This window comes from Hydrogenophaga sp. Root209 (genome assembly GCF_001428625.1).
Taxonomy (GTDB): Bacteria; Pseudomonadota; Gammaproteobacteria; order Burkholderiales; family Burkholderiaceae_C; genus Hydrogenophaga.
Genome location: NZ_LMIE01000029.1, coordinates 1 through 102124, shown reverse-complemented (window position 1 = coordinate 102124; position 102124 = coordinate 1). Strand labels below are relative to the sequence as shown.

At 62.1% G+C, this 102124-nt stretch carries 104 protein-coding genes, 4 tRNA genes and 1 riboswitch; of the genes, 68 read left to right on the top strand and 40 right to left on the bottom strand.

The genetic code is table 11. The features are described from left to right. The coding region (locus ASE11_RS14015) for a Crp/Fnr family transcriptional regulator (protein WP_235501299.1) at window positions 1-514 on the top strand (514 nt) is incomplete at its 5' end. A 209-nt stretch (window positions 515-723) separates the two neighbouring features. Here ASE11_RS14015 and ASE11_RS14010 read toward each other — a convergent pair. Further along, window positions 724-978: a CsbD family protein gene (locus tag ASE11_RS14010; protein ID WP_056272548.1), complete on the bottom strand. Its 255-nt coding sequence runs from the start codon at window positions 976-978 to the stop codon at window positions 724-726. Window positions 979-1153: 175 nt separating this feature from the next. Here ASE11_RS14010 and ASE11_RS14005 point away from each other — a divergent pair, with 175 nt between their 5' ends. The 5 genes from ASE11_RS14005 (at window position 1154) to ASE11_RS13985 (ending at window position 5063) form a co-directional block, all read left to right on the top strand. Continuing rightward, on the top strand, window positions 1154-1582 hold the full coding sequence (locus ASE11_RS14005) for a DUF4398 domain-containing protein (protein WP_162258050.1): 429 nt from the start codon (window positions 1154-1156) through the stop codon (window positions 1580-1582). A gap of 26 nt (window positions 1583-1608) precedes the next feature. Continuing rightward, window positions 1609-2499, top strand: coding sequence for an OmpA family protein (locus ASE11_RS14000; protein ID WP_056274142.1), 891 nt, complete (start codon window positions 1609-1611; stop codon window positions 2497-2499). Window positions 2500-2524: 25 nt separating this feature from the next. Continuing rightward, entirely contained in the window at window positions 2525-3079 is a 555-nt protein-coding gene (locus ASE11_RS13995; RefSeq protein WP_056272541.1) for a ferritin-like domain-containing protein, read from the top strand. 112 nt (window positions 3080-3191) lie between these two features. Next, window positions 3192-4493, top strand: a complete 1302-nt coding sequence (locus ASE11_RS13990) for a cation:proton antiporter (protein ID WP_056272538.1) — start codon at window positions 3192-3194, stop codon at window positions 4491-4493. A gap of 27 nt (window positions 4494-4520) precedes the next feature. After that, window positions 4521-5063 (top strand): MOSC domain-containing protein, encoded by a 543-nt coding sequence (locus ASE11_RS13985; protein WP_056272535.1) that lies wholly within the window; start codon window positions 4521-4523, stop codon window positions 5061-5063. Here ASE11_RS13985 and ASE11_RS13980 read toward each other — a convergent pair. From ASE11_RS13980 to ASE11_RS13965, 4 genes are read right to left on the bottom strand one after another with little or no spacing between them, the layout of a single operon-like run. Beyond that, entirely contained in the window at window positions 5050-5991 is a 942-nt protein-coding gene (locus ASE11_RS13980) for a thiamine phosphate synthase (RefSeq protein ID WP_235501298.1), read from the bottom strand. The genes ASE11_RS13985 and ASE11_RS13980 overlap by 14 nt on opposite strands. Beyond that, window positions 5988-6794 (bottom strand): thiazole synthase, encoded by an 807-nt coding sequence (locus ASE11_RS13975; protein ID WP_056274135.1) that lies wholly within the window; start codon window positions 6792-6794, stop codon window positions 5988-5990. Before ASE11_RS13975 ends, ASE11_RS13980 begins: the two co-directional genes overlap by 4 nt. A gap of 17 nt (window positions 6795-6811) precedes the next feature. Then, entirely contained in the window at window positions 6812-7009 is a 198-nt protein-coding gene (gene thiS / locus ASE11_RS13970; RefSeq protein ID WP_056272532.1) for a sulfur carrier protein ThiS, read from the bottom strand. A 10-nt stretch (window positions 7010-7019) separates the two neighbouring features. Beyond that, entirely contained in the window at window positions 7020-8108 is a 1089-nt protein-coding gene (locus tag ASE11_RS13965; protein ID WP_056272527.1) for an FAD-dependent oxidoreductase, read from the bottom strand. 209 nt (window positions 8109-8317) lie between these two features. Here ASE11_RS13965 and thiD point away from each other — a divergent pair, with 209 nt between their 5' ends. Then, window positions 8318-9157, top strand: coding sequence for a bifunctional hydroxymethylpyrimidine kinase/phosphomethylpyrimidine kinase (gene thiD / locus ASE11_RS13960; RefSeq protein WP_056274133.1), 840 nt, complete (start codon window positions 8318-8320; stop codon window positions 9155-9157). Window positions 9158-9177: 20 nt separating this feature from the next. Here the strand turns inward: thiD and ASE11_RS13955 are convergent, their stop codons facing one another. Together ASE11_RS13955 and ASE11_RS13950 are read right to left on the bottom strand one after the other, a co-directional pair. Next, a complete protein-coding gene (locus ASE11_RS13955; RefSeq protein WP_056272523.1) occupies window positions 9178-10491 on the bottom strand; it encodes a purine-cytosine permease family protein in 1314 nt (437 codons plus the stop codon). Window positions 10492-10565: 74 nt separating this feature from the next. Beyond that, window positions 10566-10675: riboswitch (TPP riboswitch) on the bottom strand. A gap of 38 nt (window positions 10676-10713) precedes the next feature. Next, complete coding sequence (locus ASE11_RS13950; RefSeq protein ID WP_056272520.1) at window positions 10714-11655, bottom strand: LysR family transcriptional regulator; 942 nt, start codon at window positions 11653-11655, stop codon at window positions 10714-10716. A gap of 73 nt (window positions 11656-11728) precedes the next feature. On the opposite strand from ASE11_RS13950, the gene ASE11_RS13945 reads away from it, so the two are divergent. From ASE11_RS13945 to fba, 6 genes are all read left to right on the top strand, one after another. Beyond that, window positions 11729-12454: an HAD-IA family hydrolase gene (locus ASE11_RS13945; RefSeq protein WP_056272516.1), complete on the top strand. Its 726-nt coding sequence runs from the start codon at window positions 11729-11731 to the stop codon at window positions 12452-12454. A gap of 29 nt (window positions 12455-12483) precedes the next feature. Further along, window positions 12484-13575 carry a class 1 fructose-bisphosphatase gene (locus tag ASE11_RS13940; protein WP_056274130.1) on the top strand — a complete coding sequence of 364 codons (1092 nt, stop codon included), beginning with the start codon at window positions 12484-12486 and terminating at the stop codon, window positions 13573-13575. A 31-nt stretch (window positions 13576-13606) separates the two neighbouring features. Further along, the gene (locus ASE11_RS13935; protein WP_056272512.1) at window positions 13607-14485 is read left to right on the top strand and encodes a phosphoribulokinase; all 879 of its coding nucleotides are present in this window, start codon (window positions 13607-13609) and stop codon (window positions 14483-14485) included. A gap of 105 nt (window positions 14486-14590) precedes the next feature. Further along, window positions 14591-16603 (top strand): transketolase, encoded by a 2013-nt coding sequence (gene tkt / locus ASE11_RS13930; protein ID WP_056272509.1) that lies wholly within the window; start codon window positions 14591-14593, stop codon window positions 16601-16603. Window positions 16604-16714: 111 nt separating this feature from the next. Next, window positions 16715-17386 carry a phosphoglycolate phosphatase gene (locus ASE11_RS13925; protein ID WP_056272506.1) on the top strand — a complete coding sequence of 224 codons (672 nt, stop codon included), beginning with the start codon at window positions 16715-16717 and terminating at the stop codon, window positions 17384-17386. A gap of 26 nt (window positions 17387-17412) precedes the next feature. Further along, window positions 17413-18450 (top strand): class II fructose-bisphosphate aldolase, encoded by a 1038-nt coding sequence (gene fba / locus ASE11_RS13920; RefSeq protein ID WP_056272502.1) that lies wholly within the window; start codon window positions 17413-17415, stop codon window positions 18448-18450. A gap of 31 nt (window positions 18451-18481) precedes the next feature. Here the strand turns inward: fba and ASE11_RS13915 are convergent, their stop codons facing one another. The 3 genes from ASE11_RS13915 to ASE11_RS13905 are packed head-to-tail and all read right to left on the bottom strand — an operon-like array spanning window position 18482 to window position 21274. Continuing rightward, window positions 18482-19477, bottom strand: coding sequence for a Bug family tripartite tricarboxylate transporter substrate binding protein (locus tag ASE11_RS13915; RefSeq protein ID WP_056272499.1), 996 nt, complete (start codon window positions 19475-19477; stop codon window positions 18482-18484). 55 nt (window positions 19478-19532) lie between these two features. Next, window positions 19533-19898 carry a hypothetical protein gene (locus tag ASE11_RS13910; protein ID WP_056272495.1) on the bottom strand — a complete coding sequence of 122 codons (366 nt, stop codon included), beginning with the start codon at window positions 19896-19898 and terminating at the stop codon, window positions 19533-19535. Then, window positions 19895-21274: an acyclic terpene utilization AtuA family protein gene (locus ASE11_RS13905; protein WP_056272492.1), complete on the bottom strand. Its 1380-nt coding sequence runs from the start codon at window positions 21272-21274 to the stop codon at window positions 19895-19897. The genes ASE11_RS13910 and ASE11_RS13905 overlap by 4 nt, the downstream gene beginning before the upstream one ends. Before the next feature lie 79 nt (window positions 21275-21353). Between ASE11_RS13905 and ASE11_RS13900 the strand changes: the two genes are divergently transcribed. Continuing rightward, window positions 21354-22238 carry a LysR family transcriptional regulator gene (locus ASE11_RS13900; RefSeq protein ID WP_056272490.1) on the top strand — a complete coding sequence of 295 codons (885 nt, stop codon included), beginning with the start codon at window positions 21354-21356 and terminating at the stop codon, window positions 22236-22238. Window positions 22239-22304: 66 nt separating this feature from the next. On the opposite strand, the gene ASE11_RS13895 is transcribed toward ASE11_RS13900, so the two are convergent. Together ASE11_RS13895 and ASE11_RS13890 are read right to left on the bottom strand one after the other, a co-directional pair. Then, complete coding sequence (locus ASE11_RS13895) at window positions 22305-23582, bottom strand: NAD(P)/FAD-dependent oxidoreductase (RefSeq protein WP_056272486.1); 1278 nt, start codon at window positions 23580-23582, stop codon at window positions 22305-22307. Window positions 23583-23592: 10 nt separating this feature from the next. Next, entirely contained in the window at window positions 23593-23883 is a 291-nt protein-coding gene (locus ASE11_RS13890; RefSeq protein WP_056272483.1) for a c-type cytochrome, read from the bottom strand. Between the two features lie 245 nt (window positions 23884-24128). Here ASE11_RS13890 and soxC point away from each other — a divergent pair, with 245 nt between their 5' ends. From soxC to soxB, 8 genes are all read left to right on the top strand, one after another. Then, on the top strand, window positions 24129-25472 hold the full coding sequence (gene soxC / locus ASE11_RS13885) for a sulfite dehydrogenase (RefSeq protein ID WP_156406361.1): 1344 nt from the start codon (window positions 24129-24131) through the stop codon (window positions 25470-25472). An 11-nt stretch (window positions 25473-25483) separates the two neighbouring features. Then, window positions 25484-26542 (top strand): c-type cytochrome, encoded by a 1059-nt coding sequence (locus ASE11_RS13880; protein WP_056272479.1) that lies wholly within the window; start codon window positions 25484-25486, stop codon window positions 26540-26542. Window positions 26543-26653: 111 nt separating this feature from the next. Then, a complete protein-coding gene (locus ASE11_RS13875; RefSeq protein ID WP_321166264.1) occupies window positions 26654-26983 on the top strand; it encodes a c-type cytochrome in 330 nt (109 codons plus the stop codon). Between the two features lie 47 nt (window positions 26984-27030). Then, window positions 27031-27486 carry a thiosulfate oxidation carrier protein SoxY gene (gene soxY, locus ASE11_RS13870; RefSeq protein WP_056272476.1) on the top strand — a complete coding sequence of 152 codons (456 nt, stop codon included), beginning with the start codon at window positions 27031-27033 and terminating at the stop codon, window positions 27484-27486. A gap of 51 nt (window positions 27487-27537) precedes the next feature. Continuing rightward, complete coding sequence (soxZ, locus tag ASE11_RS13865) at window positions 27538-27849, top strand: thiosulfate oxidation carrier complex protein SoxZ (RefSeq protein ID WP_056272473.1); 312 nt, start codon at window positions 27538-27540, stop codon at window positions 27847-27849. A gap of 76 nt (window positions 27850-27925) precedes the next feature. Further along, window positions 27926-28735: a sulfur oxidation c-type cytochrome SoxA gene (soxA, locus tag ASE11_RS13860; protein WP_056272470.1), complete on the top strand. Its 810-nt coding sequence runs from the start codon at window positions 27926-27928 to the stop codon at window positions 28733-28735. A gap of 15 nt (window positions 28736-28750) precedes the next feature. Beyond that, window positions 28751-29401 (top strand): sulfur oxidation c-type cytochrome SoxX, encoded by a 651-nt coding sequence (gene soxX / locus ASE11_RS13855; protein WP_056272467.1) that lies wholly within the window; start codon window positions 28751-28753, stop codon window positions 29399-29401. Between the two features lie 94 nt (window positions 29402-29495). Then, entirely contained in the window at window positions 29496-31220 is a 1725-nt protein-coding gene (gene soxB / locus ASE11_RS13850) for a thiosulfohydrolase SoxB (protein WP_056272462.1), read from the top strand. Between the two features lie 85 nt (window positions 31221-31305). On the opposite strand, the gene ASE11_RS13845 is transcribed toward soxB, so the two are convergent. Then, window positions 31306-32289, bottom strand: coding sequence for a porin (locus tag ASE11_RS13845; protein ID WP_056272459.1), 984 nt, complete (start codon window positions 32287-32289; stop codon window positions 31306-31308). Window positions 32290-32502: 213 nt separating this feature from the next. On the opposite strand from ASE11_RS13845, the gene ASE11_RS13840 reads away from it, so the two are divergent. Together ASE11_RS13840 and ASE11_RS13835 are read left to right on the top strand one after the other, a co-directional pair. After that, complete coding sequence (locus ASE11_RS13840; protein ID WP_056272454.1) at window positions 32503-33750, top strand: NAD(P)/FAD-dependent oxidoreductase; 1248 nt, start codon at window positions 32503-32505, stop codon at window positions 33748-33750. Window positions 33751-33967: 217 nt separating this feature from the next. Beyond that, on the top strand, window positions 33968-35011 hold the full coding sequence (locus ASE11_RS13835) for a hypothetical protein (RefSeq protein ID WP_156406360.1): 1044 nt from the start codon (window positions 33968-33970) through the stop codon (window positions 35009-35011). Between the two features lie 119 nt (window positions 35012-35130). On the opposite strand, the gene ASE11_RS13830 is transcribed toward ASE11_RS13835, so the two are convergent. The 6 genes from ASE11_RS13830 to ASE11_RS13805 form a co-directional block, all read right to left on the bottom strand. Then, window positions 35131-35206: transfer RNA gene (locus ASE11_RS13830), tRNA-Thr, on the bottom strand. An 11-nt stretch (window positions 35207-35217) separates the two neighbouring features. Beyond that, the gene (locus ASE11_RS13825) at window positions 35218-36228 is read right to left on the bottom strand and encodes a class 1 fructose-bisphosphatase (protein ID WP_056272447.1); all 1011 of its coding nucleotides are present in this window, start codon (window positions 36226-36228) and stop codon (window positions 35218-35220) included. A 68-nt stretch (window positions 36229-36296) separates the two neighbouring features. After that, the gene (pepN, locus tag ASE11_RS13820) at window positions 36297-39005 is read right to left on the bottom strand and encodes an aminopeptidase N (RefSeq protein WP_200959359.1); all 2709 of its coding nucleotides are present in this window, start codon (window positions 39003-39005) and stop codon (window positions 36297-36299) included. A gap of 2 nt (window positions 39006-39007) precedes the next feature. Further along, a protein-coding gene (gene prfB / locus ASE11_RS13815) for a peptide chain release factor 2 (RefSeq protein ID WP_156406359.1) occupies window positions 39008-40112 on the bottom strand; the annotation gives its coding sequence in 2 pieces (ribosomal slippage) (window positions 39008-40030 and window positions 40032-40112; 1104 coding nt in all). A gap of 70 nt (window positions 40113-40182) precedes the next feature. Further along, the gene (locus ASE11_RS13810; protein WP_235501297.1) at window positions 40183-40722 is read right to left on the bottom strand and encodes a hypothetical protein; all 540 of its coding nucleotides are present in this window, start codon (window positions 40720-40722) and stop codon (window positions 40183-40185) included. Window positions 40723-40796: 74 nt separating this feature from the next. Further along, window positions 40797-41714 carry an alpha/beta fold hydrolase gene (locus ASE11_RS13805; protein ID WP_056272438.1) on the bottom strand — a complete coding sequence of 306 codons (918 nt, stop codon included), beginning with the start codon at window positions 41712-41714 and terminating at the stop codon, window positions 40797-40799. 35 nt (window positions 41715-41749) lie between these two features. Here ASE11_RS13805 and ASE11_RS13800 point away from each other — a divergent pair, with 35 nt between their 5' ends. Continuing rightward, complete coding sequence (locus ASE11_RS13800) at window positions 41750-43492, top strand: acyl-CoA synthetase (RefSeq protein ID WP_056272436.1); 1743 nt, start codon at window positions 41750-41752, stop codon at window positions 43490-43492. A 57-nt stretch (window positions 43493-43549) separates the two neighbouring features. Here ASE11_RS13800 and ASE11_RS13795 read toward each other — a convergent pair whose 3' ends face one another. Next, window positions 43550-44221 carry an OmpA family protein gene (locus tag ASE11_RS13795; RefSeq protein WP_056272432.1) on the bottom strand — a complete coding sequence of 224 codons (672 nt, stop codon included), beginning with the start codon at window positions 44219-44221 and terminating at the stop codon, window positions 43550-43552. Window positions 44222-44405: 184 nt separating this feature from the next. On the opposite strand from ASE11_RS13795, the gene ASE11_RS13790 reads away from it, so the two are divergent. The 4 genes from ASE11_RS13790 (at window position 44406) to ASE11_RS13775 (ending at window position 47022) form a co-directional block, all read left to right on the top strand. Continuing rightward, a complete protein-coding gene (locus ASE11_RS13790) occupies window positions 44406-45458 on the top strand; it encodes an aldo/keto reductase (RefSeq protein ID WP_056272428.1) in 1053 nt (350 codons plus the stop codon). Window positions 45459-45466: 8 nt separating this feature from the next. Continuing rightward, window positions 45467-45958 carry an aminoacyl-tRNA deacylase gene (locus tag ASE11_RS13785; protein ID WP_056272424.1) on the top strand — a complete coding sequence of 164 codons (492 nt, stop codon included), beginning with the start codon at window positions 45467-45469 and terminating at the stop codon, window positions 45956-45958. 78 nt (window positions 45959-46036) lie between these two features. Next, the gene (gene plsY, locus ASE11_RS13780) at window positions 46037-46666 is read left to right on the top strand and encodes a glycerol-3-phosphate 1-O-acyltransferase PlsY (RefSeq protein WP_056272420.1); all 630 of its coding nucleotides are present in this window, start codon (window positions 46037-46039) and stop codon (window positions 46664-46666) included. After that, window positions 46663-47022 (top strand): RidA family protein, encoded by a 360-nt coding sequence (locus ASE11_RS13775; RefSeq protein WP_056272416.1) that lies wholly within the window; start codon window positions 46663-46665, stop codon window positions 47020-47022. The genes plsY and ASE11_RS13775 overlap by 4 nt, the downstream gene beginning before the upstream one ends. A 90-nt stretch (window positions 47023-47112) precedes the next feature. On the opposite strand, the gene ASE11_RS13770 is transcribed toward ASE11_RS13775, so the two are convergent. Beyond that, window positions 47113-47721 carry a TIGR02281 family clan AA aspartic protease gene (locus ASE11_RS13770; RefSeq protein WP_056274120.1) on the bottom strand — a complete coding sequence of 203 codons (609 nt, stop codon included), beginning with the start codon at window positions 47719-47721 and terminating at the stop codon, window positions 47113-47115. A gap of 42 nt (window positions 47722-47763) precedes the next feature. Further along, window positions 47764-48249 carry a YajQ family cyclic di-GMP-binding protein gene (locus tag ASE11_RS13765; RefSeq protein ID WP_056272411.1) on the bottom strand — a complete coding sequence of 162 codons (486 nt, stop codon included), beginning with the start codon at window positions 48247-48249 and terminating at the stop codon, window positions 47764-47766. A gap of 40 nt (window positions 48250-48289) precedes the next feature. Between ASE11_RS13765 and murB the strand changes: the two genes are divergently transcribed. After that, window positions 48290-49339: a UDP-N-acetylmuramate dehydrogenase gene (murB, locus tag ASE11_RS13760; protein ID WP_056272410.1), complete on the top strand. Its 1050-nt coding sequence runs from the start codon at window positions 48290-48292 to the stop codon at window positions 49337-49339. Window positions 49340-49516: 177 nt separating this feature from the next. Here murB and argG read toward each other — a convergent pair whose 3' ends face one another. The 3 genes from argG to ASE11_RS13745 form a co-directional block, all read right to left on the bottom strand. Further along, window positions 49517-50848 carry an argininosuccinate synthase gene (gene argG, locus ASE11_RS13755; RefSeq protein WP_056272407.1) on the bottom strand — a complete coding sequence of 444 codons (1332 nt, stop codon included), beginning with the start codon at window positions 50846-50848 and terminating at the stop codon, window positions 49517-49519. 6 nt (window positions 50849-50854) lie between these two features. Then, complete coding sequence (locus ASE11_RS13750; RefSeq protein WP_056272403.1) at window positions 50855-51172, bottom strand: pyrimidine/purine nucleoside phosphorylase; 318 nt, start codon at window positions 51170-51172, stop codon at window positions 50855-50857. 70 nt (window positions 51173-51242) lie between these two features. Continuing rightward, entirely contained in the window at window positions 51243-51587 is a 345-nt protein-coding gene (locus ASE11_RS13745) for an ArsC family reductase (RefSeq protein WP_056272399.1), read from the bottom strand. A 58-nt stretch (window positions 51588-51645) separates the two neighbouring features. On the opposite strand from ASE11_RS13745, the gene folC reads away from it, so the two are divergent. From folC to ASE11_RS13700, 9 genes are all read left to right on the top strand, one after another. Next, window positions 51646-52995, top strand: coding sequence for a bifunctional tetrahydrofolate synthase/dihydrofolate synthase (gene folC, locus ASE11_RS13740; RefSeq protein WP_200959358.1), 1350 nt, complete (start codon window positions 51646-51648; stop codon window positions 52993-52995). Between the two features lie 81 nt (window positions 52996-53076). Next, the gene (locus ASE11_RS13735; RefSeq protein ID WP_056272394.1) at window positions 53077-53781 is read left to right on the top strand and encodes an SPOR domain-containing protein; all 705 of its coding nucleotides are present in this window, start codon (window positions 53077-53079) and stop codon (window positions 53779-53781) included. 22 nt (window positions 53782-53803) lie between these two features. Beyond that, the gene (locus ASE11_RS13730; protein ID WP_056272391.1) at window positions 53804-54289 is read left to right on the top strand and encodes a CvpA family protein; all 486 of its coding nucleotides are present in this window, start codon (window positions 53804-53806) and stop codon (window positions 54287-54289) included. Window positions 54290-54321: 32 nt separating this feature from the next. Next, the gene (gene purF / locus ASE11_RS13725; protein ID WP_056272386.1) at window positions 54322-55827 is read left to right on the top strand and encodes an amidophosphoribosyltransferase; all 1506 of its coding nucleotides are present in this window, start codon (window positions 54322-54324) and stop codon (window positions 55825-55827) included. Window positions 55828-55839: 12 nt separating this feature from the next. Beyond that, the gene (locus tag ASE11_RS13720; protein WP_056272382.1) at window positions 55840-57045 is read left to right on the top strand and encodes an O-succinylhomoserine sulfhydrylase; all 1206 of its coding nucleotides are present in this window, start codon (window positions 55840-55842) and stop codon (window positions 57043-57045) included. A gap of 1 nt (window position 57046) precedes the next feature. Further along, window positions 57047-58435, top strand: a complete 1389-nt coding sequence (gene gltX, locus ASE11_RS13715; protein ID WP_056272378.1) for a glutamate--tRNA ligase — start codon at window positions 57047-57049, stop codon at window positions 58433-58435. A gap of 76 nt (window positions 58436-58511) precedes the next feature. Then, window positions 58512-58587, top strand: a tRNA-Ala gene (locus tag ASE11_RS13710). 115 nt (window positions 58588-58702) lie between these two features. Further along, a tRNA-Glu gene (locus ASE11_RS13705) sits at window positions 58703-58778 on the top strand. 70 nt (window positions 58779-58848) lie between these two features. Continuing rightward, window positions 58849-58925 (top strand) — tRNA-Asp (locus ASE11_RS13700). 15 nt (window positions 58926-58940) lie between these two features. Here the strand turns inward: ASE11_RS13700 and ASE11_RS25910 are convergent. After that, window positions 58941-59216: a hypothetical protein gene (locus ASE11_RS25910; protein ID WP_156406358.1), complete on the bottom strand. Its 276-nt coding sequence runs from the start codon at window positions 59214-59216 to the stop codon at window positions 58941-58943. A gap of 109 nt (window positions 59217-59325) precedes the next feature. On the opposite strand from ASE11_RS25910, the gene ASE11_RS27125 reads away from it, so the two are divergent. After that, a complete protein-coding gene (locus tag ASE11_RS27125) occupies window positions 59326-59769 on the top strand; it encodes a helix-turn-helix domain-containing protein (protein WP_082585741.1) in 444 nt (147 codons plus the stop codon). A 198-nt stretch (window positions 59770-59967) separates the two neighbouring features. On the opposite strand, the gene ASE11_RS26150 is transcribed toward ASE11_RS27125, so the two are convergent. From ASE11_RS26150 to ASE11_RS13665, 8 genes are all read right to left on the bottom strand, one after another. Beyond that, window positions 59968-60195 carry a hypothetical protein gene (locus tag ASE11_RS26150; protein ID WP_162258048.1) on the bottom strand — a complete coding sequence of 76 codons (228 nt, stop codon included), beginning with the start codon at window positions 60193-60195 and terminating at the stop codon, window positions 59968-59970. A gap of 9 nt (window positions 60196-60204) precedes the next feature. After that, window positions 60205-61200, bottom strand: coding sequence for a Bug family tripartite tricarboxylate transporter substrate binding protein (locus tag ASE11_RS13695; RefSeq protein ID WP_056272374.1), 996 nt, complete (start codon window positions 61198-61200; stop codon window positions 60205-60207). A gap of 14 nt (window positions 61201-61214) precedes the next feature. Then, window positions 61215-62867 carry a CocE/NonD family hydrolase gene (locus tag ASE11_RS13690; protein WP_162258047.1) on the bottom strand — a complete coding sequence of 551 codons (1653 nt, stop codon included), beginning with the start codon at window positions 62865-62867 and terminating at the stop codon, window positions 61215-61217. 257 nt (window positions 62868-63124) lie between these two features. After that, window positions 63125-64105 (bottom strand): hypothetical protein, encoded by a 981-nt coding sequence (locus ASE11_RS13685; RefSeq protein WP_156406357.1) that lies wholly within the window; start codon window positions 64103-64105, stop codon window positions 63125-63127. Between the two features lie 21 nt (window positions 64106-64126). Continuing rightward, window positions 64127-65305, bottom strand: coding sequence for a CaiB/BaiF CoA transferase family protein (locus ASE11_RS13680; RefSeq protein ID WP_056272362.1), 1179 nt, complete (start codon window positions 65303-65305; stop codon window positions 64127-64129). Window positions 65306-65311: 6 nt separating this feature from the next. Then, window positions 65312-66328: a tripartite tricarboxylate transporter substrate binding protein gene (locus ASE11_RS13675; protein WP_082585740.1), complete on the bottom strand. Its 1017-nt coding sequence runs from the start codon at window positions 66326-66328 to the stop codon at window positions 65312-65314. A 32-nt stretch (window positions 66329-66360) separates the two neighbouring features. Next, window positions 66361-67155 carry a citryl-CoA lyase gene (locus ASE11_RS13670; RefSeq protein ID WP_056272354.1) on the bottom strand — a complete coding sequence of 265 codons (795 nt, stop codon included), beginning with the start codon at window positions 67153-67155 and terminating at the stop codon, window positions 66361-66363. 167 nt (window positions 67156-67322) lie between these two features. After that, window positions 67323-68231: a LysR family transcriptional regulator gene (locus ASE11_RS13665; RefSeq protein WP_056274114.1), complete on the bottom strand. Its 909-nt coding sequence runs from the start codon at window positions 68229-68231 to the stop codon at window positions 67323-67325. Window positions 68232-68335: 104 nt separating this feature from the next. Here ASE11_RS13665 and ASE11_RS13660 point away from each other — a divergent pair, with 104 nt between their 5' ends. From ASE11_RS13660 to ASE11_RS13615, 10 genes are read left to right on the top strand one after another with little or no spacing between them, the layout of a single operon-like run. Beyond that, window positions 68336-69316, top strand: coding sequence for a 2Fe-2S iron-sulfur cluster-binding protein (locus ASE11_RS13660; protein WP_056272351.1), 981 nt, complete (start codon window positions 68336-68338; stop codon window positions 69314-69316). Between the two features lie 14 nt (window positions 69317-69330). Then, the gene (gene gtdA, locus ASE11_RS13655) at window positions 69331-70383 is read left to right on the top strand and encodes a gentisate 1,2-dioxygenase (protein ID WP_056272348.1); all 1053 of its coding nucleotides are present in this window, start codon (window positions 69331-69333) and stop codon (window positions 70381-70383) included. A 30-nt stretch (window positions 70384-70413) separates the two neighbouring features. After that, a complete protein-coding gene (locus tag ASE11_RS13650; protein ID WP_056272346.1) occupies window positions 70414-71109 on the top strand; it encodes a fumarylacetoacetate hydrolase family protein in 696 nt (231 codons plus the stop codon). A gap of 32 nt (window positions 71110-71141) precedes the next feature. Beyond that, complete coding sequence (locus tag ASE11_RS13645; protein WP_056272342.1) at window positions 71142-72464, top strand: aromatic ring-hydroxylating dioxygenase subunit alpha; 1323 nt, start codon at window positions 71142-71144, stop codon at window positions 72462-72464. A 13-nt stretch (window positions 72465-72477) separates the two neighbouring features. Then, entirely contained in the window at window positions 72478-72948 is a 471-nt protein-coding gene (locus ASE11_RS13640; RefSeq protein ID WP_056274110.1) for an aromatic-ring-hydroxylating dioxygenase subunit beta, read from the top strand. A gap of 8 nt (window positions 72949-72956) precedes the next feature. Beyond that, the gene (locus tag ASE11_RS13635) at window positions 72957-73277 is read left to right on the top strand and encodes a non-heme iron oxygenase ferredoxin subunit (RefSeq protein ID WP_056272339.1); all 321 of its coding nucleotides are present in this window, start codon (window positions 72957-72959) and stop codon (window positions 73275-73277) included. Further along, window positions 73274-74194 carry a branched-chain amino acid ABC transporter permease gene (locus ASE11_RS13630; protein ID WP_056272336.1) on the top strand — a complete coding sequence of 307 codons (921 nt, stop codon included), beginning with the start codon at window positions 73274-73276 and terminating at the stop codon, window positions 74192-74194. Before ASE11_RS13635 ends, ASE11_RS13630 begins: the two co-directional genes overlap by 4 nt. Window positions 74195-74198: 4 nt before the next feature. Further along, window positions 74199-75224: a branched-chain amino acid ABC transporter permease gene (locus ASE11_RS13625; protein WP_056274107.1), complete on the top strand. Its 1026-nt coding sequence runs from the start codon at window positions 74199-74201 to the stop codon at window positions 75222-75224. Beyond that, the gene (locus tag ASE11_RS13620; RefSeq protein WP_056272331.1) at window positions 75224-75973 is read left to right on the top strand and encodes an ABC transporter ATP-binding protein; all 750 of its coding nucleotides are present in this window, start codon (window positions 75224-75226) and stop codon (window positions 75971-75973) included. Before ASE11_RS13625 ends, ASE11_RS13620 begins: the two co-directional genes overlap by 1 nt. Then, entirely contained in the window at window positions 75970-76683 is a 714-nt protein-coding gene (locus ASE11_RS13615) for an ABC transporter ATP-binding protein (RefSeq protein WP_056272329.1), read from the top strand. Before ASE11_RS13620 ends, ASE11_RS13615 begins: the two co-directional genes overlap by 4 nt. 32 nt (window positions 76684-76715) lie before the next feature. On the opposite strand, the gene ASE11_RS13610 is transcribed toward ASE11_RS13615, so the two are convergent. Next, complete coding sequence (locus ASE11_RS13610) at window positions 76716-77606, bottom strand: LysR family transcriptional regulator (RefSeq protein WP_056272325.1); 891 nt, start codon at window positions 77604-77606, stop codon at window positions 76716-76718. A gap of 65 nt (window positions 77607-77671) precedes the next feature. Here ASE11_RS13610 and ASE11_RS13605 point away from each other — a divergent pair, with 65 nt between their 5' ends. The 7 genes from ASE11_RS13605 to ASE11_RS13575 all read left to right on the top strand — a co-directional run bounded on the left by ASE11_RS13605 (window position 77672) and on the right by ASE11_RS13575 (window position 83718). Then, window positions 77672-78631 (top strand): NAD(P)-dependent oxidoreductase, encoded by a 960-nt coding sequence (locus tag ASE11_RS13605; RefSeq protein WP_082585739.1) that lies wholly within the window; start codon window positions 77672-77674, stop codon window positions 78629-78631. Next, a complete protein-coding gene (locus ASE11_RS13600) occupies window positions 78628-78942 on the top strand; it encodes an NIPSNAP family protein (RefSeq protein ID WP_056272322.1) in 315 nt (104 codons plus the stop codon). Before ASE11_RS13605 ends, ASE11_RS13600 begins: the two co-directional genes overlap by 4 nt. 13 nt (window positions 78943-78955) lie before the next feature. Beyond that, window positions 78956-79876: a VOC family protein gene (locus ASE11_RS13595; protein ID WP_056272318.1), complete on the top strand. Its 921-nt coding sequence runs from the start codon at window positions 78956-78958 to the stop codon at window positions 79874-79876. Beyond that, window positions 79876-80253, top strand: coding sequence for a YciI family protein (locus ASE11_RS13590; RefSeq protein ID WP_056272314.1), 378 nt, complete (start codon window positions 79876-79878; stop codon window positions 80251-80253). The genes ASE11_RS13595 and ASE11_RS13590 overlap by 1 nt, the downstream gene beginning before the upstream one ends. Before the next feature lie 111 nt (window positions 80254-80364). Next, the gene (locus ASE11_RS13585; protein ID WP_056272309.1) at window positions 80365-81318 is read left to right on the top strand and encodes a fumarylacetoacetate hydrolase family protein; all 954 of its coding nucleotides are present in this window, start codon (window positions 80365-80367) and stop codon (window positions 81316-81318) included. A gap of 31 nt (window positions 81319-81349) precedes the next feature. Then, a complete protein-coding gene (locus ASE11_RS13580) occupies window positions 81350-82519 on the top strand; it encodes an ABC transporter substrate-binding protein (RefSeq protein ID WP_056272305.1) in 1170 nt (389 codons plus the stop codon). A 185-nt stretch (window positions 82520-82704) separates the two neighbouring features. Then, window positions 82705-83718, top strand: coding sequence for an ABC transporter substrate-binding protein (locus ASE11_RS13575; RefSeq protein ID WP_082585738.1), 1014 nt, complete (start codon window positions 82705-82707; stop codon window positions 83716-83718). Between the two features lie 190 nt (window positions 83719-83908). On the opposite strand, the gene ASE11_RS13570 is transcribed toward ASE11_RS13575, so the two are convergent. Then, the gene (locus tag ASE11_RS13570) at window positions 83909-85183 is read right to left on the bottom strand and encodes a citrate/2-methylcitrate synthase (RefSeq protein WP_156406356.1); all 1275 of its coding nucleotides are present in this window, start codon (window positions 85181-85183) and stop codon (window positions 83909-83911) included. A gap of 64 nt (window positions 85184-85247) precedes the next feature. Here ASE11_RS13570 and ASE11_RS13565 point away from each other — a divergent pair, with 64 nt between their 5' ends. From ASE11_RS13565 to ASE11_RS13545, 5 genes are all read left to right on the top strand, one after another. After that, complete coding sequence (locus tag ASE11_RS13565; protein ID WP_082585737.1) at window positions 85248-86249, top strand: Bug family tripartite tricarboxylate transporter substrate binding protein; 1002 nt, start codon at window positions 85248-85250, stop codon at window positions 86247-86249. Further along, window positions 86249-88078 (top strand): thiamine pyrophosphate-binding protein, encoded by a 1830-nt coding sequence (locus ASE11_RS13560; RefSeq protein ID WP_056272295.1) that lies wholly within the window; start codon window positions 86249-86251, stop codon window positions 88076-88078. Before ASE11_RS13565 ends, ASE11_RS13560 begins: the two co-directional genes overlap by 1 nt. After that, on the top strand, window positions 88079-89614 hold the full coding sequence (locus ASE11_RS13555; RefSeq protein ID WP_082585736.1) for an aldehyde dehydrogenase family protein: 1536 nt from the start codon (window positions 88079-88081) through the stop codon (window positions 89612-89614). It begins immediately after the preceding gene. A 131-nt stretch (window positions 89615-89745) separates the two neighbouring features. After that, window positions 89746-91065, top strand: coding sequence for a Rieske 2Fe-2S domain-containing protein (locus tag ASE11_RS13550; protein ID WP_056274095.1), 1320 nt, complete (start codon window positions 89746-89748; stop codon window positions 91063-91065). A gap of 7 nt (window positions 91066-91072) precedes the next feature. Further along, window positions 91073-92062: an ABC transporter substrate-binding protein gene (locus tag ASE11_RS13545; RefSeq protein WP_056272292.1), complete on the top strand. Its 990-nt coding sequence runs from the start codon at window positions 91073-91075 to the stop codon at window positions 92060-92062. On the opposite strand, the gene ASE11_RS13540 is transcribed toward ASE11_RS13545, so the two are convergent. The 3 genes from ASE11_RS13540 to ASE11_RS13530 are packed head-to-tail and all read right to left on the bottom strand — an operon-like array spanning window position 92055 to window position 94751. Continuing rightward, window positions 92055-92567 carry a MarR family winged helix-turn-helix transcriptional regulator gene (locus ASE11_RS13540; RefSeq protein WP_056272290.1) on the bottom strand — a complete coding sequence of 171 codons (513 nt, stop codon included), beginning with the start codon at window positions 92565-92567 and terminating at the stop codon, window positions 92055-92057. The two genes, ASE11_RS13545 and ASE11_RS13540, sit on opposite strands and share 8 nt — an antisense overlap. Further along, window positions 92560-93786, bottom strand: a complete 1227-nt coding sequence (locus tag ASE11_RS13535; RefSeq protein WP_056272287.1) for a Gfo/Idh/MocA family protein — start codon at window positions 93784-93786, stop codon at window positions 92560-92562. The genes ASE11_RS13540 and ASE11_RS13535 overlap by 8 nt, the downstream gene beginning before the upstream one ends. Beyond that, window positions 93783-94751: a PDR/VanB family oxidoreductase gene (locus ASE11_RS13530; RefSeq protein WP_056272285.1), complete on the bottom strand. Its 969-nt coding sequence runs from the start codon at window positions 94749-94751 to the stop codon at window positions 93783-93785. Before ASE11_RS13530 ends, ASE11_RS13535 begins: the two co-directional genes overlap by 4 nt. 725 nt (window positions 94752-95476) lie before the next feature. On the opposite strand from ASE11_RS13530, the gene ASE11_RS13525 reads away from it, so the two are divergent. From ASE11_RS13525 to ASE11_RS13500, 6 genes are all read left to right on the top strand, one after another. After that, window positions 95477-96451: a Bug family tripartite tricarboxylate transporter substrate binding protein gene (locus tag ASE11_RS13525; protein WP_056272282.1), complete on the top strand. Its 975-nt coding sequence runs from the start codon at window positions 95477-95479 to the stop codon at window positions 96449-96451. Window positions 96452-96487: 36 nt separating this feature from the next. Next, on the top strand, window positions 96488-97219 hold the full coding sequence (locus ASE11_RS13520; protein ID WP_056272279.1) for a sulfite exporter TauE/SafE family protein: 732 nt from the start codon (window positions 96488-96490) through the stop codon (window positions 97217-97219). A gap of 5 nt (window positions 97220-97224) precedes the next feature. Beyond that, window positions 97225-97704 carry a bacteriohemerythrin gene (locus ASE11_RS13515; protein ID WP_056272275.1) on the top strand — a complete coding sequence of 160 codons (480 nt, stop codon included), beginning with the start codon at window positions 97225-97227 and terminating at the stop codon, window positions 97702-97704. After that, window positions 97682-98587 carry a carboxylating nicotinate-nucleotide diphosphorylase gene (nadC, locus tag ASE11_RS13510; protein ID WP_235501328.1) on the top strand — a complete coding sequence of 302 codons (906 nt, stop codon included), beginning with the start codon at window positions 97682-97684 and terminating at the stop codon, window positions 98585-98587. The genes ASE11_RS13515 and nadC overlap by 23 nt, the downstream gene beginning before the upstream one ends. Window position 98588: 1 nt before the next feature. Then, window positions 98589-99521 (top strand): LysR family transcriptional regulator, encoded by a 933-nt coding sequence (locus ASE11_RS13505; protein WP_056272272.1) that lies wholly within the window; start codon window positions 98589-98591, stop codon window positions 99519-99521. Window positions 99522-99847: 326 nt separating this feature from the next. Then, window positions 99848-100186, top strand: a complete 339-nt coding sequence (locus ASE11_RS13500) for a hypothetical protein (RefSeq protein WP_056272269.1) — start codon at window positions 99848-99850, stop codon at window positions 100184-100186. A 903-nt stretch (window positions 100187-101089) separates the two neighbouring features. Here the strand turns inward: ASE11_RS13500 and ASE11_RS25905 are convergent. Then, on the bottom strand, window positions 101090-101902 hold the full coding sequence (locus ASE11_RS25905) for a hypothetical protein (RefSeq protein ID WP_156406354.1): 813 nt from the start codon (window positions 101900-101902) through the stop codon (window positions 101090-101092). Between the last annotated feature and the right edge of the window lie 222 nt (window positions 101903-102124).

Genomic DNA, 102124 nt, shown 5'->3' with positions numbered 1-102124 from the left:
CCCGCCACTGGAGGTGGGCATGGTCGGGCGCGAGGCCATGCTCGGATCGGAACTGGTGCTGGGCGAGGCCAAGACGCCATGGCGTGCGTTGGTGCAGGGTGCGGGCAGTTGCTGGCGCATCGACGCGCAGGTTTTTCGCAAGGTCATGGAAGAGATGCCCGCTTTGAAGGACCTGTTGCAGCGCACCTTGATGGTCCGCCTGCACCAACAATCGCTCGCTTCGGCCTGCGAGCGTTTTCACCCCATCGGCCAGCGGCTGGCACGCTGGCTGCTCATGAGCCAGGACCGCGCTCAGGCAGACCACTTTCACGTCACGCAGGAGTTCATCTCGCTGATGCTGGGCGTGCGCCGTGTGGGTGTGACCAAAGCCGCGAGCGACTTCCAGAAGGACGGCCTCATCGAGTACCACCGCGGCGAGCTCAAGGTGCTCGACCGGGCGGGGCTGGAAGCCGAATCATGCAGTTGCTACGAGGCCGACAAGTTGCTGCACAGCGAACTCATGGCGATGAAATGAGGGCCCCCACGCTCCGCCGCTGCGCGAGGTCCGCTGCCCCCCGAGGGGGCTGATCCGGCTTGGGGCGGCCCTGCGCCGGATCTTCGTGCCCCCACGCTCCGCCGCTGCACGGGTCGCTACCCCCCCGAGGGGGCTGAGCCTGCCTTGGGGCGGCCCGGCGGCAGTCTCGTTTGCCCCCACGCTCCCCCGCTGCGCGAGGTCCATTCACGTCAGCGCCGGGGCTTCTGCGCGTGCTCGGCGTCGGTCGTGATGTTCAGCCACGAATCGTCGGAGCTCTTCTCCCAGGCTTTCAGTTGTTCTTCGGCTTCGTCCTTGGCAATGCCGTAGCGTTCCTGGATCTTGCCGGCGAGCTGGTCGCGGTGGCCTGCCACCTGCGTCAGGTCGTCGTCGGTCAGCTTGCCCCACTGCTGCTTGGCGCGGCCGGTGAGTTGTTTCCAGTTGCCTTGAATGGTGTCCCAGTTCATGTGATGTCCTTTGGTTGGAGCGGTCTCGACAAGCACGGCCGTGCAGGTCGCCACAGTTGCTTTTATTCGGTGGCGTGCCGTGGGTCTGTGCGCCAAAGCACCGACGCGAAGAAGCTGCGCGCCCATGCTGGCAGAGTCGGCCTCCGTGGCCCATGCTGACCTGAAGGAACCCTCGATGAACAACGCATTCGCGCCTCGCGCAAAGCCCCTTCCTGCACCGTCCCGCCACCAGATCGCGCGTCTGCTTGCCCTCACCGCACTCACCGCTCTCACGCTCGTGTTGATGGCGTGCGCCACCAAAACGCCCGCACCCACGCAGGAGCTGGCGCTGTCTCGCGTCGCGGTTGAAACGGCAGCCCGCGCGGGTGCGGCCGAGCTCGCGCCCACCGAGCTCAACATCGCCCGGCAGAAGCAGGCCCTGGCTGAAGCCGCCATGAGCCAGCAGCAGTACGACCGCGCGCTGTTGCTGTCAGACGAAGTGCAGGTGGATGCCCGGCTGGCCGAAGTGAAGGCCCGCAGCAACCGCGCCGACAAGGCTGCCACCGAACTGCGCGAAGACGGCCGCGCCCTGCGCCAGGAAATCGAGCGCACGGCTCCCCGATGACCAACACCGACACCCCAGGACATGCCATGAAAACCGCACACCGCTTCGCGCTTTCCCTCACCGCTCTGGCCGTCGCGGCTGGCTGCAGCACCACGCCGTTGTCCAACGTCCGGCTCGACCAGGCGCGCGAGGACTACCGCACCGTGCAAGCCGACCCACGTTCGCAGAACCAGGCCCCCACCGAGTTGCGCCAGGCCGCCGATGCATTGAACGCGGCCAACGTGGCGTTGGCCAATCGAGAAGATGAGGCGCGGGTGAATCACCTGGCCTACGTGGCCTCGCAGCGCGCGTTCATCGTGCGCGAGACGGTGAACTTCAAGACCGCCGAGCTCAGCGTGGCCAACGCCGGTGCCGCGCGCACCGCCGCCCAACTGCAGGCGCGAACGCAAGAGGCCGAGGCCGCCCAGCGCGCCGCAGCCGAAGCGCAACGCACGGCCGGGGCAGCCCGCACCGATGCCACGGAGGCCCAGCGTCAGGCGGCCATGGCGATGGAGCGCAACCGCCTGCTCGAAGCGCGCATGGCCGAACTCAACGCCAAGCAGACACCGCGCGGCGTGGTGATCACACTGGGTGACGTGCTGTTCGACGTGGATCGCTCCGCGCTCAAGCCCTCCGGCCTGCGCATGGTGGACCAACTGGTGGAGGTGCTCAATGCCGACCCGCAGCGCACCGTGCTGGTGGAAGGCTTCACCGACAGCACCGGCGCCGATGCCTACAACCAGACCCTGTCCACCGAGCGCGCCGATGCGGTGCGCGTTGCCTTGCTGCGCCAGGGCATTGCATCCACCCGTGTGGCCTCGCGGGGTTACGGCGAGGCCCACCCGGTGGCGTCGAACGACACCGCCGCGGGCCGCCAGACGAACCGTCGCGTCGAGATCGTGCTCTCGGACGACAGCGGCCAGATCAAGGCGCGTTGATCCCCCACACCCGAAGGAAAACACCATGAACCCACAAAACAAACCCCTGGACATCACCGAACTGCGCAAGAGTGCGCGCCAACGCATGGAAGAAGGCGCCGTGACCGCCGGCTACAGCGCCGACCTGAAGGCGGTCATCGCCATGCTCAACGACGCACTGGCCACCGAACTCGTGTGTGTGCTGCGCTACCGCCGCCACCACTTCATGGCCAGCGGCATCCACTCGCACGCCACGGCTGCCGAATTCCTGGTGCACTCGAACGAAGAGCAGGGCCACGCCGACCAGCTGGCCGAGCGCATCGTGCAGCTCGGTGGAGAACCCGACTTCTCGCCCGATTCCCTCACCCGGCGCAGCCATGCCGAGTACGTGGAAGGCGCCACGCTGACCGAGATGATCCGCGAGAACCTGGTGGCCGAGCGTATCGCCATCGACAGCTACCGCCACGCGATCGAGTCCCTCGGCGACGGTGACCCGACCACGCGCCGACTGCTCGAATCGATCCTTGCCGTGGAAGAGGAACACGCCGACGAACTGGCTGATCTGCTGACGCAGGTGCCGGTGCCGGCCAGGACCAACTGACTCCCGGCGGGGACGCCCATGACGACGTCTCCAGTGCAGGCGCGCGAGAAAGCGGCCCGCACCCTGGCTTGATCCGCGCCGGGGGCACGGTGCGCAGCATGGAGGTGGTTTCATGAGCGTTTCCCAGTGGTTCGTCCTCGTTGGCGCCATGCTGCTCGTGATGGGTGTGGCGTCCACTGTTCTCAAGCGCGTGCCGCTCACCCCGGCCATGCTCTACCTCGCGGTCGGCCTGATCATGGGCCCCACCGTGCTGGGCGCCTTCAGTTTCAATCCACTGAAACAGTCGGCGGTGCTCGAGGTGCTGACCGAAGTGGCGGTGCTGATCTCGCTGTTTTCCGCAGGCGTGAAGATGCCCGTGCCGTTCAGCTTTCGACAGTGGCGTGCGCCGCTGTTGCTGGCCAGTGTCTCCATGGCGCTCACCGTGGGCCTGGTGGCGGCATTTGGCGTGTGGGTATTGGGCCTGCCACTGGGCGCGGCCATCCTGCTGGGTGCCATCGTAGCGCCCACCGATCCGGTGCTGGCCACCGAGGTGCAGAGCCGCCACCCCGGAGACCGGGATCAATTGCGTTTCACGCTGACCTGCGAAGGGGGTCTCAACGACGGCTCGGCTTTTCCCTTCGTGATGCTGGGCCTGGGGCTTCTGGGCCTGCGCAACCTCGGCGAGTACGGCCTGCAGTGGGTGCTGGTGGACGTGCTCTGGGCCACGGTCGGAGGCGTCGCCATCGGTGTGGTGTCGGGCGTGGCGCTGGCGCGCGTGGGCTGGTGGTTGCGCGGGGCGCCGCAGCGCCACGAGCTGCTGGACGATTTCCTGGGCCTGGGCTTCATCGGTGTGGTCTATGGCCTGAGCGTGTGGTTGCACGCCTGGGGCTTTCTGGCGGTGTTTTTCGGGGCTGTGGCCCTGCGCCAGACCGAGATGCGGCTCGCGCGGCGGGATCGGCTCCCTGCCGCGGCCGGCGAGCCTGTCTCGGCGGGCGCGGCACCGTCTGTTGCGTCGGCCGGCGAGCCCGCTTCCACCGTGAGCCGGGGAGCGCTGGTGTTCAAGGAGCATCTGGAGCGACTGTCCGAACTGGTTCTGGTGCTCTTGCTGGGCGGCGCGCTGTACCGCGATTCCTGGAGCTGGGCGGCGGTGGGCCTGGCGCTGTTCCTGTTCTTCGTGGCACGTCCGCTGAGCGTGTGCGTTGGCTTGCTGGGCATGCACACCATCGCTTCCGTGCGCGGCATGACCGCCTGGTTCGGCGTGCGCGGCATCGGCTCGCTCTACTACCTGATGTACGCCATCCAGCACGGGCTGCCCGAACCCCTGGCGCTGCAGCTGATTCAGCTCACGCTGATCGTGGTCGCGCTGTCGATCCTGCTGCACGGGCTGAGCGTGAAGCCGATGATGAAAGGCGTGGGGCGGCGTGAGGTGGTTTGAGGCCGGTGTGCTAAAAACCGGCGCACCATGAGTGCCCACATCCTCGCCGTTCACCTCAGCCCGGTCCACGAATTTTCCAAGCAGCGGTTCGGGTGCATCACGCTGCTCGCCGATCTGGGCGTCGAAGGCGATACGCATTGCGGCGAGACGGTGCAGCACCGTTCGCGCGTGGCGCGCGACCCGACCCAGCCCAATCTGCGCCAGGTGCACTTGCTGCAGTCCGAGTTGTTGGCAGCGTTGTCCGCGCAGGGCCACGCGGTGCGGCCGGGAGACATTGGCGAAAACGTCACCACGCGGGACATCGACCTGCTGGCTTTGCCCACGGACACCGAACTCCACCTCGGGCCCGACGCCGTGGTGCGCATCACGGGCCTGCGCAACCCTTGTGTGCAGATCGACCGCTTTCAACCCGGCCTGATGGCTGCGGTGCTCGACCGCTCGCCTGAGGGCGAATTGATCCGCAAGGCGGGTGTGATGGCGGTGGTGCTGCGCGGCGGTGTGGTCTCGGACCAGGACCCCATCGAGATCCGGTTGCCCGCCGGGGCGCACACCCCGCTCAGGCCGGTGTGATCGCGGCGTTCCAGGTGGCCACCGCGGCTTGCAGGTCGGGCGCCGACATCAACGCGCGCACCACACCCACCGAGGTCACGCCCGTCTTCAACACGTCGGGCAGTGTGCCGAGGTCGATGCCGCCGATGGCCACGCGCGGGTAGTCGCGCAGCATTTTCGAATACACGCCCAGCCGGCCCGTGCCTTGTGGCGCGGTGGCCATCTGTTTGAGGGTGGTGGGGAAGACCGCGCCCATGGCGATGTAGCTCGGGCTGTGCTGGTCGGCGATCAACATCTCGGCATAACCGTGGGTGCTCAGGCCCAGGCGCAGGCCGGCGGCCTTGATGGCCTTGAGGCCGGCGGGCGTCATGGCCTGCAGGTCTTCCTGGCCCAGGTGCACGCCATACGCGCCGGCCTCGATGGCGAGCTGCCAGTGGTCGTTGATGAACAGGCGCGCACCCGTGCCCTGAACGCCGGCGACGGCGCTGAACACTTCAGCACGCACGGCCGCCGCGTCGCCCGACTTGAAACGCAGTTGCACGGTGGGCACGCCCGCACGGGCCATGCGGATCGTCCAGGCCGCGTCGGGCATCACCGCGTAAAGCCCCAGCGCCGACGGACAAGGTGCAAACGCGTTCTGGCGCGGCCACGGGGCCAGGCCGAAATCGACCGGCTCGGTGGGCCACTGTTCGGGGTGAAATTCTCCCGTGCGCAGCGATTGGCGAGACCACGCCTGCGCCAGGCACAGCGCATCGGCCGGCACGAAGCCCAGTGCGTGGCCAGCCAGCAGCGCGGCGGCAAACACCATGTCGTCCTGGTCGCCCTTGAGGGCTTGCGCTTCTGGCGGAATGGGCAAGGCCAGCGTGGCGTGGTGGGCCTGCACGATGGTCTGCGCCATCGCCTGCACGTTCATGGCCACGTTCAGGGTGGGGTTGCGGGTGAGGATCATGGGTGGTGCCAGAAAGGGGTGCCGAGCACCGGGGTGCTGGGTTGGGCGCTGTCTTGTTGCTGCATGGCTCCAGAGCGGTAAGCGGCACGCCCGGCGCGCACCGCGTCGGCAAACGCGCCGGCCATGTCCACCGGCGACTGCGCCAGCGCCACCGCGGTGTTGAGCAGCACGGCGTCAAAGCCCCACTCCATCACGGTGCAGGCGTGCGAGGGCAGGCCCAGGCCGGCGTCCACGATCAGCGGCACCTTCAGGCGCTCGCGCAACAGGCGCATGGCATAGGGGTTCACCGGGCCGCGGCCGGTGCCGATGGGCGCGGCCCAGGGCATCACGGCCTGGCAGCCGACGTCGACCAGGCGCTGGCACAGCACCAGGTCTTCGGTGCAGTAGGGCAGCACCTTGAAGCCGTCGTTGATCAGCTGGCGCGCGCAGTCCACCAGGTTGAGCGTGTCGGGCTGCAGGCTGTAGTCGTCGCCGATGAGTTCGAGCTTGATCCAGGGCGTGCTGAACACCTCGCGCGCCATCTGCGCGGTGGTGATCACCTCTTGCGCGCTGTGGCAGCCGGCGGTGTTGGGCAGCACCGGCACAGCCAGCTCCTGCAGCAGTTTCCAGAACGCCGCGCCGGCCTCGGGCTGCACCGCGCCCTGGCGGCGCAGCGAGGCGGTGAGCATGGCGGGCTGGGCGCGCTTCACGGCCGCTTCGAGCGTGGCCGGCGAGGGGTAACGCGAGGTGCCCAGCATCAGGCGGCTCTGGAAAACCTCGCCGTAGAGGATCAGCGGGTCGTCGTGGGTGAGCGGGGTGGTCATGTCCATGGTGCGGCTCCTCAGCCCCCGGTGATGGGAGCGATGATTTCAATGCGGTCGCCTTCGACCAGCACCTGCTGCGCGTAGGCGGTGCGCGGCACGAACTGCAGGTTGACCGCGGCGGCGAACACGGCCGGTGGATCGCACACGCGCAGCGCATCGGCCAGCGTGGCGCCTGCGGGCAGTTCACGGGGTTGCTGGTTGATGAAGACGTTCATGCGCAAGGGTTCAGCGGGCGGTGTTCTGGAGCGACAGGCCCCATTGTTCGGCCAGCGCGGATTCGCCATTGTCCATGGCTTGCAGGGCGGCATCGAGCATGGCCGGTGCGATCAGGAAGCCGTGGCGGTACAGGCCGTTGATCTGCATGCGGCGCGGTGCGATCAGGCGGATCTCGGGCAGGTTGTCGGGCAGGGTGGGGCGCAACTGCACGCCCAGTTCGATGATGCGCGCCTCGCCAAAACCCGGATGCACCGTGTAGGCCGCGCTCAGCAGTTCCAGGGTGGAGCGCACGCTCGCGGGCGAGAGGTCGTCGGACTCGATCTCGGTGGCGCCGATGACGAACATGCCACCCGGCTTGGGTGCGATGTACAGCGGGTAGCGCGGGTGCAACAGACGCGTGGGACGCGACAGGCTCACGCCCGGCGCATGCACGCGCGCCACCTCGCCGCGCACACCGCGCAACGCGTTCCATTGCGGCTGGGCCCCGAGGCCACGGCAGTCGAACAGCCAGGCGTGCGGGCCCGGGTCGACCGCGTCGGGGGTGCGCGGGGCGTTCCAGTGCACCGTCACGCCCTGGGTCTGCATCTGGTGCGCGAGCGCGGCGAGCAGTTCGCGGTTGTCGAGCTGGCCCTCATGGGGCAGGTACAGGCCCTGCGCAAAACGGTGCGCCAGCGCGGGCTCAAGCGCGGTGAGCGCGTCCGCGTTCATGCGCTGCGCCTGGGGCAGCGAGGGCAGTGCGGCCGAGGTGCGCGCGAGCTGGCCCGAAAAGCGCTCGGCCTCGGCCGTGTCCTGCCGGTGCCACAGCACCACGGTGCCGCTTTGTTGAAAGAACACCGGCTGCTCCAGCGTGGCCAGCAGTTGCGGCCAGCGCGCCAGCGCGTGCTGGCCCATGCGCACCACCGGGAGCTCGGTCACGGCCGATTCGGCCAGCGGCGCGAGCATGGCCGCAGCCACGCGCGCGGCGGCGAGTTCGGCTTGAGGTCCCCCGGCATCGAACACCTCCACCCGGTGGCCGCGCTGTGCCAGCGCGCAGGCCAGCAGGCGGCCCATGAGGCCGGCACCGAGCACCACGGCGATGGGCTTTTTCAATGCGTTCATGTCAGTTCATCTTGAACTCGACGCACCTGGGCGCGCGTGCCCTCACCCCAACCCTCTCCCAAAGGGCGAGGGAGAAGAAACGTCGCGCACGCATTCAGGGCACCCGAGGATCCGGCTCTGCCGGTCCCAGGGTGCGCCCCCCTCGCGCAGCGGAGGGGGGAGCGGCGAAGCCGCGCGGGGGGTGTTTCGCATGGTCCACAATGCGCGCCATGACGAACGAACCCCAGCGCTACACCCGCGTCCTGTCCATCGCCGGCTCCGACAGCGGTGGCGGCGCCGGCATCCAGGCCGATCTGAAGACCTTTGCGGCGCTGGGTTGTTACGGCATGACGGCGATCACCGCGCTGACCGCGCAGAACACGCTGGGCGTGAGCGCCATCCATGGCGTGCCACCCGAGATGCTCAAGGCGCAGCTGTGCGCCGTGTTCGACGACATCGGTGTGGACGCTGTGAAGATCGGCATGCTGCACGCGCCGGACATCGTGCGCACGGTGGCCTGGGCCTTGAAACACTACAAGGTGCAGCGCGTGGTGCTTGACCCGGTGATGGTGGCCACGAGCGGCGACGCACTCATCACCCCCACGACCGTGCAGGTGCTGGTGGACGAGCTGTTTCCGCTGGCCACGCTGATCACGCCCAACCTGGACGAAGCCGCTCTTTTGCTCGGCCGCACCATCGAATCGGCGAACGAGCTCGAAGCCGCCGCGCGCGATCTGTTCGCCATGGGCGCACCGGCGGTGTTGCTCAAGGGCGGGCACCTGCCGGGCGACGAGGTGGCGGACCTGCTGGTCACCGGCACGGGCCCGGTGCAGCGACTCGCATCGCCGCGCATCGCCAGCCGCAACACACACGGCACCGGTTGCACGCTCTCGTCGGCCATTGCCGCGCACCTTGCGCTGGGTGAGCCGCTGGACCGCGCGGTCGCGCAGGCGCGCCGCTACATCCTGCAAGCCATCGAGCAGGGCGCCGATGTGTACACCGGTGCGGGTCACGGTCCGCTCAACCACGGTTTCGCGCCGCTTCCTCAGCGCAAAAGCCCGCGGGTTTGAAGCGGGGCGCGGCTTGACCATCAGGCCCGTGCCGGGGTGAGGCCACCGGCATTGCGTGGCCGCGACAGCGCCGCCAGCGTGAAGGTGAGCGCCAGGGTGGGCAGGGCGGAGCCCAGCTGCGGTGCGAATCTGGCCAGCAGGTGGTAGCAGGCAATGCCCAGCACCCACAGCGCGGCCGCGCTCCAGTCCACCGAGCGGTTGGCGCCCAGCGCGGTGCCTGCGCCCAGTCGGCCCAGGATCACGCCGTACAGCGGCACGAACACCGAGCTCAGCAGCAGCAGGAAAGGCTCGATGGTGTGGATGGGCAACAGCAGGGCGAACACCGTGCACACCGCGGCAAACGCCAGACCGGCGCGCTTGATGCTCCAGCGCGGACGCAGGCTGTGCACCGAGACCGCGCCCGAGTGCGCGTCGCCATAGGCGTTGTCCATCTCGTCGAGCAGGATCAGACCGAGCGCGATCAGGCCACCCTGGGCCAGCAGCAAGGCGCCGACCAGGTTGGTGCCCGGCTCCACCGTGCTCACCACCATCACGCCCAGCGCGTAGCACCAGATGTTGGCCAGCGCATAGCCCAGCCAGGTGCCGCCCAGCGTGGTGGCCGTGCGTTTGCCGTGGCGCGCGTAGTCGGCCACCAGCGGCAACCACGAGACCGGCATCGCGATCACCAGATCCATCGCCGAGAACAGGCCCATGCCGCCCGCACCGGGGCGGTTCCAGAAGGCCTCGAAGCCCTGCGCCTGCAAGCGCATGCCGAACTGCCAGGTGAGCCAGACCAGCGAGGCGATCACCAGCGGCAAGCCGAAGCGGCTCACGAAGCGGCGCACCAGCGTGAGCATGGAGCCGGCCATGAGCGCGATCAGCACACCTCCCCAGAGCAGCGTGACCAGCAGCTTGCCGGTGGTGCCGTCGAGCACGCCACCGGGTTCGCTGCCCAGCGCCTGCTTGAAGATGGCGACCGTGCCCTCTTGCATGATGACCAGTTCGAACGTGGTCCAGCCCACCAACTGCGCGATGTTGAGCAGCACCGGCAGGCGCGCAAAGGCGCTGCCGTAGGTGGCGTGCATCAGGCCGGCGCTGGCCAGGCCCGTCTGGCAGCCCAGGCGCGCGGTCCAGGCCAGCAGGCCGGCACCGATGAGCGAGCCCAGCACGATGGCGATGAGCGCGTCCTGCGTGCCCACGGCCGGCACCAGGTAGGCGCCGATCTGCATGACCAGCAGGCCCGTGCCCAGGCTGAACCAGAGTGCGGCGTGTTCGTGGAAATGGAAAACCCGATCGCCCTGCGGCACAGGGGTGAGGGCCAGGTTGGCCGCGGAATGCGAATGGTCGGATGCCATCAATTTGCTCCATGCAATTTGAGGCAGGTGGGCTGGGCCGGATGAGTCCCGCGAAGCGCTGGGCGACGGTGTTGGACGGTATCGGCCTGCTTCCCTGCGCGAGGATTACCTCAATCAGGTTCAAAGGGACTTTCTCAGTCGCGCCCGGGCAAAAGACCCGGCCACAACACCCCTAGCGGATGCGCCTTGCGGCACGGGGTGGAGTATACGAGCGAAGGCTGTTCAGCCAGCGGGTGTCAAACGCATGAAGCGGCCGTATTTGCTGGCCAGATAGCCTTCGGCGCGCTCCAGCATGAAATAGCGGAACGACTCGGCCGCGGGCGAGAGCAGCTTGGACAGGGTGTGCACCACGTTCCAGCCGCGCACGACCGGGCTGCCTTCGACGTCGAGCACCGCGATGAGCTGGTGCTCCAGCTCCAGGCCGATGGTGTGCAGCGACAGGAAGCTGATGCCCATGCCGGCCATCACCGCCTGCTTGATGGTTTCGTTGCTCGACATCTCCATGACCACGCGCGGCTCCATGCGCGTGCGTTCGAGAAACTTTTCCATCGCCGCGCGTGTGCCGGAACCGCGCTCACGCAGGATGAAACCGTAAGGCCTGAGCGAATCCACCGTGGGGTGGCCGACCTTGAGCAGGGGATGATCGGTGGGGGCCACAAACACATGGGGGTGGGCCGCAAAAGGCTCGGCGCGCGTGGCCAGCTCGGTGGGCGGGCGACCCATGATGGCGATGTCGACCTCGTTGCCGTGCAGCATCTTCACCAACTGCTCGCGGTTGCCCACCACCAGCTTGATGTCGATGCCCTCGTGCTCGCGCTGGAACTCGGCCAGCAGGGGCGGCAGGAAGTACTGCGCCGTGCTCACCATGCCGATGGTCAGCGTGCCCACCTCCAGCCGCTGCAGCCGCGCGGCCGCGTCTTCGGCGTCCTTGAGCGTGGCCAGCACCTTGCGCGCGTAGACCAGCATGTACTCGCCCGCGGTGGTCAGGGTGACCTGGCGGCCGCGCCGGTCGAACAGGGGCAGGCCCACGTGCCCCTCCAGCTCCTTGATCTGCATGGTCACCGCAGGCGGCGTGAGGTGCAGCAGCTCGGCTGCGCGCGCAAAGCTCAGGTGGCGCGCGACCTCGTTGAACACGCGCAACTGGCGGAAGGTGGCGTTCTTCATTCAGTATTTACTTAATCGAAATTCAACGAATCGTGAATTTACCTTAGTTCAAGCCATCCCTACAGTGGGCCGCATGCTCCAAGCCCTGATCTTTGATGTCGACGGTACCCTGGCGGACACCGAACGTGTGCACCTGGCGGCCTTCAACCACGCCTTCGACCAAGCGGGCCTGGCCTGGCATTGGGACGCGGCGCTCTACACCCGGCTGCTGGAGGTTTCCGGTGGCAAGGAACGCATGCTGCACCACTGGCGCAGCGTGCAGCCCGATCTGACCGAGCTCGGTGCCGGCGCGGTGCAAGCCACCATCGACCGGCTGCACGACATCAAGACCGCGCACTACGAGCACGCGGTGCGCGCCGGTGCGGTGGGGCTTCGCCCCGGCGTGCTCGCGCTCATGAACGAGGCGCACACGCAAGGCCTGCAGTTGGCCATTGCCACCACCACCTCGCCGGTGAACATCGCCGCGCTGCTGCGCACCGCCCTCGGGCCGGACTGGCGCAGCCATTTCCTGGCCATTGGCGACGCCTCGTCGTCGCCGGTCAAGAAGCCACACCCGCAGGTCTACCAGCAGGTGCTCCGCGACATGGGCCTGCCGGCCTCACGGTGCCTGGCGTTCGAGGATTCGGCCAACGGCCTGCGCTCGGCCACGGCCAGCGGGCTGCGAACCATCGTCACGCCCACCAGTTTCACCGCCCACCACGATTTCAGCGGCGCGCTGCGCGTCGTGCCCGACCTCGGGGCGGTCGGGCTGGCGCAGCTGCGCGAATGGCACGCCCAGGCCAGCACCAGCAAGGCCTGATCGACAACAACGACAACGAGACACCCACCATGCCCCTGTCCAAACGCTCCACCCTGACCCAGTTCCTGATCGAGGAGCGGCGCCGCTTCCCCCAGGCCAGTGGCGACTTCAACGCGCTGATCCTCGACGTGGCCCTGGCCTGCAAGGCGATCGCGCGCAGCGTGGCGTTTGGCGCGCTCGGCGACATGCTGGGCAACCACGGCGGTGGCGACAGCGTCAACGTGCAGGGCGAGACGCAGAAGAAGCTCGATGTGATCAGCAACGACATGTTCATTCGCGCCAACGAGTGGGGCGGGCACCTCGCAGGCATGGCCTCTGAAGAGATGGAGCAGCCCTATCCGATTCCCGGCGAGTACCCGCGCGGCAAGTACCTGCTGGTGTTCGACCCGCTCGATGGTTCGAGCAACATCGACGTGAACGTGTCGGTGGGCAGCATCTTCAGCGTGCTGCGGGCACCGCAGGCCGTGGTGGACGAAGACCGTGCGTTGACGGTGGACGACTTCCTGCAACCCGGCACGCAGCAGGTGGCCGCCGGCTACGCGCTCTACGGCCCCACCACCATGTTCGTGCTCACCGTGGGCAGTGGCGTGCACGGCTTCACGCTCGACCCCAACCTCGGCGAGTTCAAGCTCACGCATCCGCACATCCGCATTCCGGTCGATACGCACGAGTTCGCGATCAACGCGTCGAACAGCCGATTCTGGGAAGCGCCGGTCAAGCGGTATGTGGACGAATGCCTGGCCGGCAAGACCGGGCCGCGCGGCAAGGACTTCAACATGCGCTGGATCGCCAGCATGGTGGCCGAGGCGCACCGCATCCTCATGCGCGGCGGCGTGTTTCTCTACCCACGGGACACGAAGGATGCGAGCAAATCCGGCCGCCTGCGCCTGCTGTACGAGGCCAACCCGGTGGGCATGCTCATGGAGCAGGCCGGAGGACGCGCCAGCACCGGGCGCAAGCCTGTGCTGGGCGTGCAGCCCACCGAGCTGCACCAACGCATCGGCCTGGTGTTTGGCTCGAAAAGCGAGGTCGAGCGCATCGAGCGTTACCACGCCGAGCCGCAGGCCTGCAAGGACGACAGCAACCCGCTGTTTGCCGAGCGCTCGCTGTTCCGCGACTGAACGACCCCACAACAACAACCGAGGAGACTCCATGTCAGAGCGCCACCCCATCATCGCCATCACCGGCTCCAGCGGGGCCGGTACCTCCACCGTCACGCGCACCTTCCAGAACATCTTTCGCCGCGAGGGGGTGAGCGCGGCGATCATCGAAGGCGACAGCTACCACCGCTACGACCGCCAGCAGATGAAGCAGAAGGCGGCCGAGGCCGAAGCCGCGGGCAACCAGCATTTCAGTCATTTCGGCGTCGAGAACAACCTGTTCGACGAGATTGAAAACCTGTTCAAGACCTACAGCACCACCGGCGCCGGCAAGTGCCGCAAGTACCTGCACAACGCCGAAGAGGCCGCGCCCTACCAGCAGGAGCCCGGCACCTTCACTGCCTGGGAATCCTTGCCCGACAACACCGACATGCTGTTCTACGAGGGCCTGCACGGCGCGGTGGTGACGCCCGAGGTGAACGTGGCGCAGTACCCCGATCTGCTGGTGGGCGTGGTGCCGGTGATCAACCTCGAATGGATCCAGAAACTCTGGCGCGACAAGAACATGCGCGGCTACAGCGCCGATGCGGTGACCGACACCATCCTGCGGCGCATGCCCGACTACGTGAACTACATCTGCCCGCAGTTCCAGCACACGCACGTGAACTTCCAGCGCGTGCCCATCGTGGACACCAGCAACCCCTTCATCTCGCGCGACGTGCCCACCGCCGACGAGAGCATGGTGGTGATCCGTTTCGCCAAGCCCAAGGGCATCGATTTCCAGTACCTGCTCAACATGATCCACGGCTCCATGATGAGCCGGGCCAACACCATCGTGGTGCCCGGCGGCAAGATGGAACTGGCCATGCAGCTGATCTTCACGCCCTTCATCTGGCGCATGGTCGAGCGGCGAAAGCGCGCTATCAGTTGACGCCCCCCGCCGTCACCCCCCACTGGGGGGCAACGCCTGCGGCCTGGCGGAGCCAGTTCCGCGGCGTTCTGGATCGATTTCCCTTCTCTCTGCCGAGGACTCTGTATGCGCAACCCTTCTCCTGAACTCGCCCGCCAGATGGCCAACACGATCCGCATGCTCGCGGTGGACGCGGTGGAACAAGCGAAGAGCGGCCACCCGGGCGCGCCCATGGGCATGGCCGACATCGCCGAGGTGCTGTGGAACCGCCACCTGCGCCACAACCCGGCCAACCCGCACTGGCCCGATCGCGACCGCTTCGTGCTCTCCAACGGCCACGGCTCGATGTTGATCTACGCGCTGCTGCACCTCACGGGCTACGACCTGCCCATGAGCGAGCTCAAAGCATTTCGCCAGCTGCACAGCAAGACCGCCGGCCACCCCGAGGTGGGTGTGACGCCGGGTGTGGAAACCACGACCGGCCCGCTGGGCCAGGGCATCGGCAACGCGGTGGGCATGGCTCTGGCCGAGAAGCTGATGGCCAGCGAATTCAACCGCCCGGGACACGCCGTGGTGGACCACTTCACCTACGCGTTTCTCGGCGACGGTTGCCTGATGGAAGGCATCAGCCACGAGGCGTGTTCGCTCGCCGGCACGCTGCGCCTCTCCAGGCTGGTGGCGTTCTACGACGACAACGGCATCTCGATCGACGGCCATGTGCAGGGCTGGTTCACCGACGACACGCCGCAGCGCTTCGAGGCCTACGGCTGGTACGTGATCCCGAAGGTGGACGGCCACGACCCCCGGGCGGTGGAGCTCGCGCTCATCGCCGCCAAGGAACAGGCCCGCCGCCCCGACGGCAAACCCACGCTGATCTGCTGCCAGACCGTGATCGGCCAGGGTTCGCCCAACAAGGCCGGCACGCACGACGTGCACGGCGCCGCACTCGGAGCGGCCGAGGTGCAGGCCACGCGCGATGCGCTGGGCTGGACCGCCGCGCCGTTTGAAGTGCCGGGTGATGTGGCGCTGGCCTGGCACGCGGTGGACCGGGGGCAGGCCATGGAGGCCGAGTGGCAGCAGCGCTTTGACGCCTACCGCGCCGAGTACCCGAAGGAGGCCGCCGAGTTCGAGCGCCGCATGGCCGGCGATCTGCACGCCAGCTTTGCGCCCGCCTTGTCCGGCGTGTTTGAAGGCGTGGCCGCCAAGGCCGATGCGGTGGCCACCCGCAAGGCCAGCCAGAACGCGCTGGACGCGCTCCACACGCTGGTGCCCGAGTTCTTCGGCGGCAGCGCCGACCTCACCGGCTCCAACCTCACCAACTTCAAAGGCTGCGTGAAGGCCGGGCGCGACCAGTGGGGCAACCACCTGAGCTACGGTGTGCGCGAATTCGGCATGGCGGCCGTCATGAACGGCATCGCCCTGCACGGCGGCTACATCCCCTACGGTGGCACCTTCCTCACCTTCAGCGACTACAGCCGCAATGCCATCCGCATGGCCGCGCTGATGAAGCTGCGCGTGATCCATGTGTTCACGCACGACAGCATCGGCCTGGGCGAAGACGGCCCGACGCACCAGTCGGTGGAGCATGTGCCGAGCTTGCGCATCATTCCGCAGCTCGACGTGTGGCGCCCCGCCGATGGCCTGGAGACCGCCGTGGCCTGGGCGAGCGCGATCGAGCGCCGCGATGGGCCCACCGCGCTGTGCCTGTCGCGCCAGAACCTGCCGCGCCTCACCGATGTGTCGATGGTGAACGCCATTCGCCAGGGCGGCTATGTGCTGGCCGAAGGGGTGAGCCCGAAGGCCGTGATCGTGGCCACCGGTTCCGAGACCTCGCTGGCGATGGAAGCGCACCACGCGCTGGCCGCCGAGGGCATCAGCACCCGTGTGGTCTCCATGCCCTGCACCAACGTGTTCGACCGCCAGCCGCGCGCCTACCAGGACAGCGTGTTGCCGCTGGACCTGCCCGCCGTGGCGGTGGAAGCCGCGCACCCGGATTTCTGGCGCAAGTACGTGGGCCGCACCGGCGCGGTGGTGGGCATCGCCAGCTTCGGCGAGTCGGCTCCGGCCAAGGCGTTGTACGCGCATTTCGGCATCACGACACAGCGGGTGTGTGAAGAAGTGAAGGGCCTCCTGGCATGAAGAACGCCGCAGAAGAGCTGCAAGTTCCGTTCGGGCTGAGCTTGTCGAAGCCCTCGCGCCAACGTGCTGGTGAGCCCTTCGACAGGCTCAGGGCGAACGGATAGAGCGATCATGAGAAAAAGTTTCGACCTCATCCTCTTCGACCTCGACGGCACGTTGATCGAGACCGCGCCGGAAATCGCCGACGCGGTCAACGACACCCTGGCGCAGTTCGGTCTGCACGCGGTCACACAGACGCAGGTGCACGACTGGATCGGTCATGGCACGCGCGAGCTGTTGATCTCGGCCCTGGCCGAGCGCCGCCAGACCACCACCGACGCGGTCCGCCACAGCGCCGACTTCCCCACCATCGAAGCCGCGTTTGCTGCGCACTACCAGCAGCGCTGCGGCACGCGCAGCCAGCTGTACCCGCATGTGCGTGAGACTTTGCAAGTGCTCAGGGACGCGGGCGTGAAGCTGGCCGTGGTGACCAACAAGGAAGGCCGTTACACCCAGACCGTGCTGGACGCACACCAGATGGCGCCGATGTTTCACCGCGTGATCAGCGGCGACACGCTGCCGGTGAAAAAACCCCACCCCGCCGCCGTGCTCGACTGCCTGGATCGCTTTGGCGTCAAGGCCGAGCGTGCGTTGTTCGTGGGCGATTCGTCCATCGACGTGGCCACCGCCCGCAACGCGGGTGTGGCGGTGTGGGCGCTGCCCTATGGCTACAACATGGGCGAGCCCATCGAAGCCTGCAAGCCCGACCGCGTGATCGCCGATTTCTCCGCCCTCCTGATCTGACCCACCCGACCTCCCAAGGAACCGCCATGGCCCTCATCGCTCTGCGACAACTGCTCGACCACGCCGCCGAACACCACTACGGCGTGCCCGCGTTCAACGTGAACAACCTGGAGCAGATCCAGGCCATCATGCAGGCGGCCGACGCGAGCAACGCGCCGGTGATCCTGCAGGCCAGCGCCGGTGCGCGCAAATACGCGGGTGAGCCCTTCCTGCGCAAGATGGTCGAGGCCGCGATCGAGATGTACCCGCACATCCCCATCGTCATGCACCAGGACCACGGCGCGACACCGGCCGTGTGCCAGCAGTCCATCCGCAGCGGCTTCAGCAGCGTGATGATGGACGGCTCGCTGATGGAAGACGCGAAGACGCCCGCGAGCTACGACTACAACGTGGCGGTCACGCGCGAGGTGGTGAAGTTCTCGCACGCGGTGGGCGTGTCGGTGGAGGGTGAACTCGGTTGCCTGGGTTCGCTGGAGACCGGCGAGGCCGGTGAAGAAGACGGCGTGGGCGCCGAAGGCCAGCTCACGCACGAGCAGATGCTGACCGACCCGCAGCAAGCGAAAGATTTCGTGGCGCGGACCGGCGTGGACGCGCTCGCCATTGCCATCGGCACCAGCCACGGCGCCTACAAGTTCACCCGCCCACCCACCGGCGACATCCTGGCCATCGAGCGCATCGCGCAGATCCACGCGGCGGTGCCCAACACGCACCTGGTGATGCACGGTTCGAGCAGTGTGCCGCAGGAGTGGCTGGCCATCATTCGCGCACACGGCGGCGAGATCAAGGAAACCTACGGCGTGCCGGTGGAAGAAATCGTGCGCGGCATCCAGAGCGGCGTGCGCAAGGTCAACATCGACACCGACATCCGCCTGGCCATGACCGGCGCCATGCGCCGCACCATGGTCAAAAACCCCGGCGAGTTCGACCCGCGCAAGTTCTTCAAGGACGCGACCCTGGCCGCCAAAGAGATCTGCCAGGCGCGCTTTCAGGCGTTTGGCTGCGCGGGCATGGCCGGCAAGATCGTTGCGCTGCCACTGGAGAAGATGATTGCACGGTACGCCTGAGGAGGCGGCCGTTGGCCGGGGCTTGCCGCTGTTACTCGGCCTCGATGCCGGCAGCCTTGATGATGCTGCCCCACTTCCGGGTTTCGGCCGCCTGGAACTGTGCGAGCCCATCGGGGGTGCTCGTGAAGGCCTCCGAGCCGCTGTTGTCGAAGAAGCTCTTGGCCTGCGGGCTGGCGGTGGCGCGAACGAGCAGGTCGTTGAGGCGCTGGACCGCAGCCGGGGGTGTTCCCGCCGGTGAGTAGGCGGCGAACCAGTAGCCCATCTCGTAGCCGGGCACGCCCGCTTCGGCGATGGTGGGCACGTTGGGCAACATGGGTGAACGCCTGGATGCCGTCACGCCCAGGGCGCGCAGCTTCTCCGACTTGATTTGCGGAACGCCGGTGGACATGTCGGCGAACATCATGTTGATCTGTCCGCCCAGCACATCGGTGATGGCGTTCGGATTGCTCTTGTACGGCACGTGCAGGATCTGCACGCCGGCCATCTGTTGAAAGAGCTCACCCGCGATGCGGCTGGAAGAGCTGCCGCTGCCGAAGTTCAGCTTGCCAGGTGATTTTTTGGCATCGGCGATCAGGTCGGCCACGGTTTTGTGGCTCGACGAAGGGCTGACAACCAGCACCTGGCCGCCCTTGCCCAACGCGGTGATCGGTGCGAAATCCTTCACCGGGTCGTAGCTCAGTTTCTTGTAGAGGTGTTCGTTGGCTGCGTGTGTGGTGTTGGTGGTGATGAGCACCGTGTAGCCGTCTGCAGGCGCCTTGGCAACCGCAGCGGCGGCGATCATGCCGCTGGCACCCGCCTTGTTCTCGACCACGACCGGCTGTCCGGTTTCGTTGGTCAGGGACTGGCCCAGCGCTCGGGCCAGCTGGTCGGTGGCGCTGCCAGCCGCAAATGGCACGACGAAGGTGATGGGCCGTGACGGAAAGGGCTGCGCCTGGGCGATGGCCAGCGCAGGACCCAGGCCCAGAACGGCGATGGCCGAAGTGGCCAGCAGGTGGCGGCGCTTGTCGAGGTTGATGTTCGTGTTCATGGTGTTGTCTCCTGGTTGGAATGGTCAGCGGAAGAAATGAAAGAGCGATGCGCGTTCATGGGGGGCCGGCGAGGTGGCCGCGGAGCGACTCGGGCACCTCGACAGGCAGATCGAGCAGAAGGAAGGACAGCGCTTTGCCGTGGCTGTCGAGGTTGAGCGAATCGTTCACGCCACCGTCCAGCACGTCCTCGATCACGAAGTTCATGGCGTGCAGGTGTGGCAACAGGTAGCGCGTGACCGCACGGGGGCGCCGGGGTGAGAACTGCCGCGCCACGGCGTCTTCGGTCACCTGCTCGACAAGCACGTCCCACAGCTCGGGGCTCCAGGCGATCACGCTGATGTTGGAGCGGTTTCCCTTGTCCCCGGTGCGGCTGTGGGCCAGCCTGTACAGCGGCACCGTCAGGCCATGGTGGGTGCTCATGGCGCCACCTCCATGGAGCGCACGTCGATCATGGTGTGCCCCACCACGACGGCTTCTCGATGCACCATGCAAGACACCATGCCCAGCCGCGGTCGCATGGCCGTGCGAACCCCGCCACCACCGGCCGGTCCGCAGCAATACAGGGCAGTCACCTCACGCCCCAGGCGCTCGGCCTGGCTGCGCTCGCGGTGCTGCATGGCCACGCGCAGGCGCACGTCGCGCCCCTCGCCCGTGGCTTGTGCATCCAGCCAGTGGCTGGCATCGGCGCCCAGCACGCTGGTCACACCAATCAGGTCGATGCGCAACGGCGCGGTGTCGGCCAGTCGATCACGCAACACCTGGGCGGCCAGGCGCGCACGCGCTTCGGCACGCGCGCCGGCGTAGGAAATCTCGCCTTCGGAAAACCATCCGGCCTCGAAGCAGGCGTTCACCTTGAGAGAGGGCGGGCGCTCGTGGCCGCTCACGCCTTCGAGCCGCACACGGTCGGGGCCGTCCTGTCGCACGCGCGCGGTGGTGATGTCGGCCACCACGTCCGGCGTCAGGTAGGCAGCGGGGTCGTGCAGTTCGTAGAGCAACTGTTCCTTCACCGTGCGTTCGTCGATGCGCCCGCCCGTGCCGGCGGGTTTGGTGATGGTGCAGTTGCCGCTGTCTTCGATCTCGGCGATCGGATAGCCCAACGATGCCAGGCCCGGCACATCCTTGTAGCCAGGGTCGGCGAAATACCCGCCCGAGACCTGGGCACCGCACTCCAGCAGGTGCCCAGCCATGGTGGCGCGGGCCAGCCGGTCCCAGTCGTCCATGCGCCAGCCAAAGTGGGCCAGTGCGGGGCCGAGCACCAGGGAGGGGTCGGCCACGCGGCCACAGACCACGATGTCAGCGCCCGCGCGCAAGGCTCCCGCAATGGGCTCGGCGCCGATGTAGGCGTTGGCGCTCACGATGGGCTCGCAGGGCATGGCCGAACCCAGGGCGTTCTTCAGCAGGTCGCGGTGCTGGACGCCCGACAGGTCATCGCCGTGCACGACGGCGATGCGGGGCGGTCGGATACCGAGCTCCTTCGCCAGCGCGTGAATGCGTCGGGCAGCCCCCAGGGGATTGGCTGCGCCGAAGTTGCTGACGATGCGGATGCCGTGTGCAATGCACAGCCCCAGCACGGGGCGAAGCAGGTCGTCCAGCAGCGGCTCATAGCCGGCTTCCGGGTCACCACGGCGAGCCAGTTGCGCCAGCGCCAGGGTGCGCTCGGCCAGCGTTTCGAAAATCAGCACGGCAGGCTGATCGCGGGCAATCAGCTCGCGCACCACGGGCAGGGCCGCATCGGTGCGGTCGCCCGAAAAACCAGCCGCACAGCCGATCAACAGGTTGGGAATCGTCTTCGACATGTTGTCTCCTGCAGTCACTCTAGGTGATTTACCATGTGTCGTGAAATCGATTGTTCAGATCAACTCATCGAGATAGCAGATGAATATTTCAAGCCGGCAGCTGGATGCGTTCATCGCCCTGGCAACACATCGACACTTCACGCGTGCAGCGGCGCAATGCCATCTCTCGCAGTCTGCTTTCAGCGCGGTGATCCGGGCTCTTGAGGATGACCTGGGCTTGCGGCTGTTCGACAGAAGCACCCGCCACGTGGATCTGACGCTGGAAGGAAGCAACTTTCTCGAATCGGCACTTCGTATCCGGAGCGAGATCCAACGCGCGTTGGACGGGGTGCGTGACGCGGCCACTCTGCAGCGGGGACGCGTTTCGATTGCCTTGCTTCCATCGCTTGCCGCAGGGTGGCTGCCGGGCGTGCTGGCCGAGTTCAGGGCCATTTGCCCCGGGATCGAGTTCGACATCGCGGATGTGCTCTCGGAGCCCTGCATTGAACGCGTGGCGAACAAGACAGCCGACTTTGCCTTGGCGGCTTCCCGTGCGGACACGCCCGAACTCCAGGCACAGCCGTTTTGTGCCGACAGCTTTCACCTGGTGTGCCGCAGCGATCACCCGCTGGCCCGGCGCAGATCCATCGCCATCAAGGACCTGGCTGCATGGCCGTTTGTCCATCTGGCACGAACCAGCAGCGTGCGCCAGTATCTGGAGGGTGCGCTGCGACCGCAGGTGATGAAGACACTGGTTGAAGTCGAACAACTGGCCACCGTGATGGGCTTCGTTCGTGCCGGACTCGGCATCAGCGTGGTGCCCACGTTGACCTTGTTCCATTTCGAGCAACCCGGGATCGTCACCCGCCCTCTGTCCATACCCGGCTTGACTCGACAGATCTACCTCGTGCGTCGCAGAGACCGCAGCCTGTCGGTCGCTGCGCAGGCGGTGCATGACCTGATGATTCAGCGGCGACCCAGATGACCACGCTTGCCCCAAGCAAAACGCCCCGGAGAACCGGGGCGTTTCTTCATGGCGAACGCGACAACATCAAGCCAGCGAATCGGCCCAGATGTTGCGCGCCCAGGCCTTGGCATAGGCGCCTTCGATCTCGCTCGCCGCGCTCGACAAACCACCCGCGCCCGGCACCGCGACCATGGTCTTCTTCTCGGCGTCGTACTTGTGCACGCTGGCCACGTGCACCACGTCCTTGGCGGTCACGAAGCTGTAGCAGGTGTTGGCGTAGAGCGGGTTGGCCGGGGGCTCCTGGCCCTGCAGCAGCGAGACCACGGCGGCGGCACACGTCTTGCCGTGCTGGTTGGCCATGTGGCCCGACTTGGGCATGGCCGGTGCGATCTGGATCGAATCACCCAGCACGTGGATGTTCTTCTGCGCCTTGGACTCGAAGGTGAGGAAGTCCACCTCGCACCAGCGCGAGTTCGCCGTGGCCAGGCCGGTCTTCACCGCGATGTTGCCGGCGCGCATGTCGGGCAGCACGTTGGCCACGCCGGCCTTGAAGTCGTCGTTGAACTCGAACTTCAGGGTGTTGGTGGCGGCGTCCACATCGACCAGCTTGTGCTTGGGCCGGTACTCGATCAGGCCGGCGTAGTGGTCGGCCCAGGCCTTCATGAACAGGCCTTTTTTGGACGTGATGTCGTCGTTGGCGTCGAAGATCACGACCTTGCTCCTGGGCTTGGCCACCTTGAAGTAGCTGGCCACCATGCAGGCGCGCTCGTAGGGACCGGGCGGGCAGCGGTAGGGCGCCAGCGGGATGCTGATGGCGTAGGTGCCGCCGTCGGGCAGGGCCTGGAGCTGCTGGCGCAGGGCGGTGGTCTGCGGCCCGGCTTTCCAGGCGTGCAGCACCTTCTCGGCCGCGCCGGGCTTGATCATGCCGGGCAGGGTGGGCATGAAGTCGACGCCGGGGGAGAGGATCAGGCGGTCGTAGGGCAGCTCGCCACCGCTGGCCAGCTTCACCGTGCGCTTCACGGGGTCGATGCTGTCGACCATGTCGCGCACCACCTTGATGCCGTGGCGTTTGCTCAGGTTGTCGTAGGGCGTGGTGATCTCGGCCATGGTCGAGTGACCACCGACCACGAGGTTGGACATCGGGCAGGAGACGAAGGCCGCGTTGGGCTCGATCAGCGTCACGTCGATGCTGTTGCTGGAAAACATGCGCACGTATTTGGCGGCGGTGGCGCCACCGAAGCCGCCCCCCACCACCACCACTTTTGCGCTGCTGCCCGCCGTGGTGGCGCAGCCGCTCATGAAGCCCATGCCGGCCAGTGCGGAACCCGCGCCGATGCTTTGTACGAATTGACGACGTTTCATGGTGGGCTCCTCAAGGTTTCTGTGCGGCGAAGTAACCAGCGAGCTGACCCAACTGCTCGTCGGTGTAGCCCTTGGAGATCTGGTGCATCAGCGTGGCGGGCCGGGTGCCGGCCTTGAATTCGAGCAGGATTTTCTGCAACTCGGCCTGGTTGCGTCCGGCCAATGCGGCCATGCCCGGCTGCGCGCGTCCATCGGTACCGTGGCAGCTGGCGCAGGCAGCGGCCCACACGCGGATCTGGTTGACCTGGGCTTGCGCCCCGACCGCCGAGGCACACAGCACACCGGCCGCCAGCCATTTCATTGAATTCCCCATCGTCGTCTCCAAAAGGGTGGAAGGAAGTTGCATCCAAAACTGTAGCAGCCACTTGAAACACAACGGGTTTTGGGTGTGATCGCTCGTGGGTGTGACGCATCGTACCGGCGGGCGTTTTCCAGCGCAAAGCCATGGAAACCCTGCTGGGGTTTCTACCTATCCAAATATCAGCAAACACTAATATAGTTGCACCTGATCCCTGCGGCCAGATCCGCCCGAGAAGGAATATTTTCATGCCGCCCAACCTGAATGATGTGATCGGACGCGTGCTGCCCGCACCCGAAAACCACCTGAACGCCGAGAAGCTGGAGCTCGCCCGCAAGGCGCGCCGCAGCTTCATGGGCAAGGCCCTGGCGATGGGCGCTGGCGTCGCTGCCAGCGCCACCGCCGCCACCCGCGCGGTGGCCGCCGAGGGCGAAGAGGCCATCCTCAAATTGCCTGCCCACACCACGGGCCTGGGGCAGAGCGTGGCCACCGTGGGGTATGGCAAGCCCAGCCAGTGGGAAGCCAACCTGCAGCGCCGCCAGAGCCCGGGCCTCACGCGCGTGCCGCAGGCCTCGGTGAGCTTCACGCCACTGCAAGGCCTGTTCGGCATCATCACGCCCAGCGGCCTGCACTTCGAGCGCCACCACCAGGGCTGGTGGGACATCGATCCCTCCAAACACCGCCTGATGGTCAATGGCTTGGTCAAGCGCGAGCGCGTCTTCACCATGGACGACCTCATGCGCCTGCCCAGCGTCTCGCGCATCCATTTCATTGAATGCGGCGCCAACTCCGCGCCCGAGTGGGGCAACGTGGCCTTGCCCGCGGTGCAGTACACGCACGGCATGCTGAGCTGCTGCGAATACACCGGCGTGCTGCTCTCCACGCTGCTGGAGATGTGTGGCTACGACAAGAAGAACGGCAAGTACGTGCTGGCCGAAGGGGCCGACGGTTCGTCCATGACGCGCACGCTCGATATCGACCGTGCGATGGACGACTGCCTCGTGGCCTGGGCCATGAACGGCGAGATGCTGCGACCGGAAAACGGCTACCCGCTGCGTCTGGTGGTGCCGGGCGTGCAGGGTGTGAGCTGGGTGAAATACCTGCGCCGCCTGGAGGTGGGTGACCAGAAATGGGCCGCGAAAGACGAGGCCGTGCACTACATCGACCACATGCCCGACGGCACGCACCGCCAGTACACCGGCATCCAGGAATGCAAGAGCGTGATCACCACGCCCTCGGGCAGCCAGACGCTGCTGGACAAGGGTTACTACAACGTGACCGGCTTGGCCTGGTCGGGCCGGGGCACGGTGAAGCGGGTGGACGTGAGCGTGGATGGCGGGCGCAACTGGCGCACCGCGCGGCTCGAAGGCCCGGTGCTGCCCAAGGCGCTCACGCGCTTCAACATCGACTGGGTGTGGGACGGCAAGCCCGCCGTGCTGCAGAGCCGCGCGATCGACAGCACGGGCTATGTGCAGCCCAAGATCAACCAGCTGCGCGCGGTGCGCGGCACGCGTTCGGTGTACCACCAGAACGCCATCCAGTCGTGGCGCGTTGCCGAAAACGGCGAAGTCTCCAACGTGCAAGTCTATTGATGAGGCCGGTCATGCGAACCCTGACATTTCTTGCCGCTGCGCTCATCACCGGAGCCGCCTGGGCCCAAACCCCACCCTGGCACGACCTGGGCCGCAACGCCACCAAGGCCGAAGTGCAGGCCTGGGACATCGACGTGCGCCCCGACTTCAAGGGCCTGCCCAAAGGTGCGGGCAGCGTGGCCCTGGGCGAGCGTGTGTGGGAAGCGCAATGCGCCTCCTGCCACGGCAGCTTTGGTGAATCCAACGAGGTGTTCACGCCCATCGTGGGCGGCACCACCAAGGCCGACATCGAACGTGGCCGCGTGAAGAACCTCGAGCCCGGGAGCACCTTTCCGCAGAAGACCACCCTGATGAAAGTGGCGACGGTCTCCACGCTGTGGGACTACATCAACCGCGCCATGCCCTGGAACGCGCCGAAGTCGCTCAAGCCCGACGAGGTCTACGGCGTGCTGGCTTACATCCTGAGCCTGGCCGAGGTGGTGCCGACCGACTTCACGCTGAGCGACCAGAACATCGCCGAGGTGCAAAAGCGCATGCCCAACCGCAACGGCATGGTGTTCTACGAGCCGCTGTGGAAGGCGGATGGCAAGGGCGACGTGAAGAACGTGGCCTGCATGAAAGACTGCCCGGTGGAGACAACAATCCGCTCGTTCCTGCCCGACTTCGCGCGCGACGCGCACGGCAACATCCAGGAGCAAAACCGCGTGATCGGCCCGGTGCGCGGCGCCGACACGACCAAGCCGGCGCCCACGGCTGCGGTGGGCAGTCAGCCCGCGCCCCCTGCGGTGGTGGTGGCCGCTGCCAAGCCCGCGGCCAGCGATGTGAAGACCTTGCTGGCTGCCAACAGCTGCACGGCCTGCCACGGCATGAACCAGAAGATTGTGGGTCCGGGCTTCAGCGACATTGCCGCCAAGCACAAAGGCAACGCAGGACTGGAGTCGTACCTGGCGATCAAGATCCGCGAAGGAGGTGTGGGTGTGTTTGGCGCCGTGCCCATGCCGCCCCAGCCACAGTTGAGCGCCACTGAGGCCACCGCCATCGCCAGATGGATCGCCGCTGGCGCGAAGTGACTCGCCTGCGTCGCGCCCAACCTCTGACCGCTTGCGCTCCTGCTTAAATATTTGCATGTACTCGTATTCCCCATTTCCTCTTTCACCAGGAGTGCTTAACCTATGACGATGATTTCCAACTCGCTGTTCGCGGTGGCGCTGCTGGCCTTGACCAGCAGCACTGCCTTTGCTCAGAACGCTGCGGCGGCCAAGGCCCTCGCTTCAAAGAGCGCCTGCCTGGCCTGCCATGCGGTGGACAAGAAGCTGGTGGGCCCTGCCTACCAGGACGTGGCGGCCAAGCACAAAGGCCAGTCCGACGCACTTGAAAAGGTGGCAGCACGCATCAAGTCAGGTGGCTCTGGCCTGTACGGCCCGGTGCCGATGCCCCCGCAAGCCCAGCTCAAGGACGACGAACTCAAGTTGCTGGCAGGGTGGATCCTGGCCGGCGCCCCGGACCAATGACCCGACCCTTACACTCACGCCCTTTCCTCATTTCACAGGAGCCCCCCATGAACAACTCACGCCGAGTCGCCCTCAAGACCACCGGGGCTTTTGCCACGCTGGTGTCGTTGGGCATCGTCACCCAGAGCCAGGCGCACGCCGCCATGGACCGCGCCGGTTTTGACATCAAGACCATGGCCGATGCCGTGAAGGCCCTGGGTGGCACCGCCGCCAACAGCGACCAGGTCACCGTGGTTGCACCCGACATCGCGGAAAACGGCGCCGTCGTGCCCGTGGGTGCCACCAGCAAGATCCCCAACACCACCGAGATCTATCTCATCGTCGAGAAGAACCCCACGCCCATGGCCGCGGGCTTCAAGATTCCCGCCGGCACCGCTGCCGATGTGCAGACCCGTCTGAAGATGGGCCAGAGCTCCAACGTGTTTGCCGTGGTCCGGGCCGACGGCAAGCTGTTCTCGGCTTTCAAGGAAACCAAGGTCACGCTCGGCGGCTGCGGCGGCTGATCGCTCCCGGCCACTCAAACAAACCCATTCACAGAATTTCAGGAGTCCAACATGGCTGATCCGATGCGCATTCGCGCCGCCGTCGCTGGTGACGAAACCACCGTCCGCGTGCTCATGTCCCACATCATGGAGCCCGGCACCCGCAAGGACGCTGCCGGCGCGCTCATTCCCGGCCACTACATCAAGGATGTGGAAGCCACCCACAACGGCAAGGTCGTGCTGGAGGCTGCCTTCAGCGGCGCTGTGGCGCAAAACCCCTTCCTGTCCTTCAAGTTCAAGGGCGGCGCCAAGGGTGACAAGGTCGTCGTCAAGTGGGTGGACACCAAAGGTGACACACGCACCGACGAAGCAGTGATCGCTTGAACAGCGAAGGGTGCCAACGGCCAGTCTGAAGAGTCTGGCCGTTTCTGATTTTTCACACCAAGAACGAGGAGACCCCATGAAGAAGACCCTGGCCCGAGAACTGATGGCGCTGGTGGCGTTGTCTGCTGCATTTGGTGCAGCCCACGCACAAGGCACGGCCGCCGAAGGCATTGCCAAGTACCGCGAGATGCTGCAGGACGGCAACCCGGCCGAGCTGTTCGAAATGAAGGGCGAGGAACTCTGGAAACAGAAGCGCGGTCCGAAGAACGCGTCGCTGGAGCAGTGCGATCTGGGCAAGGGGCCTGGGGTCATCAAGGGAGCATTTGTCGAAATGCCCCGCTTTTTCGCCGATACAGGCCGCGTGCAAGACTTGGAGACGCGGCTCATCACCTGCATGGAAACGCTGCAGGGCTTCAAGGCCGAAGACATCACCAAGACACCGTTTGGTCGCGGCGAGATGGCCAACGTGACGGCGCTGGCCACCTATGTGGCCACGGCTTCGAAAGGCATGGACTTCAACTTGCCTCAGGCGCATGCTCAGGAAAAGCTCATGTTCGAATCGGGCAAACGCATGTTCTTCACGCGGGGTGGCACACACGATTTCTCGTGCGCGTCGTGCCATGGCAGCGACGACAAACGCATCCGCCTGCAGGATCTGCCCAACCTCACCAAGAACCCGGGCGACGGCATTGGTTTTGCCGCCTGGCCTGCCTACCGTGTGTCCAATTCCCAGATGTGGGGAATGCAACAGCGGCTGAACGACTGCTTCCGCCAGCAGCGTTTCCCGGAGCCCAAGTTCGGCAGCGATGCCACCATCGCACTCGGTGTCTACATGGGCGTCAACGCCAAGGGCGCCGAGTCCATCGTGCCCGCCATCAAGCGCTGATCCAGGAGACATTGCATGAAACACAAAACCACCGCCTTCGTCACCACCTTGGCCGCCGTGTTGCTGGCCGGCTGTTCGGCAGCGCCGTCGGCGGCAGATGCCGACAAGGCTACCGCCGCCATGCTCAAGAGCTCGTTCCAGGCGCGCGGCATCGCAACGCTGGACCGCCTCAACCAGGACGAGGCGAATGCCGCTTGCATGCAGGCCGATGTGGCCGGCAAGCCGCTGGACGACAAGGTGGCCAAGGCCATCGAAGCGGCCAACATGAAGACCGTGAAATGGCCCACCGACGGCAAGTTCATCGGTGACTGGAAAGAGGGCGAGAAGATTGCCCAGAGCGGCCGTGGCCTGACCTGGACCGACAAGGCCGGCGACCCCAACGGCGGCAATTGCTACAACTGCCACCAGATCAGCAAGGAGGAAATCTCCTTCGGCACGCTGGGCCCCAGCCTCTACAACTACGGCAAGCTGCGTGGCGTGACCGACCCGAACAGCGCCGGTGGCAAGGCCATCGTGGAATACACCTGGGGCAAGCTCTGGAACGCGCGCGCCTACAACGCGTGTTCACAAATGCCGCGCGTGGGCCACATGGCCATCCTGAACCAGAAGCAGATCCAGGACGTGATGGCCTTGCTGCTCGACCCCGCCTCGCCCGTCAACAAATGAGGTGTTGACCCTGGCCGCGTGAGGCGGCCAGGGTCTGTGATCCCCTAAAAAATTTCGCCTAAATATCAGCGATCAATTATTTATAGGTGCAGAGATGAGTTTCAGCCGCCGTGAATTCATGCAGGTGCTGGCCGTGGCGAGCGCCACCGGCATGGCCCTCAACCACCGCGACGTGCTCGCCGCAGCACCCGGCGCAGGTGAGCGCCTCTACAGCGTGCCCAAGTTCGGCAACGTGAGCTTTTTGCACTTCACCGACTGCCACGCGCAGCTCACGCCCATCCACTTCCGCGAACCCAGCGTGAACCTGGGCGTGGCCGAGGCCGTGGGCCGCCCGCCGCACATCGTGGGCGAGAAGCTCCTCAAGCAGTTCGGCATCAAGCCCGGCACCGCCCAGGCCCACGCGTTCTCCTACCTCGACTTCAGCCAGGCCGCCAAAACCTACGGCAAGGTCGGCGGCTTCGCGCACCTGGCCACGCTGGTCAAGCAGCTCAAGGCCAGCCGCCCCAACGCGCTGCTGCTCGACGGTGGCGACACCTGGCAGGGTTCGGCCACCTCGTTGTGGACCAACGGTCAGGACATGGTGGACGCCTGCAAGTTGCTCGGCGTGAACATGATGACCTCGCACTGGGAGCACACCTTCGGCGCCAAGCGCGTGCAGGAGATCGTGGAGAAGGATCTCAAGGGGAACATGGAATTCCTTGCGCAGAACATCAAGACCACGGACTTCGAGGACATGGTCTTCAAGCCGTACGCGATGCGCGACATGAACGGCGTGCAGGTGGCGGTGATCGGCCAGGCCTTCCCCTACACCCCGATCGCCAACCCGCGCTACATGGTGCCCGACTGGACCTTCGGCATCCAGGACGAGCACATGCAGAAGATGGTGGATGAAGCGCGTGGCAAGGGCGCGCAGGTGGTGGTGGTGCTCTCGCACAACGGCATGGACGTGGACATCAAGATGGCTTCGCGCGTGCGCGGCATCGACGCGATTCTGGGCGGCCACACACACGACGGCATGCCCGCGCCCTTCGTGGTGAAAAACGCCGGCGGCCAGACGCTGGTGACCAATGCCGGCTCCAACACCAAGTTTCTTGGGGTGCTCGACTTCGACGTGCGCGGTGGCAAGGTGCAGGGCTTTCAATACAAGCTGCTGCCCATCTTCTCCAACCTGCTGCCGGCCGACGCCGCCATGCAGGCGCTCATCGACAAGGTGCGCGCGCCCTACAAGGACAAGCTCGAAGAGAAGCTCGCCGTCACCGAAGACCTGCTCTACCGCCGCGGCAACTTCAACGGCTCCTGGGACCAGGTGATCTGCGACGCGCTGATGGAAACCAAGGGCGCAGATGCCGCGTTTTCCCCCGGCGTGCGCTGGGGCACCTCGCTGCTGCCGGGCGACAGCATCACCTACGAACGCATGATGGACCAGATGGCGCTGACCTACCCAGCCACCACGCTCAACACCTTCACCGGCGAACAGATCAAGACCATCCTCGAAGACGTGGCCGACAACATCTTCAACCCCGACCCCTACTACCAGCAGGGCGGCGACATGGTGCGCGTGGGCGGCATGCAGTACACCATCACGCCCAATGCGGCCATGGGCCAGCGCATCAACAACATGACCATCAAAGGCAAGCTGATCGAGGCCGACAAGACCTACAAGGTGGCCGGCTGGGCTTCGGTGCAAGAGGGTGTGAAGGGCGAGCCGATCTGGGACGTGGTCTCGGGCTATCTGCGTGAGAAGAAGGTCATCAAGGGCGTGCAGATCAACACGCCGCGCATCATCGGCATGGACGGCAATCCGGGCCTGGCTGCCTGAACCTTCGCGCGCCCATGAAAAAAACCCACCGCCCTTGCGAGCGGTGGGTGTCAACAATCCTTGGAGATTCGAGAGGGTTTGGAAATCAGAAGGTGTGAGCCACGCCCACCGAGTACAGCTTGCGCTCGGTCGCCGTGGTGCCGGCGGCGTCTTCCGTGTCGCCATCCAGGTAGGCGGCGTACACGCGCGTGCGCTTGGACAAGGCATAGGTGCCGCCCAACGAGAAGGCCGAACCTTCGCGAACCTTGATGCCGTTGGCCTTGGTTTCGCTGGTGGCGATACCGGCCGACAGATCAAACGCGCCGAAAGGCACCGACACGCCGATGGCGAAATCGTTGTCCTTCAGGTTGGAAGCGGTTTCTGCGTTCTGGTACTGGGCCGAGAGGCGGAACGCGCCGAAGTTGTACAGACCCGAGAGCACGGTGTAGTCGCGGTCGTTGGCCGCAGTGGCCGAGTTCTGCTGCTGGAAGCCCAGGGCCACGTCCAGGGGGCCGCCTGCGTAGCGCAGGTGGAATGCCTGGATGTCGCTTTCGGTGCCTGCGGTCTGGTCGAAGGCGTACGAGTACGCGCCTGAGAAGCCACCGAACTTGGGTGAGTCGTAGCGGATCTGGCTGGTCGGACGGCTGGTGAAATTGCCCACGTTGACGGCGCTGGCGCCTTCAGTGGATGCCTTGCCGGCGGTGAACTCGGAGTCGAACAGGTTGTAGGTGTTGCCCAGGTCAAAAGCGTCCTTGAAGGCGCTGTCGCGCAGACCCATGGTGACGCCACCAAAACCACCGCTCAGGCCCACCCAGCTGGCGCGGGTGAAGTTGGCGCTGGCACCGTTGGTCACGTCGATGGCGGTCTCCAGACGGAAGTTGGCCTTGAGGCCACCGCCCAGGTCTTCGGTGCCCATCACACCCCAGCGGCTGGTGGTCAGGTTGCCGGAGAACATGCGCGTGTCGCTGGAAGCGCCTTGGTCGAGGCTACCGACCGATGCGTCGAGGCGACCATACAAGGTGACAGAAGACTGGGCCATGGCGGCGCCGGTGGTGGCCAGGACGGCCAGAGCGATGAGGCTCTTTTTCATGTGGGTGCTCCGAAGAAAAAATGCAGGGCTTGTGGCCCATGCTCCCTGCACCATGCAGGAAGTGATCCGGAGTCTATGGATTGGAAGTGGCTACTTGATTACGATGATGTAATGCAACAGGGCTTTCCCGATATTTACAACAGAAGCCCCACAGGCGGCCAAGGCTGTCATCAGCATGCAACAAAAAACGCAGCAACCAGAAGGAGCTCCACCATGAAACACGACATCATCGTTCTCGGCGCCGGCATGGTGGGCGTGGGTTGTGCGCTCCATCTGCAGGCCCGCGGCCAGTCCGTTGCGCTGCTCGACCGGCGTGCGCCGGGGCTTGAGACCTCGTACGGCAACGCCGGCATCATCCAGCGCGAAGCCATCGCACCCTATGCGCTGCCGCGCGACCTGGGCTTCCTGCTCTCCGGCGCCACCAACCAGCGGGTGGACGTGCGCTACCACGCGGGCGACGCCGCGCGCATGCTGGGGCCGCTGTGGGACTACTACCGCAACTCGGCGCCCGAGGTCTACAAACAGATCTCGCGCGAGTACGAGACCCTGATCGCGCTCTCACTGGAATCGCACACGCAGCTGATGAACGACGCGGGCGCCAACGACCTCGTGGCGGGGCAGGGCTACCTCATGCTCTACCGCACCGAACGCGAGCTGCAAAGCTTCTTCGAGGTGGCCGACGAGCGCGCCAAAGACGGCGTGCACCACATCAAGCTCACGGGCGCGGACGTGGCCAGGGAAGAACCCTCGCTCGTGGGTGCGTTCGCTGGCGCCGTGCGCTGGACCGACCCCGTGGCCATCAGCAGCCCCGGTGATCTGGTGCAGGCCTATGCGCGCCTGTTCGAGCAGCGGGGTGGGGCGGTGCACCTGGGCGACGCCATGACACTGCGCAAAACCGATGCGGGTGGCTGGCAGGTGGACACCGCTGACGGTCAAACGCTGGAGGCCAGCCAGGTGGTCGTGGCGCTGGGACCGTGGACCACGCAGCTCACCGAACGCTTCGGCTACACCGCGCCCGTGATCCCCAAGCGGGGGTATCACATGCACTACACCCGCCTGCCCGGCAAGCCACTCAACAGCACCATCATCGATGCCGAGAACGGCTACGTGGTCGCGCCCATGAAAGACGGCCTGCGGCTGACCACCGGCGCCGAACTCGCGAACGCCGATTCGCCACGCACGCCAACACAGATCGACGCCGCCGAAAAAATCGCACGGCAAAGTTTCCCGCTCGGCGAACGCGTGGACGCCGAGCCCTGGATGGGCACGCGACCCTGCATGCCCGACATGAAACCCGTCTTCGGCCCTGTGCCCGAAGTGCCCGGCCTGTGGTGCGCCTTCGGGCATGGGCACCAGGGCTTCACCTTGGGGCCGGTGACGGGGGAGCTGCTGGCGGCGATGATGACCGGGGCGACGCCGAGGGTGGATGTGAGGCCGTTTTCGCCGGAGCGGTTTGGGTAGTTTGATGTCGTGACTTGAACGTCACGGAGATGACCCTGGAGCAAGCGTTGCTTGACTAGTGCCAGCCAGCCTCCACGAAAGTCGGGGTGGTTCAATCAATGGTCGAAAGATCTGCTCACGTCGCACCAGAAGGGCTGCAACTCGCGGCAAATCGTCTTGACTCTCTGATGTCGGCTTTCGCCAAGACCGCTGTTGATTCGACTTGTGGAGGAATGGAATGACTTGGACGTTTTCTAACTACGCCCTTGAAAGAATGGGATTTCGCGAGGTGATTGCGCCTGGCCAGTTGTCGGCAAGTTTTTTGAGTGTTACTGCGTACGAGGCACGCGGCTTAGTTGTCCCAGATGAATTTTGCCAAGCGTTGATGGCGAGGGTTGCCGGAGCTGACTATCGCATTGCGATTTCAAAGAGCGTGAATGCGGGATGCCGTGCAATTGAGGATGGTGATTTTTGTGAGTCAGAAAGTGAGTGGCTCGATCGCGTGAAGTCGAAGGGCCCATTTGTATTGATCGGCGTTGGACCATCGGATTTTTTTGATTGCACTGCAGGCCGTATGCAACGCCACGAAGATGGCAGCCTGACTACATATGACAGCTTTCCCGAGGCGAGGGCGGCAATGCGCGCGTTGGAGCAACGTGTGATTCCCCCAATCCTCACCGCCATGACATGTGCGCTCAACAAGCCAGATCTATTTGTCGCGCTTAAAAAGCTCGAACGAGGTTCATCCGGGCGATGCGTGGATGGCACGCACTTGCATGACATCCGTTTTGAGGGGAAGGCAGAGGCGTATGTGTCCCGTCCTTTCGATGAAGATGCCTTGAGAAATGCATTGACCGACGTCACCTTAAAAGCCTCGCAGATGAACCCGAAATCTGCAAAATTCTTCTCACTGGGGCTTGGTGAGGTCGACGAGTTAAAGCGATTTTTGAACTTCTTCCTCGCCCTGGAAATTCATACGCATGCAGTGTTCGCGCGAATCGATCATCGCCTGCATGTGACCTCACTTACCTCGGCAGTCCCTTCGGCGTCGGCGGTCACTTCCAGTATGTTGCAGACCAAGATGGAGGCGCTCACAAACTTGTTTGACCGATTTGTCTGGTGTGCGGCGTGCGTTTGGACGGACTTGACTGAGTCTGACGTCTCGCACTTCTTGGAGTTGAAAAAGGCTCGGGACGATATCGCTCATGGTCGAGCGTCTGAGCCGCCCGCTGGATTCGCTCGCTCTGCACAGCTTCTCGCCCACAAAATCCTTTGGCGTTGAAAGCTACTCCTCGGACGACACCAACCGAGACGGATGGTTTCGAGCACCATCTAAGCGGAGTTACGCGCCAACTACATAGAAAAAGCCCCTGACCATGACAGTCAGGGGCTTTTATATAGTGGTGCCGGAGAGATGAATCGAACACCCGACCTTCTCATTACGAATGAGCTGCTCTACCGACTGAGCTACACCGGCAACGCCCGCGATTATAGCCCGGTGTGGTAGCTGGTCACGCGCTCGACCTCGTTCTTCGAGCCCAGGATCACGCTCACGCGTTCGTGCAGTTTGCCGGGCTGGATGTCCAGAATGCGTTGTTTGCCGTTGGTGGCGGCGCCGCCTGCCTGCTCGACCAGCCAGCCCATGGGGTTGGCTTCGTACATCAGGCGCAGCTTGCCGGGCTTCTCGGGTTCGCGCTTGTCCCAGGGGTACATGAAGATGCCGCCGCGCGTGAGGATGCGGTGCACGTCGGCCACCATGCTGGCGACCCAGCGCATGTTGAAGTCTTTGCCGCGGGGCCCTTCCTTGCCGGCCAGGCATTCGTCCACGTAGCGCTTCACCGGGGCGTCCCAGTGGCGCATGTTGCTCATGTTGATGGCAAATTCTTTCGTGTCGGGCGGGATCTGCACGTCTTCTTTGGTGAGCACGAACGAGCCTTGCTCGCGGTCGAGCGTGAACATGGCCACGCCGTCGCCGACGGTGAGCACCAGCGTGGTCTGCGGGCCGTAGACGCAGTAGCCGGCGGCCACTTGCCGGTGCCCCGCCTGCAGGAAGTCGCCTTCGTCCACGCCCCGGTCGTCCTCGGGCATTCTGAGCACGCTGAAGATGGTGCCGATACTGACGTTCACATCGATGTTGGAGGAACCATCGAGCGGATCGAACAGGAGCAGGTATTCACCCTGCGGGTAGCGGTTGGGCACGACATAAATGCCTTCCATTTCTTCGCTGGCCATGGCCGCGAGGTGGCCACCCCATTCGTTGGCTTCGATCAGCACTTCGTTGGCAATGATGTCGAGCTGCTTCTGCATCTCGCCCTGCACGTTCTCGGTGGTGGCCGCGCCGAGCACGCCGCCCAGGTCACCTTTGTTGACGGCCTGGCTGATGCTCTTGCAGGCGCGTGCCACCACTTCAAGCAACAGGCGCAATTGGGAAGGAATGTGCCCGTGAACACGCTGTTGTTCGACGAGGTAGCGGGTGAGGGAGATGCGTTTGTTGCTCATGAGGAAGGTCTGGTAAAGGCTTCGACAGGCTCAGCCCGAACGGTATGGGTGGCGTGGACGGAGGAAATTCAATCGGCGAGCGAGCGCGTCACGACTTCGCGCACATCGTTGCTCAGGTCGGTCTTTGCGGCCACGCGGGCGATGGCTTCGCGCGCGGCGCTGCGGTAGGGCTCGGCGAGTTTCTTCCAGCGGTCGAGCGCGCGCGCCAGGCGGGCGGCCACTTGCGGGTTGAAGGTGTCGAGTTCGACGACGCGCTCGCTCCAGTACAGGTAGCCCGCCGCGTCCGCGCGGTGGAACGCGCCGGGGTTGGCGCTGCAGTAGCTGAAGATCACACTGCGCGCGCGGTTGGGGTTCTTGAGGTGGAAGTCGGCGTGCTTCATGAGTTGGCGCACCGCGGGCAGCACGTTGCCACCGCGGTCGGGCGCGCCGGCCTGCAGGGCAAACCACTTGTCGAGCACCAGGTCTTCGTTCTGGAACATGCTGTGGAAGCGGGCGAGGGCATCGCGCGCCAGGGCGTGGTCGCTCACCACCAGGGCCGACAAGGCGTTGAAGCGGTCGGTCATGTTGCCGGCGTCCTTGAAGCGCTGGTAGGCGCGACCGGGCCACACCACATCGCCGCTGGTGCGTGCGTCCAGGCACAGCATGCTCAGTGCCATGCCGGCCAACGCGCGGCGGCCGGTGCTCACCGGGTCGGGGCGGTAGGCGCCGTTGTCTTTGTGCGCCTCGAATGCCCAGGCCCAGTCGGCCTGCAGGGCCTTCGCGAGTTGCAGGCGCATGGCTTCGCGCACGGCGTGCACGCGCTGCGGGTCCACTTCGCCCAACTGCTCGGCGATGTAGGTCTCGCTGGGGAGGGTGAGTACGAGCTCCTTGAACGCGGCGTCCAGCGTGGGGTGGCGCAACACGTCGCGCATGGCGCCGAGGTAGGCGGTGTCCAGCGGCGATTCGGGCACCGGGTCATCGCTCAGGATGGCCATGAGCGCGCGGCGCAGGGCCAGGCGTTGCGCGGCTTCCCAGCGGTTGAACGGGTCGGGGTCGGACGCGAGTAAGGTGAGCAGCTGCGCGTCGGTGTAGTGGCAGTCGAGCACCACGGGCGCCGAGAAGCCGCGCAGCAGCGAGGGCACGGGCTCGCTGTCCAGGTTCACAAAGGTGAAGCTCTCGCTGGCTTGCGTCAACACAAAGGTGCGGCTGCCGGCTTCGGGCTGCGCCCAGTGGGCGAGTTGCAGCGGCAGTTCAGCACCGTCGGCGCTCAACAGCCCGAGCGAGACCGGAATCACGAACGGCTCTTTGGCGTTTTGACCGGGCGTGGGCGCGCAGCTCTGGGTGAGGGTGAGCGTGTAGCTGCGGGCGGCGGCGTCATACAGGCCCTCGGCGCGCAAGCGCGGCGTGCCGGCCTGGCTGTACCAGCGCTTGAACTGAGGCAGCAGACGGGCGAGGTCGCTGTGCGGGTTGGCATCGGCCACCGATTGCGCGAAGTCGTCGCAGGTGACGGCCTGGCCATCGTGCCGTTCGAAGTAGAGCTTCATGCCCTGGGCGAAGCCGTTGCGCCCCACCAGGGTCTGCATCATGCGCACGACCTCGGCGCCTTTTTCATACACGGTGACGGTGTAGAAGTTGTTGATCTCCACGTAGCTGTCGGGCCGCACCGGGTGCGCCATGGGGCCGGCATCTTCGGGGAACTGCGCGGTGCGCAACACGCGCACGTCTTCAATGCGCTTGACCGCGCGCGCCGAGGGCTCGGCGCACAGGTCCATGCTGAATTCCTGGTCGCGGAAGACGGTGAGGCCTTCCTTGAGCGAGAGCTGGAACCAGTCGCGGCAGGTGACGCGGTTGCCGGTCCAGTTGTGAAAGTACTCGTGGCCCACGACCGATTCGATGTTGGAGAAGTCGGTGTCGGTCGCGGTGGCGCTGTTGGCCAGCACGTACTTGGTGTTGAAGATGTTGAGGCCCTTGTTCTCCATCGCGCCCATGTTGAAGTCGGCGGTGGCCACGATCATGAAGCGCTCCAGATCGAGCGGCAAGCCGAAGCGGGCCTCGTCCCAGGCCACGCTGGCGATCAGCGAGTTCATCGCGTGCTCGGTCTTGTCCATGTCGCCCGGGCGCACATACACCTGCAGCAGGTGCTTGCCGCCGCTGCGCGAGGTGATGCGCTGCTCACGCGCCACCAACTGGCCGGCAACCAGCGCGAACAGATAGCAGGGCTTCTTGTGCGGGTCCACCCACTTGGCGAAGTGACGGCCCTCATTGCCAGGTCCTTGCAGCATGCCTTCTTCCACCAGGTTGCCGTTGGACAGCAGCACCGGGTACTTGGCCTTGTCGGCGCGCAGCGTCACGGTGTAGCTGGCCATCACGTCCGGGCGGTCCAGGAAATACGTGATGCGGCGAAAGCCCTCGGCCTCACACTGCGTGAAGAAGGTGCCCTGGCTCACGTAGAGGCCCATGAGCTGGGTGTTCTTCTCGGGAGTGCAGGTGGTGAAGATTTCCAGATCGAAGGGCTCCGTGCCTTCGGGCAGGCTCTCCAGCACCAGTTGCTGGCCGTCCATCTTGAACGAGCAGCCCGCGCCGTTGACCAGCACGCGCGCGAGGTTCAGGTCTTCACCGTCGAGCCGCAAGGCTTGCGCCGGCACGTCCGGGTTGCGGCGCAGGCGCATCTTGTTGAGCACGCGCGTCTTGGCCGGGTCCAGGTCGAAGCACAGGTCAACCGTGTCGATCCAGTAGGCCGGGGCGGCGTAGTCTTCGCGGCGAACCACGGTGGTGGGGCCTTCGCGCAGTGAGCTCATGATCAAACGCCTTGCTTCAGTGATGCTTCGATGAAGGGATCGAGATCGCCGTCCAGCACTTTCTGCGTGGCGGAGATCTCGACGTTGGTGCGCAAGTCCTTGATGCGGCTGTTGTCCAGCACGTACGAGCGGATCTGGTGACCCCAGCCCACATCGGTCTTGGTGTCTTCAAGCTTCTGCTGTTCTTCCTGCTGCTTGCGCAGTTCGAAGTCGTACAGCTTGGAGCGCAGGCGCTTCCACGCCACGTCACGGTTGCCGTGCTGGCTGCGGCCGTCCTGGCACTGCACCACGATGCCGGTGGGGATGTGCGTGAGGCGCACGGCCGAGTCGGTCTTGTTGATGTGCTGACCACCCGCGCCGGAGGCGCGGTAGGTGTCGGTGCGCACATCGGCCGGGTTGATGTTGATCTCGATCGAGTCGTCGATCTCGGGGTACACGAACACCGACGCGAACGAGGTGTGGCGTCCACCCGAAGAGTCGAACGGGCTTTTGCGCACCAGTCGGTGCACACCGGTTTCGGTGCGCAGCAGGCCAAAGGCGTAGTCGCCCTCGATCTTGATGGTGGCGCTCTTGATGCCGGCGGTGTCGCCCTCGGTTTCGTCTTCGATGATGGTCTTGAAGCCCTTGCGCTCGGCGTAGCGCAGGTATTGGCGCAACAGCATGCTGGCCCAGTCGCAAGCCTCGGTGCCGCCGGCGCCGGCCTGGATGTCCAGGAAACAGTTGAGCGGATCGGACGGGTTGCTGAACATGCGGCGGAATTCGAGCTTTTCCACCTCGGCCGCGACCTTGGCGGCTTCGCCTTCGATGGTGATCAGGCCGGCATCGTCGCCGTCTTCGCTCGACATCTCGAACAGCTCTGTGTTGTCCGTCAACTCACCGGTGAGGCGATCGAGCACCAGCACCACATCTTCGAGGGATTTTTTCTCGCGTCCCAGGTCCTGGGCGCGTTTGGGGTCGTTCCAGACCGTGGGGTCTTCCAGTGCCGACTCGACTTCCTTCAGCTTCGATGCTTTGGCATCGTAGTCAAAGATACCTCCGGAGCTCGACCACGCGTGTGGTCAGGTCTTCGAGCTGTGATCGGATGGCGTTGCTGCGTTCGGCTTCCATGGGGTGTTCCTGCGGTCAATGTCAAAACCGCGATTTTCTCACGCCATGCCGCCACCAGCGGCCGTGCCGCTCAAAAGCGCCAGGTGGTACCGAACATGACCGCAGCGGTGCCCAGCAACTGGATCTCAAGCGTGCTCTTGGGTGACAGGCGGTAGCCGAGGGCGGGAACGATCACGGGCGCGAAGCCGCCCACGTTCAAAGGTACCTTGTTCTTGTATTGGCCCACGTAGCCGTAGATGATGCCGGCGCTGACCGACACATAGAGCTGTGGCTGCGCCTGCCAGAAGCCGGGCCAGCTCTTGCCCACGAAGGCGTAGGCCGATGGTTGGCCGAACGAGTTGTTGAACAGGCTGAAGCCGCAATAGCGGTTTTCGGGCAGCAGGCGGCTCACGCTGATCGCATACACCTGCTGGTGTTCGCTGTTCGGCGTCCAGTGGTGGGTGTAGGGCGAAAAGAAGGCCTCGTAGCGCGCAGCGTCCGAATCGGCGCTTGGCGGCTGGTCGTAGCCCGGGCAGAGAAACGAGTCACCCGCCATGGCCGGTGCGCCCATGAGAAGGCCAAGCGTGGCAACCGCGGCGGGCCTGAAAAGTGCGCGTAGGAAAAATCTCATAACGCGCGAGTATGCCCGCCACCCCTTGAACGCAAGGTAAACCGGTTGCAACAACCCGCACACGCGCGGACCGGTCAGGGCGCGCTGTTCAGGAACGCTTCGATCAAACGCGCCAGTTCTGCGGGCTGGTCGTGGTGCATCATGTGGCCCGCCTCCTGCACCACGGCGCTTTCCAGCCGCGGCACGGCACGAACGCGTTCCAGGTACTGGGCCAAAGTGAAGGTGCCCTTCCACCACTGCCCCAGGCTGTCGTCACTGGCGGTGACCGACAACACCGGCGCGCTGATGCGCCGGTAGATCTCCAGCGCTTCGTCCAGGCGGTACAGGTGGGCGCTGGTCACCTTGTGCGCCGCGTCGCCCAGAATCTCCCACTCGCCCTGTGCGTTGGGCGCCGCCCATTGTTGGGCCAACCAGTCGGCCTTGTCTTGCACCAGTCTCGGGTTGGTTTTCATGAGTCGACGCGCCACGCCCTCGGCGTCGGGGTAGCTCTTGAGCGCCTTGCCGCCACGTTGAACGCTCTTGATCTCATCCATCCACTGCGCATAGCGGCCGGGCGCCTGCGCGGGCCTCGTCTCGGGCATGCCGAAGCCTTCCAGGTTCACCAGGTGCTCGATGCGGTGGGGCCGAACGCCCGCGTACATCATGGCAATGTTGCCGCCCATGCTGTGGCCCACCAGATCGACCTGGCGCTCGCCGACGTAGTGATCGAGCAGGGCGTCGAGATCGGCCATGTAGTCGGGGAACCAGTAGCTGTCGACTGCCGGTCCTTCGAGCCGGGTGTGGCCGAAGCCGCGCCAGTCGGGCGCGATGATCCAGCGCTCGGTCTGCAGCGCGTCCACCACAAACTGCCACGAAGCCGCCACATCCATCCAGCCATGTACCAGCACCAATGGCGCCACGGTATCGCTGCGCTGACCCCATGTGCGCACGTGGTAGTTCAGATTGCGGACCGGGACGAATTCGCTGCGTGAGGCTCTCAGTGCTTGGTACATTCGTCGGATCATAGAGAACGAGACCGAGACACACCATGCGCCCGAGTCAAGCCAGAGACAAGACAAGCACCCCCATCGACCTGTACGACGCGCTGCACAGCCGCTTTGGCTGGGCGGTGCCCGAACACTTCAACATGGCGCAGATGTGCATGCGGCGCTGGGCGCTGGACCCCAAGCGGTCCAGCGACACGGCCGTGACCGCGTGCGCGCCCCAGCAGAAAGATCGGCGCCACAGCTACGCCGAGCTGCTTGACCAGGCGAACCGATTGTCCAACGCACTGGTCGCGATGGGCGTGCAGCGCGGTGACCGCGTGGCCATCGTGCTGCCGCAGCGTTTCGAGACCGCAGTGGCTTACATGGCGGTGCTGCAAATGGGCGCGGTGGGCATGCCGTTGTCGCAGCTGTTTGGGCCCGAGGCGCTGGAGTTCCGGTTGCAGGACAGCGAAGCGGTCGTGGCCATTTGCGACCAGCCCTCCATGCCCGCGCTCCTGGGTGTGCGTGACGACTGCCCGCTGCTGCGCTGCGTGATCGGGGTGGACGGTGACGGCACGCCCGAAGGCATGCGCGCCGATCTCGACTGGACCGAGCTGCTGGCGCAGGAGCCGGCGGAGTTCACACCGGTCAACACGCTGGCCGACGAGGCCGCCGTGCTCATCTACACCAGCGGCACCACCGGCAATCCCAAGGGCGCGTTGATCCCCCACCGGGCACTCATCGGCAACCTCACCGGTTTCGTGTGCAGCCAGAACTGGTTCGGCTTCGACCCGTTCAATGCCTCGGCGCCTTCCACGGCGGTGTTCTGGTCGCCAGCCGACTGGGCCTGGACCGGAGGCCTCATGGACGCGCTGCTGCCCACGCTGTATTTCGGCCGGCCCATCGTCGCGTTCAACGGACGCTTTGGTCCGCAGACCGCGTTCGAGTTGATCGAGCGCCACGGTGTCACGCACAGCTTTCTGTTTCCCACCGCGCTCAAGGCCATGATGAAGGCCATTCCCACGCCGAAGAAGCACTATCGCTTCAAGCTGGAAGGCCTCATGAGCGCAGGCGAGGCGGTGGGCGACGCGGTGTTTGCGTACTGCCGCGACCAGCTCGGCGTGACCGTGAACGAGATGTTCGGTCAGACCGAGATCAATTACATCGTCGGCAACTGCGCGCGCCTCTACCCAGCCAGGCCGGGCAGCATGGGCAAGGGCTACCCCGGTCACCGCGTGGCGGTGATCGACGAAGAGGGCAACGAGTGCCCGGTGGGCGTGCCGGGCGATGTGGCGGTGCACCGGCTCGACGTGCATGGCGACCCCGACCCGATCTTTTTCCTGGGCTACTGGAAGAACGAGGCGTCGACCCGGGCCAAGTACACCGGTGACATGTCCAACAGCTGGTGCCGCACGGGCGACATGGCCACGCGCGACGCCGATGGGTACCTCTGGTATCAGGGCCGTGCCGACGATGTGTTCAAGGCCGCGGGTTACCGCATCGGGCCGAGCGAGATCGAGAACTGCCTCGTGAAGCACCCGGCGGTGGCCAATGCGGCGGTGGTGCCCAAACCCGATGCCGAGCGCGGCGCGGTGGTCAAGGCCTATGTGGTGCTGGCGCCCGGCCATGTGGCGGGCGATGAACTGGTGAAGCAACTGCAGGCGCATGTGAAGGGCAAACTCGCGCCTTATGAATACCCGAAAGAGATCGAGTTCATCGACTCGCTTCCCATGACCACCACGGGCAAGGTGCAGCGGCGGGTGTTGCGTTTGCAGGAAGAGGCGCGGGCGTCCTTGCGGGCCTGAGCCGACACCCCAGAAAAAAGCCCGGCGGCTGCCGGGCTTTTCGGGAGGGAGGATGGATCAGCGCGCTGCGGGCTCGGCCACGTAGATTTCCACGCGGCGGTTTTGTGCGCGGCCAGCGGCCGTGCTGTTGTCGGCGATCGGCTCGCGCGAACCGCGGCCGTCGGTGGCGAAGCGGGCTGGCGACACGCCGCGGGCCACGAGGTAGTCGCGCGTGCTGTTGGCGCGGTTGAACGACAGCGGGTTGTTCACCGCATCGCTGCCGGTGCTGTCGGTGTGGCCGACGATGGCAATCGCGGTCACCGGGTTGGCGTTGAGCGTGTTGGCGAACTGGCCGAGCACGCGCTGCAGCGTGGGGCTCACGGTGGAGCTGCCGGTGGCAAAACCCGCGTCGGCCGGCACGTCCAGCTTGAGGCGGTTGTCAGAGGTCTGGCTCACACCGATGCCGGTGCCGGCGGTGGCGGCTTCCATGGCGCGCTTCTGCTCCTGCATCTTGGTCGACCAGATGTAGCCGCCCAAGGCGCCAGCGCCTGCACCGATGACCGCGCCCTTGGCCGCACCCTTGGAGCCGCCGGTGGCAGCACCCAGCAGCACGCCAGCCAGTGCGCCGATGCCGGCACCCTTGGCCGAATCGGTCTGGGTTTCACTCATGTTGGCGCAGCCGCTGAGTGCCATGGCTGCAGCCAGGGCGGTGATGGTCAGACCACGGGTGATGTTTGTAAGTTGATTCATGTTCAATGCTCCACTGGCGTTGTTGATGGATGGAAATGACAAATGGCTTCGGTGCGATGGCGGCTCCATCGTCAAACATCAAGGATGTGTTGATGGTGACTGCAGCGCAACCCGATGCGCTCTAAACTTATACCTTGGCCTATCGCTTTGGCATCACTTCCATCCTGACTTTACAAAAAATTGCATGAAAAATGTTCCATTGGGCGCGAGCGCGCTGCACGTACCACCGATCTGCCTGGGCACCATGACATTTGGTGAACAGGTCGATGAAACCAACGCGCACAACATCCTTGATCGATCGATCGAACGCGGCATCAACTTCCTTGACGCGGCCGAGATGTATTCGGTGCCGGCGCGTGCCGAGACCTGTGGCGCCACAGAAACCATCCTCGGCAACTGGTTCGCCAAGAATGCAAGTCTTCGGGCCAAGGTGGTGCTGGCCACCAAGGTGGCAGGCCCATCGCGCGGCATGCCGTGGATTCGCGGCGAAAACTCGGGCGTGAGCAAGGCGGAAATCATCAAGGCCTGTGAAAACAGCCTGCGCCGTCTTCAAACCGAGACCATCGACCTGTACCAGATTCACTGGCCCGCGCGCAATGTGCCGGCGTTTGGACTGCTGTCCTTCGATCCGTCGAAGGACAAGCCCTGCGCATCGATACTGGAGCAACTGGAGGCGATGGCCGAGCTGGTGAAGGCGGGCAAGGTCAAGGCCATCGGCCTGTCCAACGAATCGCCCTACGGCGTGCACGAGTTCGTGCGCCTGGCCGAGCAGCACGGCTTGCCGCGCGTGGCCACGGTGCAGAACCCGTATTGCCTGATCAACCGCAGTTACGAGAACGGGCTGGACGAAACCTGCCATCGCCTGGGTGTGTCGCTGCTGGCCTATTCGCCGCTGGGCTTCGGCTTGCTCAGTGGCAAGTACGACGAGACCGGTCTGGTGGGCGATGCCGGGCGCATGGCGATTTTTGAATCCATGCGCAAGCAGCGCTGGGGCCGGCCCGAAGCGCTGGACGCGGCACGCCGCTACAACGCCCTGGCGCGCGACCATGGCCTTACGCCTTCGCAGATGGCTCTGGCCTTCTGCTACACCAACTGGCGCGTGGCCAGCACCATCATTGGCGTGACCTCACTGACCCAGCTCGACGAATGCCTGGACGCCTGGGGCACAACACTGTCGCCTGAGCTGCTGACCGAGATCGACAAGATCCGCTGGGAGCGCAGGGATCCCGCGCAGTGAGCTGACGCTTGGCCAAGAAGTCCCACGTCAGTGAAACGCCCGCCACCGCCTGGCTGAAGGCGCACGGCGTGGTGTTCACCGAGTACAGCTACGAATACCTGGAGCACGGTGGCGCGCAGCACAGCGCACAGGTGTTGGGACTTGATCCATTCGCCGTGGTCAAGACCTTGATCATGCAGGACGAGGCTGCCAAGCCGCTGGCGGTGTTGATGCACGGCAACCGCACGGTGTCGACCAAGAACCTGGCACGGCAGATCGGCGCGAAGTCGGTCGAGCCCTGCAAGCCCGAGGTGGCCAACCGCCACAGCGGTTACTTCGTGGGCGGCACGTCGCCGTTTGGTCTGAAGCGCGCCATGCCGGTCTACGTGGAAGCCGCGGTGTTGACGCTGCCGCGCATCTGGATCAACGGCGGGCGTCGCGGGTATCTGGTGGGCATCGATCCGGCCGTGCTCATCGGCCCCCTGGCTGCCAAGCCGGTGGATTGCGCACTGGCAGAATAGCCAGCCCGCCTACCCTGCCTGCTTACCCAGCCTGCTCTTGCCCTTCAGAGCGCGGCCCGAACCACCGAGGAGACTTCGTTGCCATTGCTCTATCCCCTGTTGGCCACTGTGGCTGCTTATCTGATCGGCTCGCTGTCGTTTGCCGTGCTCGTGAGCCGGTCCATGGGCCTGAACGACCCGCGCACCTATGGCAGCAAGAACCCCGGCGCCACCAACGTGCTGCGTTCCGGCAACAAGGCGGCCGCGGCGATCACACTTTTGCTCGATGCGCTCAAGGGCTGGCTGCCGGTGGTGGTGGTGAAGTGGTGGGGCGAGGCCTACGGACTGGGCGACGGCACGGTGGCGCTGGTTGGCCTCGCGGCTTTCCTGGGCCACCTCTACCCGGTGTTCTTCCGCTTCCAGGGCGGCAAGGGCGTGGCCACGGCAGCCGGCGTGATCTTTGGCTTCCAGCCCTGGTTGGGGCTGGCCGCGCTGGCCACCTGGGTGATCATCGCCGCGTTCTTTCGTTACTCCTCGCTGGCGTCCATCGTCACCGCGGTGTTTGCACCGGCGTTTTTTCTGCTGGGTCACCGCGTGGCCTGGAACGCCCCCGGCGCGATGGTGTTGAGTCTCGCGGTCATGGGCCTGCTGCTGGTGTGGCGGCATTCGGAAAACATCAACCGGCTGCTGGCCGGCAAGGAAAGCAAACTGGGGGCGAAGAAGTCATGAGTCAGCACATCACGCGCATCGGCGTGGCCGCTCGCTACAGCGAAGCGGCCGTGTTCAACGGCGTTGTCTACCTCGCGGGCATGGTTCCCGAGCGAGGCGATACCGACATTCGCGGCCAGACGCAGGACGTGCTGGAGCAGGTGCAGCAGCGCTTGCTGGAGGCCGGCAGCGACAAGTCGCGCATCCTGCGAGCGCAGATCTTTCTGGCCGATATTCAGGACATCGGCGTGATGAACGAAGTGTGGGATGCCTGGGTGGTGCCGGGCACCGCACCGCCACGGGCAACGGTGCAAGCAGCGCTGGCGAACGCCGCGTGGCGCATTGAAATCGTCGTCACCGGCGCGCAGAAAGTTTGATCCAGAAACACCGCGGAACTGGCTCCGCCAGGCCGCTGGTGTTGCCCCCTTGAGGGGGTGGCGCGAAGCGCCGCGGGGGTGTCTCCCTTGTTAATACCGACGGTCGAGCGTGAGCTGGTCGTTGGTGCGCTGCATCTGGAAGCGCGAGAGAAAGCTGTTGCCCAGCAGCACGAAGGCCATCGGTTGAGGCAGCACGATGGCGGTCACGTCAAACACCTGCGCTTCGCCAATGCGCACCGAATCCAGGCGCACCTGATAGCCGACGACCCCGCCGTTGGCCGTGCTCACATTCACTTTTCGGCCCTGCTCGTACTTGAGGTTGATGCGCTTGGCGTCCGATTCGCTCAGGATCACCTGCGTGGCGCCCGTGTCCACCATGAACTGGACCTGCCTGCCGTTGATCTGGCCGGGGGGCATGAAGTGCCCTTGGGCGTCGGCGGTGAGCACGACGCGTTTCCCACCAGCGTCGGTCTTCGCTTGGCCCAGGCTGACCGGCGCGTCGCCCACGCGCAGGGTCTGGCGCTGGCCATTGATTTCGATCACAGCCGTCTCGCCCTGCATGCTCAGCAGCTTCACGCCCTGATGCGCCTGGCCCGGGCTCAGGAAGCGCGGCGCTGCCGCGTCGATGGTGACAAGGGCCTTGCCGCCCGCCACGCCCGAGAGCGCTACCTGCTGAGCAACGGCCGGACCGGCCAGCATCGCCAGCGCGGACAGCGTTGAAGCGACGAAGCGCACAAGACCTCAGTCGCGAAAATTGTTGAAAGAGAGCGGCAGGTCTTTTAGCTCGGACTTGATCAGCGCCATGGCGGCTTGCAGGTCGTCACGCTTTGCCCCCGTCACACGCACCGCGTCACCCTGGATGGCGCCCTGCACCTTGAGCTTGCTGCCTTTGATGGCTTGCTGGATCTTCTTGCCGTCTTCGGTGCTGACGCCGTTGCGCACCTTCACCACCTGCTTGACCTTGTCGCCACCGACCTTCTCGACCTTGCCCACATCGAGGAAACGTGCGTCCACGCCGCGTTTGGTCAGTTTGCTGCGCAGCACGTCGTCAATTTGCTGGAGCTGGAAATCAGCGTCGCCGTGCAGGATGATTTCCTTGTCCTTGAGCTCGATGGCCGCGCTCGTGCCCTTGAAATCAAAGCGGGTTCCGATTTCGCGCGCAACCTGATCGACCGCATTTTTCACTTCCACGAAATCGGCTTCAAGAACGGTGTCAAAAGAGGGCATGCTGGAGGTCTTGCAAAAAGGTGAATGAGAGAATTGAAGAATGGTAGTCGAGAACAACGTGGCGCTCCAGCCATATAACACTTTTGGCATCGTTGCCCGGGCGCAGCGCCTGGTGCGCGTTCGCTCGACGGACGACGTGCTGGCGCTGCTGGCCGATCAGGATGTGCGCGCCGGCTCGGGCGCGCCGGCTTTCGTGCTGGGTGGCGGCAGCAACCTGGTGATCACGGGCGACATCAAGCAGTTGGTGATCAAGGTCGAAATCACCGGGCGGCGCCTGGTGGAGGAAACCGCCAAGGGTTGGGTGGTGGAGGCCGGTGCGGGTGAAGACTGGCACGAGTTCGTGCGCTGGACGCTGGAGCAGGGGTACCCCGGGCTGGAAAACCTGGCGCTGATTCCGGGCACGGTGGGCGCCTCGCCGGTGCAGAACATCGGGGCCTACGGCGTGGAGTTGCAAGACCGCTTCAATGCGCTGGACGCCATCGACCTGCAGACGGGCCAGAGTTTCACGCTCAACGCGGCGCAATGTGGTTTTGGCTACCGGGATTCGGTGTTCAAGCACACGCCAGCGGGCGCCAAGGGTCTGGGTCTGGCAGGCCGCGCGCTCATCACGCACGTGCGTTTCTGGCTGCCCAAGCCGTGGAAGCCGGTGCTGGGCTATGCCGATCTGGACCGCAAGATGGCAGATACCGGCATTTCCTCACCGAACGCGCAGCAGATCTTCGATTGGGTCTGCGCGATCCGCCGCGCCAAGCTGCCGGACCCGGCGGTGATCGGCAACGCGGGCAGTTTTTTCAAGAACCCGACGGTGACCACCGAGCAGTGTGCCGACATCATTGCGCGCGAACCCAAGGTGGTTCACTACCCGATGGCCGATGGCAGCATCAAGTTGGCCGCCGGCTGGTTGATCGACGCCTGTGGCTGGAAGGGCAAGGGCGTGGGCAATGCGGGGGTGTACGAGCGGCAGGCGCTGGTGCTGGTGAACCGGGGGGGCGCCACTGGTGGCGAGGTGATGACGCTGGCCAAGGCGATCCAGACCAGTGTGTATGAGCGGTTCGGGATCTTGCTGGAGACTGAGCCCGTTGTTGTTTGACCTGTTTGCGTTGCGTTCGCGCGCCTGCGTTTCCTCGTTGCCCGATGGCGCGCGGCCGCCGACTCCGCGAATGTCCTCCGGGTCGGCTGCGCCGCCCCTCCCCCTTGATTTCGCTGCGCAGAGCGCCACAGCGCATCGATCCCGCGAGGTACATGCCAGAAATGGCAGCGAGAGAAGTTACTCCCCCTCAAGCTTCAACATGCTGGCCCCATCCCCCAACGACAGCAGCCCGGCCTTGGCATAAATGCCCAGCTTGGCGCGCGTGTCGGTGATGTCCAGGTTGCGCATGGTCAGCTGGCCGATGCGGTCCAGTGGCGTGAACGGCGCGTCTTCCACCTTCTCCATGCTCAGGCGTTCCGGCGCATACGTGAGGTTCGCGCTTTCGGTGTTCATGATGGAGTAGTCGTTGCCGCGACGCAGCTCGATGGTGACCTCGCCGGTGATGGCGCGCGCCACCCAGCGCTGGGCCGTCTCGCGCAGCATGATGGACTGCGGGTCGAACCAGCGGCCCTGATAGAGCAGGCGGCCGAGCTTCAGACCATTCACGCGGTACTGCTCGATCGTGTCTTCGTTGTGGATGCCGGTCACCAGACGCTCGTAGGCGATGTGCAGCAGCGCCAGGCCGGGGGCTTCGTAGATGCCGCGGCTCTTGGCTTCGATGATGCGGTTCTCGATCTGGTCGCTCATGCCCAGACCGTGGCGGCCACCGATTTGATTGGCCTTGAGGATCAGGTCGACCGGGCTCGCGAAGGTCTCGCCGTTGAGCGCGACCGGTTGGCCTTCTTCAAAGCGCACCGTCACCGTCTCGCGCTTGACCGCGACCTCGTCTTTCCAGAACGCCACGCCCATGATGGGGTTGACGATGGCGATGCCGCTGTTGAGGTGTTCGAGGTCCTTCGCTTCGTGCGTGGCGCCGAGCATGTTGCTGTCGGTGCTGTAGGCCTTCTCGGCGCTCATCTTGTAGCCAAAGCCATTGGCCGTCATGAAGGCGCTCATCTCGGCGCGACCACCGAGTTCGTCGATGAACAACTGGTCCAGCCAGGGTTTGTAGATCTTCAGGCTGGGGTTGGTCAGCAGACCGTAGCGGTAGAAGCGCTCGATGTCGTTGCCCTTGTAGGTGCTGCCGTCGCCCCAGATGTTGACGTCGTCTTCCTTCATCGCAGCCACCAGCATGGTGCCGGTGACGGCGCGGCCCAGCGGGGTGGTGTTGAAGTAGGTCACGCCCGCGGTGCTGATGTGGAAGGCGCCGCACTGCAGCGCGGCAATGCCCTCATGCGCGAGCTGGGTGCGGCAGTCGATCAGGCGCGCCTGCTCGGCGCCGTACTGCATGGCCTTGCGCGGGATCTCGTCGTAGTCCGGCTCGTCGGGCTGGCCGAGGTTGGCGGTGTAGGCGTAGGGGATCGCGCCCTTTTGTTTCATCCACAGCAGCGCTGCCGAGGTGTCGAGGCCGCCGGAGAAGGCGATGCCGACTTTTTGCTGCGTGGGGAGGTTTTGAAGAATGGTGGCCATGAGGGTTCAGCCGAAGTGGCAGATGTAGTGGTAGGGCTCGGTCACGCGGATGTCGAAGCTGCTGTTGCCAGCCACGCTGAACTTCTCGCCCGGGCCGGACTTGAGCCAGACATCGGTGCCGGCCAGCTTGTATTCACAACCGCCGGCCACGCACTCCATGATTTCCGGAGCGCCAGTGTTGAAGGTGAGCGTGGCGGGCAGCACCACGCCGACCGATTTTTTCGTGCCGTCGGCGAAGGTGATGCCATGGCTGATGCACTTGCCGTCGAAGTACACGCTGGCCTGGGTGTTGACGGTCACGCCGTCGAATTGGGTGGTGCTCATGGTGCTGGGGGGTGAAGTCGAAAAACGAAACCGCGATTTTAGGCCGCGGGGGTGGGGCGGCCGTCGGGGATCAGAGGCGCGCTTGCCAGACTGCAGCGTCAAACCCCACGGTGATGCCGTCGGCCCACTGCACCACCGGGCGTTTGATCACGCTCGGATTCGCCAACGCCACGGCCCGAGCGCTGGCTGCATTGGTCACGCCGGCCCGCACGGCTTCGTCGAGCTGGCGCCACGCCGTTCCCTTGCGGTTGATCAGGGTTTCCCAGCCCACCGCAGCCAACCAGCGGTCGAGTTCGGCCTCGGGCACGCCTTGTTTCTTGAAATCGTGGAAGTGGTGTTCCACACCGTGTTCGGTCAGCCAGGAGCGGGCCTTCTTGACGGTGTCGCAGTTGGGGATGCCGTGGAGGGTGATCATGGAAAGGGATTGTCGGTGATGCAGGTGAAGGACTGGTGGCCAATGGGACAATCCAGCGATGCTCAACATCGAACTGCCGCCGCACCCCACCACGTTGCCCGAATGGCTGGCGCATGCCGAACGCCTGCACCCGGTCACCATCGACATGGGGCTGGAGCGCGTGCAGCGCGTGGCGCAGCGCATGGACCTGTCGCTCACCTGCCCGGTGATCACCGTGGCCGGCACCAACGGCAAGGGCAGCACCTGCGCCATGCTGGAGGCGGTGTACACCCAGTCGGGTTACCGCACCGGCGTCTACACCTCGCCGCACCTGGTGCATTTCGAGGAGCGTTGCCGCGTTGCCGGGGAACCGGTGGCCACCGAAGAGCTTCTGCCGGCATTCGCCGAGGTGGAAGTGGCGCGCAAGGGGCAGGGCGGCGACGAAGAAATCAGCCTGAGCTACTTCGAATTCACCACCCTGGCCATCCTGCGCACGCTCTCACGCAGCGGGCTCGACGTGGCGATCCTGGAGGTTGGGCTGGGCGGGCGGCTGGACGCGGTGAACATCATCGACGCCGACTGCGCCGTCATCACCTGCATCGCGCTGGACCACATGGCCTTGCTGGGCAACGACCGCGAGGCCATCGGCTTCGAGAAGGCCGGCATCATGCGCACCGGCCGCCCGGTGGTGGTGAGCGACCCGGTGCCGCCCCAGAGCGTGCTCGACCGCGCCCTGGAGATCGGCGCCGAGCTCTGGCGCATCGGCAAGGACTTCCATTTCGCTGGCGACCAGCAGCAATGGGGCTGGGCCATGCATCCTTCGCACGGCGGTCGGCGTTACGCCGGACTGGCCTACCCGGCGCTGCGCGGTGCCAATCAGCTGGTGAATGCCTCGGGCGTGCTCGGTGCCGTGGAGGCCCTGCGGTCAAAGTTGCCCGTCACGGCCCAGGCCGTGCGCAACGGCCTGGCGCTGGTGGAGTTGCCCGGGCGTTTCCAGATCGTGCCCGGCACGCCCACCCTGGTGCTCGATGTGGCGCACAACCCGCATTCGGTGGCGGCGCTCACTGAAAACCTCGACGCCATGGGTTACTACCCCACCACCCACGCCGTGTTCGGCGCCATGGCCGACAAGGACCTGGACGCCATGATCGAGCGCATCGCTCCGCTGATCGACCGCTGGCACCTGACCGACCTGCCGCTGCCCCGGGCCAGCACCGCCGCAGCCTTGGCCGAGACCCTGAAAGCGCATCCCGCCACCGCCAAAAGCACGGTGGCGGGATGCCACGCCAACCCCATGGAGGCACTGCAGGCGGCGGTGTCCCACGCGGACCCCGCTGATAGAATCGTGGTCTTCGGATCGTTCTTCACCGTGGGGGGTGTTCTGCAGGACGGTGTGCCCCGCTTGTCGGCCAAACACCTGCCTTCCTGACCCCTCCGACCGAGCTTTCACGACCTCTCCCTGTGTCGCGCCCCTCGCCAGGCCTCCTTTGGCGCAATGGTTCCCACCCGAATGTTCAAATCCCGTTCAGGCTCACAGGGCAATCCATCGACACCTCCGCCGCAGAGCATTGACGCCGTGCGCCGCCGGGCGCGCCACCGCTTGATTGGCGCCAGCGTGCTGGTGCTGCTGGGCGTGCTGGGTTTCCCGCTGCTCTTCGACACACAGCCGCGCCCGATTTCGGTCGACATCCCGATCGAGATTCCGGCTAAAAACACGCCCGCTCCCAGCGTGAAGGCACCCGTGGCGGCAGCTGCGCCGCCGGTGGCTGCTGCAGCACCTGTCGTGGCCAAACCTCCAGCCCCCAGTGTCGAAGCTCGCGACACCCTCGGTGCGCGCGAAGAAGTGGTTGAGGCTGTGCCCGCGCCCAAACCCGCCACCGAACCCCCCAAGACACCCGTTGCGCCATCCGACGCCGAGCGCGCGCGTGCGCTGCTCGAAAACAAGACTGCGGCCGCGCCCACGGCTGCGCCAGGCACCGGTGCGGCGGAGCGCGTGGTGGTGCAGGTGGGCGCGTTCTCTGAAGAAGCCGGTGCCCGCTCGGTGCGCCAGAAACTTGAAGCCGCCGGGCTGAAGACCTATACCCACGTCGCCGAAACCTCCGAGGGGCGTCGCATCCGCGTGCGTCTGGGGCCCTATGCCAGCCGTGCCGAGGCCGACAAGGTCGCCGCTCGCGTGAAGGCCCTGGGTCTGCCCGCGGCCATCCTCACGCTGTGAGGGGCAAACGGATGACGGCTGCATGGTGTTGATGGATTGGCTGCTGCTGGCGGTGTTGTTGTTGTCGGTGTTGCTCGGTGCGTGGCGTGGGCTCGTCTACGAGGTGTTGTCGGTGGCGGGCTGGGTGGCTGCCTTCGTGTTGGCGCAGGCCTATGCCGATGAGGTGGCCGCGATGTTGCCGCTGGACGGCCTTTCGCCCCCGCTTCAGTTGGCCGCGGGCTTTGTGCTGGTGTTCATCGCAGTGGCGTTCGCGGGTGGCCTGCTCGCGTGGATGGTCAAGAAGCTGGTGGCGTCGGTGGGCTTGCGACCGGTGGACCGGATTCTGGGCGGTGCCTTTGGTCTGGCGCGCGGCGTGGTGATGCTGCTGGCCTTTGCAGTGGTGGTGAGCATGTCGCCCATGCGGGATGCGCAGTGGTGGCAGGAGTCGGCGGGGGCCGATGTGCTGGCGGCCACGCTGCATGCCATCAAGCCCTTGTTACCAGAGCCCGTGGCCCGATATATCGCTTGAAAAGCGCTTGAGTTTTTTCTGAGGATCGAAACATGTGTGGAATCGTGGGCGTGGTCAGCAAAACGCCAGTCAATCAGCTGATTTACGACGCCTTGCTGCTCCTGCAGCACCGCGGCCAGGATGCGGCGGGCATCGTCACCCAACAGGGTCGCAAGTTTTTCATGCACAAGGCCAAGGGCATGGTGCGTGATGTGTTTCGCACCCGCAACATGCGTTCACTGCCCGGCATCTGCGGGCTGGGCCAGGTGCGCTACCCCACGGCCGGCAACGCCTACAGTGAAGAAGAGGCGCAGCCTTTCTACGTGAATGCGCCGTTTGGGCTGGTGCTGGTGCACAACGGCAACCTGACCAACGCCCATGCGCTGAAGCAGGAGCTGTTCCAGACCGATCACCGCCACATCAACACCGAGAGCGACTCCGAGGTGTTGCTCAACGTGCTCGCACACGAGCTGGAGAAGGTCACGCGCGGCATCACCTTGAAGCCGGCCGACGTGTTTGCCGCCGTGCGCGGCGTGCACCAGCGCGTCAAGGGTTCGTATGCGGTGGTGGCGCTGATCGCCGGTCACGGCCTGCTGGCGTTCCGCGACCCGTTCGGCATCCGCCCGCTGTGCGTGGGCCACAACGACCAGGGCGGCGTGATGGTCGCCAGCGAATCGGTGGCACTCGAAGGCAATGGCTTCGAACTGGACCGCGACGTGCTGCCCGGCGAAGCGGTGTTCGTCGATATGGACGGCAAGATGCAGTTCCAGCAGTGCGCCGAGAAGACCAGCCACAACCCCTGTATTTTCGAGTACGTGTACCTGGCCCGGCCTGATTCGGTGCTGGACGGCATTTCGGTCTACCAGGCCCGCCTGAACATGGGTGTGACCCTGGCCAAGCGCGTGGTGTCCACCGTGCCGCCGAGCGAGATCGATGTGGTCATTCCCATTCCCGAATCATCACGCCCGAGCGCCATGGAGCTGGCCCAGTTGCTGGGCCTGCCGTACCGCGAAGGTTTCGTGAAAAACCGCTACGTGGGCCGCACCTTCATCATGCCCGGCCAAGGTGTGCGCAAGAAGTCGGTGCGCCAGAAGCTCAACGTGATCGGCAGCGAGTTCAAAGGGCGTAATGTGCTGCTGGTGGACGACTCCATCGTGCGCGGCACCACCAGCCGCGAGATCGTGCAGATGGCGCGCGACGCTGGCGCGCGCAAGGTGTACCTGGCCAGCGCAGCGCCGCCAGTGCGCTACCCCAACGTCTATGGCATCGACATGCCCACGCCCGACGAACTCGTGGCGCACAACCGCACGGTCGACGAGGTGCGCGAGAGCATCGGTTGCGATGCCCTGATCTACCAGGACGTGGACGCGATGAAGCAGGCCATCGGCTCGCTCAATCCCAAGCTGGCCGGTTTTGATGCGTCGTGCTTCGACGGCGTGTACGTCACCGGCGACATCACGCTGGCCGACATCGCTCGTCTGAACGCCGGGCGCGACACCAGCGAAGAGGGCGAAGAAGACACCTCGCGCCTGGCCCTGCCCAACGCACAGGTCGCCTGAAAGTCACTGCCGATGACCCAGAAGAAAACCGAACTGCATCGCGACACGCTGGCCGTGCGCGAAGCTGTCGAACGAAGCCAGTACGGCGAAAACTCCGAAGCCCTGTACCTCACCAGCGGTTACGTGCAACCCAGCGCCGAAGCGGCCGCGCGCCGCTTCGCGGGCGACGAGGAAGGCTTCACCTACGGACGCTACGGCAACCCCACGGTGGCCAGCTTCGAGCAGCGGCTGGCCGCGCTCGAAGGCGCCGAGGCCTGCATCTCCACCGCCTCGGGCATGTCGGCCATCCTCATGATGTGCATGGGCCTGCTCAAGGCCGGCGACCACGTGTTGTGCTCGCACTCCATGTTCGGCTCCACCATCAAGCTGATCGGCACCGATCTCGCGAAATTCGGCGTCGAGTCCACCTTCGTCTCCCAGACCGACGTGGCCGCGTGGCAGGCTGCGATCAAGCCGACGACGAAGCTGCTGTTCGCCGAAACACCCACCAATCCGCTCACCGAGGTCTGCGACATCCGTGCGTTGGCCGACTTGGCGCACAACGCCGGCGCGCTGCTGTGCGTGGACAACTGCTTTGCCACGCCGGCCCTGCAGTTGCCGATGAAGCTGGGTGCCGACATCGTCATGCACTCGGGCACCAAGTACCTCGACGGCCAGGGTCGCGTGATGGCCGGGGCCCTGTGCGCCAGCCAGGAGCTGGTGACCAGGACTTTTCTGCCAGTGCTCAAGAGCGCGGGCATGACGCTCGCACCGTTCAACGCCTGGGTGGTGCTCAAAGGCCTTGAGACGCTGGACATCCGCATGCAGGCGCAGTCGGCCCGCGCGCTCCAGCTCGCGCAATGGCTGCAAGACCATCCCGCCGTGGCGCGCGTGCACTACCCCGGGCTTTCCAGTCATCCGCAGCATGAGCTTGCGATGGCGCAGCAGTCGGGGTGCGGCGGCGCTGTGCTCTCGTTCGAGGTCAAAGCGAGTGATGCCGAGCAGGCGCGCGCACGGGCCTTCCATGTGCTTGACTCACTGCGGGTGATGTCGCTCTCCACCAACCTGGGCGACACCAAGACCCTGCTGGCGCACCCTGCCAGCACCTCACACGGCCGCCTGACCGAAGCGCAGCGGCAGACCGCGGGCGTGGTGCAGGGCCTGGTCCGCGTGGCGGTTGGGCTCGAGCACATTGACGACATCCAGACCGATCTTGACCGCGGACTTCTCACTTTCTGACATGACCTCCAACGTCCGCACCCGCTTCGCACCTTCGCCCACCGGCTTCATCCACCTGGGCAACATCCGTTCGGCGCTCTACCCGTGGGCGTTCGCGCGTTCCACCGGCGGCACCTTCATCCTTCGCATCGAAGACACCGATCTCGAGCGCTCGTCGCAGGCCGCGGTGGACGTGATCATCGAAGGCATGAAGTGGCTGGGCCTGGACCATGACGAAGGCCCGTTCTACCAAATGCAGCGCATGGACCGCTACAAGGCCGTGCTCGCCGACATGGTGGCCGCCGGGCTGGTGTACCCCTGCTACATGAGCGTGGCCGAACTCGACGCGCTGCGCGAAACGCAGATGGCTGCCAAGGAGAAGCCGCGCTACGACGGTACATGGCGGCCCGAGCCCGGCAAGTTGTTGCCGCCCGTGCCCGAAGGCGTCAAGCCCGTACTGCGCTTCAAGAACCCGCAGGGCGGTGTGGTGGCCTGGGACGACAAGGTCAAGGGCCGGATCGAGATCGCCAACGACGAGCTCGACGACCTGGTGATCGCGCGGCCCGACGGCACGCCCACCTACAACTTCTGCGTGGTGGTCGATGACATCGACATGACCATCACCCACGTGATCCGCGGCGACGACCACGTGAACAACACGCCGCGCCAGATCAACATCTTTCGCGCGCTCGGCAAAGAGCCGCCGATCTACGCCCACCTGCCCACCGTGCTCAACGAGCAGGGCGAGAAGATGAGCAAGCGCAACGGCGCCAAGCCGGTCACGCAGTACCGCGACGAGGGCTACCTGCCTGACGCCATGGTGAACTACCTCGCGCGACTGGGCTGGAGCCATGGCGACGATGAGATCTTCAGTCGTGCGCAGTTTCTTGAGTGGTTCAACCTGGACCACCTGGGCCGCAGCGCCGCGCAGTTCGACGATGCCAAACTGCGCTGGGTCAATGCCCAACACCTCAAAGCCATGGCCGACGATGCGCTGGCGCCGCTGGTGGCCGAGCAGCTTAAATGGCAAGGCATTGCGGTGGATGACCGCCTGCCGCGCATCTGCGGCCTGTTCAAGGACCGATGCGACACCACCGTGGCGCTGGCCCATTGGGCCAAGGCGTTCTACAACGACATCACGCCCAACGCGGACGAGCGTGCGCAACACGTGACCGACGCGGTGCGTCCGGCGCTGGCTGCGCTGGCGGACAAGCTCGGCGACGCGGTTTGGGATAAAGCCAGCATCTCGGCTGCCATCAAGGAAGTGCTCACGGCGCATGGCCTGAAAATGCCGCAGATCGCCATGCCGGTGCGTGTTCTGGTGATGGGCACGGCCCAGACGCCATCGCTCGATGCCGTGCTGGAACTGCAGAACCGTCAAACGGTGTTGGACCGTTTGCAGAACGCATGAAAAAATCGCCTATAATTTGAGGCTTGCTGAAATGCAGCGTTGATTCAAATCAGCGAAGCAGTTCAACAAACCCTGTGGGGGTATAGCTCAGCTGGGAGAGCGCTTGCATGGCATGCAAGAGGTCAGCGGTTCGATCCCGCTTACCTCCACCAAAAATCAGGGACTGCGAGGCGCAGCTGAAGAAGGAACACCACCTTCCAATGCTACAATTCGAAGTTCCAAAAAACGCGGTGCAGAGAGTCGCGTTTCGGTTGGTCCCAAGGTTTTGACCCTATCGTCTAGAGGCCTAGGACATCACCCTTTCACGGTGAGTACCGGGGTTCGAATCCCCGTAGGGTCGCCAGAATTTGCTGCAAGGCAACTCAGGCACAAGTGGTTGGCACTTGGTTCGCAAGAACGAACGCCATCTACCAGGAGTGGTAGTTCAGTTGGTTAGAATACCGGCCTGTCACGCCGGGGGTCGCGGGTTCGAGCCCCGTCCACTCCGCCAAAATGTCGTTGTAAATCAACAGCTTAGATAAAGCCCGATGCGAAAGCAGCGGGCTTTTTTCTTGCCTGAACGGAAATCACTGTCCCCATTTTGTCCCGGGAAATACTTTGAAGGACCTTGACGTACCTGGAGGCTTGTCCCGGTTTCGTCCCCATTTGCAACCCGCAAGCAAAGTGGAAGCATCGCTACGAGAGCGCTTGATTTCAGGTTCTGCAAAACTACGTGGGGCGTGTACTTGCGGTAGCTGTCACCACCTGAGCCGATGCCATTGGCGCGTGTGGTATTCTGCATGCAGTCATCCACCTTAGCGTGGAGAGTTAAATGTCTGTTTTCAACGGACTTGAGGTTTTGATCGTCGTGATGTCCCAAGCTGACCGTCCGACACAAGCCCTCCCACCTCATGCTCAATCGCGCACCCATGTGCGGCATCAACATTTCCCATGATCATGGGATGTCGATGAGTCGAACACTTCACGTGTCTTGGTCGATCATCTGTCAGTCTCAACCCGTCAGCTCGTTGAAACTGGGCGCGTCTGCGCCGCCAGGAAGAGCCATGAGCACAGCGTTACTGATTCCCTACCTCGAGGGAGCCCGAACAATTGGTATTGCCAACCAGACAGCAAAAAACTGGCTTTCTGCCGGAAGGTTTCCAGTTGCAACCTTTCTGATCGGACGCCGAAGGATGATTCGAGTTTCAGATCTCGAAGCATTTGTCGCAGGGCTTGGCGAACCACCTCGCGAAACCATTGGCTCCGAGCTGGCACCACCTGTTGTCGAACTCAAAAGAAGCAGGGGCAGACCTCGGAAGTCTGCAACTTCGACAGGGGTCTCTCGCTCTTGTTGACTAGCGGTTTGCGGCGGACGCCTATTGAGTGCTCGACGCATCTTGGCCAAGGTCAAGTGAAGACTGATGGCTGTGGCCCACCTAGGAAGGTGAGAGCCAGCAGTGCAGCGATTACCGACCGTGGGATTGGAATGTTGATCCCGCGGTCCTCACAACACTGCAGTCATTCAAGTCGCGACAAGCAGGGTAAGTTGAAAGTCAGATCTCCAGGTTGCTGTAGACGTTGTGGCTTGCCGTTGAGTCTCGGCTACAGCGAAGGGCTACCCGACGATCCTGCGTATCGATGCCCACCTTGCCACGATCGATGAATTTCGCCGTGCCGTACCTGCCGCGCAGCCGGATGTCGAATGAGCGGTCTACCGAAATGAAAAAGGCACCCTTGTTCGGATGCCTTTCCCAAAGTGAAATCCAGGACCGGTCCAGCAATGCCGATTTCTAGTCCTGCGGTTTCACGCCTGCCTGCTTGATCATCTTCTCGCGCGAGACGAGCTCCTTGCGAATGTGGTCGGCAAACGCCGTCGTTCCCATGCCGCTGGGCTCATAGCCTTTGGGCGTCAAATGCTTTTCTCGGAAGGTCGGCTGTGCAATGACGCGGGCGACGGCTTCATGGATGCGATTGACAATCGGTGCAGGCGTTGCAGCCGGTGCCAGCAATCCGTACCAGACTGTGACATCCACGTCAGGCAACTTGGCCTCCACAAAGGTCGGTACTTGTGGCAGCAGGTTCGAGCGCTTTCCACCGCTGACGCCCAACGCTTTCAAGCGGCCTTCATCGACGAGAGGCTTGGCCGTAAAAGCGCCGAGCCATCCGAACTGGACCTCGCCGGTCATCAGGGCCGTCGTCATCTGTGGAATTCCCCGGTAGGGCACCTGCATCATCTTGATGCCAGCAGCGTGTTCGAATGTCGCGTTCAAGAGATGCATGTTGCTTCCCTCTCCCAGAGATCCGTAGGTGAAGGATCCTGGTGAGGTCTTGGCTTTGGCAATCAGCTCGTTGATGGTGCTCACCGAAACCGATGGGTGGGCCACCAGCAGCGTGCTGAACGTCATCAACATGGTGACAGGCGCGAAATCCTTGATCGGATCGTACGGCAGCGACTTGAACACATGCGGGTTGGTGGTGATGTTCGCGTCTATGGCCAGGAACAGCGTCGTACCATCCGGCGTTGACTTGGCAACGCTCGACGCCGCAATGATTCCGCTGCCACCGGGTTTATTCTCGACGATTACAGGTTGCTTCCAGGCTTCCGTGAGCTCTTGTGCCAAGGCTCGTGCCAACAGGTCGCTGCCACTTCCTGGTGGAAGGCCGATCACGATCTTCACCGGACGCGTGGGCCAAGCGTCCACCGGCGCGGTAGCGTTGGATTGTGCGAACGACGGTTGCGCTGCCAGTGCAGCGAACGTCCAGGCGAGCAATTTTTTGAACTTCATGTTGTCTCCATTTTTCAGTGGGTGTTTCGGACGGGTATCAGAAGGTGGGACGGGTGATCTCTGTCATGCAGGATCACGTCTTGGCCAACCTTCCATGGTGCGTACTCGTGCGTGAACACGTACTCGGTCACGCTCGAGTCACCATTGGAGAGCTCCAGACGAATGCGGCTCCCCTTTTTGAATCGATGGGCGCTGGGCATCACGGCAATCTCGAAGCGATAGACCTGCCCTGGCGTGATCAACTCAGGATGGGTGTGCAAGTACACAGGTGCCAGATCGGTGGTGCGAGCGATGTCCAGAGCCCGGTGAGAAGCCCGCAGCCAACCCTTTGAGACAATCTGGTATCGCGGATTCACGCCAGCCGAATGTTGGGCAGCATCGGACTGAAACTGCTCGGAAAGCTTCACGATGAAGTCGGTGTCTGTAGCGCTGGACTTTGCGTAGAGCACCAGCTTGATTGGTCCGCAAATCTCGGTGTCCGCTGACAACGCTTCGGTAGTGAACGAGAGCGCTCGGCGAATCGGGTCGGGCTTTCCATCCGGGCCATTTCCAACCACGCCCATGCGCCATCCCTCGTCCGGATAGTGGTATTCCGTTAGCGAGCCGTTTTCCTTCGGGTGAGTGTCCTTGAGAGACCCGTCATTCAGCGATGTCACGCTACCGGTTGGCCCATGCTGGAGGTACAGCGTCTTGATCTCGATGTCGCTGGGCGGCCATGCATCTGCCGTCCTGAGTTCGGTGGCGCCGCTCGCAAAGTACCGAACCGCAGGTTGACCGTCATAGTCGGTCTCAACGCCCTTCAGATGCCGATCGTAGAAAGGGAGAAGGTACTGCGCATGGAAGGCAACGCTTGAATAGTCCTGAACGGCTTGCTGGAGGTTTACAGACGAGAAAACCAATAGCTTTTTGGGACCACCGCTGCGTTCAAACCCGACGATGTTGCCATTCAGGTGCAGGTCGACCTTTCGCCATACACCAATGGAAAACACTGGGACCTTGATCTTGTGGAGACTTTCTGCAGCACAGCGTTCGACCCAGAATTCATCGTAGGTCGGGTGTTGTCGAACGGCGAGCGCGTAATCCCAATCCAGCAAACGGGGGCTCCCGGAAGCGGGATGCTGGTTGATGGTTCGGACCGTTCCGTTGTACCAGGTCTGCCCGGGGAAGTCGCCCGGTATGCCTCCCGTGTAAGCCGATGCGCGGTAGGTATCAACGTTGCCGTCGTAGGGTGCAATGCACGCCAGGTGGGGTGGCGCCTGAATGGCCATGAACCACTGCATGCGGGCGTAGTAGGACTGGCCAATTCCACCAACTTTTCCGTTGGACCATGGCCGCGCGGCCAACCACTCGATGACCTCATACAGGTCGCCTTGCTCTTTGGCGTCCATGTACCGGTATTCCCCGCCAGATCGACCTGTGCCGCGCACATCCATGTGGGCGAATGCGTAGCCCTGTTCTAGGTACCAGTCAATCGGGCCCGTTTCTCGCCACAGAAACAGCGGCATCGCGGGTGCAATGTTGTTGTCGAACCGATAGGGCGATGCGGCCAGAAGTGTCGGTAGGTTTTCAGCATTGCTACCTGCCGGCAGGTACACCGCCACTGCAATTTTTATCCCGTCCCTTACGGTGATCTCCTCGATAAGGGAGGGGAGCAGGGGGGGCCTCATGTCTCTCGTCATTTTTTTCTTTCACTGTCTTCGGCAGAACGCGAATGACAAGCGTCACAAGTTGATCCGTGACGCTCATCCGACGCGACGAAGCGTAGTGCCTTCAGCGACGAGGCCCAACAATCGCTATCAATTTGCCTGTATCAGCGATATCTATACCGCGAGCAAACCTTGCTCCCGGTGTCAAACCGAGAGGCCTGCTGGACGCCACACGGAAATCTGTCCGCAAAGGCGCGTGAACCGCGTTGATCAAAGACTCAAGCGGAGAATTGCAGGAGCCGAGCAGGCCCTGCTGCGGGGCCGCCGTACCACTGTTGCGCCACGTAGCCACCGTCCGTGATGACGTAGGGTCCTCTGCCGTCGGGTCCCCACACGAGAGCTGTGTTTCCAGAAATTCCAGCTTCGGCGCCCGCGTACTCCTTCGGATTGTCCCCTTCGAGGAAGAAGATCTTGTCGCGATGCGTCGTGAAGAACAGTCTTCCGTCGGGGGAGAAAGCAAAGTCGTCCGCTCGAACGTTCTCCGCGAAGACTTCGATTTCTCCGAGTTGACGGCCGTTCACTCTCAGCCTCAAGAAGATGCCACGCGCCGTGTTGGAAACATACAGGTAGCCTTTGTGCAGCTTCAGTCCGTTGGCAGCGGGCGTGAGAGAGGCTTGGTCAGCCGCGTCGAGCAATGGATGTGTTACGAAACGATGCACTTCGTCGGAGTCCATGTGAACCATCCAGATCACACCACCTCGTGAGTCGGCAATCAACATTCGTCTGGAATCCATACAGACGATGCCGTTGAGGAATCCTGCCGCCTCAATGGATTTCCACCGACGCAGCGATTCACCGGGCCGCGCTTTGTAGAGCAGATTGGCGTTGCGCATCGTCCCGCCGCCGCCGAAAAGGTTCTTCTCCTGGCAGGACAGGAGCATGGTGCCGTCTACGTCGAACGCAATACCCAGTGGATGAACCTCCAGCGTCGCGTGAACGCGAAGACCCTGCTTGTCGGTGTAGCGAAGCACTTGGCGGCGCGTGTAGTCGGTGATGTAGAGCGCGCCATCCGGCCCGAAGACGAGGTTTTCGAAGAAGCTTCCCGGGTCCGCCCTTCCAAGCTCCTTCACCTGCGGTGCCGTGCGGACCGAACCATCGGCATTCGCGGCGCAGCCGGCCAAGGTTGAAAGTCCAGGTATCAGCGCGAGAGTGAAGCCCAACGCACGCCGGCGGTGCAATGTGTATGCAGGAAGTTTCATGTTTGTCTCCTCGATTTTTGCTTACCCTATAAGCCCCTGATCGGCGAGCTGCTGAATGGCTGCGGTATCGAGCCCCACCTCCAGAAGCACTTCTTGCGTGTGCTCTCCCAAGGTTGGCGGCGCCCGGAAGTCGCTGCGGTTGTCCCCGTCAAACCGGACGGGCCGATGGGCCGCTTTCACGATGCCTTCCACGGGGTGCTCGACGGTGTAGAAGACGCGTTGATGAACAACCTGTGGGTCGTCCGAGAGGTCTTCAAGACGACGCTCAGGAGCAAACGGAACGTCGTGGACTTCCAGCAATGGAAGCCAATGGTCTCGCGGGTGCTGCAGAAATATGTGCGCAAGGTCTTCCGACAGTTCGTCGTACCGTTTGACCCGGCTTCCTCTATCGGCATATTTCTGCAGCAGAGAAGGCGTGCCAATTGCCGCGATGAGACCTTCCCAGAACTTGGGTGGAGAGGACAGGTGCAGCCCGATCCGCTCTCCATCCTTGCAAGTCACGATGAACGACTGTGAAGCGGCTGCGCGGGAGTAGAAAGAAGATGGTTTGCCAGTTGAAAACAACCTTGCCAACGGCTCGGTGGCAAAGGCGACCATCGATTCCAGCATGCTCACTTCGACCTTGCGACCGATGCCGGTACTCGATCGCTCGGTCAGTGCCGCCAAGACGCCGATGGTCGCAAAGAGGCCAGTCAGTGCGTCGGATACGGCTGGTCCGGCTACACGCGCATCTTCGCCTTGGTGAAACATCGACAGCCAGCCCGAAAGCGCCTGGCCGACGTTGTCGTAGGCCGCACGCTCGGCGTATGGTCCGCTGGCCCCGTATCCCGTGATGCTGCAGTAAACGATTCGAGGGTTGAGCGATCGAACACGTTCGTAACCCAAACCAGTCTTGTTCTCGACGCCGGGACGAACATTGAGCAGCAGCACGTCAGCGCTCTCAATCAACGCTTGAAGCGCTTGTGCTGCATGTGGCGCGGAGTGTTCCAGCGCCACACTCCGTTTGTTGCGGTTGTGTGCCTGAAAGTGGGAGCTGTACAGCCCTCCGTTAAATGCGCGGAATGGGTCACCCGACCCGGGGCGTTCGACTTTGATGACGTCGGCACCGAGTTCACCCATCAGCATGGCGGCGTAAGGTGCGGTGATGAAGCTACCGAAATCCAGTACCCGGATACCGGCCAAAGGTTTGGCGGTGCTCATACGAGATCAGTCCGGTTTCACGCCCGTTCGGCGCACCAGGTCGGCCAGGGTCTCAGATTCTTTCCGCAGGAAGGTGCTGAACTGCTCGGGACTGGACGGCGAACCGATCACGCCGAGGCTGCTCAGCCGCTCCCTGACATCTGGCTGGTCCAACGCAGCGGTCAGTTCGCGGTTGAGCTTCATGACGATGTCGCGGGGAGTGCCTGCTGGAGCCACGATGCCGTACCAGCTCGTAAAGTCAAAGTTCTTGAGTGCATGTCCGGCCTCTGCAACGGCCGGCGTGTCCGGATAGGACGGCTGGCGTTTCCCGCTGGACATGGCGAGGGCAACAAGGCGACCTTGACGGACATAGGGCGCCGCCGTGGACGTGCCCGTGAACATCGCGTCGACCTGACCGGAGACCACGTCTGTCAAAGCAGGGCCCACACCCCTGTACGGAATGTGCGTGACGTAGATGCCGGTCAGCGACTTCAGCCACTCCATCGCCAACTGATGTGGAGTGCCATTGCCGATAGACGCGTAGTTGATCTTTCCGGGGCTCTTCTTCGCCAGTGAGATGAACTCGGGGAGCGTCTTGACGTTCAGCGCAGGATTCACGACCAGAACCAAGGGTACCTGGACGAGCTGCGTCACTGGAGTGAAGTCCTTGACCGAGTCGTAGGGTAGTTTCGGAAAGAAGGTGGGGTTGATGGCGTGGGAGTCTGTGATCAATCCGATGGTGTAACCATCGGGGGCGGCCTTGGCAACCTGGTCGGTGCCAATGATCGTGCTCGCGCCCGGCTTGTTGTCCACGATCACCGGCTGGCCCATGGACTGGGTCAACTTCTGTGATAGCAGCCGCGCCACAATGTCGGTGCCGCCACCTGGAGGGTAGGGCAGAACCAGGCGAATTGGCCGATTCGGATATGCAGTCTGTGCAAGCGCTGCCACTGACGCGACGCTCAGGCCGACCGCAGCGAGGCCGAGTTTTGCGACGAGTGCAACGCTACGGCGCCTGGCGTGTTGATGCAGTTGTGTATTCATATGAGTCTCCTTGAAATGGGTTGGGGGATGTCTCACCACTGAACGTGTGAAGACGCGTCGGCTTCAATCTGCTCCCACACGTCGCGGGCGATGGGGTTTCGAATTTCTTCAGCAATGTGTCCAACGAGGCCAACTGATCGACCGATAACGGCCAACCCTCGGCAGAGTCGCCATGGGATACCCATTTCGGATGAAAGCGCGCCGATCGCGCCTGTCGCATTGACCGGGAGTTGCCCAGGCTTGTTGAGGGCACGCTCTGCCGCGGACGCCACTTCTTGCATCAAACGCACATAGCGTCCGTTGAGACCGTGCTTCTCGGCGATCTCGAACAGCCGTGTGGCGCGTGGATCGACGGGCTTGTGAAGGTGGTGCCCGACCCCAGGAATAGGCTGGCGTGTTTCTCGCAACTTCTTCACCAGCGAATCTGCGAGCGCAGTGAGCTCATCGTCCGATGGTGTTGACATATCGTTTGTCAGCGCCTCCTGGAGGAGGCGGGCCGATCCTTCAGATGTGCCTGCGAACGTGGTCCCCATGCCCAACAAGCCGGAGGCCACCGCTCCTTGCAGTGATTCTGGCGCGCCCAGATAGGTGAGTCGTGTGGCGATCGCCATGGGGGTCATGCCATGCTCCACCAGGGTAGCGAGCATCGCATTGAACACGGCCGACTCGGAGGGCGTCGGCAAGCGACCCTGGATTTCGAGGAAAGCGAAGTCCCCCAAATTCAACTTGCCCATGATGTCGTGCATCAGGTCCATGCCCTGCACTCGGATGCGGGTGGCGTCACTGCTGCCCATGTCGGAACGCAGCGGCTTGCGCTTGCTTGTCATGCTTGTCTCCTGCTGGTGGCATGTCAGTCAGCCACCTGGGAGGGCAGTCTAGGTTCGCACGCCGTTTCATCCAATCGATGGGCGTTATCTGAACTATTCGTGTCGCGAATGGGAGGGCGACTTCCTCAGAATGGCGCGCCGAATCCATGTCGACGCGCGGTAGTGCCTCAGCTTTGGTCGCTGAACGCTTCAAAAATCAGACTGCGAAGCCACTTGTTTGCCGCGTCCTTGTGCGTCTTGGCATGCCAGAAGACGTTGATGGAAACCGTCGGCAATTCCACAGGGTGTTTCGCGTACACCAGGCCGTAGGGCTCGGCACTAGACCTAGCCAACTGCTCTGGCACCGTGGCCACCATGTTGCTTGACCGTAGCAACTGTCCCACAGGGGTGAAATGCGGAACCGTCAACCGCACCTTGCGGTCGATGCCGGCGCGCTCCATGACCTCGTCGATCTTGCCGTGGCCCGTGCCCTGAGAGATGACCAGAATGTGTTCGGCAGACGAGAACTCCTTGAGCGACATACGCGCTTTGTCGAGCGGGTGACCCTTGCGCATGAGACACACGTAGCGCGTGGTCAGCAACCTGCGCTGGAAGAAGCCGGATTTCAGGTGGGGCAGTAACCCGATGGCGAGATCCACTTTCCCGGCCTCCATCTCGTCCCGCAGGTTGACAGAGGCATTGCGCACGGTGCTGATGGTCACGCCCGCAGCACGTTGGGCGAGCAGCTCCATCAACCTGGGAAGAAACCAGACTTCGCCGATGTCTGTCATGCCGATGGTGAAGCTTCGAACGCTGGTTTGCGGATCGAATGCGCTCGACTGGTTCAATGTGCTGTGGACCATCCCCAGCGCGTACAAAACACCTTCCGAGATCGATTCTGCGTAGGGTGTCGGCTCCATGCCCAAGGGTGTCCGAACGAACAGTTCGTCACCCAGTTGCTTGCGCAAACGCGCCAGTGCATTGCTGACCGCAGGCTGCGTCAGGGAAAGCGCGTCGGCCGCCTTGGAGACGCTCTTCTCAACAAGCAGTTGTCGAAAAATGACCAAGAGGTTCAGGTCAATCTGATGGAGCTGCAGATTCGTTGCCATTCACATTGGTGATACGAAGTATTCATGGGATTCTATTGGCTTATTCCGGTGAAACGGGAATCATCGCGGCCTCATCTGCCTCCGCATGCCCCATGGAAGTCCTTGTTCAACCCCTGCAGCGCGTTCTGAACGTACGGCCCGGCGTCAATCTGCTGGAGGCCCTGCGCGAGAACCAGATTCCCCTGTCGTACAGCTGCATGTCTGGCCGTTGTGGCACCTGCCGTTGCCGCGTGCTCTCTGGCGACGTGTTGGAGGGCGGCTCTCAGACACAACGCCCGACCGCTGAAGATCGCTTTGTCCTTGCTTGTCAGACCTTCCTCACAGAGCCCTGTTCCATCGAGATTCCGGAACCAGACGAAGTGGTTGTGCACCCTGCTCGCGTCCTGAAAGCGACCGTGGTGTCGATTGAGGACATGACGCACGACATCAAGCGCTTGCGCCTCAAGAGCAACAAACCGCTCGAGTTCTCACCGGGTCAATATGCCCAACTGCAGTTCACGCCAGAGCACATCCGGCCGTATTCGATGGCCGGGCTCCCAGGTGATGAGTGTCTGGAGTTTCACCTTCGTCGTGTCCCGGATGGTCGGGTCACTGGCTACGTGGCCGAAGAGTTGAAAGTTGGAGACAGCGTGCGCGTGAGTGGCCCGTTGGGCACGGCGTATCTGCGCCGAAAGCACGAAGGACCCTTGCTCTGCGTGGCGGGTGGAACCGGGCTCGCGCCGATCCTGTCCATCGTGCGAGGCACGCTCGCTGCGGGCATGTTCAATCCTGTCCACCTGTACTTCGGCGTTCGGTCGGCCCGCGATGTGTACGGGCTCGACTGGCTGAACGCCTTGCGTGTGGAACACCCGTCATTGCAACTGCATGTCGTGGCAACTTCTGGTGCAGGGCCTAACTATCGAAGTGGTCTGGTGACGGATGCGATCGCGTCCGACTGGTCCAACCTTGCCGGCTTCAAGGCCTACCTCTGTGGTGCGCCGCCCATGGTCGAGGCTGCCACTGTGCTGGTGCAGACGAGGGGGATCGAGGCACGCGACATCTACGCCGATGCCTTCTACGCGAACGTTGATTGAAGAAGGAGGCTCTTATGCAGACACGCGTGTTAACCGCTGAGGAATCGCAGCAGCGCAAGCGTTACTACGGCGAGATCGGTGCGCATTACATGACGCCGCTTTGGGAGGTTCTGGGTGCTCTCGTGCCCAACGAGCCGAAGCCCATCGCCCAGGCCGCGATGTGGCGCTACGAAGACGTGCGCCGACATGTCATGGATGCGGGCGCGCTGATCACGGCGGCCGAAGCAGAGCGCCGGGTACTGATTCTCGAGAATCCGGCTTTGCTCGGGCAATCGTGCATCACGAATTCCCTCTATGCCGGCCTGCAACTGATCTTGCCCGGCGAGGTGGCCCCAGCGCACCGCCACACGCAGTCCGCGCTGCGGCTGGTGCTCGATGGCGAAGGGGCCTACACGGCCGTGGATGGCGAGAAGACGACGATGTACCGAGGGGATTTCATCATCACCCCGGCCTGGACCTGGCACGACCACGGCAACCTCGGGCAAGAGCCGGTTGTGTGGCTGGATGGTCTGGACATTCCAATGCTGCGCTTTCTGGACGCGGGCTTCGCCGAAAAGTCCGAGGCCACCAGTCAAGCCGAAGTCCGCCCGGAAGGCGATGCGCTGGCGCGGTATGGCGCCAACATGGTGCCGGTTGGTTTTGCACAGACGTCTGCCGAGCCCACGCGTGTTTTTGTTTACCCCTGGAAGAAGACGCGCGAAGCTCTGCATTCGATTGCGCGATCAGGTGCACCTGATGCCCATCTGGGGTTCAAGCAACGCTTTGTCAACCCGGCCACAGGCGCTTCACCCATGCCCACCATCGGGGCGTTTGTCCAACACATACCGGCTGGTTTTGAAACTCGCGCGTATCGAAGTACTGACGGCACGGTGCTTGTCTGCCTCGAAGGAAGCGGGCAGGTGGAAGTGGGCCAACACTGTTTCGACATCGCCGAAAACGATGTCGTTGTCGTCCCGTCCTGGCAGCGTCTTCGGGTGCGGGCCGGTAAAAACGCGCTCAATCTTTTCAGTTATTCCGACCGCCCGGTGCAGCAGGCGCTGGGGCTGTGGCGCGAAGAGCGCCTCTAGAGATTTTCAAACTCACGAGAGCACATCAACATGAAATACGCCATTTCGCCGGCCGAGGTCACATCGCTTGCTGTCGCTGGAAGCGAAGAGCGCTTTCCCGTTAACCGCATTTTCTGCGTCGGCCGCAATTACGCAGCGCATGCGCGCGAAATGGGAAAAGACCCAGACCGCGATCCCCCTTTCTTCTTCATGAAGCCCAGCGACGCTGCAGTGGATGCGTCGCAGCCGGTGACGATTCCATACCCCAGCCAGACCACCAACTTCCACCATGAAATTGAACTGGTGGTCGCCATCGGAAAGGGTGGTTCGAACATCCCAGTCGACAGCGCGGAGGAACATGTCTGGGGCTACGCAGTGGGGCTGGACATGACCCGACGGGACCTTCAGCTCGAGGCGCGCGACAAGGGTCGTCCTTGGGAGTTCGGCAAGTCCTTTGCGCTTTCCGCGCCGATCGGCGCACTGCACCGCGCAGCAGACGTATCGAGCCCCACCAAGGCAGCCATCGCGCTGACGGTGAATGGAGAAGCACGTCAAAGCTCGGACGTCGAAAAGTTGATCTGGTCTGTCAGCGAGTGCATTGCCCATCTCTCGCAGTATGAAGTTCTCAAGCCTGGCGATCTGATCATGACGGGCACCCCGGAAGGTGTGAATGCAGTGCGCCGTGGCGATGTGATGCGCGGCAGCGTCCAGGGTTTGGGCGAAATCTTCGTGACCGTTGCCGCTTGAGCATCCCGACATCGATATTCCAAGGAGACACCATGACCAACGCAGCATCCGAATTTTTCCCCAATGAACCCCACTGGGAACTCGAGGGGACGAGCCGAATCCCGTTTCTCACCTACACAAGTGAGGAGATCTACCGCCGGGAGTTGGAGCGCTTCTTTTACAAGGGCCATTGGTGTTACGTTGGTCTGGAGGCAGAGATTCCCAACGCAGGGGACTTCAAGCGCACAGTGGTGGGCGAGCGGTCCGTGATCATGGTTCGTGATGCACAGGGTGATATCAATGTGGTCGAAAACGTATGCGCCCACCGTGGCATGCGCTTTTGCCGCGAACGCCATGGCAACAGAAAGGAATTCGTCTGCCCGTACCACCAGTGGAACTACACACTTCAAGGTGATCTTCAGGGTGTGCCTTTCCGCCGTGGCGTGAAGCAGGATGGGAAAGTACAGGGGGGCATGCCCGCCGATTTCCAGACGAGCGATCACAGTCTCACGAAGCTGAAAGTTGCCGTGCGCGGTGGCGTGGTGTTCGCGTCCTTTGACCATCAGGTGGAGTCCCTGGACAGCTTCCTGGGTCCAACGATCGGGGGATATTTCGACCGTCTTTTCGATGGACGAAAGCTAAGCATCCTCGGCTACAACCGACAACGCATCCCGGGCAACTGGAAATTGATGCAGGAGAACATCAAGGATCCGTACCACCCCGGTCTTTTGCACACCTGGTTCGTCACCTTCGGGCTTTGGCGTGCGGACAACAAGTCCGAACTCAAGATGGATACCCTCCATCGACATGCGGCCATGATCTCGACACGAGGAACTGGCGGCAAGTCCGAGCAGGTGACACAGGTTTCAAGCTTCAAGGAGAGCATGCAACTGAACGATCCGAGCTTTCTCGACATCGTTCCCGAGTCCTGGTGGAATGGTCCGACCGCGGTGATGACCACCATCTTCCCCAGCGTCATTCTTCAGCAGCAAGTGAACAGTGTTTCGACTCGGCACATTCAGCCCAACGGACACGGCTCATTCGACTTCGTGTGGACCCACTTCGGTTTTGAAGACGACAGCGAAGAGATGACGCAACGTCGATTGCGTCAGGCCAATCTGTTCGGACCGGCCGGCTTTGTTTCAGCGGATGACGGTGAAGTCATCGAGTTTTCTCAAGAGGCTTTCGAGAGCAAGCCTGCACACCGCACGCTGGCTGAACTCGGTGGCCGAGGCGTTGATGATCACACCGACCATATGGTCACCGAGACCTTGATTCGTGGCATGTACGAGTACTGGAGAAAGGTCATGGAGGCGCCGGCATCTCCAGCGGATGCCGCAAAGGGAAATGCGCCTTCGCCTTGCAGTGCGGCCTGAGCGGGAGAACACCATGGACTTTCCGACCTACCAAGCCCTCACCCAACTTTACGTCGACTATGCAAGCGCAGTCGATTCCGGAAACTGGGACCTCTGGCCCGAATTCTTCACCGATGACTGTGTCTACAAGCTGCAACCTCGTGAAAACCATGAGCGTGGATTCCCGCTGTCGACGCTCGCCTTCACCAGCAAAGGCATGCTGAAAGACCGCGTCTACGGGATTCGGGAAACCCTTTTTCACGACCCCTACTACCAACGTCACGTGGTGGGTTTACCTGTGGTGCGCCGCGATAGCGGCGACTCGTTCGAGTGCGAAGCGAACTACGCGGTCTTCAGGACCAAGCTTTCGCAAGAGTCGACGGTGTTCAACGTGGGGCGCTATCTTGATACCGTTGTCCGCACACCGCAAGGTCTGAAGTTCGCGTCTCGTCTTGCTGTTTATGACAGCGAGATGATTCCGAATTCGATCATCTATCCTATTTGAGGTACACCATGAGCAACTGGATTGATGCAGCGGCCTTCGATGAGGTGCCGCAAGACGATGTGGTGAGTGTTCAGGTTGAGGGTCTGGACATCGCGTTGTACGGTGTAGAAGGCGTGGTCTACGCCACCGACAACCTCTGTACACATGGCCAAGCAAGGTTGTGTGACGGATTCCTTGAGGGACATGAGATCGAATGCCCCCTGCATCAGGGAAAGTTCGACGTGCGCAGCGGCGCGCCCACGTGTGCGCCCGTTACTGAAGCTGTCAAAAGCTACCCCGTGAAAATCGAAGGTGGTCGTGTGTTTCTGCAACTGGAGCAGAGCGAATGAGCGGCGGGCTGGTGCTGGCACAGTTGCTGAACGGGCTGCAGTACGGCGTTCTGCTGTTCTTGCTGGCTGCGGGCCTCACATTGGTGTTCGGGATCATGAGCTTTGTGAACTTGGCGCATGGCTCCCTCTACATGATGGGGGCGTATGCGGCTGCGGTGACCCAAGGTCTTACAGGTTCCTTTGTGCTCGCCGTGTTGGCCGCCATGGCAGTGGCGCTGTTGATTGGACTCCTGCTCGAATTTGTAGCGGTATCCCGTCTTTATCAGCGCGACCACCTCGACCATGTCTTGGCAACTTTCGGTCTCATCCTGTTCTTCAACGAGCTGGTGCGGATCGTGTGGGGATCGCAGCCCTACTTTGTTCAGGTGCCTGTTGCACTACAGGGGACGGTCGACCTGTTCGGGTTCAGTTATCCCTCGTACCGGTTCGCCATCATCTTGGTTGGGCTTCTGGTCGCAGTCGGTTCGTGGTGGCTGATTAACCGAACGCGAATCGGTATGTTGATACGGGCGGGCTCGGTCAACCCCAAGATGGTCGCGGCGCTGGGCGTGAATATCCAGTGGCTCAATGCGATGTTGTTTGGGGTCGGGGCCATGCTGGCCGGTCTTGCCGGTGCCATGGCGGCGCCGATTTTGTCGGTGCAGTCCGGGATGGGGGAGCCCGTTCTCATCACCACACTGGTGGTGATCGTCATTGGGGGGATCGGCTCGGTCAGCGGTGCGTTCTATGCGGCGCTCATCGTCGGAACGGTCGACACGCTTGGCCGCGCATTTCTGCCAATTTGGCTGCGCCTGGTATCAGAACGCTCCTTTGCGGACACCGCCGGCCCAGCGCTCGCGTCGATGCTGGTGTACGTGCTGATGGCGGTGGTGCTGGCATGGCGACCGCAAGGTCTTTTCCCTACGAAGCGAGGCTGACGTGATGAAGACATCTGAACTTCTGCGGCCTTCTTTGGCCATACCGCTTCTCGTCTTCGCAGGACTTGCCGCACTGCCATTCGTGGCGACGGCCATGGATCAGAGTTTCTACATTGCGCTTGTCGCGCGGATGATCATCTATGCGATCGCTGCCAGTGCATTGAATCTCGCCTTGGGCTACGGCGGTCTTGTCAGTTTCGGCCACGCGCTCTTCATGGGCCTGGGGAGCTATGCGGTTGCCATATCGGCCGAGCACGGTGTCGGCAGCGGCTGGGTCCACCTGGCCATCACACTGGTGGTCTGTGGCGCCGTGGGTTGGATCACCGGATTGATCAGCCTTCGCACATCGGGCATTGCCTTCATCATGATCACCCTGGCGTTCGCGCAAATGGGGTACTACCTCTTCGTCAGCCTCAAGCAATACGGCGGAGACGATGGTCTGCCCGTGGCCATTTCCTCAAAATTTGGTCCTCTCGACCTGGGCCGGATCGAGGTGCTCTACAGCGTTGCTCTGCTGATCCTGGTGCTCTCGACGTGGTGGCTTGCCAAGCTGCGCAGTTCACCTTTCGGCATGGCCTTGCGGGGCGCAAGACAAAACCGACGGCGAGTGCATGCGCTCGGCCTCCCGACCTTGCGTTATCAACTTGTCGCTTACGTCTTTTCCGGCTTGCTCTGCGGCGTGTCTGGTTTGCTGCTGGCGAATCTGAATGCCTTTGCCTCCCCCAGCACGTTGGCGTGGGTGATTTCTGGCGAGCTGATCGTGATGGTGGTGATCGGCGGCATCGGCACGGTGTTCGGCCCCGTGCTTGGTGCCATCGCTTTTCTGGGTCTGGAAGAAATCATCAAGGGAATCACCGAGCACTGGATGGTGGTGTTTGGCCCGCTCATCGTTGTCATCGCTCTTTTGAGAAACCAGGGCCTGGCGGGTCTCCTGGCTATGTGGGACCGGCCACCCCGGGACGACGAAGTCGCGGGCAACCGGACTACCAAAGAAGCCGCGGCAAACGTTGTGGCCAAGGAGATCAAATAATGGGCGCTTTGCTGACCACCAGATCCTTGTCAAAACGCTTTGGTGCTTTGGTGGTGACGGATTCGGTATCGCTGGACGTCGAGCAGGGCGAGCTTCACGCCATCATCGGACCCAACGGGGCGGGTAAGACCACGCTGATCAACCAGCTCAGTGGCGAGCTCGGCAGCGACGGCGGCAGCGTGCATTTTGACGGTGGGGATGTGACTTCGCAGGGCATTGAGGCTCGCGCCCGCCGTGGCCTCGTGCGTTCGTATCAGATCACATCTATCTTCGAAGACTTCACCGTTCTCGAAAACGCGACCCTGTCCGCCTTGGGCGCCAAGCAGCACGCGATGCGCTTCTGGAGACCGATGCTTTCTGACGCCAAGGCCGTCGCAACAGCGCGGCAGGCCCTTGTGGACACCGGGCTGTCAGAGCGCGAAGCCGTTTTGGCGGGTGAGCTGGCTTACGGCGAGCGGCGTCAGCTGGAGCTGGCCATGAGCTTGTCCGCCGGTCCGAAATTCATGTTGCTCGATGAGCCGATGGCGGGCATGAGCGTGCAGGAATCCGCGGCAGTCACGAGCCTGCTACAGCGGCTGAAAGGCCGCTACACCATTCTTCTCGTGGAGCACGACATGAGTGCGGTGTTCGCGCTAGCGGATCGCATCAGCGTACTCGTGTACGGCAAGGTGCTGTTTACGGGGACCCCTGAAGAGGTTCGAAATCACCCGGAAGTCCGCTCGGTCTATCTTGGAGAGGAAGCTTTGTGAGCACCATTCTTTCAGTCACTGGTCTCCAGGCGGCGTATGGCCGGGCCCAGGTTCTTTTCGATGTGTCGTTTGATGTCAAACCCGGGCAGGTCGTGACCTTGCTGGGCCGCAACGGCATGGGCCGTTCAACGACCGTCAAATGCCTTTTCGGAATGATGCCCTCATCAGGTGGCGAGATCCGCATCGACGGGGCGCGCGTGGACGGCGAGCGCTCGCACAAGATCGCCCGTCGGGGCCTGGCTCTGGTGCCTGAAGGACGGCAGGTGTTTCCCAACCTCACAGTCGAAGAAAACCTGGTCGCCACCGCCCGCCTCGGTTCTGTGGCCAAAGGGCGACCGTGGAACCTGAGCCGCGTGTACGAGTTCTTTCCGCGCCTGAAAGAGCGGCGCACCAATCTTGGATCTCAGCTTTCGGGCGGAGAGCAACAGATGCTGGCCATCGGCCGCGCGCTCATGACAAATCCCCGGTTGCTTGTTCTGGATGAGGCTACCGAAGGCCTGGCTCCTCTGATTCGCGCCGAAATCTGGCAGGCGTTGGGTCACTTGAAGGGCGAAGGCCTTGCCCAGATTGTCATCGACAAAAACGTCGGATCATTGTTGGGTTTGGCCGATCGCCACTATGTCATCGAGAAAGGCTGCGTGGTCTGGCGGGGCGATTCGGACGAGTTGCGCGCCGATCCAGACATTGTTCATCAGTACCTCGGCGTGTGATAGCCCCGGTTGCCCGCTTGAAGGATCCCGTCCTACTCGCACAAGCGCGCGACAAGCAGTTCGCGCAACCAGCGGTTGGCTGGATCCTGGTGGTATCGATCGTGCCAGTAAAGCGCGACCTCGAAGCTGGGCAGCGGTAGCGGGTGAGGTTTGATGACCAGTGGGAAGTGCCGAGCCAAGGTTTCCGCCAGAACGGCAGGGACTGACCAGAGCATGTCCGACGTGATGATGAAATGCGGCGCAGAAAGATACTGCTGCATGCGGACGCGAATGCGGTTCTTGGCGCCGGCTTCCACTAGGGCTTTTTCAATGACCTGATGTCCGCTGCCGGAGTACTCCACCAACAGGTGCTCTTGCGCGAGGAACGCGTCCAAGTCCAAAGGCGCTTTGCTCAGGGGGTGATCGACGCGCATTGCACAGACATAGTGCTGGGAGAATAGCTTGCGGCGGTGGATGGCCGTCTCGAGCGAAGGGAGAAAACCTAGGGCGAGGTCGATGTGACCACTGGCCATGCCGGCCAGCGTCTCGTCAATGGGCTTGAAGGTCGTTTTGAGCTTGATGCCTGGAGCGGATCTCCCCAGTTCGGCAAGGATGCCCGGAAAACAAACCACCTCTCCGATGTCCCTGGTGCGCACAGTGAACACCCGCGATGCCTGAGAGGGGTCGAAAGCCGATGGCGCCAAGTGTGTCTTGCGAACCATGGACAGCGCGTCCAGCAACTGTGTGGACATGGTGCTGGCCAGAGGCGTAGGCTCCATCCGACGACCGACCTGCGTAAAGAGCTTGTCCCCGTATTCCCCCCGCATGCGCTTGAGCGAGCTGCTGACAGCGGCTTGCGTGACGCCCAGGCTTTCAGCGGCCTCGGTGACAGACCGTTCCCTCCACATGGCCTCGAAGACATACAAGAGGTTCAGATCCTTCACTGGCAGGGTCTCCTTTGATGCGCTATGTATAAATTCAAATTATCCGTTCGTATTATCGAATCAGTATGGACCCATGCGAAGCGACTGCCGAAAATACCGACACAAACAGGAGACAAAGTGTGAGTGAACTCGTCGTCGGCATGATTGGCATCGGCCAGCTTGGCCTCCCCATCGCCGCCAACCTCATCAGTGCCGGATTTAAGGTCGTTGGCTTCCGGCGCAACGACCGCGCGGCCTTTGTCGCTCAAGGCGGTCAGGCCATGGAGAGTCCGTCGGACGTGGCGAAGGCGGCCGACGTGCTGTTGCTGTGTTTGCCCGGTGAATCGGCGCAATTGGATGTTCTGGACGGCCCCCAGGGCGTGCTGGCTGCGTTGGCGCCAGGGAAAACCGTGATCGAGTTGGGCACTTACACCCGTGAGTTCAAACAGGCCCAGGCATTGCGCATTGAAGCCACCGGAGCTCAGGTTCTGGAGGTCGAGGTTTCTGGATCTCCCGCGTTGGTCACCCAGCGCAAGGCGGCGCTGTACATCGGAGGTCATGCCAGCGTGCTGGATGGGTGCTCCAAGGTCCTTGAAGGCATCACGGACAGTCGATTCCACATAGGCCCCTTTGGCTCTGCAGTGGCCGTGAAGCTCATTGCCAACTACCTGCTCACCATCCACACGCTCGCGGCCGCCGAGGCCGTAAACATGGGGCGTCGAGCGGGTTTTGATCCCAAGCAACTGGTGGAAGTCTTGAGGCAGGGCGCGGGCGGATCAACCATGCTGACAGTGCGTGGACCCATGATGGCGGAGGGTACCTTTTCGCCGGCACCCGGTCCGTTCAAGACATTGGAAAAGTACCTGGACATGGGTGCCAACCTGGCTGACGAGTTGGGATGTGCAACTCCTTTGTTCAGCGCCGCGCTGCCGTATTTCCGCAGAGCACTCGAAGGTGGCATGGAGGATCTTGATATCTCTGCCGTCATCCAGCTCATCGAGGCCGACTCCGTCGCCAAACCAACCAACCAGGTCGAACAGAAATGATCGTCGAGCAGCGCATCTACACCCTCAAGCCAGGCTCCCTCCACGAGTTCCTGAGCGTCTATCAGCAAGAGGGCCTCGCCCTACAAACTGAAGCATTGGGCCGTCTCCTGGGCTACTTTGTGGCAGAGGTGGGGGAGCTCAATCGCGTGGTTCAGCTTTGGGGGTTCGATTCCTTTGAGGACCGTCAAACCCGCCGCGCTGCGCTCTCGGCAAACCCGGCGTGGCGAGCATTCCTTGGCAAGGTCGTGTCGTTCGTGGTCGAGCAAGAGAACCAGTTGCTCACACCTGCTGCCTTCTCGCCTATTCGTTGAGGAAGTTCACAAGATGATTCGCTCTTTGTTGCACGTTGGCATGACCGTGCCGGATCTGGAGGTTGGCCGTGCCTTCTATGACCTCTTTGGTCTGGAGACCCGATCCGCCGGAGACGACCTGGTGTTCCGCTGTGAGGGACGGGCGCAGGATCAGCTGAGGCTGATTGAAGGTCCTCGCAAGAAGCTGTCCTATGTGTCCCTGGGTACGAACGCCGACGGCATGAGGGCCATCATCGGCAACCTGGAGCGCGCAGGTGTGCCTCTGGTTGCAAGCCCTTTCAAGTTTGGGGATGGCATCTGGTTCCAGGATCCCCACGGTGACTGGGTAAATGTGCAGATCGCGGAGCCAGCGCCCTCGCTGTTGCCAAATCCGCCGGAGATCAATGCGCCCGGAAACTATAGGCGTTCGGGTCGCGCATGCGATGTGAGCAGCCTTGGAAAGAAGGCGCGTCCTCGGCGACTGGGACACCTCATCAAGTTCACGCCAGATGTCGATCGCTCTGTCGGGTTCTACTGCCAGCTGTTGGGTATGAAGGTGTCCGATCGCGCGCACGACATTCTTGCGTTCCTGCGAGGCGGCGCAGGTGGCGATCACCACATGCTGGCATTCGCCAAGAGCAGCCATACCGGGTTGCACCACCTGAGCTTCGAGGTCTCAGACATCGACGAAATCGAACTGGGTGCGCAGACCTTGCTGCGCGCGGGCTACAAGGATGGTTTTGGCTTGGGGCGTCACGTGGGCGGCTCCAACTACTTTCACTACATCCGCGACCCGTGGAACAGTCTTGCTGAGTATTTCTGGGATATTGATGTGATCCCCGAGGATGACAGCGCCTGGGTTCCGATGAACGTGGGACCGGAACAAATCACTGCAGTCTGGGCCCAGACCCCACCACCGCCTGAGTTTGTTCAGAACTTCGAGGAGCGTGATTGATGGACCTGACGCCCATTGCGCAGGACATGCTGCGCGCCATGCTCAACAAGCCGCTGTTTGTCGCGCTGCGCAACCCGGCCGATCTGACCAAATCTGCAGCGCTGCTGGAGGCGCATTTGGAGTGGGCCGTCGCCGCAGAGCGACGCGGTGAGCTCTTCGCGTCGGGTCCCTTCATCGCGGAAGGTGCACCCCCAGGTTCGCTGGGGGGCATGACGATCGTGCGCGCGGCATCACTCGCGGAAGCAAGAAAAATTCTCGAGCAAGACCCGTTCGTGCGCGAGGGCGTGGTCAGCATCGACCTTCGCAAATGGTCACTGATGGAAGGAGGTATCACCTTGTCGATGCGCTTCTCAGACCAGACGGCTCGCCTGATGTGATCAGCACCGCCTGACACCGTCTTCCTGGACGGCCCAAACCCCATAAAGCCGATTCACTTTGGGTGCCCGTTGGCACCCGGGGGATGGCTTTGTCCAAATAAAAGGAGCACCTTGAAATACCAATTGTTTTCCTACATGAGCGGTGAGGCCGCCAAAGCGGGCATTCTCATTGACGGCCATTGGTTTGACCTGGATGCCGCAGCGCAGGTTGTTCAAGAGAACAGCTTGATTGGTCGCTCTGTCGACGACCTTCTGGGCACTTGGTCCGCCGCACAGAAGGGCCTTCGGCAAATCGCGAAGGGCGTTCAGGCTGGTCTGGCGGTATTTGCTGGCGCGCAGCTGAAGGCTTCCGATCTTGAGCTGCGAGCTCCGCTGACAAGACCCGGCGTCATGTATTGCGCCGGGGCCAACTACCGTGATCACGTTGAGGCCATGAGCAAAGCCTTCAACATGAAACTGGTGCTGGACCCGAAGGCGGAGGGTGTGGAGCCATGGCATTTTCTCAAGCCTGGCCCGGCGACCGTGGTGGGCGATAAGGCGCGTGTCCCATTTCCAAAGCACACGGAGAAGCTCGATTGGGAAGCGGAATTGGCCGTTGTCATCGGAGCGCGGGCACGCAACGTTTCAGTTGAAAGAGCACTCGAATTCGTGGCTGGCTACACCTGTGCCAACGACCTGTCCGCACGGGACAACCTGGTGCGGGCTTCGGTGGATCCAAGCTCCCCATTCCGGTTCGACTGGATTGGCCACAAGTGCTTTTCCGGTTCTTGCCCGCTCGGTCCAGTGCTCACGCCCGCAGAGTTTGTCGACTCACCGGAGACGTTGGACATCAGTCTGACGATCAACGGAGAGATTCGCCAGAACTCCAACACAAGCAACCACCTGTACAGCGTGGCTGACCAGATCGCCTACCTCAGCACGCGGGTCGAGCTTTTCCCTGGCGATGTGATTCTCACGGGAACGCCTGCCGGGGTCGGAATGGAGACCGGGACATTTCTGCAACGCGGAGATGTCATGAAGGTCCGAATTGAAGGTCTTGGCGAGCTCGAGACCACCGTCATCTAAATCACTTTATTGGTTCTACAAGGAGACAATCATGAAACGAATCTTTGCCATAACAGCGATGAGCGCATCCCTCATCTCTCTGAGTTCGGTGGCGAAAGCCGAGGTGAAGGTGGGCTTCCTCGGCACGCTGAGCGGGCCCTCTGCGGAAGTCGGCCGCGACCAGATCGACGGCTTCATGTTGGCGTTGGAACACCTTGATGGCAAGTTGGGGGGTGTCAAAGCGACCGTGATTCGCGAGGACGATCAACAGAAGCCTGAGGTTGCACTCGGTGCGCTTGCAAAGCTGCTGGAAAAAGAAAAAGTCGACGTTGTAACCGGCCTCACGTTCGCAAACATCCTCATGGCACTTCAGAGCCGCATCGCGGCAACCGATGTTCCGTTCGTTGGATCTGTTGCAGGACCATCGCCAACCGCAGGTGCCCAATGCAAGCCCAACCTTTTCGTTACCTCCTGGCAGAGCGATGTCCCAGCCGAGGCGATGGGCAAGTATCTGCAGGACAAGGGCATCAAGCGCTTGAGCACTCTCACACCCAATTTCGTGGGCGGAAAAGACAAGATTTCAGGCCTCAAGCGGTTCTACAAGGGCGAGATCGTGGACGAGATCTACACCCCGCTGAACCAGCTCGACTTTTCTGCAGAACTCACCCAGCTCAACGCGAGCAAGCCGGACGCAGCATTTGCTTTCTACCCGGGTGCCCTTGGTGTGACTTTCGTGCGTCAGTTTCAACAGGCTGGCCTCCTTGGGAAAATGCCCTTGGCAACGACCAACACCATTGAAGGAACGGCCATCGATGCGATGGGGGCGGCCACCATTGGGGCCACTGTCGCGGACACCTGGACGCCAGGCATGCCCAATCCGGAGTCGCGCCGATTCGTCGCAGCGTTCGAGAAGAAGTTCAACCGCATGCCCTCCGCGTACGCCGCGTTCAGCTACGACGCAGCCATGCTGCTTGATGCCGCCGTCAAGACAACGGGCGGCAAAACCGATGACCGCAAAGCGTTGTCCAAGGCGATTGCCTCGGCGAAGTTCAAGTCGCTTCGCGGCGATTTCCGCTTTGGCCCAAACAACTACCCGGTCCAGAGCTACCACGTTTTCCAGATGGTGGCCGGGGCTGCGGGCAAGCCCGAGTTCAAGCTGGTTGCCGAAAACGTTTTGAAGTCTCACGCCGACTCCTACGTTGCGCAATGCCCCCTCAAGTGAGGTTGCTTGTGTTCGCCTTCTAGCGAGGTGCGAATGTTCCCTGCACCTTGATCGTCGGAGCTGCTCGATCAAGGCTTTTTTCAATACATGGAGACAAAAATGAAACTGCGAGTTCTGTTCACCCTTGGCCTGCTGGATGCGGCAGCGCCTGCTGCAGGCGCTCATTCCTCTGTTGGCCATTCATCATGAAACGAAGGACAGCAATCGCATTCGCACTGGCAATGCTCGTCGCCGGCTGCGCGGGGCTTCCGGCGCCAGTGCCTGCAACACCGGAGCCGCTACGCGTCATCGTGTTCCCTGGTGGGTTCAATTGGCCCATCTGGGTAGCTCAGCAACGCGGTTATTTTGGCCAGCAAGGTTTGGCGGTACAGGTAACGCCAACGCCAAACTCGACTTTCCAGCTCAAAGGCCTGATCCAAGGGGACTTCGATCTCGCCATGACCGCCATCGACAACGTCATCGCTTACCGTGAAGGACAGGGTGAAGCGGGAATTGATGGACCAGACCTTGTCGCAGTGATGGGGGCGGACAACGGGTTTCTTCGTCTGGTGGGCGCACCAGACATTGCCAGCATCGCAGATTTGCGTGGCAAGACGCTTTCAGTGGACGCGTTGACTACCGGCTATGCGTTCGTGCTTCTCGAAATGCTCGACCGAAACGGACTCAAGCTGGACCGTGACTATCGAACCGAGCGTGCGGGCGGCGTGTCGCAACGCTACCAGGCGCTTCTACAGCGTAAGCATGCGGGAACGATGCTGATCACGCCGTTTGATGTCAATGCCGCGGAGCAGGGGTTCAAGACGCTGGGACGCGCCAATGAAGTGTTGGGCGAGTATCAGGGCTTGGTCGCTGCTGTGCGGCAGGGTTGGGCACGCGAAAATCCACGCCGTGTTTCTGCCTACATCCGTGCATTCACTGATTCGGTGGAGTGGCTGTACGACCCCAAGAACAAGGACGAGGCGATTCGTATCTACCTGGCCAATATGCCGCAAGGCACAAGTGCCCAGTCCGCCGAGGTTGCCTATCGTGTTCTGTTGGATGCCAAGGATGGTTTTTACCGACAAGGCCGATTGAACATGCAAGGTGTCGAAAAGGTTGTGCAACTGCGAGCGAAGTTCGGCCCACAAGGAAAGACGCTGAGGCCAGCAGCGGCGTATGTGGACAACTCGTTTCTCAATGCAGCGATGAAACGACGGTAATTGCCAAAGGGACTGGCTTCTGCTGATCGCACCGGGGGGGCGCGGGGCATCACTAAGAATGCGGAAACGCTTCCTGAGTGACGTGCGGCCTGCGTGCAGGAGTTTGCCTTCCAGACACTATTGCTGCGGGGATTTCTCAGAGGGTTCAGCGGACCGTCGGTACGGTGCGTTCTTTTGTGCCCGGTGGGATTCAAATCTTCGATGAATACTTCGCTCGCGGACGGAGCATCGTGTTTGAAAGTCGCTGCTCAAGAATATGTGCGACCCATCCAGCTGTGCGTGCCAGCACGAAAAGTGCCGAGGGGGCGCCGTCAGGAAGCCCCATGGATTTGCATGCCAGAACGACAGCAAGTTCGTGTCTTGGCTGCATGCCGTATTCCATGCGAAGGTGGTCCACGAGAGCCAATGCGTGCTTGACGGGCGATGGACGTGAAGATCGTTGCCTCACCAAGTCCATCAGCACTGTCGCTCTTGGATCACCCGCTGGGTACAGAGGGTGATTGAAGCCGGGTAGCTGTTGCCCCGAGGAGAGAGTTCTCCGGGCCTTGGAAATCAGTGCCGGGCTGCTTTTCGCAGACTTTTGAAATTCGTCCAGCCACTCGTAGCGTTGCGCAATCTCCGTGCCCGAGCTTGCAGCAATGGCTGCTGCTATGCAACTGTTTACAGAGGCTCCGGCGGAGGCCGCAATTCGCGCCGCAAAGGTTCCGGGGGACAGCTCATGGTCCGCGAGCAGCACCAAAATTGCGTCCAGCAGTCGACGGTCTTCTTGGCTGACCGGCTTGCTCATCGCCACGAGCAGACTATGTGAGACGCTGCGTCCGCCTTTTGCCTCTTCATATCGGCCGCCTTCTCCCAAAAAACCAAAGCAGCCGATGAGTCCGTGGACAACTCCTCGAGCGGCATCGAAGGGACGGCCAGAGCGCAAACGATCTTTCAGCGGACCTCGGCCGATGGCAAGCTGCATAGCGACCAGCGAAAGAATCTCGATCAATTGGTGGCGCGCATCCTCTGCGGGAATGGATCGCAACAATGCTTTGTCTCTTGGCGTAATGGGTGATGCCTTCCACAGGAGATCGGTCTCGTGCCAAAGACCTGTCCACAGAAGCTCTGCAACTTGTTCGAACGTCGCGCCTTTCAGGGCGAGATCGGTCGCGAGCTGTCCACGATAGCTGGGCCCCTGCGGCGTTATCTCCGTGATGCTCGTCGGAACGATGGGGGGGCCCAGATTCATTGCCGATGCAGCGACCGCCACTTGTCCCGCTTGCGCCATCGTTCGAAGGCGGATCCGCTGGACATCCTCTCGTGAGTACAGCTTCGCTCTCGTGCCTTTGCCCGAAAAACTGCGAACCATTCCTCTGCTGACATACGCGTACAGCGTTTGGATTTTTATGCCCAGCAGTTCGGTCGCCTCCTTGGCGCCCAGATAGTCTTTTTCTGGTTGCATAAACGTTGATTTGAGAATCAAGATTGATCAATCTAAACATCAAAGATAGCATGCCTTCTTCGTTTTTTCTTAGGAGACAAAGCAAATGGAGAATCAACACAAGATAAGTCGCCGAACTGTCTTGCAAGCTGCGGGCGTCACCGCCCTGGTCCCGACCTCTGCGCGAGCTCAAACGGTCTCTGCCGGAGCTTTTCCATCCAAGCAAGTACGCATCGTCGTGCCCTACACGCCTGGAGGTACGAACGATGTCATGGCGCGGGCCATTGCACAAAAGCTTCAGGAGATGTGGCCTCACCCGGTGATCGTTGAAAACAAGCCAGGCGCAGCGGGGAATATTGGCGCGTCCGATGTGGTGCGTGCCGAAGCAGACGGACACACCCTGTTGTTGACCAATATCAACATCAACTCGATGAACCCAGCCTTGATTGATCGCATGCCATTCGATCCACAAAAGGACTTGGCGCCCATTTCTCTGTTGGGAACGACTGCGCTTGCCCTGGTGGTCCACCCCAGCGTCCCGTCGAACAATACTCAGGAGCTCATCGCATATTTGAAGAAGCGACCTGGTCAGTTGAGCTACGCATCCAGTGGAAATGGGAGCCCTCAGCATTTGTCGGCTGAGATGTTCAAGGCCCTGACAGGCACCAGGGTCTTGCACATTCCTTACCGAGGTGCCGCACCTGGAGTGGCGGATGTCGTCGCAGGTCAATTGGAGATGACCGTTGGAGTCGTCAACCAACTGATCCCTCACATTCGATCCGGGCGGCTGAAGGCGATCGGAGTGACCAGCAAGAAGCGTCAACCCAGCCTGCCGGATGTGCCAACCCTTGATGAGTCTGGCGTGCCTGGCTATGAGAGCGAGATTTGGCTAGGGCTCTGTGCTCCAGCGGCAACGCCAGCACCGATCATTCGACAGATCAACGCAGCTGTCCAAAAGATTCTGACGATGCCCGACGTCGTAACACGTCTGAATGGACAGGGCTTGGAGGTGTTGACGAGTACACCCGATCAAATGCGCCAGCGTGCCGCCGACGACCTGGTTCGTTGGACCAAGATCATCAAGACTGCAGGCATCAAAGCGGAGTAATGAACGTGAAGCAGGAACATATTGAAGTGATCGACTCCCGACCGCGAAGGGACGAACCTGTGTCGCATCAACCGAATGGTGTGGCCTGGGGCAGCGACGCCATCGCCGACGTTGTGCGCGCTTTGGGAATACCGTATGTGCTGCTGAATCCGGGCGCAAGCTTTCGGGGTTTGCACGACAGCCTGGTCAATCATCTTGGCAACGCCGACCCGCAGATGATTCTGGTGCTGCACGAGGAGCACGCCGTGGCCATTGCGCATGGCTTTGCCAAAGTGACGGGGCAACCACTGGCCGCCATCTTGCACAGCAACGTCGGCCTGATGCACGGCTCCATGGCCATTTTCAACGCATGGGCGGACAGGACGCCCGTGATCGTTCTGGGTGCGACAGGACCAGTGGATGCAGCGCGCAGGAGGCCTTGGATCGATTGGCTGCACACGGCTGCGGATCAAGGCGCTCTGGTTCGACAGTTCGTCAAATGGGATGCGCAACCTGCTTCGGTTCCCGCTGCTCAAGAGGCATTGTTGAGGGCATACCAAATTGCTAATACGGCGCCCCGTGGTCCGGTGTACGTTTGCTTTGACGCCGCATTGCAGGAGTCGCGGTTGAACAGGAAGCCAGACGTGCCGGAGACATCACGCTATGCCCCTCCATCGCCCGTGGTACCCACAGCGCAATCTGTTCAACGTGCGACTCGACTCCTGTCTGAAGCGAAGCGGGTCGTGATTCTGGCTGGGCGGGTCTCCAGGTCAGAGCGGGCATGGCAAGAGCGCGTGAAGCTTGCAGAAGCGCTGGGTGCTCGGGTCGTCACGGATCTCAAACTGGGTGCGGCGTTCCCGACGGCGCACCCCTTGCACGCTGGGCCTTCTGGAATGTTCCTTTCGCCTGCGAGTGCAGAGGTGCTTCGGTCGGCCGATGTTGTGTTGAGCCTAGATTGGCTTGATCTGGCGGGTACATTGAAACAGGCGTGGGGCGAAGAGCATGCTGCCTGCCAAGTCATACAGATCTCTGTCGACCATCACATTCACAACGGTTGGAGCATGGACCACCAAGCTTTGCCACCAGCAGACGTGTTTTTTCCTTGCGAACCTGACACCGTCGTACCGCTGCTGCTGGAGGCGTTGGAGGGTGCTGCCACGCTCGGCCAAAATGCAGCGCCAGCGGTCGAGGGTGTTCACCCGCTGGCTGTCTCTGCATCCGATGGAGACGGCCCTTTGATGGTCAAGGACGTGGCTGCCATATTGAGGCGGGTCACTCAAGGAGAGCGCGTCTCCTTGCTCCGGCTTCCCCTCAGCTGGTCGGGCGAGATGTGGGACCTGGACAGTCCTCTGGACTTTTTGGGTTACGACGGCGGCGGCGGTATTGGGTCAGGTCCGGGCATGATCGTTGGCAGTGCACTTGCTTTAAAAGGTACCGATCGATTGCCGATAGGCATCATTGGTGATGGCGACTTCCTCATGGGCGTATCTGCTTTCTGGACAGCAGCGCACGCCAGAATTCCTCTGCTTGCCGTGGTGGTGAACAACCGGTCGTTCTTCAACGACGAGCTTCACCAGGAGCGGGTCGCAAAAGAGCGCGAACGGCCGGTGGAGAACCGGTGGATCGGCCAAAGAATTGACGACCCCGCACCCGACCTCGCCATGATGGCGCGGGCTCAAGGGCTGACCGCGTTTGGCCCAGTGACGAGCGCGAGCGAACTGGAACAAGTCTTGACGCAAGCTATCCAGGCATTGAAGACCGGAGCATCCGTGGTGGTCGAGGCGATTGTGGCTCCCGGGTACGCACCCGCGATGTCCCAGGGCATGACGCGATCACATGGAGACGAATAAATGACCAAGTTCGACGACGCTTTGAAGAGCCTTGGCCCACAAGAACTGCAGAAGCAGGACTTGACGGGCTTGGTCGATGCCGCTCTGCCGACCAAAACCGGTCATTACTGGGACGGGAAATGGCAGAACGGAAGTGGAACCACAGTGGCCACGAGCATCAACCCCAGCACCGAGGAGGACCTTCGTACTTACTCGGTCGCGTCAGTTGGCGATGTCGAGTTTGCCATCGCATCGGCCAGGAAGGCCTTTCCCGCTTGGGAAGAGACCCCGCCTTTGACCCGTGGGAAGTTGATGCGCAAAGCAGCAGACATCATTCGATCTCATGCGCTTGAGCTTGCACTGGTGGACGCCGCCGATTGTGGAAACCCGGTGAACGCCATGCAAATGGACGCTGAGATTGCGGCGACCCAGCTGGAGTACTTCGCTGGGTTGGTACTGGAAAACAAGGGTGAGACCATCCCCACTGGCAATGAGTCGTTGAACTACACATTGAGAGAGCCGCTTGGGGTCGTTGCTCGCATCTTTCCGTTCAATCACCCATTCATGTTCGCCGCAGGGAAAATGGCAGCACCACTGGCAGCCGGCAATACCGTGCTGCTGAAGCCGCCCGAACAGGCACCACTTTCAACACTGCGGTTGATGGAACTGCTGGACGGTGTGTTTCCCCCTGGCGTGTTGAACTGTGTGGTGGGTGGACGGGAGGTGGGAGCGACGCTCGCGCAGCATGCTGACGTGGATGCCGTCGGACTGATTGGCAGTGTTCAGGCGGGAAAAGCTGTCCTGCGTTCTTCTGCCGACACCATGAAACACTGCCTCTTGGAGCTAGGTGGAAAAAATGCCATGGTGATCTATCCGGACGCGGACCTGGAAGAGGCTGTGTACGGCGCGGTGCGTGGCATGAACTTCACCTGGTGTGGGCAATCCTGCGGATCGACGAGCAGGCTCCTCATCCATGACAGTGTTTACGAGAAATTTCTGGAGGCGCTGTCGGTCGAACTCACCAAGCGGCACAAGCCTGGAATTGCGACGCACATGCAGACAACAATGGGTGCGTTGGTCGATAAGGCGCAGTACGCGAAAAGCTTGCTCTACATTGCCAAGGGACGCAGCGAAGGGGCGCGCGTTCTGCACGGGGGCGGACGACCGGCCGATCTGGAGCGTGGCTATTTCATTGAGCCCACCGTCCTTTGCGACGTACTGCCCCATCACACTGTGGCGCGCGAAGAGATCTTCGGGCCCGTGCTTTCCGCTATGAAGTGGAGCCGCGAAGACGAGATGATGGCGATTGTCAATGGTGTTGAGTTTGGCCTGACCGCGTCCATCTGGACCCGGGACCTTGTCACGGCTCACCGGGCAGCCAAGAAGATCCAGGCTGGGTATATCTGGATCAATGATGCTTCCATTCATATTCCTGGTGCGCCCTTCGGCGGGTACAAGAGCTCGGGCATCGGCCGCGAGGAATGTCTTCAGGAACTGCATGAATTTTCACAGACCAAGAATGTGAACGTGTCTTTGCGCAACCGACGTCGTGTGTGAAGCAATGCACTCCTGGTAGACGCCCGCGAGGTGCTTGCAAAACGCGTTGGTTGGCAATATACTTAGACGACTAACCAAATGCGATCCAGAGTAACTTGACTCTGGTCGCGTATTCCTCAAGAGGCATGCACATGATCACTCCCGAAGAGAACGAACTGCTTTGTCGTGTTGTTGGCGATGCTCCCATGGGCCAGTTGATGAGGCGCCATTGGACCCCGGTGTGTCTGATCGAAGAAGTTTCAGAACCTGACGGGCCGCCGATCAAAGCGCGTGTGTACGGCGAAGATCTGGTGGTGTTTCGAGATACGGACGGCAACGTGGGAGTTCTCGACGAAAAGTGCCCGCACAGGCGTGTCTCCCTGGTCTACGGCCGCAACGAAGAGGGTGGCCTTCGGTGCCTGTACCACGGCTGGAAGATGGACGTCGCAGGCAACGTTCTCGAGATGGTGTCAGAGCCGGCAGCGAGCGGATTCGCTGAGAAGGTGAAGCACAAGGCATATCCCGTGAGGGAATGGGGTGGTTTTGTTTGGTCCTGGTTTGGACCATCGGAGAGCGTTCCCGAATTCGCGCCACCGCCATGGGCGCCGACGCAAGACACTCGGGTGTCAATCGCAAAGGTCATTCTTCCTTGCAACTGGGCTCAGATTCTTGAGGGAGCTATCGACTCGGCTCACAGCTCCAGTTTGCATTCGTCGGATATGGTCCCCGCTCGCGTCTCCGGTGCTGCGGCTACCGACAAAGCCTGGTTGCGCCCTTCGACGGACAAGGCGCCGCGCATGCAGGTGCAGCGATCTGGCTACGGTTTCCGTTACGCGGCGATCCGCAGGCCCATTCAGAATGCCAGCTCACACGACTACGTGCGCTCCACGGTTTTCGTTGCGCCCGCGTCTGCGCTCATCCCCCCCAACAACTTGTACAACGTGGCGAACGTGAACGTCCCGATGGACGACACCAACACCGCCTTCTACTTTTTGGCTTGGGGGCACCCTGCTCAAACGCCCGAGACCGAAACCTGGCGAAAATTCCTCGGTCAGACAGTGGGGGTTGATCTCGACGACAGGTACCGCCCGTTGCGCAACGAAGAAAACCGCTTCTGGCAGGACCGGCAAGCCATGAAGGCCGGAAACTTTACCGGCATTAAAGGCTTTCCCAATCAGGACGTAGCGATGTGGGTGACGATGGGTCCCATTGCCGACCGCACCAACGACCGGTTGGGTGCCAGTGACATTGCCGTGGTGGAATTTCGCAAGCAGATGCTGGATGCGGTTCGTGCTTTCCAAAATGGTGAGCCGGCAATTGGAACCGGTGACGCTGCTATCCCGGCCAGCGTCTGTTCATTCCAGGCAGTGGTGCCAAAGACGACTGACTGGCGAGAATACGCTGCAACTTATGTGTGGGCGGACGGCATTGAACGTCCCGAACTCGAACCTTCTTATTCTGTCAATACCTGAGTCCACCATGAGCAAGCTTCAACTCTCGGTCGCAATGGGCGACTACGACCGTACTCGCGCTTTGCTGGATGGGCGAGTTCAGATCGACGGCGTCGACCCCGTCTTCATGAATCTGAACCCGGAAGAAATGTTCTTCCGGGCCATGCGAAGTCAAGATTTCGACATATCGGAACTGTCGTTCTCGAGCTATGCCGTCAAAACCGCGAAGGGTGATTGCCCCTACGTTGCCATTCCCGTGTTCTTGTCGAGAGCCTTTCGGCACACATCGATTTATGTGCGAAAGGACAGAATCAAGCGTCCTGAAGAACTTAAAGGTAAGCGTATCGGGCTGCCTGAGTACCAGTTGAGTGCGAACGTGTGGGCTAGAGCGCTCTTGCAGGATGACTATGGCGTCGCACCAGAGGACGTGACATGGGTGCGAGGGGGTATCGAAACCGCAGGCCGGCCAGAAAAAATTGCGCTGTCTCTTCCTGCCGGCGTGAAACTGGAAAGCGCTAGGGAAGGCACGACCATTTCTGAGCTTCTGGATCTTGGTGAAATTGATGGGTTCATGGCTCCGAGGCCTCCCAGTGCCAAGGTGCTCGCCAATCCCAACGTGGGTTGGCTTTTCGATGATCCAACCTCTGTGGCGAAAGATTATTTCCGTCGCACCGGAATCTTCCCCATCATGCATGTGGTGGGTATCAGAAAGAACCTGGCGGAACAGCATCCGTGGCTACCGGGCGCTGTGTACAAAGCATTCACTCACGCAAAAGCAGCGGCTCTGGAGGCGTTGTCGGATACATCTGCAACGAAGGTCACTCTTCCTTTTGTGGAAGAGCAATTGAAAGCGGCTCGCGAAACGATGGGCAACGACTACTGGTCCTATGGCGTGACAAAGAACAAAGCCACCATTGATACCTTCCTGCGTCACCACCACTCGCAAGGCCTCTCGGCGCGGCGGTTGGCAGTAGAAGAGATTTTCCACCCGGCTACGTACGAAACCTACGCTATTTGACGTTTGGAACTTGCGGGTCGGAGGAGGCGGCCTCATCGGCGGCCAGATTTTCGATCATTGAAAGAAGGCATTTCCGCACGATGGCAAGTGAACGGTCGGATAAACCTTGAACGCTGACGCCATTGACCTCCTCGGCCAGCGGCACCAGCGCTTTTTCAAGCGATCGTCCTGCAGGCAGCAAAAAAACATGCATGTTCTTTCTGTTGCCAGCCAACTGCCGTCGCTCGATCAAGCCCATGCTCTCCATGGCTTTGACTGCGCTAAACGTGGTGGGCTCCATGACGCCAGCCAAGTCGCTCAGCTCGCGCTGCGTCAACCCGTCTTGTATCCAGAGAATTCGTAAAAAGGTCCAGTGCCCAAACGATACCCCGTGGGTGGCCAGGCGCAGTTGCAGGGCCCGCATCTGCGCACGGGAGACATCTCGAATCAAGTGTGCCAAGCGGTCTTGCGGAACTGCTTCGCGCCAGTGTCGCAATAGATGTCGTGTGTGTTCTGTGTCAGGCATGTGGAGGTGGAAGATAGCCAACTTGAAGCTTCGGCATGATATCCACTGATCGACGACTGGACTCGAGCATGGCGAGGCAAACCTCCAGAGTCGCCCGAGACCATGGTCCGCTGTGGAGCGGAGCCCGTCCTTCGCGCGCAACGCCCCACAGTTCGTCCACCACTTCACCTCTGGGAACCGGTGGAACAGTTGCTTTGACTAGTCGAGAGCCGGATTTGTCGAACACATGAACGCCGCTGGGTGTCAGCCGCAGGTCACCGCCTTCGCAGCTCACGAGCACCGGGCCGAAATGCTGACAAGCTTCGGGGCTTGTTTCCGGAGGAGCCGTATACAGACTGCCGCCGAAATTCCGCTCCGCCTTCAGTATCGCCTCTTGAAGTTCGTCCTCAACTTTTGCGAGCCGTTGCTTCGTCTGGTGATGAGCACCAGGGTCCTTCGGCCGACCCATCTCGCCAATGCCATCCATGAGCGCGTCCGTGTCGTAGAAGCCGTAGCCGTTGTAGGTCACGCTCGCAAAGGCCCCATTGGCGAAGTTCAGCAGTGCGGAGAACGCACCCTCCGTCGGTCTTGCGGAATCCCACGCTCCCGTTACTGCTCTCACCTGCGTGGTTAGTCCGCCTGCCAGCAGTCGGACAACATCAATCTGGTGCGCAGCTTGGCTGAACACAACTCCGCCTCCGCGTGAGGTATCTAGCTCTTCAGGACGCCTCGGCCGATACAGGAAATCGGTGTACTGCATCGCATGCACGAGGCGAGCCTCGCCAAATTCACCCGAATCGATCATTCGGCGGGCCAGGAGCACTGGCGCATTAAAACTGTGGCTGTGGCCGATGATCAGTTGCACACCTGATTGCTGACAGGCCTCAATCATGCGGGTGCAGTCATCGATATCGATTGCCATGGGCTTCTCGACCAATGCGGATTTTCCGAGGCTGGCAGCGAGCGCCACATGCTCTGCATGCATTTGATGCGGGGTCGCGATGTATACCCACTCGACACTTGAGTCTGCACACAGCGCCTCGGGCGATTGATGCGCGGTCCCGCCGAACGTCTGTTCAAACGCGGTGCGAGCTCCTGGCCTTGGATCAAATGCCGCAACGAGCTTGACCCGTCGATCTCCAAGGAATGTCGGAAGCATCAATGTGAAGGCTCTGCCCAGTCCGAGTACACCAAGCCGAATGGGTGCGGAAGAACCTGACGGTGACCGTGCGTTGTTCATAGATCCAGCAACAAGGTAGAGGACTTGGCTCTTGAGACGCAGACCATGATGTGATCCGACTTCTCCTCTTCCAGCAATACAAGATCTCGATGATCGGCTTCTCCCTGGAGGAGCCGTGTCTTGCACGAGCCACAAGTACCGCTTTCACAAGAGCTGGGAACGTGAATCCCATCAGCGCGTAGCGTGTCGAGAATGGACTTTCCTACCGGTACTGTGAATTTCTGGCCACTGCTTTTAAGTTCCACCTCAAACGGCTGGTCATCGGCGTGGGGCTTCGTGTCCCCACCAAAACTTTCGGAGTGTACGGTGCTGCTGGGCCAATGACCCGTCATGTCCTTGATGGCATCCATCAGTGGCTTAGGACCACAGAAATAAACATGGCGGCCCGTCGCTGCTCCTGCTTTCTCCAGCACCGGCCAAAGATCGAACGCATTGGCCGGATCTCCAAGGTCGTGGTGCACCACGACACTGGAAGAAAAGTCTGCGCCTCGCAACTCTTCAAGGAAGGCGGTTCCTGCGGGGTCTCGTGTCAGGTAGTAAAGCTTGAAGGGGCGATCCCCCTGCGTACTGAGATGCCGCGCCATGGCCATCATGGGCGTGATGCCAATTCCGCCCGCGATCAGCACGAAGCTGCGCGCCTTGGGATCCAGCTCGAAAAGATTCTCGGGGAGACCCACCTCCACGGTGTGACCGATCTTGACGGTATCAACCAAGCTCCTTGAACCGCCTCTGCCATCGTGTTCGCGCTTTACGGCAATGACATAGCGGTGGCGCTCTTCAGGGTCGTTGCTCAAGGAATATTGTCGAATGACGCCAATTGGCGTCTTGATGCGTATGTGTGACCCAGCTGTGAAGGGGGGAAGGGACTCCCCGTTGGGATGAACAAGTTCAAAGCGTTGGATGTCTCGAGCAGCCGGCGCAGCACTCGCGACCACGAGGTTTACAAAAACAGGATCGGATGACATGGGTATTCCTTGAGTTTTCCCTCTCGGCACAAGGAGGGATTTCGGTGCCAACAAGTGTTAGCAGGCTTGCGAGGATGCATTATCTTAGGTGGCTAAGTAAAATGCAAGAGGTGCGCCAAGTCATCTCTCATGGCAGTTTTACGTGAGCGCGCTGCACGGGCAGGCCTGCCATCACGTCGCGCATTTGGGCGTAGGGATCATGACCATTCATTTTCGCCGTCTGCATCAAGTTCGTCACGGCCGCTACCCGCTGACCCGCGGGTCGCCCGAGCGCGATTCCCAGAAAACTTGGACGACCGCCTTGATTGTCTTGAAGTCGCCTGTGTCCATCTGTTGCGATGCCGTTTTGCCCATACATTCCGCAGCCATGCAGCCACGCCGCGTTGAGTGCGTCCGACAAAACCAAGCTGCTCGGAACGTTGACCAACTTGCGCGGGTTGCAGGTTACATACGCGCTTGGCACGACGGTCGAAACGCACGAGGCGCTCCCGCGAGCCAGATCATCGGCTTACTACGCACCCGGCTGACCAGCGGTGAGAAGAGGGTTTTCAGTGTTGACAACCATCAAGCGGTTTGCAAGAATGCACAAGCTTAGGCCTCTAAGTAAAATGCACGAGACGTTCAAGTCAGGTGCACGCAGACGATTCGTGACGGACTTGCCGGCGTCATGGGTCTTCCCTTCGATCCGGCTCGGTTCACGCCAAAACCACATCAGGAGACATCAAATGCAACGAAGAACCCTGGCAGCAACTGCAGCGCTTGCCTTTTGCCTGGCGCCCCTGACTTCGCTGGCCCAACAAGCCTACCCATCCAAGGCCGTGAAATTCATCGTGCCATATGCGCCTGGCGGTCTCCCTGATTCAGTCGCGCGAGTTGTGGCGAAGCAGCTTGGTGATCGACTGGGCCAGTCGGTCGTGGTCGATAACCGACCTGGCGGGAACGGGGTGGTCGCATACCAGACACTTCTGCAAAGCACGCCAGGTGACGGTCATGCTTTTATCGTTACGGACGGGTCCATGCTTTCCATCACACCCTTGATCAACAAATCAGCGACCTACCAAGTTGGCAAGGATATTTTTCCCGTCTCGATGATTGCTCGTTCCCCCTTGTTCGTCGTGGCTCACCCCAGAACGGGGGTGAATACATTTGCAGAGTTTGTGAGCTTGGTGAAAAGCAAGCCCGATCAGCTCACATACGGTTCATCAGGAATTGGAAGCACTCACCACTTGACGATGGAAGCGCTGAAGGCTGCATTGAACATCGACGTGCGTCATGTCCCGTACCGCGGGTCGGGTCAATCCACTCCCGCACTTGTTGGGGGCCAGGTTGACTTTTCCGTCGCTGCACTTCCTTCCGTTCTGGGCTTCATCAAGAGCAATCAGGTGCGACTGCTGGCAAGCAATGCGCCGAAACGCTCCCCTCAAGCTCCGGACGTGCCGGCCATCGCGGAAACGGTCCCGGGATTCGACTTTTCGGTCGTGGTCGGTGTACTTGCGGCACCTGGTACGCCACAGGCGGCCATCGATCGAATCAGCAAGGAGATAGCAGAGGTGGTGAAGTTGCCCGAAGTGGTGAAGACCTTCGAGGCCGCCGTGATTGAGCCGGTGGGTGCTGGGCCAGCAGAGTATGGGCGAGTGATTGCGCTTGAAAACGAGTTGATGTCCAAGGCTGGCAAAGCGGCGAACTTGAAGTCTGAATGACTCTCTGTGCACTAGGGCGCTGCGCGTGAGTCTCTGATGGTGCCCGACTACACCTGGCTACTCATTTTTGGCGCCTTTGTGCTGGGCGGTACTGTCAAGGGTGCGCTAGGCGTCGGGCTACCATTGGTGACAGTTCCGATGCTCTCACTGTGGCTGCCCATCGGTCAAGCAATCGGCTTGATGGTGATGCCAGTTCTGCTGTCGAACCTGATTCAATCGAGGGAAGGAGCTGGGCTACGAGGCAACTTGCGCCGCTTTGCAGGCATGATCGCAACGCAGTTTGTGGTCACAATCGTCGCGGTGAGATTGACCCTGGCAATGTCACCTTCGGAGCTTGAAACCATGGTGGCTGTTTCCCTGCTTATCGCAGTGGGGTTGATGGCCTTCACTCCACAATTCACAGTCCACCCGCGACACGAAGGCGCAGCTGGCATCGGAGTCGGAGCATTGTCGGGTTTGCTTGGAGGTATCTCCTCGCTGACGGGGCCGTTGGTGATCGCCTACCTCATGGCCCTGCGACTGAACAGGGAGGCCTTCGTAGGCAGCATCAGTGTCATTTACTTGTGCGGCGCCATCCCTCTGTATGCCGCCATGCTTTACTTTGGCCGTATCGGCCTTGGAGATATTGGACTTTCCATTCTTGCCTTGGCTCCGATGTGGGCTGGCCTCTTGATGGGAAGAGCGCTTCGAACCCGTGTCAATGAAGCATTTTTTCGAAAGCTTCTCCTGCTTTTCCTTACTGTGATTGCCATCCTCCTCCTGAGTTGAGCCACATGCAGACAGCCTCCCATCTATCCGCAATTCCACTGGTTTGGAATGATTCGCTGTTGTTGGGCTTCGACCCAATGGACGCTTCACATCGCGAATTTGTGGAGGTCGTGACCGCACTGATGAAGGCGAGTGATGACCAGCTCGGAGCGAGCCTTGAGCTGGTCGAACGGCACTTGCTTGAGCACTTCAATTCAGAAGACCGTTGGATGGCTGAAACCGATTACCCAGCGCGTGAATGCCATGTGAACGAACATGCTGCCGTACTCCGCTCTCTCAAACAAGTGAAGGAGCTTTGGTCAGGGGGCAATGCGGCAATCGTGCGCAGGTTCGGCAGCGAACTCTGCCAATGGTTTCCTGGACATGCCGACTACCTGGACTCAGCTCTTTCGCACTGGATGAGCAAGATACGCATGGGTGGGAAACCCGTTGTAGTTCGCCGCAAACTCTCTTTTGGAGAGCATTCAATTTCTGAAACCAAGTGAGGCATTCTTGCTAGATACAGCCAACGATATTTCCGCCCAAGTCCAATTCGATGTAGAACGCGCCTTGCAAGAGGACGTTGGCTCAGGCGACGTGACCGCAGCTCTCGTGCCAGAACTGCAAATGGTCACAGCCGCGATCATCTGCAGGGAAGAAGCAATCATTTGCGGTCGTCCGTGGGTAGATGAAATTCTGCGCCGGGTGGCGCCAACTTCGGTTGCTCAATGGTTCGTCGAAGATGGAGAGACCTGTACAGCTCGCCAGACAATCGTGGCCATATCCGGAGCCGCACGCGATCTGCTGACAGCAGAGCGAACGTGCCTCAACTTTCTCCAAACACTGAGCGCGGTGGCTACGAAGACCGCCAAGTATGTGGAAGCCGTCGCAGGTACCAATGCTGTGGTTCTCGACACACGAAAGACGATTCCTGGACTGCGAGTCGCGCAGAAGTACGCGGTGCGTTGTGGCGGCGGATCCAACCACAGAATGGGGCTCTATGACGCGATTCTCATCAAAGAGAACCACATCGCCGCTTGTGGAGGTCTGACGGCCGCCTATGCTGCGGCCAAGAAGCTTTCCGACAAGGTTTCCTTCATCCAGGTTGAGGTGGAGACATTGACGCAGCTCCAAGAGGCCATCGACGCCGGAGTCAACATGGTTTTGCTCGACAACATGTCGCTTGAGCAAACGAAAGAAGCAGTTGCTTTGGCAGCGGGACGATGCAGCTTGGAAGTCTCCGGAGGAGTTTCCCTTGGGACAATTCGCCAGTGCGCCGAGACGGGGGTGGATCGAATTTCCGTCGGGGCCCTGATCAAAGACATTACGGCCATCGATTTTTCGATGCGCTTCTCGGAGAGGCCTGTGGAGGCGCCGCGCGCGAAATGATGTGGAGGGAGTAGACCTCAACCTCCTGCGTGTGTTTGATGCCCTCATGGAGGACGGAAATCTGACTCGCGCAGGGTTTCGTCTGGGCCTGTCTCAGCCCGCAATGAGCCATTCACTGGCCAAGCTTCGAAAGATCACCGGGAACGCTCTTTTCGTTAGGGTGCCGAATGGGATGCAGCCAACAGATTTGGCTGTTTCGATGGCTCCCTCAGTGCGCGATGGTATCCAGTTACTTGAAAGTGCTCTTGAAACAAGAGCCGGATTTGATCCAAAGGCCTGCAAAAAAACCTTTCAAATACTGTTGAGCGACATTGGTGAGTTGGTTTACTTGCCACGTCTCATGAATCGACTTAGGGAGGAGGCGCCCGCCGTCAACGTAAGGGCGCTGGGGCTGCCTCGTGAGGCCTATGCGGAAGCATTCGTTCATGGGGAGGCTGATCTTGCCATTGGACACCTCCCGAGTCTTCGGGGTGGGTTCTATCAGCAGCGCTTGTTCTCGGACAGCTACGTTTGTCTGGTCCGTAAGGACCACCCTCGCATCAAGGGTCATCTGACAGCGTCTCAGTTCATTTCAGAGTCGCACCTTCTGATTGAACCCGGCGGATCTCCTACCAGATCTGCTTCACTACAAACATCGACCACGACATTGTTCGAGCACTACCTTGCTTCCCAAAATCTCACGCGCCGCATTGCGCTGAGAGTGCCTCACTTCACGGTCGTCTCTGACATCTTGCTCTCCACAGAGCTTTTGGCAACTTTGCCGAGCTACGTCGTGCGCCACACGCCACACCGCCCTGGACTCAAGATGTTGGAGCTACCGTTTGAAACACCGAACTTTGAGATCAAGCAGTTTTGGCACACCAGGAATCACGACGACATGGCCAACCGCTGGCTTCGTGGTGTGGTGATGAGCTTGTTTGGGGAAGCGGCTTAGGGGCATGCGTCGATGGACGGACGTCAAGTACTGAAGCCTTTGATCTGAAATTGTTGATGGCTGAGGGGGAGGGTGCTTCTCCACGGGTCCCGTGACGTACCTTCTCATGCAACACCAGCCGAGACTAGGACGCAGTGTTGAACGTTGTTGAACGAGATGGTGGGCTGAGGGGTTGTGAGCTGCATGGCCAGAGCGCAGGCAATGCAGCTCGAGGACGCGTGGTGCGTTCGACAACAACGCTCGCATGCGAATCCAGCGTGACCGTGATGTCGCTGATGCGGCCCTGGTTCACCTCAATGAAATCAGCCAGGCGTTTGAGGTCCTGGTTGGCACCTGCCACCGCGTGGCTCAAGAGCATCGTGACCGGGTCGTTGGCGATCGAGCGCACGCTGGGCACGCCGTCGTCGGAGGACGCCTACCAGCCCATGCCCTGGGAAGAGCGGGCGCTGGTGTTTGCCGTGCGGGAGCCGTTTCCGACACGGACCTCACAGACCACGCTGGTTTACGGGCGTGTGCAAGCTGGCGAGCCGCTCAAGGTCCGATCGCGCATGCCGGACAACGGCATCATCTTCTCGGACGGCATGGAGGCCGACTACCTCCAGTTCACAGCGGGGATGGAGGCTACGATCGCGCCCTCTGCAACGATTGGCCATCTGGTGATCTGAAATCGAGATCACCGGAAGAAACACTGCAATCGAGGGGGAGCTCGAGTAATGCGTCGCCAGCGACCGTTTCGTTCGCACACCAACCAATCGAAAGCAGCGCAATTGACGATCTCTATGCCCTTTGGGCTGGGGTGGCCCTAGAACGACCTATTGGGTCAGGCCTTCAGTCCACGACGGATGCGGTTGATACGCCTGAGTTCATACAGCAAAAAAATTTTTTCACTCGGTGCCAGCGACTGAGAGGCCCTCTGTGAGCACTTCCCGAAAAATTCAAGTGTCCCCGTTTTACTAACCCCAACTTACCGCACCTTCTGCACCGCAAACCACCGGCCGAGTGCATCGCCCACTCCACACGGGTGGGTAGTGGCGTTCATCGCAGCAGCGGCGATTTCTCCTTTGAAATCAAAGGTGAATGCGGATTGGTCTTCCAAAATCACATGTCCCGAACCTTCTTTGGTGAGATCTATTTGTATGTCCCAGTGGAAGTTTCTGAGCAGAAACAGGCCTCGCTACGCATCAAGTGTCCCCGTTTTACTAACCTCGAGTGCCCGCACCTTCTGAGCAGCAAATCATCGGCGAGCGCATCGTCCCATTTGTAGGTGGGATTACTGGACTTCACCGCAACATATGAAATTTTTCCTTATAAATCATAAGTAAATGCGGAGCGTTCTCCAGAATCACACACCCAGAACCTTCTCTTGCGGGGGGTCCTTTGCATGACCCCTTGGCAGTTTCTGAGCGGAAACAGTCCTCAACATGCATCAAGTGTCCCCGTTTTACTAACCTCGGTGACTTCAGCTGCATCCGACACCGACCACGTTCCTGGTGTTCCGCCCCAGCTGTAAAGCAGGCTACAGCTGGGGCGGACCTCGATCATTGCGAAAACCAAAAATTAGAACCGTTCTATACGAGCTTCCAGTCTATTCGTTCTGGCGTCCAAGCCGGCACGGTCAGCTCGTCTTCAGCAATCCAGCGTCCAGAATCGTTTTTTCTCCAAATCCAAAAATTGGCACCTGGCTTAAAAGCTTCTTTATATCGCTTGAGAATCGCTGGAGCATCTGTTATCAAGCGCATCTTGTCAAATCTAGCGGACCCATTTGTTGTCCTCAATGAGAGTAACGTTGAATAAACAAAGACATCCAAATCTCGCTCCCACTTGGGTGAGAGTTCAACCTCAATAGACACTTTCATTCCACAAGGGTAAAGCCAGACGGCATCAGGGTGCTTTACTGCACTTTGACTCTTTGTCCTCATTTCCTTCTCTGACCAGTAATCCAAGATCTCACCCGAGGCCAAGTGCTCTGCTGTGAAGCGTTGCACCATCTCGTTGTGCAGCAGAGTGTTCTGATTTATCCGGTCTGGACGATGCTCATATTGCATCGGTTCCGTCCGATTTATCTCAACCATATGCTTGCCATCGTGTGTCAACGTCAAAAACGACCCCGGCAGATATTTCTCGTTCCGCCGACTATTCGTCTTTGTGATGACTGCCAGCTTGTTCTTAACCAGGCGAGATGCCAGTCCTGATCTTTTAGATCCAACTAAGATTTCTAACGTTGTGGAGCTTGCCCATCCCCACCTGTACATCCAGCTTAATGCTGTTTGTGCCCTTTCTCTTCCTCTCTCAAGGGTTGTTTGCCCTTTTAGTCGTTCCCTTAAAACAGCTCTTGCAACTGACGTTCTGTTGAATTCTTCTTCCGGTTCTCTGATGTTCATAGTTCGTTAAATAGTGGGAGACATTGATTCCGCTAGCACTATGTCCCGCACTGGCCAAGTTGATTTGCACCCACTATGAGGAGCACTTGGACAGACTTTGGGATGTGTGCACGGGGGATATGTGCCCTGATGGCCACCCAAATTCCCCCGTCTATGGCCACCTCAAACTCCCCCACCTGAACTGATCGGGGATAGGGGTTTAACGCCGGCGTCGTCGGCACC

What these genes read in the sequence shown, in the direction of transcription:
- ASE11_RS14010 (WP_056272548.1), bottom strand. Translation starts at nt 978, where the DNA reads ATGAACTGGGACACCATTCAAGGCAACTGGAAACAACTCACCGGCCGC.
- ASE11_RS14005 (WP_162258050.1), top strand. Translation starts at nt 1,154, where the DNA reads ATGAACAACGCATTCGCGCCTCGCGCAAAGCCCCTTCCTGCACCGTCC.
- ASE11_RS14000 (WP_056274142.1), top strand. Translation starts at nt 1,609, where the DNA reads ATGAAAACCGCACACCGCTTCGCGCTTTCCCTCACCGCTCTGGCCGTC.
- ASE11_RS13995 (WP_056272541.1), top strand. Translation starts at nt 2,525, where the DNA reads ATGAACCCACAAAACAAACCCCTGGACATCACCGAACTGCGCAAGAGT.
- ASE11_RS13990 (WP_056272538.1), top strand. Translation starts at nt 3,192, where the DNA reads ATGAGCGTTTCCCAGTGGTTCGTCCTCGTTGGCGCCATGCTGCTCGTG.
- ASE11_RS13985 (WP_056272535.1), top strand. Translation starts at nt 4,521, where the DNA reads ATGAGTGCCCACATCCTCGCCGTTCACCTCAGCCCGGTCCACGAATTT.
- ASE11_RS13980 (WP_235501298.1), bottom strand. Translation starts at nt 5,991, where the DNA reads ATGATCCTCACCCGCAACCCCACCCTGAACGTGGCCATGAACGTGCAG.
- ASE11_RS13975 (WP_056274135.1), bottom strand. Translation starts at nt 6,794, where the DNA reads ATGACCACCCCGCTCACCCACGACGACCCGCTGATCCTCTACGGCGAG.
- thiS (WP_056272532.1), bottom strand. Translation starts at nt 7,009, where the DNA reads ATGAACGTCTTCATCAACCAGCAACCCCGTGAACTGCCCGCAGGCGCC.
- ASE11_RS13965 (WP_056272527.1), bottom strand. Translation starts at nt 8,108, where the DNA reads ATGAACGCATTGAAAAAGCCCATCGCCGTGGTGCTCGGTGCCGGCCTC.
- thiD (WP_056274133.1), top strand. Translation starts at nt 8,318, where the DNA reads ATGACGAACGAACCCCAGCGCTACACCCGCGTCCTGTCCATCGCCGGC.
- ASE11_RS13955 (WP_056272523.1), bottom strand. Translation starts at nt 10,491, where the DNA reads ATGGCATCCGACCATTCGCATTCCGCGGCCAACCTGGCCCTCACCCCT.
- ASE11_RS13950 (WP_056272520.1), bottom strand. Translation starts at nt 11,655, where the DNA reads ATGAAGAACGCCACCTTCCGCCAGTTGCGCGTGTTCAACGAGGTCGCG.
- ASE11_RS13945 (WP_056272516.1), top strand. Translation starts at nt 11,729, where the DNA reads ATGCTCCAAGCCCTGATCTTTGATGTCGACGGTACCCTGGCGGACACC.
- ASE11_RS13940 (WP_056274130.1), top strand. Translation starts at nt 12,484, where the DNA reads ATGCCCCTGTCCAAACGCTCCACCCTGACCCAGTTCCTGATCGAGGAG.
- ASE11_RS13935 (WP_056272512.1), top strand. Translation starts at nt 13,607, where the DNA reads ATGTCAGAGCGCCACCCCATCATCGCCATCACCGGCTCCAGCGGGGCC.
- tkt (WP_056272509.1), top strand. Translation starts at nt 14,591, where the DNA reads ATGCGCAACCCTTCTCCTGAACTCGCCCGCCAGATGGCCAACACGATC.
- ASE11_RS13925 (WP_056272506.1), top strand. Translation starts at nt 16,715, where the DNA reads ATGAGAAAAAGTTTCGACCTCATCCTCTTCGACCTCGACGGCACGTTG.
- fba (WP_056272502.1), top strand. Translation starts at nt 17,413, where the DNA reads ATGGCCCTCATCGCTCTGCGACAACTGCTCGACCACGCCGCCGAACAC.
- ASE11_RS13915 (WP_056272499.1), bottom strand. Translation starts at nt 19,477, where the DNA reads ATGAACACGAACATCAACCTCGACAAGCGCCGCCACCTGCTGGCCACT.
- ASE11_RS13910 (WP_056272495.1), bottom strand. Translation starts at nt 19,898, where the DNA reads ATGAGCACCCACCATGGCCTGACGGTGCCGCTGTACAGGCTGGCCCAC.
- ASE11_RS13905 (WP_056272492.1), bottom strand. Translation starts at nt 21,274, where the DNA reads ATGTCGAAGACGATTCCCAACCTGTTGATCGGCTGTGCGGCTGGTTTT.
- ASE11_RS13900 (WP_056272490.1), top strand. Translation starts at nt 21,354, where the DNA reads ATGAATATTTCAAGCCGGCAGCTGGATGCGTTCATCGCCCTGGCAACA.
- ASE11_RS13895 (WP_056272486.1), bottom strand. Translation starts at nt 23,582, where the DNA reads ATGAAACGTCGTCAATTCGTACAAAGCATCGGCGCGGGTTCCGCACTG.
- ASE11_RS13890 (WP_056272483.1), bottom strand. Translation starts at nt 23,883, where the DNA reads ATGAAATGGCTGGCGGCCGGTGTGCTGTGTGCCTCGGCGGTCGGGGCG.
- soxC (WP_156406361.1), top strand. Translation starts at nt 24,129, where the DNA reads ATGCCGCCCAACCTGAATGATGTGATCGGACGCGTGCTGCCCGCACCC.
- ASE11_RS13880 (WP_056272479.1), top strand. Translation starts at nt 25,484, where the DNA reads ATGCGAACCCTGACATTTCTTGCCGCTGCGCTCATCACCGGAGCCGCC.
- soxY (WP_056272476.1), top strand. Translation starts at nt 27,031, where the DNA reads ATGAACAACTCACGCCGAGTCGCCCTCAAGACCACCGGGGCTTTTGCC.
- soxZ (WP_056272473.1), top strand. Translation starts at nt 27,538, where the DNA reads ATGGCTGATCCGATGCGCATTCGCGCCGCCGTCGCTGGTGACGAAACC.
- soxA (WP_056272470.1), top strand. Translation starts at nt 27,926, where the DNA reads ATGAAGAAGACCCTGGCCCGAGAACTGATGGCGCTGGTGGCGTTGTCT.
- soxX (WP_056272467.1), top strand. Translation starts at nt 28,751, where the DNA reads ATGAAACACAAAACCACCGCCTTCGTCACCACCTTGGCCGCCGTGTTG.
- soxB (WP_056272462.1), top strand. Translation starts at nt 29,496, where the DNA reads ATGAGTTTCAGCCGCCGTGAATTCATGCAGGTGCTGGCCGTGGCGAGC.
- ASE11_RS13845 (WP_056272459.1), bottom strand. Translation starts at nt 32,289, where the DNA reads ATGAAAAAGAGCCTCATCGCTCTGGCCGTCCTGGCCACCACCGGCGCC.
- ASE11_RS13840 (WP_056272454.1), top strand. Translation starts at nt 32,503, where the DNA reads ATGAAACACGACATCATCGTTCTCGGCGCCGGCATGGTGGGCGTGGGT.
- ASE11_RS13835 (WP_156406360.1), top strand. Translation starts at nt 33,968, where the DNA reads ATGACTTGGACGTTTTCTAACTACGCCCTTGAAAGAATGGGATTTCGC.
- ASE11_RS13825 (WP_056272447.1), bottom strand. Translation starts at nt 36,228, where the DNA reads ATGAGCAACAAACGCATCTCCCTCACCCGCTACCTCGTCGAACAACAG.
- pepN (WP_200959359.1), bottom strand. Translation starts at nt 39,005, where the DNA reads ATGAGCTCACTGCGCGAAGGCCCCACCACCGTGGTTCGCCGCGAAGAC.
- ASE11_RS13810 (WP_235501297.1), bottom strand. Translation starts at nt 40,722, where the DNA reads ATGAGATTTTTCCTACGCGCACTTTTCAGGCCCGCCGCGGTTGCCACG.
- ASE11_RS13805 (WP_056272438.1), bottom strand. Translation starts at nt 41,714, where the DNA reads ATGTACCAAGCACTGAGAGCCTCACGCAGCGAATTCGTCCCGGTCCGC.
- ASE11_RS13800 (WP_056272436.1), top strand. Translation starts at nt 41,750, where the DNA reads ATGCGCCCGAGTCAAGCCAGAGACAAGACAAGCACCCCCATCGACCTG.
- ASE11_RS13795 (WP_056272432.1), bottom strand. Translation starts at nt 44,221, where the DNA reads ATGAATCAACTTACAAACATCACCCGTGGTCTGACCATCACCGCCCTG.
- ASE11_RS13790 (WP_056272428.1), top strand. Translation starts at nt 44,406, where the DNA reads ATGAAAAATGTTCCATTGGGCGCGAGCGCGCTGCACGTACCACCGATC.
- ASE11_RS13775 (WP_056272416.1), top strand. Translation starts at nt 46,663, where the DNA reads ATGAGTCAGCACATCACGCGCATCGGCGTGGCCGCTCGCTACAGCGAA.
- ASE11_RS13770 (WP_056274120.1), bottom strand. Translation starts at nt 47,721, where the DNA reads ATGCTGGCCGGTCCGGCCGTTGCTCAGCAGGTAGCGCTCTCGGGCGTG.
- ASE11_RS13765 (WP_056272411.1), bottom strand. Translation starts at nt 48,249, where the DNA reads ATGCCCTCTTTTGACACCGTTCTTGAAGCCGATTTCGTGGAAGTGAAA.
- murB (WP_056272410.1), top strand. Translation starts at nt 48,290, where the DNA reads ATGGTAGTCGAGAACAACGTGGCGCTCCAGCCATATAACACTTTTGGC.
- argG (WP_056272407.1), bottom strand. Translation starts at nt 50,848, where the DNA reads ATGGCCACCATTCTTCAAAACCTCCCCACGCAGCAAAAAGTCGGCATC.
- ASE11_RS13750 (WP_056272403.1), bottom strand. Translation starts at nt 51,172, where the DNA reads ATGAGCACCACCCAATTCGACGGCGTGACCGTCAACACCCAGGCCAGC.
- ASE11_RS13745 (WP_056272399.1), bottom strand. Translation starts at nt 51,587, where the DNA reads ATGATCACCCTCCACGGCATCCCCAACTGCGACACCGTCAAGAAGGCC.
- folC (WP_200959358.1), top strand. Translation starts at nt 51,646, where the DNA reads ATGCTCAACATCGAACTGCCGCCGCACCCCACCACGTTGCCCGAATGG.
- ASE11_RS13735 (WP_056272394.1), top strand. Translation starts at nt 53,077, where the DNA reads ATGTTCAAATCCCGTTCAGGCTCACAGGGCAATCCATCGACACCTCCG.
- ASE11_RS13730 (WP_056272391.1), top strand. Translation starts at nt 53,804, where the DNA reads ATGGTGTTGATGGATTGGCTGCTGCTGGCGGTGTTGTTGTTGTCGGTG.
- purF (WP_056272386.1), top strand. Translation starts at nt 54,322, where the DNA reads ATGTGTGGAATCGTGGGCGTGGTCAGCAAAACGCCAGTCAATCAGCTG.
- ASE11_RS13720 (WP_056272382.1), top strand. Translation starts at nt 55,840, where the DNA reads ATGACCCAGAAGAAAACCGAACTGCATCGCGACACGCTGGCCGTGCGC.
- gltX (WP_056272378.1), top strand. Translation starts at nt 57,047, where the DNA reads ATGACCTCCAACGTCCGCACCCGCTTCGCACCTTCGCCCACCGGCTTC.
- ASE11_RS25910 (WP_156406358.1), bottom strand. Translation starts at nt 59,216, where the DNA reads ATGCAGAATACCACACGCGCCAATGGCATCGGCTCAGGTGGTGACAGC.
- ASE11_RS27125 (WP_082585741.1), top strand. Translation starts at nt 59,326, where the DNA reads ATGCTCAATCGCGCACCCATGTGCGGCATCAACATTTCCCATGATCAT.
- ASE11_RS13695 (WP_056272374.1), bottom strand. Translation starts at nt 61,200, where the DNA reads ATGAAGTTCAAAAAATTGCTCGCCTGGACGTTCGCTGCACTGGCAGCG.
- ASE11_RS13690 (WP_162258047.1), bottom strand. Translation starts at nt 62,867, where the DNA reads ATGAGGCCCCCCCTGCTCCCCTCCCTTATCGAGGAGATCACCGTAAGG.
- ASE11_RS13685 (WP_156406357.1), bottom strand. Translation starts at nt 64,105, where the DNA reads ATGAAACTTCCTGCATACACATTGCACCGCCGGCGTGCGTTGGGCTTC.
- ASE11_RS13680 (WP_056272362.1), bottom strand. Translation starts at nt 65,305, where the DNA reads ATGAGCACCGCCAAACCTTTGGCCGGTATCCGGGTACTGGATTTCGGT.
- ASE11_RS13675 (WP_082585740.1), bottom strand. Translation starts at nt 66,328, where the DNA reads ATGAATACACAACTGCATCAACACGCCAGGCGCCGTAGCGTTGCACTC.
- ASE11_RS13670 (WP_056272354.1), bottom strand. Translation starts at nt 67,155, where the DNA reads ATGACAAGCAAGCGCAAGCCGCTGCGTTCCGACATGGGCAGCAGTGAC.
- ASE11_RS13660 (WP_056272351.1), top strand. Translation starts at nt 68,336, where the DNA reads ATGGAAGTCCTTGTTCAACCCCTGCAGCGCGTTCTGAACGTACGGCCC.
- gtdA (WP_056272348.1), top strand. Translation starts at nt 69,331, where the DNA reads ATGCAGACACGCGTGTTAACCGCTGAGGAATCGCAGCAGCGCAAGCGT.
- ASE11_RS13650 (WP_056272346.1), top strand. Translation starts at nt 70,414, where the DNA reads ATGAAATACGCCATTTCGCCGGCCGAGGTCACATCGCTTGCTGTCGCT.
- ASE11_RS13645 (WP_056272342.1), top strand. Translation starts at nt 71,142, where the DNA reads ATGACCAACGCAGCATCCGAATTTTTCCCCAATGAACCCCACTGGGAA.
- ASE11_RS13640 (WP_056274110.1), top strand. Translation starts at nt 72,478, where the DNA reads ATGGACTTTCCGACCTACCAAGCCCTCACCCAACTTTACGTCGACTAT.
- ASE11_RS13635 (WP_056272339.1), top strand. Translation starts at nt 72,957, where the DNA reads ATGAGCAACTGGATTGATGCAGCGGCCTTCGATGAGGTGCCGCAAGAC.
- ASE11_RS13630 (WP_056272336.1), top strand. Translation starts at nt 73,274, where the DNA reads ATGAGCGGCGGGCTGGTGCTGGCACAGTTGCTGAACGGGCTGCAGTAC.
- ASE11_RS13625 (WP_056274107.1), top strand. Translation starts at nt 74,199, where the DNA reads ATGAAGACATCTGAACTTCTGCGGCCTTCTTTGGCCATACCGCTTCTC.
- ASE11_RS13620 (WP_056272331.1), top strand. Translation starts at nt 75,224, where the DNA reads ATGGGCGCTTTGCTGACCACCAGATCCTTGTCAAAACGCTTTGGTGCT.
- ASE11_RS13605 (WP_082585739.1), top strand. Translation starts at nt 77,672, where the DNA reads ATGGACCCATGCGAAGCGACTGCCGAAAATACCGACACAAACAGGAGA.
- ASE11_RS13600 (WP_056272322.1), top strand. Translation starts at nt 78,628, where the DNA reads ATGATCGTCGAGCAGCGCATCTACACCCTCAAGCCAGGCTCCCTCCAC.
- ASE11_RS13595 (WP_056272318.1), top strand. Translation starts at nt 78,956, where the DNA reads ATGATTCGCTCTTTGTTGCACGTTGGCATGACCGTGCCGGATCTGGAG.
- ASE11_RS13590 (WP_056272314.1), top strand. Translation starts at nt 79,876, where the DNA reads ATGGACCTGACGCCCATTGCGCAGGACATGCTGCGCGCCATGCTCAAC.
- ASE11_RS13580 (WP_056272305.1), top strand. Translation starts at nt 81,350, where the DNA reads ATGAAACGAATCTTTGCCATAACAGCGATGAGCGCATCCCTCATCTCT.
- ASE11_RS13575 (WP_082585738.1), top strand. Translation starts at nt 82,705, where the DNA reads ATGAAACGAAGGACAGCAATCGCATTCGCACTGGCAATGCTCGTCGCC.
- ASE11_RS13565 (WP_082585737.1), top strand. Translation starts at nt 85,248, where the DNA reads ATGGAGAATCAACACAAGATAAGTCGCCGAACTGTCTTGCAAGCTGCG.
- ASE11_RS13560 (WP_056272295.1), top strand. Translation starts at nt 86,249, where the DNA reads ATGAACGTGAAGCAGGAACATATTGAAGTGATCGACTCCCGACCGCGA.
- ASE11_RS13555 (WP_082585736.1), top strand. Translation starts at nt 88,079, where the DNA reads ATGACCAAGTTCGACGACGCTTTGAAGAGCCTTGGCCCACAAGAACTG.
- ASE11_RS13550 (WP_056274095.1), top strand. Translation starts at nt 89,746, where the DNA reads ATGATCACTCCCGAAGAGAACGAACTGCTTTGTCGTGTTGTTGGCGAT.
- ASE11_RS13545 (WP_056272292.1), top strand. Translation starts at nt 91,073, where the DNA reads ATGAGCAAGCTTCAACTCTCGGTCGCAATGGGCGACTACGACCGTACT.
- ASE11_RS13540 (WP_056272290.1), bottom strand. Translation starts at nt 92,567, where the DNA reads ATGCCTGACACAGAACACACACGACATCTATTGCGACACTGGCGCGAA.
- ASE11_RS13535 (WP_056272287.1), bottom strand. Translation starts at nt 93,786, where the DNA reads ATGAACAACGCACGGTCACCGTCAGGTTCTTCCGCACCCATTCGGCTT.
- ASE11_RS13530 (WP_056272285.1), bottom strand. Translation starts at nt 94,751, where the DNA reads ATGTCATCCGATCCTGTTTTTGTAAACCTCGTGGTCGCGAGTGCTGCG.
- ASE11_RS13525 (WP_056272282.1), top strand. Translation starts at nt 95,477, where the DNA reads ATGCAACGAAGAACCCTGGCAGCAACTGCAGCGCTTGCCTTTTGCCTG.
- ASE11_RS13520 (WP_056272279.1), top strand. Translation starts at nt 96,488, where the DNA reads ATGGTGCCCGACTACACCTGGCTACTCATTTTTGGCGCCTTTGTGCTG.
- ASE11_RS13515 (WP_056272275.1), top strand. Translation starts at nt 97,225, where the DNA reads ATGCAGACAGCCTCCCATCTATCCGCAATTCCACTGGTTTGGAATGAT.
- ASE11_RS25905 (WP_156406354.1), bottom strand. Translation starts at nt 101,902, where the DNA reads ATGAACATCAGAGAACCGGAAGAAGAATTCAACAGAACGTCAGTTGCA.